This window comes from Rhizobium sp. PP-F2F-G48, assembly GCF_004342335.1.
Lineage (GTDB): Bacteria > Pseudomonadota > Alphaproteobacteria > Rhizobiales > Rhizobiaceae > Ferranicluibacter.
Genome location: NZ_SLVH01000013.1, coordinates 1 through 110601, shown reverse-complemented (window position 1 = coordinate 110601; position 110601 = coordinate 1). Strand labels below are relative to the sequence as shown.

Annotated in this window: 110 protein-coding genes, 2 tRNA genes and 1 pseudogene (1 of these 113 only partly in view); 60 read left to right on the top strand and 53 right to left on the bottom strand. The window is 64.0% G+C overall.

The features are described from left to right. The 4 genes from secA to C8J36_RS22485 all read left to right on the top strand — a co-directional run. Positions 1-1614 carry the 3' portion of a preprotein translocase subunit SecA gene (secA, locus tag C8J36_RS22500; protein WP_132537535.1) on the top strand. The gene continues 1107 nt to the left of window position 1, outside the view, so the window shows 1614 of its 2721 coding nt (coding positions 1108-2721); the start codon falls outside the window, past its left edge; its stop codon occupies positions 1612-1614. Between the two features lie 185 nt (positions 1615-1799). After that, a complete protein-coding gene (locus C8J36_RS22495) occupies positions 1800-2441 on the top strand; it encodes a LysE family translocator (RefSeq protein ID WP_132537534.1) in 642 nt (213 codons plus the stop codon). Positions 2442-2541: 100 nt separating this feature from the next. After that, complete coding sequence (locus C8J36_RS22490) at positions 2542-4008, top strand: lipopolysaccharide biosynthesis protein (RefSeq protein ID WP_132537533.1); 1467 nt, start codon at positions 2542-2544, stop codon at positions 4006-4008. Continuing rightward, positions 4005-5285 (top strand): GNAT family N-acetyltransferase, encoded by a 1281-nt coding sequence (locus C8J36_RS22485; RefSeq protein WP_132537532.1) that lies wholly within the window; start codon positions 4005-4007, stop codon positions 5283-5285. Before C8J36_RS22490 ends, C8J36_RS22485 begins: the two co-directional genes overlap by 4 nt. Before the next feature lie 97 nt (positions 5286-5382). Here C8J36_RS22485 and C8J36_RS22480 read toward each other — a convergent pair whose 3' ends face one another. The 4 genes from C8J36_RS22480 to C8J36_RS22465 form a co-directional block, all read right to left on the bottom strand. Continuing rightward, positions 5383-7032 carry an AMP-binding protein gene (locus C8J36_RS22480; RefSeq protein WP_132537531.1) on the bottom strand — a complete coding sequence of 550 codons (1650 nt, stop codon included), beginning with the start codon at positions 7030-7032 and terminating at the stop codon, positions 5383-5385. 139 nt (positions 7033-7171) lie between these two features. Further along, a complete protein-coding gene (locus C8J36_RS22475) occupies positions 7172-7411 on the bottom strand; it encodes a hypothetical protein (protein ID WP_132537530.1) in 240 nt (79 codons plus the stop codon). Between the two features lie 439 nt (positions 7412-7850). After that, complete coding sequence (locus tag C8J36_RS22470; RefSeq protein WP_132537529.1) at positions 7851-8039, bottom strand: hypothetical protein; 189 nt, start codon at positions 8037-8039, stop codon at positions 7851-7853. Between the two features lie 119 nt (positions 8040-8158). Further along, entirely contained in the window at positions 8159-10474 is a 2316-nt protein-coding gene (locus C8J36_RS22465; RefSeq protein ID WP_132537528.1) for a peptidase G2 autoproteolytic cleavage domain-containing protein, read from the bottom strand. Positions 10475-12006: 1532 nt separating this feature from the next. On the opposite strand from C8J36_RS22465, the gene C8J36_RS22460 reads away from it, so the two are divergent. Beyond that, on the top strand, positions 12007-15429 hold the full coding sequence (locus tag C8J36_RS22460; RefSeq protein WP_132537527.1) for an HAD family hydrolase: 3423 nt from the start codon (positions 12007-12009) through the stop codon (positions 15427-15429). Between the two features lie 418 nt (positions 15430-15847). Next, positions 15848-16618, top strand: a complete 771-nt coding sequence (locus C8J36_RS22455) for an ABC transporter permease (protein WP_132537526.1) — start codon at positions 15848-15850, stop codon at positions 16616-16618. Positions 16619-16754: 136 nt separating this feature from the next. On the opposite strand, the gene C8J36_RS22450 is transcribed toward C8J36_RS22455, so the two are convergent. After that, positions 16755-17509 (bottom strand): IS5 family transposase gene (locus C8J36_RS22450; RefSeq protein ID WP_132537525.1). Its coding sequence is split into 2 segments (ribosomal slippage): positions 16755-17176 and positions 17176-17509, totalling 756 coding nucleotides; the frame shifts between segments, so codons are not numbered across the junction. A 34-nt stretch (positions 17510-17543) separates the two neighbouring features. Beyond that, positions 17544-17840, bottom strand: coding sequence for a hypothetical protein (locus C8J36_RS22445; RefSeq protein ID WP_132537524.1), 297 nt, complete (start codon positions 17838-17840; stop codon positions 17544-17546). A gap of 345 nt (positions 17841-18185) precedes the next feature. Here C8J36_RS22445 and kdsA point away from each other — a divergent pair, with 345 nt between their 5' ends. Both kdsA and C8J36_RS22435 read left to right on the top strand, forming a co-directional pair. Then, positions 18186-19031, top strand: a complete 846-nt coding sequence (gene kdsA / locus C8J36_RS22440) for a 3-deoxy-8-phosphooctulonate synthase (RefSeq protein WP_132537523.1) — start codon at positions 18186-18188, stop codon at positions 19029-19031. A gap of 54 nt (positions 19032-19085) precedes the next feature. After that, positions 19086-20081 (top strand): KpsF/GutQ family sugar-phosphate isomerase, encoded by a 996-nt coding sequence (locus tag C8J36_RS22435; RefSeq protein WP_062595659.1) that lies wholly within the window; start codon positions 19086-19088, stop codon positions 20079-20081. A 203-nt stretch (positions 20082-20284) separates the two neighbouring features. On the opposite strand, the gene C8J36_RS22430 is transcribed toward C8J36_RS22435, so the two are convergent. Further along, positions 20285-20369 (bottom strand) — tRNA-Leu (locus C8J36_RS22430). 350 nt (positions 20370-20719) lie between these two features. On the opposite strand from C8J36_RS22430, the gene C8J36_RS22425 reads away from it, so the two are divergent. Then, a complete protein-coding gene (locus C8J36_RS22425; RefSeq protein WP_062595660.1) occupies positions 20720-21331 on the top strand; it encodes a YqaA family protein in 612 nt (203 codons plus the stop codon). Between the two features lie 141 nt (positions 21332-21472). Beyond that, entirely contained in the window at positions 21473-21988 is a 516-nt protein-coding gene (locus tag C8J36_RS22420; protein ID WP_245506704.1) for a disulfide bond formation protein B, read from the top strand. 65 nt (positions 21989-22053) lie between these two features. Here C8J36_RS22420 and C8J36_RS22415 read toward each other — a convergent pair whose 3' ends face one another. Next, on the bottom strand, positions 22054-22611 hold the full coding sequence (locus C8J36_RS22415) for an HNH endonuclease (RefSeq protein ID WP_062474798.1): 558 nt from the start codon (positions 22609-22611) through the stop codon (positions 22054-22056). A gap of 135 nt (positions 22612-22746) precedes the next feature. Next, entirely contained in the window at positions 22747-23391 is a 645-nt protein-coding gene (locus C8J36_RS22410; RefSeq protein ID WP_132537522.1) for a DNA-3-methyladenine glycosylase, read from the bottom strand. 55 nt (positions 23392-23446) lie between these two features. Here C8J36_RS22410 and gluQRS point away from each other — a divergent pair, with 55 nt between their 5' ends. Next, the gene (gene gluQRS, locus C8J36_RS22405) at positions 23447-24367 is read left to right on the top strand and encodes a tRNA glutamyl-Q(34) synthetase GluQRS (protein ID WP_207897596.1); all 921 of its coding nucleotides are present in this window, start codon (positions 23447-23449) and stop codon (positions 24365-24367) included. Here the strand turns inward: gluQRS and C8J36_RS22400 are convergent. Then, positions 24335-25303, bottom strand: coding sequence for a YihY/virulence factor BrkB family protein (locus C8J36_RS22400; protein WP_132537520.1), 969 nt, complete (start codon positions 25301-25303; stop codon positions 24335-24337). The genes gluQRS and C8J36_RS22400 overlap by 33 nt on opposite strands. 209 nt (positions 25304-25512) lie before the next feature. On the opposite strand from C8J36_RS22400, the gene C8J36_RS22395 reads away from it, so the two are divergent. The 8 genes and pseudogenes from C8J36_RS22395 to C8J36_RS25740 all read left to right on the top strand — a co-directional run. Then, positions 25513-26361 (top strand): SDR family oxidoreductase, encoded by an 849-nt coding sequence (locus C8J36_RS22395; RefSeq protein ID WP_132537519.1) that lies wholly within the window; start codon positions 25513-25515, stop codon positions 26359-26361. Positions 26362-26413: 52 nt separating this feature from the next. Further along, on the top strand, positions 26414-26611 hold the full coding sequence (locus C8J36_RS22390; protein WP_062474808.1) for a twin transmembrane helix small protein: 198 nt from the start codon (positions 26414-26416) through the stop codon (positions 26609-26611). 1 nt (position 26612) lies between these two features. Next, positions 26613-27191 carry a cob(I)yrinic acid a,c-diamide adenosyltransferase gene (locus tag C8J36_RS22385; RefSeq protein ID WP_132537518.1) on the top strand — a complete coding sequence of 193 codons (579 nt, stop codon included), beginning with the start codon at positions 26613-26615 and terminating at the stop codon, positions 27189-27191. 38 nt (positions 27192-27229) lie between these two features. Further along, positions 27230-28036, top strand: coding sequence for a rhomboid family intramembrane serine protease (locus tag C8J36_RS22380; protein WP_132537517.1), 807 nt, complete (start codon positions 27230-27232; stop codon positions 28034-28036). Between the two features lie 337 nt (positions 28037-28373). Beyond that, positions 28374-29123 carry an electron transfer flavoprotein subunit beta/FixA family protein gene (locus C8J36_RS22375; RefSeq protein ID WP_132537516.1) on the top strand — a complete coding sequence of 250 codons (750 nt, stop codon included), beginning with the start codon at positions 28374-28376 and terminating at the stop codon, positions 29121-29123. Positions 29124-29276: 153 nt separating this feature from the next. Beyond that, on the top strand, positions 29277-30206 hold the full coding sequence (locus tag C8J36_RS22370; RefSeq protein WP_132537515.1) for an electron transfer flavoprotein subunit alpha/FixB family protein: 930 nt from the start codon (positions 29277-29279) through the stop codon (positions 30204-30206). A gap of 280 nt (positions 30207-30486) precedes the next feature. After that, positions 30487-31359, top strand: coding sequence for a 3-hydroxybutyryl-CoA dehydrogenase (locus C8J36_RS22365; protein WP_132537514.1), 873 nt, complete (start codon positions 30487-30489; stop codon positions 31357-31359). A gap of 77 nt (positions 31360-31436) precedes the next feature. Then, positions 31437-32519: pseudogene (locus tag C8J36_RS25740) on the top strand (sulfatase-like hydrolase/transferase); the annotation flags it as partial. Between the two features lie 244 nt (positions 32520-32763). Here C8J36_RS25740 and C8J36_RS22360 read toward each other — a convergent pair. Further along, positions 32764-33444, bottom strand: coding sequence for a TlpA disulfide reductase family protein (locus C8J36_RS22360; RefSeq protein ID WP_132537513.1), 681 nt, complete (start codon positions 33442-33444; stop codon positions 32764-32766). 44 nt (positions 33445-33488) lie between these two features. Here C8J36_RS22360 and argH point away from each other — a divergent pair, with 44 nt between their 5' ends. The 4 genes from argH (at position 33489) to C8J36_RS22340 (ending at position 39689) form a co-directional block, all read left to right on the top strand. Then, the gene (argH, locus tag C8J36_RS22355) at positions 33489-34892 is read left to right on the top strand and encodes an argininosuccinate lyase (RefSeq protein WP_132537512.1); all 1404 of its coding nucleotides are present in this window, start codon (positions 33489-33491) and stop codon (positions 34890-34892) included. 127 nt (positions 34893-35019) lie between these two features. Beyond that, entirely contained in the window at positions 35020-35376 is a 357-nt protein-coding gene (locus C8J36_RS22350) for a lipoprotein (protein WP_062595669.1), read from the top strand. A 22-nt stretch (positions 35377-35398) separates the two neighbouring features. Further along, complete coding sequence (gene lysA, locus C8J36_RS22345; protein WP_062595670.1) at positions 35399-36673, top strand: diaminopimelate decarboxylase; 1275 nt, start codon at positions 35399-35401, stop codon at positions 36671-36673. 328 nt (positions 36674-37001) lie between these two features. Next, positions 37002-39689: a TIGR02302 family protein gene (locus C8J36_RS22340; RefSeq protein ID WP_132537558.1), complete on the top strand. Its 2688-nt coding sequence runs from the start codon at positions 37002-37004 to the stop codon at positions 39687-39689. 53 nt (positions 39690-39742) lie between these two features. On the opposite strand, the gene C8J36_RS22335 is transcribed toward C8J36_RS22340, so the two are convergent. From C8J36_RS22335 to C8J36_RS22325, 3 genes are all read right to left on the bottom strand, one after another. Beyond that, positions 39743-40102: a response regulator gene (locus C8J36_RS22335; RefSeq protein WP_062595671.1), complete on the bottom strand. Its 360-nt coding sequence runs from the start codon at positions 40100-40102 to the stop codon at positions 39743-39745. Positions 40103-40192: 90 nt separating this feature from the next. Then, positions 40193-40744, bottom strand: coding sequence for a hypoxanthine phosphoribosyltransferase (hpt, locus tag C8J36_RS22330; protein WP_062595672.1), 552 nt, complete (start codon positions 40742-40744; stop codon positions 40193-40195). Positions 40745-40805: 61 nt separating this feature from the next. After that, positions 40806-41432, bottom strand: coding sequence for a hypothetical protein (locus tag C8J36_RS22325; protein WP_132537511.1), 627 nt, complete (start codon positions 41430-41432; stop codon positions 40806-40808). A gap of 242 nt (positions 41433-41674) precedes the next feature. On the opposite strand from C8J36_RS22325, the gene ftsE reads away from it, so the two are divergent. From ftsE to C8J36_RS22305, 4 genes are all read left to right on the top strand, one after another. Continuing rightward, the gene (ftsE, locus tag C8J36_RS22320; RefSeq protein WP_062595674.1) at positions 41675-42334 is read left to right on the top strand and encodes a cell division ATP-binding protein FtsE; all 660 of its coding nucleotides are present in this window, start codon (positions 41675-41677) and stop codon (positions 42332-42334) included. Between the two features lie 79 nt (positions 42335-42413). Next, on the top strand, positions 42414-43364 hold the full coding sequence (locus C8J36_RS22315; RefSeq protein WP_132537557.1) for an ABC transporter permease: 951 nt from the start codon (positions 42414-42416) through the stop codon (positions 43362-43364). 180 nt (positions 43365-43544) lie between these two features. After that, positions 43545-44264, top strand: coding sequence for a YdcF family protein (locus tag C8J36_RS22310; protein ID WP_082477258.1), 720 nt, complete (start codon positions 43545-43547; stop codon positions 44262-44264). 172 nt (positions 44265-44436) lie between these two features. Next, on the top strand, positions 44437-45237 hold the full coding sequence (locus tag C8J36_RS22305) for a 1-acyl-sn-glycerol-3-phosphate acyltransferase (RefSeq protein ID WP_132537510.1): 801 nt from the start codon (positions 44437-44439) through the stop codon (positions 45235-45237). Here the strand turns inward: C8J36_RS22305 and C8J36_RS22300 are convergent. Continuing rightward, positions 45234-45779, bottom strand: a complete 546-nt coding sequence (locus tag C8J36_RS22300) for a gamma-glutamylcyclotransferase (RefSeq protein WP_132537556.1) — start codon at positions 45777-45779, stop codon at positions 45234-45236. The two genes, C8J36_RS22305 and C8J36_RS22300, sit on opposite strands and share 4 nt — an antisense overlap. 321 nt (positions 45780-46100) lie before the next feature. On the opposite strand from C8J36_RS22300, the gene C8J36_RS22295 reads away from it, so the two are divergent. After that, positions 46101-47102 carry a DUF2125 domain-containing protein gene (locus C8J36_RS22295; RefSeq protein ID WP_132537509.1) on the top strand — a complete coding sequence of 334 codons (1002 nt, stop codon included), beginning with the start codon at positions 46101-46103 and terminating at the stop codon, positions 47100-47102. 3 nt (positions 47103-47105) lie between these two features. Here C8J36_RS22295 and C8J36_RS22290 read toward each other — a convergent pair whose 3' ends face one another. The 3 genes from C8J36_RS22290 to C8J36_RS22280 all read right to left on the bottom strand — a co-directional run bounded on the left by C8J36_RS22290 (position 47106) and on the right by C8J36_RS22280 (position 50010). Continuing rightward, complete coding sequence (locus C8J36_RS22290) at positions 47106-48032, bottom strand: prephenate/arogenate dehydrogenase family protein (RefSeq protein WP_132537508.1); 927 nt, start codon at positions 48030-48032, stop codon at positions 47106-47108. Between the two features lie 9 nt (positions 48033-48041). Continuing rightward, complete coding sequence (gene hisC, locus C8J36_RS22285) at positions 48042-49148, bottom strand: histidinol-phosphate transaminase (RefSeq protein ID WP_132537507.1); 1107 nt, start codon at positions 49146-49148, stop codon at positions 48042-48044. 106 nt (positions 49149-49254) lie between these two features. Then, on the bottom strand, positions 49255-50010 hold the full coding sequence (locus C8J36_RS22280) for a class I SAM-dependent methyltransferase (RefSeq protein ID WP_062595681.1): 756 nt from the start codon (positions 50008-50010) through the stop codon (positions 49255-49257). Positions 50011-50148: 138 nt separating this feature from the next. Here C8J36_RS22280 and gloB point away from each other — a divergent pair, with 138 nt between their 5' ends. Both gloB and C8J36_RS22270 read left to right on the top strand, forming a co-directional pair. Then, a complete protein-coding gene (gene gloB, locus C8J36_RS22275) occupies positions 50149-50919 on the top strand; it encodes a hydroxyacylglutathione hydrolase (protein ID WP_132537506.1) in 771 nt (256 codons plus the stop codon). Further along, the gene (locus C8J36_RS22270; protein ID WP_132537505.1) at positions 50919-51377 is read left to right on the top strand and encodes a cupin domain-containing protein; all 459 of its coding nucleotides are present in this window, start codon (positions 50919-50921) and stop codon (positions 51375-51377) included. Before gloB ends, C8J36_RS22270 begins: the two co-directional genes overlap by 1 nt. Here the strand turns inward: C8J36_RS22270 and C8J36_RS22265 are convergent. Both C8J36_RS22265 and C8J36_RS22260 read right to left on the bottom strand, forming a co-directional pair. After that, positions 51362-52270 (bottom strand): EamA family transporter, encoded by a 909-nt coding sequence (locus C8J36_RS22265; protein WP_132537504.1) that lies wholly within the window; start codon positions 52268-52270, stop codon positions 51362-51364. The two genes, C8J36_RS22270 and C8J36_RS22265, sit on opposite strands and share 16 nt — an antisense overlap. A gap of 52 nt (positions 52271-52322) precedes the next feature. Next, positions 52323-53066 (bottom strand): DUF3108 domain-containing protein, encoded by a 744-nt coding sequence (locus C8J36_RS22260; RefSeq protein WP_244481251.1) that lies wholly within the window; start codon positions 53064-53066, stop codon positions 52323-52325. 354 nt (positions 53067-53420) lie between these two features. On the opposite strand from C8J36_RS22260, the gene rpmB reads away from it, so the two are divergent. Then, the gene (rpmB, locus tag C8J36_RS22255) at positions 53421-53717 is read left to right on the top strand and encodes a 50S ribosomal protein L28 (protein ID WP_062474881.1); all 297 of its coding nucleotides are present in this window, start codon (positions 53421-53423) and stop codon (positions 53715-53717) included. 171 nt (positions 53718-53888) lie between these two features. After that, positions 53889-54530 (top strand): queuosine precursor transporter, encoded by a 642-nt coding sequence (locus C8J36_RS22250; RefSeq protein ID WP_132537503.1) that lies wholly within the window; start codon positions 53889-53891, stop codon positions 54528-54530. 129 nt (positions 54531-54659) lie between these two features. On the opposite strand, the gene C8J36_RS22245 is transcribed toward C8J36_RS22250, so the two are convergent. From C8J36_RS22245 to C8J36_RS22230, 4 genes are all read right to left on the bottom strand, one after another. Continuing rightward, complete coding sequence (locus tag C8J36_RS22245; RefSeq protein ID WP_245506703.1) at positions 54660-55574, bottom strand: esterase-like activity of phytase family protein; 915 nt, start codon at positions 55572-55574, stop codon at positions 54660-54662. A 145-nt stretch (positions 55575-55719) separates the two neighbouring features. Next, the gene (gene cobT, locus C8J36_RS22240) at positions 55720-57618 is read right to left on the bottom strand and encodes a cobaltochelatase subunit CobT (protein ID WP_062595688.1); all 1899 of its coding nucleotides are present in this window, start codon (positions 57616-57618) and stop codon (positions 55720-55722) included. Positions 57619-57622: 4 nt separating this feature from the next. Beyond that, positions 57623-58618: a cobaltochelatase subunit CobS gene (cobS, locus tag C8J36_RS22235; RefSeq protein ID WP_062595689.1), complete on the bottom strand. Its 996-nt coding sequence runs from the start codon at positions 58616-58618 to the stop codon at positions 57623-57625. 79 nt (positions 58619-58697) lie between these two features. Continuing rightward, the gene (locus C8J36_RS22230; protein WP_062595690.1) at positions 58698-59336 is read right to left on the bottom strand and encodes a J domain-containing protein; all 639 of its coding nucleotides are present in this window, start codon (positions 59334-59336) and stop codon (positions 58698-58700) included. A gap of 175 nt (positions 59337-59511) precedes the next feature. Between C8J36_RS22230 and C8J36_RS22225 the strand changes: the two genes are divergently transcribed. Then, positions 59512-59793 (top strand): BolA family protein, encoded by a 282-nt coding sequence (locus C8J36_RS22225; RefSeq protein WP_132537502.1) that lies wholly within the window; start codon positions 59512-59514, stop codon positions 59791-59793. A 20-nt stretch (positions 59794-59813) separates the two neighbouring features. Here C8J36_RS22225 and C8J36_RS22220 read toward each other — a convergent pair whose 3' ends face one another. Genes C8J36_RS22220 through C8J36_RS22210 form a run of 3 tightly spaced genes read right to left on the bottom strand, consistent with a single transcriptional unit; the run spans position 59814 to position 62879 of the window. Further along, positions 59814-61118: an HlyC/CorC family transporter gene (locus C8J36_RS22220; protein ID WP_132537501.1), complete on the bottom strand. Its 1305-nt coding sequence runs from the start codon at positions 61116-61118 to the stop codon at positions 59814-59816. Further along, positions 61115-62248 (bottom strand): 3-dehydroquinate synthase, encoded by a 1134-nt coding sequence (aroB, locus tag C8J36_RS22215; protein WP_062595693.1) that lies wholly within the window; start codon positions 62246-62248, stop codon positions 61115-61117. The genes C8J36_RS22220 and aroB overlap by 4 nt, the downstream gene beginning before the upstream one ends. A 49-nt stretch (positions 62249-62297) precedes the next feature. After that, positions 62298-62879 carry a shikimate kinase gene (locus C8J36_RS22210; protein ID WP_132537500.1) on the bottom strand — a complete coding sequence of 194 codons (582 nt, stop codon included), beginning with the start codon at positions 62877-62879 and terminating at the stop codon, positions 62298-62300. A gap of 174 nt (positions 62880-63053) precedes the next feature. Between C8J36_RS22210 and C8J36_RS22205 the strand changes: the two genes are divergently transcribed. The 5 genes from C8J36_RS22205 to C8J36_RS22185 all read left to right on the top strand — a co-directional run bounded on the left by C8J36_RS22205 (position 63054) and on the right by C8J36_RS22185 (position 67366). Next, entirely contained in the window at positions 63054-63245 is a 192-nt protein-coding gene (locus tag C8J36_RS22205; RefSeq protein ID WP_062595985.1) for a hypothetical protein, read from the top strand. Then, entirely contained in the window at positions 63242-64216 is a 975-nt protein-coding gene (locus C8J36_RS22200; RefSeq protein ID WP_132537554.1) for a site-specific tyrosine recombinase XerD, read from the top strand. Before C8J36_RS22205 ends, C8J36_RS22200 begins: the two co-directional genes overlap by 4 nt. A 65-nt stretch (positions 64217-64281) precedes the next feature. Continuing rightward, on the top strand, positions 64282-65235 hold the full coding sequence (locus tag C8J36_RS22195) for an acetyl-CoA carboxylase carboxyltransferase subunit alpha (protein WP_062595695.1): 954 nt from the start codon (positions 64282-64284) through the stop codon (positions 65233-65235). A 222-nt stretch (positions 65236-65457) separates the two neighbouring features. Continuing rightward, entirely contained in the window at positions 65458-67074 is a 1617-nt protein-coding gene (locus tag C8J36_RS22190; RefSeq protein WP_245506700.1) for a murein L,D-transpeptidase family protein, read from the top strand. Positions 67075-67090: 16 nt separating this feature from the next. Next, entirely contained in the window at positions 67091-67366 is a 276-nt protein-coding gene (locus tag C8J36_RS22185) for a sulfurtransferase TusA family protein (protein ID WP_132537499.1), read from the top strand. Between the two features lie 30 nt (positions 67367-67396). On the opposite strand, the gene C8J36_RS22180 is transcribed toward C8J36_RS22185, so the two are convergent. Both C8J36_RS22180 and C8J36_RS22175 read right to left on the bottom strand, forming a co-directional pair. Beyond that, positions 67397-68575 (bottom strand): GTP-binding protein, encoded by a 1179-nt coding sequence (locus C8J36_RS22180; RefSeq protein WP_132537498.1) that lies wholly within the window; start codon positions 68573-68575, stop codon positions 67397-67399. Positions 68576-68630: 55 nt separating this feature from the next. After that, entirely contained in the window at positions 68631-69758 is a 1128-nt protein-coding gene (locus tag C8J36_RS22175; RefSeq protein WP_062595988.1) for a D-alanyl-D-alanine carboxypeptidase family protein, read from the bottom strand. 180 nt (positions 69759-69938) lie between these two features. Here C8J36_RS22175 and C8J36_RS22170 point away from each other — a divergent pair, with 180 nt between their 5' ends. From C8J36_RS22170 to C8J36_RS25665, 3 genes are all read left to right on the top strand, one after another. Beyond that, on the top strand, positions 69939-71102 hold the full coding sequence (locus tag C8J36_RS22170) for a M20 aminoacylase family protein (RefSeq protein ID WP_132537497.1): 1164 nt from the start codon (positions 69939-69941) through the stop codon (positions 71100-71102). After that, on the top strand, positions 71102-71566 hold the full coding sequence (locus C8J36_RS22165) for an Lrp/AsnC ligand binding domain-containing protein (protein WP_062595699.1): 465 nt from the start codon (positions 71102-71104) through the stop codon (positions 71564-71566). Before C8J36_RS22170 ends, C8J36_RS22165 begins: the two co-directional genes overlap by 1 nt. Before the next feature lie 118 nt (positions 71567-71684). After that, positions 71685-72785, top strand: a complete 1101-nt coding sequence (locus C8J36_RS25665) for a methyl-accepting chemotaxis protein (RefSeq protein ID WP_062595700.1) — start codon at positions 71685-71687, stop codon at positions 72783-72785. Positions 72786-72889: 104 nt separating this feature from the next. Here C8J36_RS25665 and C8J36_RS22155 read toward each other — a convergent pair whose 3' ends face one another. Next, positions 72890-73930 carry an NAD(P)-dependent alcohol dehydrogenase gene (locus C8J36_RS22155; RefSeq protein WP_132537496.1) on the bottom strand — a complete coding sequence of 347 codons (1041 nt, stop codon included), beginning with the start codon at positions 73928-73930 and terminating at the stop codon, positions 72890-72892. 312 nt (positions 73931-74242) lie between these two features. On the opposite strand from C8J36_RS22155, the gene C8J36_RS22150 reads away from it, so the two are divergent. Both C8J36_RS22150 and C8J36_RS22145 read left to right on the top strand, forming a co-directional pair. Next, entirely contained in the window at positions 74243-75241 is a 999-nt protein-coding gene (locus tag C8J36_RS22150) for an AraC family transcriptional regulator (RefSeq protein WP_062595702.1), read from the top strand. Positions 75242-75303: 62 nt separating this feature from the next. After that, the gene (locus C8J36_RS22145; protein ID WP_132537495.1) at positions 75304-76320 is read left to right on the top strand and encodes an Ldh family oxidoreductase; all 1017 of its coding nucleotides are present in this window, start codon (positions 75304-75306) and stop codon (positions 76318-76320) included. A gap of 29 nt (positions 76321-76349) precedes the next feature. Here C8J36_RS22145 and C8J36_RS22140 read toward each other — a convergent pair whose 3' ends face one another. From C8J36_RS22140 to cyoA, 5 genes are read right to left on the bottom strand one after another with little or no spacing between them, the layout of a single operon-like run. Then, positions 76350-77156: an SURF1 family protein gene (locus tag C8J36_RS22140; RefSeq protein ID WP_132537494.1), complete on the bottom strand. Its 807-nt coding sequence runs from the start codon at positions 77154-77156 to the stop codon at positions 76350-76352. Next, positions 77146-77547: a cytochrome o ubiquinol oxidase subunit IV gene (gene cyoD / locus C8J36_RS22135; protein ID WP_062595705.1), complete on the bottom strand. Its 402-nt coding sequence runs from the start codon at positions 77545-77547 to the stop codon at positions 77146-77148. Before cyoD ends, C8J36_RS22140 begins: the two co-directional genes overlap by 11 nt. Next, positions 77544-78173, bottom strand: coding sequence for a cytochrome o ubiquinol oxidase subunit III (gene cyoC / locus C8J36_RS22130; RefSeq protein ID WP_062595706.1), 630 nt, complete (start codon positions 78171-78173; stop codon positions 77544-77546). The genes cyoD and cyoC overlap by 4 nt, the downstream gene beginning before the upstream one ends. Before the next feature lie 2 nt (positions 78174-78175). After that, positions 78176-80176: a cytochrome o ubiquinol oxidase subunit I gene (gene cyoB / locus C8J36_RS22125; protein ID WP_062595707.1), complete on the bottom strand. Its 2001-nt coding sequence runs from the start codon at positions 80174-80176 to the stop codon at positions 78176-78178. A gap of 48 nt (positions 80177-80224) precedes the next feature. Continuing rightward, positions 80225-81484 (bottom strand): ubiquinol oxidase subunit II, encoded by a 1260-nt coding sequence (cyoA, locus tag C8J36_RS22120; protein ID WP_132537493.1) that lies wholly within the window; start codon positions 81482-81484, stop codon positions 80225-80227. A 400-nt stretch (positions 81485-81884) separates the two neighbouring features. On the opposite strand from cyoA, the gene C8J36_RS22115 reads away from it, so the two are divergent. Next, complete coding sequence (locus C8J36_RS22115; protein ID WP_062595989.1) at positions 81885-83213, top strand: MFS transporter; 1329 nt, start codon at positions 81885-81887, stop codon at positions 83211-83213. Between the two features lie 19 nt (positions 83214-83232). On the opposite strand, the gene hutC is transcribed toward C8J36_RS22115, so the two are convergent. Further along, complete coding sequence (gene hutC / locus C8J36_RS22110; protein ID WP_062595708.1) at positions 83233-83937, bottom strand: histidine utilization repressor; 705 nt, start codon at positions 83935-83937, stop codon at positions 83233-83235. Positions 83938-84158: 221 nt separating this feature from the next. On the opposite strand from hutC, the gene C8J36_RS22105 reads away from it, so the two are divergent. From C8J36_RS22105 to C8J36_RS22090, 4 genes are all read left to right on the top strand, one after another. Then, positions 84159-84986, top strand: coding sequence for a transporter substrate-binding domain-containing protein (locus C8J36_RS22105; protein WP_062595709.1), 828 nt, complete (start codon positions 84159-84161; stop codon positions 84984-84986). A gap of 119 nt (positions 84987-85105) precedes the next feature. Continuing rightward, entirely contained in the window at positions 85106-85747 is a 642-nt protein-coding gene (locus C8J36_RS22100) for an amino acid ABC transporter permease (protein ID WP_062595710.1), read from the top strand. Next, positions 85744-86412 carry an amino acid ABC transporter permease gene (locus C8J36_RS22095; protein ID WP_132537492.1) on the top strand — a complete coding sequence of 223 codons (669 nt, stop codon included), beginning with the start codon at positions 85744-85746 and terminating at the stop codon, positions 86410-86412. The genes C8J36_RS22100 and C8J36_RS22095 overlap by 4 nt, the downstream gene beginning before the upstream one ends. Continuing rightward, positions 86409-87200 (top strand): amino acid ABC transporter ATP-binding protein, encoded by a 792-nt coding sequence (locus C8J36_RS22090; RefSeq protein ID WP_062595712.1) that lies wholly within the window; start codon positions 86409-86411, stop codon positions 87198-87200. Before C8J36_RS22095 ends, C8J36_RS22090 begins: the two co-directional genes overlap by 4 nt. 8 nt (positions 87201-87208) lie before the next feature. On the opposite strand, the gene C8J36_RS22085 is transcribed toward C8J36_RS22090, so the two are convergent. The 6 genes from C8J36_RS22085 to C8J36_RS22060 form a co-directional block, all read right to left on the bottom strand. Continuing rightward, positions 87209-88594 (bottom strand): FAD-binding oxidoreductase, encoded by a 1386-nt coding sequence (locus tag C8J36_RS22085; protein ID WP_132537491.1) that lies wholly within the window; start codon positions 88592-88594, stop codon positions 87209-87211. Between the two features lie 10 nt (positions 88595-88604). Continuing rightward, positions 88605-89132: a flavin reductase family protein gene (locus tag C8J36_RS22080; RefSeq protein ID WP_132537490.1), complete on the bottom strand. Its 528-nt coding sequence runs from the start codon at positions 89130-89132 to the stop codon at positions 88605-88607. A gap of 150 nt (positions 89133-89282) precedes the next feature. Further along, positions 89283-90659 (bottom strand): LLM class flavin-dependent oxidoreductase, encoded by a 1377-nt coding sequence (locus C8J36_RS22075; RefSeq protein ID WP_132537489.1) that lies wholly within the window; start codon positions 90657-90659, stop codon positions 89283-89285. A gap of 114 nt (positions 90660-90773) precedes the next feature. Beyond that, on the bottom strand, positions 90774-91685 hold the full coding sequence (locus tag C8J36_RS22070; RefSeq protein WP_245506699.1) for a LysR family transcriptional regulator: 912 nt from the start codon (positions 91683-91685) through the stop codon (positions 90774-90776). Between the two features lie 25 nt (positions 91686-91710). Beyond that, positions 91711-92199: a VOC family protein gene (locus tag C8J36_RS22065; RefSeq protein ID WP_245506698.1), complete on the bottom strand. Its 489-nt coding sequence runs from the start codon at positions 92197-92199 to the stop codon at positions 91711-91713. Further along, complete coding sequence (locus C8J36_RS22060) at positions 92196-93497, bottom strand: amidohydrolase family protein (RefSeq protein ID WP_132537487.1); 1302 nt, start codon at positions 93495-93497, stop codon at positions 92196-92198. The genes C8J36_RS22065 and C8J36_RS22060 overlap by 4 nt, the downstream gene beginning before the upstream one ends. 186 nt (positions 93498-93683) lie before the next feature. On the opposite strand from C8J36_RS22060, the gene C8J36_RS22055 reads away from it, so the two are divergent. Then, positions 93684-93866 carry a hypothetical protein gene (locus tag C8J36_RS22055; protein ID WP_132537486.1) on the top strand — a complete coding sequence of 61 codons (183 nt, stop codon included), beginning with the start codon at positions 93684-93686 and terminating at the stop codon, positions 93864-93866. An 85-nt stretch (positions 93867-93951) separates the two neighbouring features. Here C8J36_RS22055 and C8J36_RS25070 read toward each other — a convergent pair whose 3' ends face one another. The 4 genes from C8J36_RS25070 to C8J36_RS22040 form a co-directional block, all read right to left on the bottom strand. Then, positions 93952-94125 carry a hypothetical protein gene (locus tag C8J36_RS25070; protein ID WP_165915142.1) on the bottom strand — a complete coding sequence of 58 codons (174 nt, stop codon included), beginning with the start codon at positions 94123-94125 and terminating at the stop codon, positions 93952-93954. Positions 94126-94335: 210 nt separating this feature from the next. Beyond that, on the bottom strand, positions 94336-95241 hold the full coding sequence (gene rpoH, locus C8J36_RS22050) for an RNA polymerase sigma factor RpoH (protein WP_132537485.1): 906 nt from the start codon (positions 95239-95241) through the stop codon (positions 94336-94338). Positions 95242-95482: 241 nt separating this feature from the next. After that, entirely contained in the window at positions 95483-95740 is a 258-nt protein-coding gene (locus C8J36_RS22045; protein WP_062595720.1) for a DUF2171 domain-containing protein, read from the bottom strand. Positions 95741-95847: 107 nt separating this feature from the next. Continuing rightward, the gene (locus C8J36_RS22040; protein WP_062595721.1) at positions 95848-96870 is read right to left on the bottom strand and encodes an RluA family pseudouridine synthase; all 1023 of its coding nucleotides are present in this window, start codon (positions 96868-96870) and stop codon (positions 95848-95850) included. Positions 96871-96899: 29 nt separating this feature from the next. On the opposite strand from C8J36_RS22040, the gene C8J36_RS22035 reads away from it, so the two are divergent. Then, the gene (locus C8J36_RS22035; protein ID WP_132537484.1) at positions 96900-97292 is read left to right on the top strand and encodes a hypothetical protein; all 393 of its coding nucleotides are present in this window, start codon (positions 96900-96902) and stop codon (positions 97290-97292) included. After that, entirely contained in the window at positions 97292-98119 is an 828-nt protein-coding gene (locus tag C8J36_RS22030) for an RNA methyltransferase (RefSeq protein ID WP_132537483.1), read from the top strand. Before C8J36_RS22035 ends, C8J36_RS22030 begins: the two co-directional genes overlap by 1 nt. Positions 98120-98142: 23 nt before the next feature. On the opposite strand, the gene C8J36_RS22025 is transcribed toward C8J36_RS22030, so the two are convergent. Beyond that, positions 98143-99324 (bottom strand): hypothetical protein, encoded by a 1182-nt coding sequence (locus tag C8J36_RS22025; protein WP_132537482.1) that lies wholly within the window; start codon positions 99322-99324, stop codon positions 98143-98145. A gap of 155 nt (positions 99325-99479) precedes the next feature. Beyond that, positions 99480-100067, bottom strand: coding sequence for an EipA family protein (locus tag C8J36_RS22020; RefSeq protein WP_132537552.1), 588 nt, complete (start codon positions 100065-100067; stop codon positions 99480-99482). A gap of 305 nt (positions 100068-100372) precedes the next feature. Here C8J36_RS22020 and C8J36_RS22015 point away from each other — a divergent pair, with 305 nt between their 5' ends. Together C8J36_RS22015 and C8J36_RS22010 are read left to right on the top strand one after the other, a co-directional pair. Then, positions 100373-101017, top strand: coding sequence for a histidine phosphotransferase family protein (locus tag C8J36_RS22015; protein ID WP_062595725.1), 645 nt, complete (start codon positions 100373-100375; stop codon positions 101015-101017). 204 nt (positions 101018-101221) lie between these two features. Beyond that, positions 101222-101584 (top strand): response regulator, encoded by a 363-nt coding sequence (locus C8J36_RS22010; RefSeq protein WP_062595726.1) that lies wholly within the window; start codon positions 101222-101224, stop codon positions 101582-101584. A 243-nt stretch (positions 101585-101827) separates the two neighbouring features. Here C8J36_RS22010 and ctrA read toward each other — a convergent pair whose 3' ends face one another. Next, positions 101828-102526: a cell cycle two-component system response regulator CtrA gene (gene ctrA, locus C8J36_RS22005; protein WP_056339603.1), complete on the bottom strand. Its 699-nt coding sequence runs from the start codon at positions 102524-102526 to the stop codon at positions 101828-101830. Positions 102527-102973: 447 nt separating this feature from the next. Here ctrA and C8J36_RS22000 point away from each other — a divergent pair, with 447 nt between their 5' ends. Beyond that, the gene (locus tag C8J36_RS22000) at positions 102974-103324 is read left to right on the top strand and encodes a flagellar export protein FliJ (protein ID WP_132537481.1); all 351 of its coding nucleotides are present in this window, start codon (positions 102974-102976) and stop codon (positions 103322-103324) included. Between the two features lie 367 nt (positions 103325-103691). On the opposite strand, the gene C8J36_RS21995 is transcribed toward C8J36_RS22000, so the two are convergent. After that, positions 103692-103967, bottom strand: a complete 276-nt coding sequence (locus C8J36_RS21995) for a DUF1153 domain-containing protein (RefSeq protein WP_062474978.1) — start codon at positions 103965-103967, stop codon at positions 103692-103694. A 644-nt stretch (positions 103968-104611) separates the two neighbouring features. Here C8J36_RS21995 and C8J36_RS21990 point away from each other — a divergent pair. From C8J36_RS21990 to C8J36_RS21965, 6 genes are all read left to right on the top strand, one after another. Beyond that, positions 104612-105343, top strand: a complete 732-nt coding sequence (locus C8J36_RS21990; protein WP_132537480.1) for a LuxR family transcriptional regulator — start codon at positions 104612-104614, stop codon at positions 105341-105343. 165 nt (positions 105344-105508) lie between these two features. After that, on the top strand, positions 105509-106705 hold the full coding sequence (gene mnmA, locus C8J36_RS21985) for a tRNA 2-thiouridine(34) synthase MnmA (protein WP_132537479.1): 1197 nt from the start codon (positions 105509-105511) through the stop codon (positions 106703-106705). 147 nt (positions 106706-106852) lie between these two features. After that, positions 106853-106929 (top strand) — tRNA-Met (locus C8J36_RS21980). 376 nt (positions 106930-107305) lie between these two features. After that, complete coding sequence (locus C8J36_RS21975; RefSeq protein ID WP_132537478.1) at positions 107306-107662, top strand: hypothetical protein; 357 nt, start codon at positions 107306-107308, stop codon at positions 107660-107662. 8 nt (positions 107663-107670) lie between these two features. After that, entirely contained in the window at positions 107671-108027 is a 357-nt protein-coding gene (locus C8J36_RS21970; protein WP_132537477.1) for a hypothetical protein, read from the top strand. A gap of 36 nt (positions 108028-108063) precedes the next feature. Next, entirely contained in the window at positions 108064-108849 is a 786-nt protein-coding gene (locus C8J36_RS21965; protein WP_132537476.1) for a CatB-related O-acetyltransferase, read from the top strand. 234 nt (positions 108850-109083) lie between these two features. Here the strand turns inward: C8J36_RS21965 and C8J36_RS21960 are convergent, their stop codons facing one another. From C8J36_RS21960 to C8J36_RS21950, 3 genes are all read right to left on the bottom strand, one after another. After that, a complete protein-coding gene (locus C8J36_RS21960; RefSeq protein WP_132537475.1) occupies positions 109084-109737 on the bottom strand; it encodes a hypothetical protein in 654 nt (217 codons plus the stop codon). Positions 109738-109892: 155 nt separating this feature from the next. Then, positions 109893-110381, bottom strand: a complete 489-nt coding sequence (locus tag C8J36_RS21955; protein WP_281029264.1) for a transposase — start codon at positions 110379-110381, stop codon at positions 109893-109895. 67 nt (positions 110382-110448) lie between these two features. Continuing rightward, the coding region (locus C8J36_RS21950; protein WP_132537473.1) for a transposase at positions 110449-110601 on the bottom strand (153 nt) is incomplete at its 5' end.

Genomic DNA, 110601 nt, shown 5'->3' with positions numbered 1-110601 from the left:
TTCCGCATGTACGAGAAGCTCGGCGGCATGACCGGCACGGCCTCGACGGAAGCGGAAGAGTTCGGCAACATCTACGGCCTCGAAGTCGTGGAAGTGCCGACCAACCTGCCGATCCAGCGTATCGACGACCATGACGAGGTCTACCGGACGACGGAGGAGAAGTTCAAGGCGATCGTCGAGGAAATCCGCCAGGCGCGCGAACGCGACCAGCCCGTTCTCGTCGGCACCACCTCGATCGAGAAGTCGGAACTCCTCGCCGCGCTTCTGAAGCGCGAGGGCTTTACCAATTTCCAGGTTCTGAACGCCCGCTACCACGAGCAGGAAGCCTATATCGTCTCCCAGGCCGGCGTTCCCGGCGCGGTGACGATCGCCACCAACATGGCGGGCCGCGGCACCGACATCCAGCTCGGCGGCAATCTCGACATGCGCATCGAAGCCGAGCTGAACGACGTGGAGCCCGGTCCGGAGCGCGACCAGCGCGAAGCCGCGATCAAGGCTGAAGTGCAGGTCCTCAAGCAGAAGGCGCTCGCCGCCGGCGGTCTCTACGTTCTGGCGACCGAACGCCACGAAAGCCGCCGCATCGACAACCAGCTGCGCGGCCGCTCCGGCCGTCAGGGCGACCCCGGCCGCTCGAAATTCTACCTGTCGCTGCAGGACGACCTGATGCGCATCTTCGGTTCCGAGCGCATGGACTCGATGCTGCAGAAGCTCGGCCTGAAGGAAGGCGAGGCGATCGTCCATCCCTGGATCAACAAGGCGCTGGAGCGCGCCCAGAAGAAGGTCGAGGCGCGCAACTTCGATACGCGCAAGAACCTTTTGAAATATGACGACGTGTTGAACGACCAGCGCAAGGTCATCTTCGAGCAGCGCATCGAGATGATGGACAGCGAGGACGTCTCGGAAACCGTGGCCGACATGCGCCACGAGGTCATCGAAGACATCGTCGCCAAGCGCATTCCGGAAAAAGCCTATGCCGAACAGTGGGATGTCGAGGGCCTGAACACCGACGTCCGCGAAACGCTCAACCTCGACCTGCCGATCGCCGCCTGGGCGGCCGAGGAAGGCATCGACGAGAACGACATCCGCGAGCGCATTCTCACCGCCGCAGACGAGGCCAATACGGAACGCGCCGAGCGCTTCGGGCCCGAGATCATGCGCTATGTCGAGCGCTCCGTTGTGCTGCAGACGCTCGACCATCTCTGGCGCGAGCATATCGTCAATCTCGACCACCTGCGCTCCGTCATCGGCTTCCGCGGCTATGCCCAGCGCGATCCGCTGCAGGAATACAAGGGCGAGGCCTTCGAGCTGTTCCAGGCGCTCCTGACCAATCTGCGCCAGGGCGTCACCGCACAACTGATGCGCGTGGAACTCGTGCGCGACGCCGCCCAGGCGCCACAGCCCGAGCCCCCGGAAATGTTCGGCCATCACATCGACGCCCAGACGGGCGAGGACGAATTCGCAGACGACCGCAACCTCGCCACCGTCGCACCGGAGAACCGCGACCCGACCAACCCCGCCACCTGGGGCCGCGTCTCCCGCAACGAAGCCTGCCCCTGCGGCTCCGGCAAGAAGTACAAGCACTGCCACGGCGCCTTCGAGGCCACCGAGGCCTGAGGAAAGGCCTCTCTCGACCGACCATGAGAACACCACGCTTCGATACCGAGCGTGGTGTTTTCTTTTCTGGCGATTATCCTTCCGATTTCATGGACCGACGTCTGCTTGAAAGCACTTTGCATGCCGTCCGCTGCATGCCATTGTCCCTGCAAGTCCTGTTTCCAAGCACCCGGGGAGACCACATCATGACATCGCTGGATCTCTTCCTTCCCTTTCTGATCACCACGGGTCTGTTTGCCTTCCTGCCCGGCCCGGCCATGCTTTATGTGGCCGCCCGCACGGTTGCGGCCAACCGGCGCGCCGGGCTGATGGCGACGCTTGGCATTCACCTCGGCTGCTATGTCCATGTGGCCGCCGCCGCCGCAGGCCTGTCGATGCTCTTTCAGGCCGTGCCGACGGCCTATCTCGTCGTCAAGCTCGCCGGTGCCGCCTATCTCGTCTATCTCGGCATCGCCATGTTCCGCACGCCGGCCCGCCGCGAGGGCGACGCGAACGCCACGCCGGGCCTTGCGCCCAAATCCGCCCGCCGGGCTTTCGTGCAGAGCATGATGGTCGAGGTTCTCAATCCGAAGACGGCGATCTTCTTCCTCGCCTTCCTGCCGCAATTCGTCGATCCCGCCGCCGCCGTTCCCGTCGCCTTCCAGTTCGTCGTTCTCGGAACCATCGTCAACATGATGTTTTCGCTAGCGGATATCGTCTGCGTCCTGCTCGCCGAAGCCGTTCTCGCGCGTCTGCGCACCTCCGGCCGGGCCGAGCGCCTGATGCAGAAGATCGGCGGCACGATCCTCGTCGGCCTCGGCGTCAATGTGGCGTTGAGCCGGTCGTAATCCTGTCGTCCGGGCATCCATCCCAACGGAATGTTAACGCCGATGCGGCATCATCGGGCCCGTGTCGTATGGCGTACAGGTCAGGTAGCGTTTCGTGTTCATGGCAGCGTGTCAAACGGCAGAACGTCTTCTGCCGCAGGGTCTGAAGCACCGGCTCCTGCCGCTGATGCGATGGCTGGAGCCGTTGCTCACCAGCGATGATCCGAAACATCGCGCCCAGCGCATGGCGCTCGTCGCTTTTGCCATCCGTGTCGTCAGCGCCGGCATCGCCTTCCTCTCCCAGATCGTCATGGCCCGCATGATGGGCGAGTTCGAATACGGTATCTTCGTCTTCGTCTGGGTTCTGGTCGTGCTGTTCGGAAACCTCTCCTGCCTTGGGTTCCACACCGCGATCATCCGATTCGTGCCGCAATATCACGCGCTGAACGCGCATGACGAAATCCGCGGCATGATGACGACGGTCCGGATCTTCGCGCTCCTGTCCGCCACCGCGCTGGCGCTCGTCGGCATCGGCGGGCTCGTCCTCTTCGGCGATGTCGTCAACGGCTACTACCTCGTGCCGCTGTATCTCGGCGTCTTCGCCCTGCCGATGATCGCGCTCGGCGATGTCATGGACGGCACGTCGCGGGCCCATAGCTGGGCCGTCTCGGCTCTCAGCCCCACCTATATCGTCCGCCCGGTGCTCATCCTCGTCTTCATGGTCGCCGCGGTGCGGCTGGGCGAAGCTTCTACCGCACAGACCGCGATGATCGCCGCCATGGCCGCCACCTATGTCGCGACCGTCGGGCAATTCTTCATCCTCACCTGGCGCCTTCGCAGGCGCTACAAGACGGGGCCGATCCGGATCGAATTCCGCACCTGGCTGCGCGTCGCCCTGCCGATCTTCCTCATCGACGGCTTCGGCTTCATGCTGACGAATTCCGACGTCGTGCTGGTCGGCATCGCGCTCGATCCGGAAAGCGTCGCGATCTACTTCGCGGCCGCCAAGACCATGGCGCTCGTTCATTTCGTGCTCTTCGCCGTCAAGGCCGCCGCCGCACCGCGCTTCTCCGCCGCGATGGGGCATTCGGACGGGCAGCAGCTGTCCGTGATCGCCATCGAAAGCGCGAAGTGGTGCTTCTGGCCGTCGCTCGTCGTCGGCGGAGGCGTGCTCGTCTCGGGCGGCTTTCTCCTGTCGCTGTTCGGTCCGGCCTTCGTGTCCGGCTATCCGTTGATGGCGATCCTCTTTGCCGGCATCATGGCCAAGGCCTTCATCGGCCCGGCGGAAGCGCTGTTGACGATGGGGGGCCAGCAGGCGCTCTGCGTCAAGCTCTACGCCGCCGCCCTTGCCGCCAACATCGCGCTCAACGTTACCCTCATCCCGGTCTTCGGCCTGACGGGTGCCGCTCTGGCAACCGCGGGCGCCATGATGGTCGAGGCGGTCCTGCTGCACGTCGCCGTGCGCCATACCTTCGGCATCAGGCTGTTTGCCTTTGCCGACCCCCATTCCAGACCCGTCAGGACAGACCGTCTCGATGCCGGCACGGCAAGGACGAGACCGATGGATGCAGAGGCCAGCCGACCATGAGCGCCACGCCCCAGTTCCCGACAGACGCCAACGACCGGCCCTCCCGGGTGCCCCGCCGCGAGCCGCTCGCCCATGACCACATCCCTGCCGACACGCTGGTGCCGGTCGGGCGCTCGGGCCGTGAATTCTGCGTCTATCCCGCCCGCGCCGGTTACGATCTGCAGGAGGAACTCGATTTCCTGTCGCATCGGGCGATCGAGCCCAACGTGTTCTTTTCCGGCCGTTTCCTCGCCCCCGCCATGCCCCGCCTGGAGGATCGCGTCGTGCGGCTCGCCATCATTCGCGACCGCAGCGACACCCGCAGCCGGCTGCGGTTTCTGATGCCGTTCTCGGTGGAAAAACCGGGCTTTGCCATCGGCACGCCGATCATCCGCGTCTGGTCCAATCCGTTCGGCCCGCTCGGCACGCCGCTGCTCGATACGGAGGAAGCCGCGGAAACGCTCGACAACCTGTTCGAGGCGCTGGCCAATCCGCAAGCAGGCCTGCCGCCGATCCTGGTCTTGCCCGACCTCCGCCTCAAGGGTCCGCTCGCCCGTCTCGCCCGCGCCGTCGCCATCAGCCGGAACCTGCCGCTGACAGTGACCGACACGTTCAGCCGGCCTGTGCTCGAAAGCCCGCTCGATGGAGACACCTATCTGCGGGGCGCGATCAGTCCGGCACATCTTCGCGAAGTGCGGCGCCAGTGGACGCTGCTTTCCCGCCTCGGCACGGTGACCCACGCGGTCGCACGCCAGCCGGAAGAGATCCGCCTGCGCATGGAGGAATTCCTGGCGCTCGAAGCCTCCGGCTGGAAGGGACGCCAGCGCACGGCCATCGTCATGGACCGTTACCGCGCGGCCTTTGCCCGCGAGGCGATCACCAACCTTGCCGAAGCCGATGCCGTCCGCATTCACACGATCGATCTCGACGGCGTCGCCATCGCCTCGATGGTGGTCTTCATGATGGGCGGCGAGGCCTATACCTGGAAGACCGGCTACGACGAGACCTATGCCCGCTATTCCCCCGGCAAGCTGCTCTTGAACGCGCTGACCGAATGGCATCTCGATGATCCGAACATCACGAAATCCGACAGCTGCGCCGTGCCCGATCACCCGATCATGAGCCGCTTCTGGAAAGAGCGCGAGGAAATGGGTACGCTCGTCATCGGTCTTCGCGCCAACCGCGACCGCGACGTGCGCCAGGTCGCGACCCAGCTCCACCTCTACCGCAACACCCGCAACATGGCCCGCCTGCTGCGCGAGAAGATGCGCGCGCTTGCGCCGAAGGGTTTTCGCTAAGCGTTTCCAGCGACGAAATGCCTTCGACCAAAGAGGCCGGGGGCCCCTCTGGCGAGCCCGCAATCGCCGGCGAGCGCGCCTGCCCTGCCCAAGATCCCTATCGAACCTCGGCGTCGCGCAGCAACCGCCGCACGATCTTGCCCGACGTCGTCAGCGGCAGCGCATCGATAAAGGCGACTTCGCGCGGATATTCATGCATCGACAGCCGCGTCTTCACCCAGTCGGAAAGGGATGCGGCCAGCGCATCCGACGCCGTGTATCCCTCGGCCAGAACGACATAGGCTTTCACGATCTCGGTGCGGACGGGGTCCGGCTTGCCGATGACGGCGGCCATGCGGACGGCGGGATGGCCGGCGAGGCAATCCTCGACCTCGCTCGGTCCGATGCGGAAGCCGGACGAGGTGATGACATCGTCGTCGCGCCCGAAGAAGCTGATATAGCCGTCCGCATCCATCACCGCCTGGTCGCCGGTCGTCATCCATTCGCCGATGAACTTCGCCTCCGTTGCCGCCGGATTGCCCCAGTAGCCGAGAAACATCACCGGATCGGGTCGCCGCACGGCGACCTGGCCCACCTGCCCGCGCGGCAGGACCTTTCCGTCACGGTCGATAATCTCGACCACATGCCCGGGCGCCGCCTTCCCCATCGATCCCGCCTTCAGCACGCCATAGGCGGCGCTGGAGGAAATCACGATGTTGCACTCCGTCTGCCCGTAAAACTCGGCAATCACGACGCCAAGCGCCCGTGACGCCTGTTTGAAGGTCTCGCGACCCAGCGCCTCCCCCGCCGCCCCGACCGTGCGAAGATCGAAAGCATACTGCGCCTTGGGATCCTCGACCGCCTTCATCAGCCGCAGCGCCGTCGGCGGAATGAACGCGTTGCGAACCTTCATCTCCGACAGGATGCGGAACGCCATATGCGGATCGAACTTTTGCGCCGGAGACGACACGACGGGAACACCGAGCAGAAGCGACGGCAACAGCGCATTCAGCAGCCCCCCCGCCCAGGCCCAGTCGGCCGGCGTCCACATGCGATCGCCCGCCTGCGGCAGGCCGGCATGGTGAAACTGGAAGCCGGGGAGATGGCCGAGCAGCACCCGATGGCCGTGCAGCGCGCCTTTCGGCGGGCCCGTGGTGCCGGATGTGTAGATCATCAATGCCGGATCGTCCGGCCCGGTGTCGGCCGCGGCAAAGCCGCTTGCATCCGTCGCCAAGAGCCGATCGAACCCGACCGTCGTGTCCATGTCGGCCACGCCCTCGCCGCCATCCGTGCAGACGATCAGGTGCAGATCGGGCAGCCCCGCTTGGAGAGCGGACAACCGGGCCACGCCGGAACGGTCGGTGATGACGGCGCAGGCGCCGGCATCCCGCAGCCGGTATTCCAGGGCTTCGACGCCGAAGAGAAGCGCCAGAGGCAGGGCGATGCCCCCGAGCTTATAGATCGCGGCATGCGCGATCGCCGCCTCGAACCCCTGCGGCAGCAGGATCGCGACACGATCGCCCGGCCGGACCCCGCGCGCAACAAGGCCGGCGCCAAGCGCGGAGGACCGCGCGGCAAAGGCACCATAGGTCAAAGCCTCGTGCTGCCCGTCGGCATGGAAATGCTGCAGGCAGACGCGCTCCGGCTCCCGTGCCGCCCAGGCATCGCTCACGGCCACGCCGATATTGAACCGCGCCGGAATGTCCCAGGCGAAATCCCGGATCAGCGCGTCATAGCGGAAGGGTAAGGTGGATGAGGTGGGAACCATGGACCGCCAAGCGAAGACAAGACCGACACGGCGGCCCCCCTGATCCTATCATCGCCCCGGTCGCCAGATCAATCGACGGCGACACGATCAGTCCCACGTCCTGACGCGCGCGATCTGCAGGCCCCGCGCGCGTCCCGCCTCAGCCATACTGCGCCATGTCGGTGCCGCTCAAGCCGTGAAGCGCATGAAACAGCGCATCCTGCGTCCGATAGCCGCTCTCGAAAAGCGCGATCGCAGCGCTTGCGGCACTCACGCCGGCCTGCGTCCGCATCCCGATCCGCCGCTCTGCGCACCACGCAAAGACCGCACTCGTGACGACATCGACCTCGGCCCGCTCCGGAATGCGGATGGTGGAAACTGGAAAAGAAGCCTGTGCCAAGAAAGCGCCTCCTGATCTGTAAGTGATGACTTCAGAATGGCACGCACTGTCCCCTTTCGGCAAACCGCTTGCCCCAACCCGGTTAAGAAGCCGCAGCACATGTCTCGACCTGATACACTCGCAACGACGAGCCCGGCCCGCACCGTGTTACCGCCCGCCAATAGCCCATACCCCGCCGCACAAGCGATGGTCCGAAAGCCCGCTTACGGAAAAACGCCCTTAAAAGGAGATATTCCGAAAAACCCCGGCCCCAAGCGCCATCGACCATCCAATCTTTACCAAGCCTTCAGGATTGGCATGCGATTGTCTCGTCACGCGCGGTTTGTAGAGCGTCCGCGCACCCCTTTTCCTCGCAGGCGACGCCCGCACGACGAGACCCTTCCGGCATCGCTCCCTGTGGTTCCCTGCACGGCACACGCCTGAGAAGACGGCAAAGCCCCTAAACCAGCGAACTCCCCCGCCGCAACCGATCGTCCCGGTTCAAGACCTCGGCAATATCCCGCGCATCCTGTTTCTCAAGCCCGGTCAGATCCCGCCCATCCGACGCCGCCGGCAGCCCGGTCATCTCATCGACGACCGTCCACACCCCACTCCGCTCCTGCCGCACCCCATACCGCCTCTCGACCATGCCAGCCTCATTGATCCTGCTGAGGAGGAGATGCGGTGTTAGGGGTGAACGTCAAGGGGGAGGCGCGAGGCGCGGCGGGATCGGGTTGTCCGCGACATCGACAGATTTTTACTGAGACGCTAAACACGCAGTCCAAGCGCAATCGCATACCCTTTCCCACGATCGAACGGCGTCATAATCTCCATGCAACGAAAGCCCGTAGGCCGTGTGGACTTACCTCCAATGCCGGGCGCAACAGGCTCGATGTAATCGTTGGGCTGAACATCGGCCGTAACATGCATGAACGCTTCGCCTTGAAGGAGCATCGGAGTCCATTGCTCACGGCGCTTCGAGCGGGGCACCTGGTCGAGCAAAGAGTTGTAATCCGGATTCTCAACAGGCACGGTGATCAAGGCTTGAGGGACGGGGTTCGGGATCTTCGCCGGCTGACGTGGATTCGGCACGGTAGGTTCGCTCACGGCGTAGCGAAGCAGGCTGCCATCGCCACCGCGTTTCGCATTGCCCTTGTCGTCAACGACATCGTCAAAAACGGGATGGGCCGGATTGGGTATGATTGACGGCCAGTCGGGGTCGGGCACGAGTGCCTGCCAATCGGGATCCGGTATCTGTTGCGTCAACATCTCTCCGTGGTCATTCGTGAGATAGCGGCCCGCCCAAGTAAACCCTGTATCACCTAACAGGATGGCATAAGTTCGCGTGTGAACTGAAAAGAACACATCGCCGGCGTTCGCCAAGCGCACTTTGCGACCATCCAACGTCACCAGAGCTCCAACCGCGATAGGCACGCCCGGCTCAGCGTTTTCAAACATCTTGGCAATGTCCGTGAAGACTTTGTTCTGCGTCAGAGTGCCGGAGATCTCGACATTTCCACTGTCGAAATAAAGATGTATCTTGCGGTTACTCGCGCTTGCGGCACCCCGTGCTTCACTCCCGCCTGCTAGGGATAGCGCCACATTGTTTATGACGCGACGACCCATCGCGACGGCTTGATCCGCTTTCGCCTGACAGAAGCTTGCTGCCATGACGAGACTGAACGCACCTGCCGAGAGACCGCCAGATGACGCCAGTGTGACGGCTCCCACATTATTCGACGTGTTCTCTTGCCCGGAATAGTTCCCGCCGCATGAGGCCTGCACAGAACTTCCACCTTTACCACTTTGTCCGACATTGACACCGAACGAAGCCGCTTTACCGACCACCGAACGCTGTGAGAACAAATTTCCGCTGTTATCGCCGGCAGCGGCACAGCCATTGGCAGTTCCGATATTGCCGCTCTGGTTGCCGGAGGCTTCCATGTAATAAACATCGACGTCGTCGCTATACCCGGAACCGCTGACGAAATTTGTAAACCCGGTAAGCGTTCCTTTCTTGTTGAAGACCGGGCTCGCGGTGGCAATGGTTGTCGGTGCGTTCTTCCGATCTGAAAAGACTAGCGCCCCTCCGGAGCTATAGCCCATACCCCCGGAGATAATCGTCAGAGATGTGTCGTGCAGCAGGCCTCGTGCTGGCTTGCATCGAATGTCCAAGCCATGTCCCCCGCCGGCATAGGCATCGACGGAGCCGATATTGAACGTATGTTGAGCGCCGGTATGGCTACGGCGCGTCGCCCCCTGAAATCCACTCTCGCCCGCATGACGGCTGAAGATGGAGGCGGCGAGAAAGGCGCGAAAACCATGAGAGGCGATCGTCTCTTCCGATGCTGCAACAACGGATTGAGGGATCTGCGCCCCAGACTGACGAGCAGCGAGAATAGCGGACACATTGCCGGTGGCCCAGGAATATATGCCTAACAAAACACCCGCACGTGACGGCCCCGTCGCCAGAGATCCCTGGGACCAAAGCAGCCCGAACAATTGTCTGGTCGAGCGCCCTCCTCTTGAGAGCAGACCCGTAATTGGACTGGCGTAAACACTATTCGACAGGACACCCGTGTCAGCATCCGACGAGATCATCCCATCGTTTTGATCGGCATCGAAAATAGTCCCGGCAATGGACCACTTGCCGTTCGTATATCTGTTGCGCATAGGCACGACCGAAACAGCATAGGTAAATTCGCCCAGGTCGAAATCTTTTCCGGTCACAACATTCTCAAGAGCCGCAAAATTATCATCATCATTGGTGACGCCATCGCGGAAGAAACTGGCCATCGGATCGAGCAAACTGCGCGCTTGCAGGACAGACGAAGTGCTTGCAAGTCTACGGCCCGTCTCCCCGAAGACCGCGCTTCCCTCGGCGGCTATGTCAAGGTTGGCCAACGTACCATCCTGAGCCCAGCCCAGAGCTTTTCCAGCCTCCGCTGGGGGAAATTCCGCTTTCTCGCTGGCCGAGGCCGCATCCTGCACCCGGTAAAGGGGCAGCGCCGAAGAATTCAAGGGACCCGTTCCGGCACCACCGGCTGTCACCAGTCCAAATTGGATAAAAGATCGCCGATTCATGGAATATCCGTTCGTTCAAAGGAGCAAGCTAGTCCTGACGCATCAAATGGGCATCTATCTGGCTGCCCACCTTCATGCCAGAAACCTGACTTAGAGAGCGCGCAGTTGCAACCAATGGTGTTCACACATTTCTCCGCTCGACCGCGACGTCGTTATGACGTCGTTAAAATGAGCGCGTCCCACTCAGCTTCTGAAGCAATATGGACTTAACGAAGGCAGCGGCGTTGACGTCGAACGCGACGACACTGCCGGCGCGCATGCGCAAAATGAACAGGCAACTTGTCGCCGCAAAGATGTTGCCGGCGGCATGCCAGACGTGACCATGCAGCGCATTTGACGGTTACAAGAAGCAGAGGCCGCGGCGCTGGGGATTTTCCAAATCCAGAATTAGAGAAGCTGATCAATCCTCGTCGACACGCCCTCCGCAGCGAACGACCGCTCACATTGCCCAGACGACTGTATGGACAAAAAAAAGCCTCTCAGTTAGAGCACCAACATAGGCCTGCCCAACAAGGGTAATATTCCACGGACCCTACCCTGGCGATTTTGGACGTGCTCGCTTCGACATTCCAAGCTACAAATTGTCTCAGATGCTCCACAAGCAAGGCCGGATCAATGAAAATACTGGCTTAGCATCGAGAGATGGTTGTGCGTCCACCGGGACATTGACCGTCATCAGGAGCGAGCAGGTCAGTCAAGCTTCGGCCATTGGCTTTAGCGAAACGTTCTCGGTGGCCGGCTGCAAAGCGGCGCCAAAGATGGAGGCAGAGGGTTGAGTAAACCGTGCGTGTTTGTCGATGAAGGAGAAGGCAATTGGACCAATCATCTGGACATGGATCGTCCGCCATATAGGCTTGAAATGTACGGACGCGGCAACCAGATCCGACTTGACCCGAGAGCTGACCTTTCAGGCTTTTTCATAAAAGTTAAGGGAAACAACAACATCGTAGCCATTGCGAAGGATTGCGTACTCCGGGGTCTTGTGTACGTACAAGGTAACAAGTCAAGCTTGAGAGTCGCGTCCCACACAACCGCTGCCGGCGTTCGTTTCAGTGTGGGCGCACGGGCTTCAATTACCGTCGGTCGTGATTGCATGTTTTCCCGCAATATCGAAATCAGATGTTCCGACGAGCACCCAATGTACGATCTTGATTCGCGGGAAGAAATTAACGCTGGCAGAAATGTAGACATTGGCGAGCACGTCTGGATCGGCGAAGGTGTGCGCGTTTTGAAGGGCATGACGATCGCCAGCGGCTCGATCGTCGGGACCGGTTGGATGATAACGCGCCCACTCACAGAGGCGAATGGCGTTTACGTCGGATCTCCCGCTAGACTTGTCCGATCACGGACAGCCTGGAGCCGAACACCGAACAGCATGGACTGGGACCGGGTCGATTTTACCCAGCCTGATTCCCCTGCGGCAGATACATCTGATCTGGGGACATAGCGCGGCTGCCGCTGACAGCGAGCGCACCAAACAGAGACATCGCGCGGGCGATGACGAACATAGATTTTGATATCGGAGAGAATATATGCACGTGCTGATATGGAGCCAGCCTTGGCCAACTCAGGGAGGCGACCTTTTCTTCGGTCTTAACGCCTTTACGAAAACGCTATTGGAGCAAGCAAGCGCTCTGATTGCTCAGAAGTGCAAGGTGACGATTGCATTTCCAGACGCATTTTCGGATCACGTCGATCGGCTCAAAGGTTCGTGCGAGCTTATTTCGCTGAATACGACTGATGTCATTCGTGAAATAGGAAGCTGGGCCGATCCCTCCGTTGAATTCTATTCAGACGGACAAAATTCCGCAATTTGCGATCGTTTGACAACCTATCTTGCCGACAAGCTCCCTAAAGACGTAGACTGTGTTCTTCTATGGGAGACGCCGTCACCTTACTTGCGTAATCTGTATCCCGACGCATTGATCGTCAGTCAGATGCCTGGTGCTTTCGCGCGCGCGCCTTATCCCCATACCATTACATTCGATACAGCAGGGCTTTATCGACACGGCACGATGTTCCAACATGCGGATCATATCGTTTCATCCGCTCCAATTGCGCCAGTTCTTTCGTCGTTCCGCGACACAACGATGCGGATCTTCAATCGGTTCCCGGTTCCATTAGCGGAAACGCTCCAATCGGAAGGTCGCCAGTTTTCGCTTTTACCCCTTCAGATTTCCGCACATTACGCCTTCAAGGCTGACACGGGCTTTTACTCCCAAGCCGAGTTCTGCATGAAGGCCCTGACTGAGATGGATCCGTCAAAAACGGTGATGGTCACTCAGTACGTTTCCAACATGTACCGAGATATGGTCATGACACCGGAGTTCACCGAGTTTCTTGTCAAGAAACACCCCAATCTGGTGTTCGATGCCGAAACCGGGTCCATTCCGTCGGTCAGTCAGCATCTTCTACAGAGCGCGTCCGAAGTGGCCGTCGCAACGTCCGGGCTCGCGCTTCAAGCAATGATCTGGCACACTCCCTTGAAGGTGATCGGGGAAACACATCTGGCCCCATTCGATCAGTCCAGGGTCAGTCAAGACATCCAGCGCGATCGGATTCTCTCTTTCGCACTGATGAAGAACCAGCCACTCGCGAGCAAGGTACTTGACGGGAAGTTCCTCGTCTCGTTACTCGAAGAATTGGCTGGTCGTCGAACAAGGCCTATAGAGGATCGGTTTCCCTCGTTTACTGACATAGATCCCCATTACGATGAGATAGTCTTGTCGAGCTTTAGAGAGAAGATCGTGGAGCGGGACTACGCGAGAGCAGGGCTTGTTGCAGAAAGCCCTTCAAAGGCGTCCCAGTTTGCTGATCTTCTCAAGACCCAATCGCCTCAACTCGTGTCTTTCGATCTCTTCGATACGCTTGTCATCCGTGGCTTTGAAGCGCCGGCGGACCTGTATCGTCTCCTCGAATTGGAGGTGGATCGCCGTCGGCTTGAACCGATCTTCGACTTTGCTGCGAAGCGTCTCGCTGCCGAACTTGCGGCGAGAACGGAGGCTCAAGGTGAAGAAATATCGCTTCAGGATATCTATGACCAGTTCGCTCTGGCGCTTGGCGTCCCTGCGAGCAGCTTAGCACCCTATCTTGAAGCCGAAATCGAGATCGAGGTTCGCGCCTGCCGGGTCCGGCCTATCGGACAGAGGATGTTTCAGGCCGCCAAAGCGGCCAACATCCCGGTCATCGTCACAAGCGATATGTACCTGCCGCGCCATTGCATCGATTCTATCCTTGATCGTACCGGCTATGATCCAGACCAAATCTATCTCTCGAGCGAAATCGGAATGACGAAAAAATCGGGATCGTTGTTTGATTATATCGCCGCCGAGCGCAGCATATCACCGGTACGTATGGTGCACGTTGGCGACAACATCAACACCGACGTTCGTCCGGCCGAGTCGAGGAAGATCACCGCATTTCATGTACCGAAATCATCGGATTACATATCAAAGCATCCTCAGCTGCTGGCTGCCTTCGGACGGCGCGTCCCTATGACGGGCCTCGGCCGAAGCGTGACCGCAGGCGCCATCGGCCATAAGCTTTTCGACGACCCGAAGAGAGCCACATTTGAAAGCGTCTCGCGTGGCGACCCTTGGCTACTTGGCTATACTGTCGTTGGGCCACTCGTTGCCGCGATGGCGACATGGATACGCCGATCCTCGATCGAGATGGAGTTGGAGACACTCCATTTTCTGTCAAGGGAAGGAAAAATCTTGAAAGACGCTTTCGACCGCGTCGCCGGCGTTGCCCCTACTCGGGCAAAGTCGAACTACTTGTTCGGGTCTCGACGAGCAATTCGCGTCGCGCAACTTTCCTCGTTCGAAGATATCATCGAGCTTGCAAATCAGACGATCGATAGCACGGCTTCACTCAACTCACTGCTAACGGGTCGTTTCGGACTGGAAAGTTCGGCAATTACAAGCGATGATCTTGCTGAAACCGGCTACAAAAATCTTCAGGCGGTCATTGGTCGAAGCGCTGTCGAGAAAGCAAGGCTGAGACAGCTCCTAAAACGGCTTGAGCCAAAGATCCTGGCTATCGCGCAGAGCGAGGGGACAGTTTATCGCGAGTATCTGAAGGCAAGTGGACTGTATAGCGACGAACGGTTTGCCGTGGTCGACGTAGGCTGGCATGCCAATATGCAGGGCAGCTTAGGGCAGATGCTCGGCAAACCTATAACGGGCCTGTACTTTGCCAGCCTGGAAGCCTCCACACGATGGAAGAGAGCCGGTCACACGATCCGAGCTTTTATGGGCGAAGACGTCATCGCGACGGACCGCAACCCGATCCTCTCCAACCGCCTGATGCTGGAGAACATTCTTTGTGACGTAACGCCTACGATCGAGCGCGTCCGCCAGTCATCCTCTGGGTCCTTCGAACCGGTTTATGCTGGGGAAACATCTCCTGATCGTCTCAAGTTGATAGGCGCGATCCAGCGTGGCGCGCTCTCCTTTGTTGACGACATCTGCCGGACACTCGGCCCAAACATTGCAGAGGTCAACTTCGGCCCGGACATCGCGACCGCTCTTATGGCGGATTTCCTGTCTTCACCGTCTGCCGACGACGCGAGACTGTTTCTCGGCGCACAGCTTGAGGATGCGTTCAGCGGAGCATCGACCCGGCATTTTATCTCACCGACCAAGGATGTTTCGGCATCCTATTGGAAGGCAGGATACGCGGCGCTCACGGCTCGGACCGAAACTGTACCAAGTGCAGCGACCCCCTTCGTGGCGAAGGCGGTTTCCCGTGCAACGATGGAAATTCTTCCGATAAAGAGAGAGCCGTCCGGACTGCAGAAGAGTTTGATGCCAATCGTTCGTCCGTTGGTCGCGAAAATCGGAAACGAAAGGGACCTAAGGAAGTTCAACGCAGATCCGGAAGGCTTTTTCGCCGACCTGCGCAACCCTTGGTACCGCGGAGTGGGAGCCGTTCTTTTTCCCCCGAGAAGATGAGCGAAACGCTTTAGCTCAACAGGATCGGAGCGCCGATCGGTTTGGCAAAATGACCGCACCTCCTTTCTGTCCTATAAAGATCAGATCGACACTTCACCGAAATAGTCTGATTATTGCGACTGGCTCCACATATTGAGCCAAGCGCCGTAATTGACCGCTAGAATGAAGGCAGATGCGGCAAGATCAGTCCGAGGCGAATGGCACGGATAGCGTCAGGGCTCGTGGGTCAGTCACGGCTCAGGCTCTGAATGTGAAACGACGCCTGTCGCGTCTAACAATCATTGCCAGATCCGTCGGTACCCGCGACGGTCGTGAAAAGCTTGCAGACTTCTGGCATCTTGATATCGACCAGATTTAAAGGTTATGTCCGGCTCTGCGTCCGGAGTTTATGGACGGCAGTAACGGAAGAGCTCACTCGTTGAATATCGTAGAATCACACTACAGAGTTGTGGCAGCCCTCGTGATCCGAGAGATGTCGACCAGATTTGGTAGCAAACCTGGCGGCTATGCCTGGGCTGTCCTCGATCCCGTCGCGCACATCACGTTCATGTCATTCATTTTCATGGGAATTGCTCGAACACCGCCGCTTGGTACCAGTTTCATTCTGTTCTTCGCGACCGGATATCTGGGATATCAGTTCTACCAGTCGGCAGCCGGTTATATAACCGGCGCTGTTGCAAGCAATCGAGCTCTTCTCGCTTATCCCAATGTAGCGCCGATCGATACTGTTATCGCACGGCACATTCTTCAGCTCGGCACCAATGTTGTGGTCAGTTTTGCTGTCCTGTTGCCAATACTTGCAGCTCTCAATCACCCTGCCCAAATCAATTGGGGGCCGCTCGTCGAGAGCGTGCTCGCTGGAAGCATGCTCGCGTTAGGAATTGCTTTCGCAAATGTCGTCTGGTTTCAAAAATACCCCTTATATGAAAAAGTATTCGGTATTTTAAGTCGCCCTCTCTTCATGTTGTCAGCTGTCTTTTACCTACCGGACTCTCTTCCCTCTCAGATGAGGGATATCATTCTCATTAATCCGGTGGCACATGTGATCATGTCTTTTCGGAAGGGTTTTTATCCAGAGTATCGTGCAATCGGATACGATCCATTTTATTTGTTCGTGTGCGCTTCGATAGCACTATTTTTAGGTTTGATCGTCTTCACCTCTTCGCGAAAGGTTTTGAGAGGCCGTTGAATTTAGGGGATGATCGCGTAGCTTGGAAGACAACTTTCCATGTAAACTTCAATTTTGACAACAAGACAGTATTATGCTCGGATAGGGAGCGCATGCTATGCCGTATACTCGACTTCTAGGCTCAGGACTCATTGTTTCAAATCCAGAAGATGACGGTTGCGGCGATGCAGATGGCTGAGAAGAAAGTGTGGGCGCATCGGTCGTATCGTGTAGCGATGCGTCGCCAGTCCTTGAGCTTGGCGAAGAGGTTGTCGACCTTGTGGCGCTGGCGATAGAGTACCTTGTCGTAGAGATAAGGAATGTTCCGGCTTCGGCTCGCCGGAATGCAGGGTTCGATGCCCTTGGTGACGAGCGCCTGCCGGAACCAGGTGCTGTCGTAGCCGCGATCGGCGATAAGGACGTTGGCTGGCGGGAGGGCGTTCAGCACGAGACGGGCGCCTTTGTGGTCACGCATCTGACCTTCCGATAGCAGCATGACGACGGGACGGCCTTTGTCGTCGCAGTCGGTGTGGAGCTTGGAGTTCAGGCCGCCCTTGGTGCGTCCGATACGTCGGGGAACATCCCCTTTTTAAGCAGGCTCGCCGCCGTGCGGTGGGCCTTCAGGTGTGTCGCGTCGATCATGATGCGCTCGGGCTTGGGATTTTCGCCCGCCAAAGCCGCAAAGATCCGGTTGAACACGCTGAGCCGACTCCAACGGATGAAGTGATTGTAGAGTGTCTTGTGCGGGCCGTAGTCCTTCGGCGCATCCTTCCACTGCAGCCCGTTGCGGATCACATAGACGATCCAGCTCACCACCCGCCGGTCATCGACCCGCGGCACACCATGCGCCAAGGGAAAGAACGGCGAGATCCGAGACATCTGACGCTCGCTCAGCAAAAACAAATCACTCATCACGGCCTCCTCAATGGAGACTGTGAATCGCATCTCAAATCAGATTAATAGGTCCTGAGCCTAGATCTTTGATGTTGTGCGCGTCCAAACGCCAGAGGATGTTCTCGACACGGTCACCGGGCACCCCTAGATTGATAAATGATCGACCAAACCGTTCTTGCTGCAGCGTCTTCGGCCAGAATTTCGCGAGTGAGTCGCCGACAAGCAGTGTCCCACCTTTGAATTTTTTCAGGAACTCTGCTTGCTTTCGCGTCTGTTGTTCCCAGACTTCATCTCTTGAAGACCGCTCGAACAACGGGGGAAAGGCCTCTATTTTGAAGTGATCATTCATCTCTTGGTCCTGTAACGCAGCAAGTCTGCAGGAATAGAGCAACGACGCTCGCGTCGCAACGCTCACTGCGCGACCATTCATGCTCTCGTGGACGTACTGCTCTCGCTGCGATTCAAGAACCGTGAGCCGCGAAATTCATAGCGTGGGGCATCCCAAAACTCTTCGCCCACCCCCCGACCACATCCCCGCACGGAAAATCAGTCCGCCATCACAAACATTGTTTCTTGCGCATCACCTTGCTAGGGATGCAGCATTCGGTCGCCGGGGGCGCGGAGCCTTTTGACGGATGCCGATACGCCGGGCTTTCCGGGACAAGCATCCCGTTCGATTTCAAGGAAGAATGACATGGCCGTCGCGCCCAATTCTGAAGTGTCCGTCGGCAAAGGTGCGCACAAGGTCACCTTTTCCAACGCCGGCCGGCTGTCGCTGATCGCGGGTCCCTGCCAGATGGAAAGCCGAGATCATGCGTTTATGATCGCCGGCACCATGGTGGAGCTCTGCACCAAGCTCGGCCTCGGCCTCGTCTACAAGTCGTCCTTCGACAAAGCCAACCGCACGTCGATGTCCGGCAAGCGCGGTATCGGGCTTGAGACCGCAATGGAGATCTTCGCCGATCTCAAGAAGGAATATGGCTTCCCGGTTCTGACGGATATCCACACGGAAGAACAGTGCGCGCTCGTCGCGCCGACCGTCGATATCCTGCAGATCCCGGCTTTCCTGTCGCGCCAGACGGACCTGCTGGTGGCGGCGGCAAAGACAGGCCTTGCGATCAATGTCAAGAAGGGCCAGTTTCTGGCGCCCTGGGACATGAAGAACGTCCAGAGCAAGTTTCTCGAAAGTGGCAATCCGAACGTGCTCCTGTGCGAGCGCGGCGCCTCGTTCGGCTACAACACGCTCGTCTCCGACATGCGATCGCTGCCGATCATGGCATCGCTCGGGTCGCCGGTTGTGTTCGATGCGACACATTCGGTGCAGCAGCCGGGCGGGCAAGGCGGATCGTCGGGCGGCCAGCGCGAGTTCGTGGAGACGCTCGCACGCGCAGCCGTCGCCGTCGGCGTCGCCGGTGTCTTCATCGAGACGCACGAGGATCCCGACAATGCCCCGTCCGACGGCCCCAACATGGTGCATCTGAAGGATATGCCGCAGCTTCTCGAAAAACTGCTCGCCTTCGACGCCATCGCCAAGGCTTAGACGCAATTTGGTCCCAAGGACCTTCGACACGAAGATATTGGAAGGAGTCGCGGCATGATCAAACGCGCTTTGCAACTCGTCGAACACGATGTGATTGATTCCGCGCTGCGGACACTCTCCTTCGGAAAGCAGGGGCTGGAAGCTCTCGAATCAGCCATGGCCAATGGCTTGGGCGATGCCTTCCGCAAGGCAACGGCGCTGATCGGCGACAGCGAAGGCCGGGTCATCATCACCGGCATCGGCAAAAGCGGCCATATCGGCAGCAAGATTGCCGCCAGCCTGGCATCGACCGGCACGCCGTCCTTTTTCGTGCATCCTGTCGAAGCCAATCACGGCGATCTGGGCATGATCACCGCGGCGGACGTTGTGCTGGCGCTGTCCTGGAGCGGCGAGACGGCCGAACTCCAGGGCATCGTGTCCTTCACCCGCCGCTTTTCGGTGCCGCTGATCGCCCTGACATCGGGCGAAAATTCGGCATTGGCACGCGGAGCCGACATCGTGCTGCTTCTGCCGAAGGCGACGGAAGCCTGCCCGCACGGTCTGGCGCCCACGACCTCGACGCTGATGCAGCTTGCCATGGGCGACGCCCTTGCCGTTGCGCTGCTCGAAGCGCGCGGCTTCTCGGCCACGGATTTCCGGGTATACCACCCCGGTGGCAAGCTCGGCGCCATGCTCTCGCATGTCAGCGATCTCATGCACACGGGCGATCACCTGCCGCTCGTGGCGAAAGGCTGCTCCATGCCGGACGCGATCCACGAGCTGTCGGCCAAGCGCTTCGGTTGCGTCGGCGTGGTGGACGATGACGGACGCCTGTGCGGCGTCATGACGGATGGCGATATCGCCCGTCATCTCGACGGTCGTCTCGGACTGATGACCATCGACGAGATCATGACCCACAATCCGAAGACCGTGGGAAAAGCGACACTGGCGACGGCAGCCATGGCGATCCTCAGCAAGCACGGGATCGCGGCATTGCTGGTGGTGGACGAAGATACGAGACCGATCGGGATCGTCCATTTCCACGACCTTCTGCGCGCCGGCGTGGCCTGAGGCTCGAAAGTCTTATCGGCTGAGGCTGAGCCAGGCCGCAGTTCTCGCGACATCGTCCTGAAACGCGACCGGGAGGCGAAGTGCGCCTCTTCACAAGGCCTGTTCGGGAGGGTTCGCGGCATTTTGCGCCAATGCAGGCCGCGCCCACAGAGCCTGGAAGCGTCCATGAGAGAGCGGCCGACGGAGGATAGGAAAAACACCTCTGGTGCCCCATGCCGGAGTCGAACCAGCACTCCTTTCGGAACTCGATTTTGAGTCGAGCGCGTCTACCAATTCCGCCAATGGGGCACGGAGAGGCAGGATCGGGATTTATACGGGTGGACGGGGCTTGGTCAACCGGATTTCGCGGGTTCGTGGAGCAATCGCATGGACATGCGCGGCATGCGGCGGGACGGTGTCGTCTCGGCGCGCGGGCCAAGCAAGTCCAGAGAAACGATGGTGCAGAGCAGCATCCGTTGTGCGGTTGCGATTTACAGGCGGCCCGTTCCTGCATAGAAGCTCTGGTATGCCTCTCGGGGCGTGTCTCTTTTCACCGTCGGGCTTGGGTCCTCCGCCTCAAGCCGTCCACCCCAAGTCTGGGCCCCTGCTCTTCCCGCTTGGGCCCCGCCCCGTCTGTCATCTGATCCGAGGATTTGCCGATGCTCCGCAGCCTTTATGACTGGACCATGTCGCTCGCTGCACGCAAGTCGGCGGAAGTCTGGCTCGCCGTCATCGCCTTCGTGGAAAGCTCCGTCTTCCTGGTGCCCGCCGATGTGCTGTTCCTGCCGATGGCGCTGGCGCGGCCCGAGCGCGCCTGGCGCTATGCGGCGGTCGCGACCGTAGCCTCCGTCCTCGGCGGCATTGCCGGTTGGTATCTCGGGCACTATGCCTTCGAAGCCCTGGCGCGGCCCATCCTCGAATTCTACGGCAAGCTCGAAGCGTTCGAAACGATGCGGGCCTCGTTCAGCAACGAGATGCTCGTTCTGTTGCTCGTCACCTCGGGCCTCGCGCATCTCCCGCCGATCAAGGTCGTCACGATCCTCTCCGGCGTCGCCGGCATCCATCTCGGCCTGTTCATCGTCTGCGCCATCGTCGCGCGCGGTGCGCGCTTCTTTCTGCTTGCCTGGCTGCTGCGCCGCTATGGCGAGGAGATCCGCCATTTCATCGAAAAGCGTCTCGGCCTGATATCGGCGGTCGTCGCCGCTTTGCTGATCGTGCTGTTCATCGCCTACCGCTTCTTCTTGCACAATCCGGAAATCGTCACGCCCTGACCGCGCCTGCCTAGACATGGAGCCACCTCGCCGGCTTGCCGACGGGTGCAAAACAGATTTCGATCGCCGGCGATATGCTGTAAGGCCTTCGGCAACAGCAGAACCAACCCGCCTCCCGGAGCCTGACAGACCGTGACCGCCATCCAACGCTCCCCCGCCCTTCAACGCTCCCCTGCCCTTTTCGCCGCCGTCCTCGTCACGCTGGGAATGATCGTCACGGTCGGGACCGCGCTCGGCTTCGAGCATCTCGGCGGCTATATCCCCTGCGCCCTCTGCCTCATGCAGCGCGAGCCCTATTATTACGGCATTCCCGTCGGCGTGCTCGCCATCATCAGCGCCGCCTTCCCCATGCCGGCCTGGCTGCCGCGGCTGTTGCTGGCGGTCGTCGCGATCATGATGCTGGTCGGTGCCGGCATCGGCGTCTATCATGCGGGTGTCGAATGGCACTTCTGGGCGGGCCCGGCGAACTGCTCGACCACCGCGCAGGGCGTCTCGGCCAATGTCGGCGACCTCCTCGGCGACCTCGACAGCAAGCATGGGCCCTCCTGCACGGATGCGGCCCTGCGCGTACTCGGCCTGTCGTTTGCCGGCTGGAACGTGCTGGCGAGCCTGGTGCTGGCGGCCATCGCCATCCGCGGCGCCGTCAAAGCGCGGTAGAAGCGAAAAAGGGCGCCCTCGTCAGGCGCCCTCGAAACCCATCGGCAATCCGTCAACGCCAAGCCTTACGGCTGCAGTTCGACATCCCAGTAGAGATAGTCCATCCAGCTTTCGTGCAGGAAGTTCGGCGGAAACAGCCGGCCGTTATTGTGCAGGTCCTGCACCGTCGGGTGATACGGCTTCTGATGGGGGAACATGCCGGCATTGCGGGGCATCTTGCCGCCCTTGCGCAGGTTGCAGGGCGAGCAGGCGGCCACCACGTTCTCCCAGGTCGTCTGCCCACCATGGCAGCGCGGAATGACATGGTCGAAGGTCAGGTCATCCGGCGAGCCGCAATATTGGCACTCGAACCGATCCCGCAGAAACACGTTGAAACGGGTGAAGGCCGGATGGCGCGAGGGCTGAACATAGCTCTTCAGGCAGACGACGCTCGGCAGTTTCATCGAGAAGCTGGGCGAGGAGACCTGATGTTCGTATTCCGCCAGAATAACCACACGGTCAAGGAAGACCGCCTTGATCGCGTCCTGCCAGGACCAGAGCGACAAAGGGTAATAGCTAAGAGGCCGGTAGTCCGCGTTCAACACGAGCGCAGGCAAGGCCTGAGGTGAGACTGCAATCGTCAAGTCCAGTGACTCCTGATCGATTCGGCATCTGCACTTCTATATTAGGCTCGTTACGTCAGGATTGTGAAGCCGAAAGGAAAGTGGAAACAAAAGATTCATTTCAGTTGGTTACGGGCCGAATTCCCGCGCGCCGCATCACGGCAGAACCGGTGCGGCATCCCGTCGCAGGCTGCTGGCATAATAGGCCCAGAACAGCCGGGCCGCGACGCTGCGCCACGGGCTCCAGGCGAGGCTGAGGCCCTCCAGCGCCCGTGCCGAGGGTCGGGCGTCCAGAGACAATGCGTGAGCCACGGCGCTTTGCAGCGCCACGTCACCGCCGGGAAACACATCGGGATGGCCGGCGCAGAAGACGAGGTAGACCTCGGCCGTCCAGCGACCGATCCCCGGCAGCGCGCCGAGCGTCCCGATGGCGGCCTGCGGCTCCAGGTCGCAGATCCCGTCGAGATCGAGCAGCCCGGCCTCCACGGCCGCCGCCGCTGCCCGCAGAGCCTTGATCTTCGCCCCCGACAGGCCGACCGCGCGGCACTCCGCCTCGGCAAGCGAAAGGAAGGCCGGCGCATCCACCGTTCCCAGCCGCAGCACGAGCCGGTTCCAGATCGCGGCCGCACTCGCCTTGGAGATCATCTGCGACACGATGATGGCGGCGAGCCCGGAAAAACCGGGTTCGGATCGCCGAAGCGGCACGGGCCCCGCGGCTGCAATCACGGGCGCGAGCCGGGGGTCGAGAGCACTGAGAGCCGCAAGTCCCCGGCAAACGTCGTGATCGCTTGAAATCCGCATGGCGGCGCACCTCTCTCGGGCTTGGTTCGGCGGCCCTTTGATGGCAGAAGAAGGCATGCCGCACAGCCTGTCAAAGCCCCCGGTATATCGCTTCGCGCCGAGCCCCAACGGCCTCCTTCACCTCGGCCATGCGCTCTCGGCGATGCTGAACGCGCGCTTTGCCGCGGAGACCGGCGGGCGGCTCCTGCTGCGGATGGAAGATATCGACCTCACCCGGTGCAAGCCCGCATTCGAGCAGGCGATTCTCGAGGATCTCGCCTGGCTCGGCATCCCCTTCGAAGAGCCGGTGCGGCGACAATCCGAGCATTTCCCAGATTACGACAAGGCGCTCGATCGCCTCAGGACGCGCGGCCTCGTCTATCCCGCCTTTCTCACCCGCGGCGAGATCCGCGCCCATGTCGCGGCGATCGAAGCGGCGGGGGGCAGATGGCCGCGCGATCCGGACGGCGCACTGCTCTACCCCGGCCCGGAGCGAAGCTGGGGCGAGGGGCAGAGAAAGGATGCGGTCGCCGCAGCGACGGCCGCCGGGCGACCCTATGCCTGGCGGCTCGACATGGCGAAGGCCTGTCGCGCCATCGGCCAGCCGCTCACCTGGCAGGAAACCGGCATCGGCCAGCAGCAGGGGTCGGGGGACAAGCGAGACACGCAAAGCGCCATCGTCGCAGCGCCGGAAGCCTGGGGCGACGTCATCCTGTCGCGGCCGGATGCACCCTCCAGCTATCACCTCTCGGTCACGGTCGACGATGCCTTGCAGTGCGTGACGCATGTCGTGCGCGGGCAGGATCTCTTCCAGGCGACCGCCGTGCACCGCCTGCTCCAGACGCTGCTCGAGCTGCCGGAACCGGTCTACCATCACCATCGTCTCGTCCTCGGGCCGGATGGGCGCAAGCTCTCGAAAAGCCATCGCGATACGGCCCTTCGGGCACTCAAGGACCGAGGCCTCTCAGCGGCCGATGTCCGCGCGCTTCTCCTCTGAAGGCGCGACGGTTCCCTCGTCCGACGGCGCTTCCGGAAGGGCGATGTCGCGCGTGGCGGTCTCCTCCACCGGCATGCCGCGGAAATGGCGGATCACCATGCGCTTGACCTTGTACTTCATGATCGCCGCATTGATCTCCGCGCCGATGATGAAGATGGCGCCGAGCATATAGAGGAAGACCAGCACGATCATGATCGAGGCGAGACCGGCATAGGTCGAGACGTAGTTGGCGAAGTTCGAGAGGTAGGAGGCGAAACCGACGGCACCGATCGTCCACGCGACGAGCGTGATGACGATGCCCGGCAGCACGTCCATGATCTTGCGCCGGCCGTCCGGCAGCCACAGGTGCGAGACGATCAGCCCCCCGGTGAGGATCAGCAGAGCCAGCGCCAGGCCCCAATTGTCGACCATCGACAGAAGCTCGTCGAGCCAGGGCAGCCAGCGGTCGGCGTAGCGCAGCGCCAGCGGCACGGCGACGAGCAGCAGGCTGACGAAGGCAAGGATGACGACCCCGGCCAGCACGAAGCCGAGGCTGGCGATGCGCGTCACGTACCAGGGCCGGCTCTCGGCCACCCGGTAGGCCCGGTTGAGCGAGATGCGCAGCGCCTCGACGCCGTTGGAGGCGAAATAGGCGGCCGCCAGCACCGAGACCGTGAGCAGCCCGCCGCGCGGCGTGGTCAGCACCTGGACGATCTCGTCGGCGATCGGCTTGGCGATCGACGGCGGCCATGTGTCGAAGATCAGGTGCACGGCGGTCGTGGCGAACTGGTCGGCGCCGAGAAAGCTGCCGAGCGCGGTGCCGAAGATCAGGAACGGAAAGATCGCGAGCAGAGACGACAGGGCCACGTGGCTGGCCATCGCCCAGCCGTCATCGTCGCTGAAATGCCACAGCGCATCGAATGTGACCTTCCAGGCCATACGCAGGAACAACGGCATCCGGTCTCCGCTTTCAAGGGCGCGACGTCCCCTCCCTCGAAAGACGATGCGCGCCGCGATTTGGTTTCATGCACGTCCAGTCGCGTCCCGGCCGACGTTTGGGGCCGCAGACGCCGCCACATTGTCACCTGCTGTCGAATATGGGAAACCAGCGCTCCAAGTCCACAGGCTGAAATGCCGAGAGACGCAGTCCAGAGCGACGAGACTTCATGACCGACAGCCCCCATCGGGATCGACCGACCATCATCGTCACGGGATGTTCCTCCGGCATCGGCGCCTATGCCGCAAGGGCCCTCACCCGCGATGGCTGGCGCGTCTTCGCCACCGTGCGGCGGGAGGAGGATCGCGTCGGTCTCGAGGCCGAGGGCATCGAGACCTTTCTCATGGATTATACCCGCACGGAGACGATCGCGGCGCTGGTCGAGGCGGTCCTTGCGCGGACCGGCGGGCGGCTGGATGCGCTTTTCAACAACGGCGCCTATGGGCAGGCAGGCGCGGTCGAGGACCTGCCGACGGAGGCGCTGCGCCTGCAGCTCGAAACCAACGTCATCGGCTGGCACGATCTCACCCGCCGGGTCATCCCGGCCATGCGGGCGCAGGGCCACGGCCGCATCGTGCAGTGCTCCTCCATTCTCGGCATCGTGCCCTACCGCTGGCGCGGCGCCTATAACGCGTCCAAGTTCGCCATCGAGGGCCTGTCGCTCACCCTGCGCATGGAGCTTGCCGGCTCGGGCATCGAAGTCAGCCTCATCGAGCCCGGCCCGATCGAATCACGTTTCACCGCCACGGCCGTCACGCATATCCGCCGCCATATCGATCTCGAAGGCTCGGTCCACCGCGCGGAATATGAACGGCAGATGCGCCGGCTGACCGGCGAAAGCGGCCCGTCCAGGGGAAAATTGGGGCCGGAGGCCGTTTATGCCGTTCTTGTGAAAGCTCTGAAGGCAAAACGCCCGAAGCCGCACTATATTGTGACTCAACCGGCCAAACAGGGCGCGCGGTTGAAAAAACTGCTTCCGGCGGCCCTGTTCTATCGCATTATCGGGCGTCTCGGCTGAGCGGCCGGATCCTCTCTGGTGGGACGGCGAGCGGCCGTCAGAAAGACTGCGCATGAGTTCCTTCCTTACCGGCCTCACACTCCTTGTGATGGGCCTCGTCGTCATCGTGCTGGTGCGTGGCCTGATCAACATGGCCAAGGGCGGCAGCGGCAATGCCTCCAACAAGCTGATGCAGGCCCGCGTCCTGCTGCAGGCGGTCGCCATCGGCCTGATCATGCTGACGCTCTGGATCACCGGCGGAGGACGCTGAGATGGTCAAGCTCAACAAGATCTATACCCGCACGGGTGACGACGGCACGACGGGCCTCGCCGCCGGCCCGCGTCGCTTCAAGAACGACCTGCGGATCGAGTGCTACGGCACGATCGACGAGACGAATGCCGCCATCGGCATGGCGCGGCTCACCACGGCGAGCGAACCGGAGGTCGACGAGATGCTGAAACGCGTCCAGAACGACCTGTTCGACCTCGGCGCCGATCTCTCGACGCCGGATACCGGGGAAACGCTGCCCTACGAGCCGCTGCGCATCGTCGCCGGCCAGGTCGCGCGGCTGGAAACCGAGATCGACCGCCTGAATGCCGACCTCGAGCCTCTGCGCTCCTTCGTGCTGAATGGCGGCACACCGGCCGCAGCCCACCTGCACCTCGCCCGCACCATCGCGCGCCGCGCGGAGCGTTCCATGGTCGCGCTGTCCCACACGCCCGGCGAGACGGTCAGCCCGGCGGCGCTCGAATATGTCAACCGGCTCTCCGATTTCCTCTTCGTCGCCGCCCGCTGGCTGAACGATCGCGGCCGCGGCGACGTCCTCTGGATACCCGGTCTTACAAGGTAAAGCCAAGGCTTACACGGTAAGGCCGGGAAGGAGACCGCATGTTCATACCGCTTCACGATCGCAATAACCTGAAGCATATCCGCCTGCAGGTCGTCACGATCGGGCTGATCGCGGCGAATGTGGTGATCTTCTTCCTCACGGGCCCTCTGTTCGTCGAGGCCTCGACCGTCAATGCCGATCTGCTCTCCTTCGGCTACATCCCCGCGTTGATTTTCGGCGATGCGACGCTCGCCCCCGGCATCGCCGTCGTGCCGGAAAGCGCGACTCACATCACCTACGCCTTCCTGCATGCCGACCTCTATCACCTCGGCACCAACATGCTGTTCCTCTGGGTGTTCGGCGACAATGTCGAGGATGCGCTCGGGCACCTGCGGTTCCTCGTCTTCTACCTCGCCTGCGCGGCGGCGGGCGCGCTCGTCCACGGCCTCGTCGTGCCCTATTCGCAGGCGCCGCTGATCGGCGCCTCCGGTGCCGTTTCGGGCGTGGTCGCGGCCTATTTCCTGCTCCATCCCAGAGTCCGCGTCTGGGTGCTCGTCCTCTTCCGCATTCCGCTCCCCCTGCCGGCCTTCATTCCGCTCGCCCTCTGGATCGCCCAGCAGTTCTACATGCTGGCGGTCGATCCCTCGGCCGATGTCTCCTGGGGTGCCCATGTCGGCGGCATCATCGCCGGCCTGCTTCTCGTCCTCGTCATGCGCCGCAAGGGCGTGCCGCTGTTCGACAGGGTCGTGGTCGTGCCGAAGGCCGTTCGCCTGGTGGAGCCGAACACCGTGCGCTCTGCGGAAACGGACCCGCGCGACATCGCGCCCTCGCAGGGCCGCGCCGGTCCGTGGGGCACGCACCCGTGAGCCGGACGGCGAAAGACGCCGAGAATTTTCGTCCGCCGTATTGACGTGCACGTAAAGGTTAGTAATCTACGCGGCGTGACCGGGAGGCACGTTCAGGCAAGAATTGTATTTGTGGAAAAAACGCGTATCGATGTCGCCAATCGACTGACGGGGCGGCCAGGGAATATGCGATTCCATAAGCACACGCCCGAAATCTTTCGGCTCGAGATCGGCGTCGACAGGCGCCAAACGGAAAACACACGTGCTGACACTGGCAGCACGCCAGATCCTCGCCGGGGCCTTCAAGCCCGGCCCCACCGCTGAGATTCACTGCCGAGATTCGATGAAGGAAGGCTCCATGAAAATTCTAGTCACCGTGAAGCGCGTCGTTGACTACAACGTCAAGATCCGCGTCAAGCCGGACGGTTCCGGCGTCGAGCTTGCCAATGTGAAGATGTCGATGAACCCCTTCGACGAAATCTCCGTGGAAGAGGCCCTGCGGCTGAAGGAAGCGGGCAAGGCAACGGAAGTGGTCGTCGTGTCGATCGGCCCGGCCAAGGCCGAGGAAACGCTACGCACCGGCCTCGCCATGGGCGCGGACCGCGCCATCCTGGTCGAGACCGATGCCGCCGTCGAGCCGCTGGCCGTCGCCAAGATCCTCAAGGGCGTCGTGGAGGCCGAACAGCCGTCGCTGGTCATCGTCGGCAAGCAGGCGATCGACGACGACAGCAACCAGACGGGTCAGATGCTGTCGGCGCTGCTCGGCTGGAGCCAGGGCACGTTCGCCTCCAAGGTCGAACTCGGTGCCGACAAGGCGACCGTCACCCGCGAGGTCGATGGCGGCCTGCAGACGATCGACATCAAGCTCCCCGCGGTCGTCACCACCGATTTGCGTCTCAACGAGCCGCGCTACGCCTCGCTGCCCAACATCATGAAGGCCAAGAAGAAGCCGCTCGACAAGAAGACCCCGGCCGATTTCGGCGTCGATACGACACCGCGCCTGACCGTGCTGAAGACCGAGGAGCCCGCCGGCCGCAAGGCAGGCATCAAGGTCGGCTCGGTCGCCGAGCTGGTGGACAAGCTGAAGAACGAAGCCGGCGTGCTGTAAGCCCCGGACGCGAAGGTTCGCCGCAGGCCCGAAAGGGCAGCGGCGCACCGGTATCCAGAGTTTCTGCACGTGATATGCTGCCGGGACCCCGTCGATACGACCGGACGGTGCGGCAGCGACAGACAGATCGAGATTTCGAGGAGAACAAACGACATGGCCATTCTTCTTCTGGCGGATCATGACGGTCAGACCGTTTCCGACGCCACCGCCCGCACCGTCAGCGCCGCAACCGCCATCGGCGGCGACATCCATGTTCTGGTCGCAGGCGCCGGGGCGGATGCCGCGGCGGCAGGTGCCGCGACGCTGTCCGGCGTGTCCAAGGTCCTGCTCGCCAACGATGCAGGCCTCGCCAACAACCTCGCCGAGCCGCTGGCAGCGCTCCTGGTGTCGCTCGCCGACAGCTACGACGTGCTGATCGCGCCGGCCACCTCCGTCGGCAAGAACGTCATGCCGCGCGTCGCAGCCCTGCTCGACGTCGCCCAGATCTCGGAAATCACCGAGGTCGTCTCGGCCGACACGTTCAAGCGCCCGATCTATGCCGGCAACGCCATCCAGACCGTCCAGTCGGGCGACGCGAAGAAGGTCATCACCGTTCGCACCTCGACCTTCGCCCCGGTTGCCACCGGCGGCTCGGCCGCGGTCGAGACCGTGTCGGCGGCTGCCGATCCCGGCCTTTCCACCTTCGTCAACGACGCCTTGTCCTCCTCCGACCGTCCGGAACTGACCTCCGCGAAGATCATCGTCTCCGGCGGCCGCGCGCTCGGCTCGGCGGAAAAATTCCAGGAAGTGATCCTGCCGCTCGCCGACAAGCTCGGTGCCGCCGTCGGCGCATCGCGCGCCGCGGTAGATGCGGGCTACGCGCCCAACGACTGGCAGGTCGGCCAGACCGGCAAGGTCGTCGCCCCGCAGCTCTACATCGCCTGCGGCATTTCCGGCGCCATCCAGCATCTTGCCGGCATGAAGGACTCCAAGGTCATCGTCGCCATCAACAAGGACGAGGACGCCCCGATCTTCCAGGTCGCCGATTATGGCCTCGTGGGCGACATCTTCACGCTTCTGCCGGAACTCGAAAAGGCGCTGTGATCCCGACACACCGACATGTGAACGGCCGCATCCCCCGATGCGGCCTTTTTTACTTTCGAAGACGCGCAGAGAGCGACGGAAAGCACTGGCAAAACCCGCCGCCAGCCTTTATCACTTTGAAACAGGCCTTGACGGCATCGGTCCCGACACCGAAACGGTTTTCGGGGGCGACATGATGCATCGGGCATGAAGCGCTACAGGAAAGCTGGGTGCGTCACATGGGGACGCGCAGCGCTGTGGCGGTCCTGAACGTCGGCTGCGATTGGGGAACAACGGCTTGATGATCAAGAATGTCGGAATCGTCGGTGCGGGACAAATGGGCTGCGGTATTGCGCAGGTCGCCGCGATGGCAGGGTACAAGGTGCACCTCTACGACATCGCGCCCGATCGCATCGAGGCCGGCCTTGCCACGATCAACGGCAACATGGCCCGCCAGGTCTCCTCGGGCAAACTGACCGAAGACGAGCGCAAGAAGGCGCTGACGCTGATCAAGGGCTCCTCCGACCTCACGGACCTGTCGCCCGCCGACCTCGTGATCGAGGCGGCGACCGAGGACGAATCCGTCAAGCGCCAGATCTACGTCGCCGTCTGTCCGGTGCTCAAACCCGACGCCATTCTGGCGACCAACACGTCCTCCCTGTCGATCACGCGCCTTGCCTCCGCCACGGACCGCCCGGAGCGTTTCATGGGCATCCACTTCATGAACCCGGTTCCGGTCATGAAGCTCGTCGAGCTGGTGCGCGGCATTGCCACCGAGGAAGGCACCTTCGCCTCGGCCCGCCAGTTCGTCACCGCCCTCGACAAGACCATCACGGTGGCCGAGGACTTTCCGGCCTTCATCGTCAACCGCATCCTGCTGCCGATGATCAACGAGGCGATCTACACGCTTTATGAAGGCGTCGGCACGGTCGATGCCATCGACACCGCGATGAAGCTCGGCGCGAACCACCCGATGGGACCGCTGCAGCTGGCCGACTTCATCGGCCTCGACACCTGCCTGTCGATCATGCAGGTGCTTCATGACGGCCTCGCCGACAGCAAGTACCGCCCCTGCCCGCTTCTCGTCAAATATGTCGAGGCCGGCTGGCTCGGCCGAAAGTCCGGTCGCGGCTTCTACGACTATCGCGGCGAAGTGCCGGTTCCCACACGATAAATCATCCATCGTCATCTTGACGATTAGGAATAGTGAATGCAATTGTGAGTTCGCTTCTTTTGAGGCGCGGAGCTCTCATGATTGCATATGCCGCCGGCGGCAACCCACCCCTCGGCATGGCGTCCTCGCGCCGCGCGACCATTCGGCTGATCGGCGCGCTGGTCCTCGTCCCCAACATCCTCTTCCTGCTCGCCATGCCGTTCTATGTCGCGGTCCGGACCATCTCGCCGCTGTTCTACCTTCTTGCCGCAGCCGCCGCCTATTTCCTGCCGGCATGGGCCGCCTACCCGGTCTTTCTTCTGGCCGCGCTCCTCGACGGGGCTCTCGTCGTCATGCTGGCCTTCAACCTGCCGGTCGGCGACGCCATCGACACGCTGGCATTTCTCGCGACCATCGACGTCGCCGCCTCCAGCGTCTATGTCGCTTTCATCCTGGCCATGATCGCAACGGCCTTGACCGCGGCCTGGCTCTTCAACCGCTTCAGGCCGGATGCGCCGCGCGCCTCGCCGACGGCCGTGGCCTTTGCCGCTCTCGCGGTCATCGCGCTCGATACCGGCGTCAACCGCCCGTTCTCGGGCGCGGCGCCGGCGTTCGACAGCGCCATTGTCCAGAACGACCTGACGGCGGACAGGATCGCGGCGTCCGGGCGTAACATGCTGTTCGTCATGGTCGAGGGTCTCGGCGCCTTCGCAGACCCGCAGGAGCGCAGCCTCCTCGCCGATATCCTGCAGGACGTGACGCGCGGAGGCCGCTACCGGTTGACGAGCGGCACCTCCCGCTATTCCGGCTCCACCACCGGCGCCGCCGCGCGCGAACTCTGCGGCCGCTGGGGCAGCTGGGTCGATTTCATGGGCGATCGGACGTTCGACTGCCTGCCGCGCCGCCTGAGCGAGGCGGGAATGAGCACCCTGTCGTTTCACGGCTACTCCCGCGACATGTTCTTCCGGCACCACTGGTACCCGCAGATCGGCTTCGAGCGGAGCACCTTCCTGGAGGACCTGGCGGCAGAGGTCCCGAGCCCGACGCCCGCGCGCTGCGGCAACGTCTTCAAGGGGCTCTGCGACACGGAAATCGTAAATGTCGCGGATGCCGCGCTCAAGGCCGACCCGGACAGGCGGAAGTTCGTCTACGTCCTGACGCTGAACACGCACATTCCCTACGAGCCCTCCGCCATCGACCGGCTGGACTGCGGCAGTGCGGCACCGGCGATCGACAACCGGACGGTGTGCGAACTGACGAACCTGTGGAGCGACCTGTTCCGTTCGGTGGCCGCCATCGCGCAGGACCCGGATCTGCCGCCGACCGATATCCTCATCGTCGGCGACCACCAGACGCCCCTCTGGGAGCGCGCCGCCCGGCGCCATTTCAAGCCCGGCCTCGTGGACTGGTACCGGCTGGAAAGCCTCAGGAGCCGGCGCCCGCTGACGCCGCCGCGCGCACCAGCGCCCGCCCCTCCTCGCCATCCCAGGCCGCCGGCCCGTTCATGGCCGAGAGCAGGCAGCCCTTGTCGTCGATCAGCACCGTGACCGGCAGGCCGAAGGCAAGGCCCTCCTTCTTCAGGGCATTGAACACGCCCATGGACGCATCCCGGTAGGGTTTCAGCGCCGTCACGCCGGTTTCCGACAGGAAGGTTTTCGGCTTCTCGTCGCTGCCGGTGTCGATATTGACCGCGACGACCTCGAAGCGGTCGCTTCCCTCCGCCGTCTCCAGCCGGTCGAGCGCCGGCATTTCCTCGCGGCAGGGCACGCACCAGGTGGCCCACAGGTTGAGGAGCACGGTGCGGCCCTTGAAATCGGCCAGCGTCAGATCCTTGCCCGTATCGTCCTTAAAGGTCAGCCCGTCCAGAGGCCGCGGCCGGTCGGCCGGCGCCATCGCGGCCACCTGCCCCTTCATCAGCGGCGTCAGGCCCGCGATCTTGCCCGATGCGGCCGCGCATTGCCCTGCATCCCCTTGCGAAGCGATCTCCGGAGCATTGCCAGACCCGCTTTGCCTGACGTATACCGCAGCCGCACCGGCGATCAGGCCCAGAAGGGCTGCCAGCGCCACGAGCCGCAGGGCGGAGCGGGGTTTTCCCGGATCTGTCATGTCGGTTTTCAAGACTTGTACCTTTTTGAGGAACGGAAATTGCGATGGCCGACGGCGCTTCCGAAACGAAGAACTCCAACCAGATGTGGGGCGGCCGTTTCGCGTCCGGACCCGATGCCATCATGGAGGAGATAAACGCCTCCATCGGCTTCGACAAGAAGCTCTATGCGCAGGATATCCGCGGCTCGAAGGTTCATGCCGAGATGCTCGCCCATCAGGGGATCATTTCCGGCGCCGACAAGGATGCCATTCTCGGCGGTCTCGACACCATCCTGTCGGAGATCGAGGCGGGGACTTTCGAATTCTCCCGACGCCTCGAAGACATTCACATGAACGTCGAATCGCGCCTGGCGACGCTGATCGGCCCCGCAGCCGGCCGCCTGCACACGGCGCGCTCGCGCAACGATCAGGTCGCGCTCGACTTCCGCCTTTGGGTGAAGGAAGAGCTGCAGAAAGTCGAGACCGCGCTCACGCGCCTGATCGCCGCCTTTCTTGAACGCGCCGAGGAACATGCCGACACGGTCATGCCCGGCTTCACCCATCTGCAGACGGCGCAGCCGGTCACCTTCGGCCATCACTGCATGGCCTATGTCGAAATGTTCGGCCGCGACCGCGCCCGCGTGCGGCATGCCATCGAGCATATGGACGAAAGCCCGATCGGCGCGGCGGCTCTCGCCGGCACCGGCTTCCCGATCGACCGGCACATGACGGCGAAGGCGCTCGGTTTCTCCGGCCCGACGCGCAATTCCATCGACACCGTCTCCGATCGCGATTTCGCGCTGGAATTCCTGTCGATCGCGGCGATTTCGGCCACGCATCTGTCGCGCTTGGCCGAGGAGATCGTCATCTGGTCGACGCCGCAATTCGGCTTCGTCCGCCTGTCGGATGCCTTCTCCACCGGCTCCTCCATCATGCCGCAGAAGAAGAACCCGGATGCCGCCGAACTGGTGCGCGCCAAGACCGGCCGCATCAACGGCTCGCTGATCGCGCTGCTCACCATCATGAAGGGCCTGCCGCTCGCCTATTCCAAGGACATGCAGGAAGACAAGGAACAGGTCTTCGACAGCGCCGAAAGCCTGGAGCTTGGCCTTGCCGCCATGACCGGCATGGTGCGCGACATGACCATCAATATCGACCGCATGAAAAAGGCGGCCGGTTCCGGCTTCTCCACCGCAACGGACCTGGCCGACTGGCTGGTCCGCGAAGCCGGCCTCCCCTTCCGCGATGCCCACCACGTGACCGGCCGCGCCGTGGCGCTGGCCGAGGCCAAGGGCTGCGATCTCGGCGAACTCAGCCTCGAAGACCTGCAGGCCATCCACGCGGCGATCACGGACAATGTCTTCGACGTGCTGACGGTCGAGGCCTCCGTGGCCAGCCGCACCTCGTTCGGCGGCACTGCGCCTGCCGAAGTCCGCCGCCAGATCGCCTGGTGGCGCGCGCGCAACTGAGGCCGTTCCGTCTCGCCTTCGGGGAAACCCATCATTTTTCCCGGGCGATCCATCAGCAATTCGAACGTGCGCGGTCCTTGAAAAACAGCTAAGAGGAACCGCCTGCCCTCGCAAAGGACCCGCGACGATGACATTTCGGACTGCCGCCCTGACGGCGCTGCTTCTGACGGCAACGGTGCTGACGGCCTCCGGCTGCGGCCGCAAGGGCGATCTCGAGCGCCCGAGCGTTGCGCGCGCGCAAGCTGCGAAAGATGCCGCAAACACGACACGGGCGCCCTCGGCTCTCCCGTCCGGCTTCGTCAGCCCCGCCAGCGGCGCTGCACCGGCAAGTGCTGCCGTCGCCGGCAATGCATCGGCCCAGACGACGTCCGTGACGCAGATGAACACCGTCCCCGGCTCGGACAACAGGGCGGCCCGCAGCGGCCGCACCGGCAAACAGGACGACGTCCCCGAGCGCCCCTTCCTTCTCGACCCGCTGCTCTGACAGCCCACCCAAGGTCCATTCCGTGAATCACTTCGAATATCGCGACGGCGTTCTGCATGCGGAAGACGTGCCGGTCACCGACATCGCCCGCGCCGTCGGCACGCCGTTCTATTGCTATTCCACCGCGACCCTGGAGCGGCACTATGCCGTTTTCGCCAAGGCCTTCGAGGGCGTGGACGCGCTGGTCTGCTATGCCATGAAGGCGAATTCCAACCAGGCCGTGCTGAAGACGCTCGGCCGTCTCGGCGCCGGCATCGACGTCGTCTCCGGCGGCGAACTCGCCCGCGCGCTCGCCGCCGGCATCCCGGCGGAGCGCATCATGTTTTCCGGCGTCGGCAAGACGGCCGGCGAGATGGATCTGGCACTGGCCGCCGGCATCTACTGCTTCAACGTCGAATCCGAGCCTGAGCTCGAAGTTCTCAACGCCCGCGCCGTCCGCCTCAATCGCCAGGCGCATGTGTCCTTCCGCATCAATCCGGATGTGGATGCGAAGACCCATGCCAAGATCTCGACCGGCAAGAAGGAAAACAAGTTCGGCATCGGCTTCGAGCGCGCCCGCGCCGTCTATGCCCATGCCGCGACGCTGCCCGGCATCAAGGTGACCGGCATCGACATGCATATCGGCAGCCAGATCACCGAGCTGCAGCCGTTCGAAGACGCCTTCAAGGTGCTGCGCGATCTGGTGGACGCGCTGCGCGCCGACGGCCATGTCATCGATCACGTCGATGTCGGCGGCGGTCTCGGCGTGCCCTACAAGGAAGACAACAATCCCCCGCCTCTGCCGGATGCCTATGCGGCGATCGTCAAGGAACAGCTGGCCGGCCTCGGCTGCCGCATCGTCATGGAGCCCGGCCGCCTGATCGTCGGCAATGCCGGCATTCTGGTGACGGAAACGATCTATGTGAAGGATGGCGGGTCGAAGACCTTCGTCATCGTCGACGCCGCGATGAACGACCTCATCCGCCCGACGCTCTACGAGGCCTATCACGAGATCCGCCCGGTGCGCATCTCCGCCGCCAACGCACCGCGCATCACGGCAGACGTGGTCGGCCCGGTCTGCGAGACCGGCGACTATCTGGCGCTCGACCGCGAAATGGCCATGCCGCGCCCGGGCGATCTCTTCGCCGTCAGCACGGCCGGCGCCTATGGCGCGGTCCAGGCGGGCACCTATAATTCGCGGCTTCTGGTGCCGGAGGTTCTGGTCAAGGGCAACCGCTTCCATGTCGTGCGCCCCCGCACCACGATCGAGGACCTGATCGGCCTCGACAGCCTGCCCGACTGGCTCTCGGAAGACTGACCTTTGTCGGGCCCAGCCCGGATCGGCCAGGCCCTGCGGAAAACGCAGGCACGCGATGTCCGCGCAGAACGCCACGTTCACGATTGCGTTCTCGCCCTCGTCTTCGCCACAAACAATGGTATCCTCCCGGCCAAACAGGCTTCGAGCGGGCGCGGGATTCGCCTGGCGGCGGGGCCTGAGCAGAAGTAGGACGGTGCGGATGGCAGAATTCCGGCGGCAGACACGACCGGCAGGCAAGGACGGCGAATCCGGCACGGCGCGCACGGGCCAGAGTCATACCGGCCAGACCCATAAGGGCCAAAGGCAGACGGGTATCAAGCAGACGGGCATGGCCCGCACGCTCGCCCGCAAGCGCGGCTTCGCCCGCGCCGTTCTCGTGGCCGAGCGCCTCGCGCCGCGCGCGCTCTTTCCCCTTGGCGTCGCATTCCTGTTTCTGTCGGCCGCCTGGTTCGGCCTTTTCCGCGCCGTGCCGCCGCTGGGTCACGCCGGCCTACTGCTCATCTTCGCGCTCGCTTTCATGGCGTCCCTCGTGCCGGTCTTCCGCATCCGCCTGCCCGATGCGCATGAGGCCGATCGCCTGCTCGAGGAGCGCAATGCCCTGCCGCACCAGGCCATCGGCGTGCAGGACGACAGGCCGGCCACCGGCGGCGCCTTCGGCGAGGCGCTCTGGCGCGAGCACCAGAGCCGCATGGCCCGGATGATCGGCGCGCTCGAAACCGGCCTGCCGCGACCCGATATCGCCCGCCATGACGGCTTCGGCCTGCGCGCGTTGCCGGTGCTGCTCGTGGCCGTCGCCTTCGCCTATTCCTATTCCAACCGCGCCGGGATGGTGTCGGACGCGTTCCGCCTTCCCGAAAACATCGTGGCCCCGCCGGATGTGCGCATCGATGCCTGGGTGACGCCGCCCGCCTATACCGGCCGCGCGCCGGTCTTCCTCACCGGCCGGCAGGACCAGCCGGCGGCAGGTGCCGAGAGCGCCGAGGCGAGCGTGCTCCGCATCCCGCAATTCAGCGACGTGACCGTTCGGGTGACGCGTGGCGCGACAGTAACCGACACGGCCGTGACCTTCCTCGACAAGGGTGCGAGCGCGGCCATGCCGATCCCGCCGCAAAAGCCGCAGGAGGTCGGCGCGGCCGGACAGGATCAGGCCGGCAATGCAGCCCCCGTCCCGCCGCCCGCTGCTGTCCAGGACACGCCTGCGGGCGCCGAGACCCCGACGCCTCCAGGCAACAGCACCCACCTCTACAAGATCACCCGCGACGGCACGCTGACGGTCGGCGGTCAGACATGGCAGTTCGCCGTCATTCCCGATGCCGTGCCGGACATCGCCTTCGACGGCGCACCGCGCGCCACCGTCAATGCCGCGCTGGAAATCCCCTTCATCGCCAAGGACGATTATGGCCTGAGCGAAGCCTTCGCAGAGATCGTGCCGGCAGAGGCACCGCCCGTCGAGGCGACGCCGCTCTATCCCGCGCCCGAATACCGGCTCGACCTGCCGCGCCGCAATGCCAAGGATGCCAAGGCGACGGCCAGCCGCAACCTGTCGGAACATCCGCTTGCCGGCAAGCGCGTCCGCATCACGCTGGTCGCGCGCGATGCCGCCGGCCAGGAAGGGCGCAGCGCGTCGCAGGAGATCATCCTGCCCGCCCGCCGCTTCTACCAGCCGCTCGCCGGCGCGGTCGCCGAGGAGCGTCAGGTCATGGCGCTGAACAGCCGGGATCTGCCCCGCGCGATCGAGCTCAACGACGCGCTGAACATCCGCCCGGAAGACAACATCCCCAACCTCACCCACTTTCTCCTGCTGCAATCCGCCAAGGGCCGCATGGAGCTTGCGCGCAACGAAGAGATGATGCGCGGCACCGCCGACTATCTCTGGGAGGTCGCCCTCGGCATCGAGGACGGCAATCTGTCGCTGGCCGAGCGCAATCTGCGCGAAGCCCAGCAGAAGCTGTCGGATGCGCTGGAACGCAATGCCTCGGACGAGGAGATCGCCAAGGCCATGCAGGAACTGCGCGAGGCGATGAAGCAATTCATGCAGGCTCTCGCCGAACAGGCGATGAAGAACCCGCAAATGGCCGCGCGACCCAACAGGGAGAACATGCTGAGCAGCAAGGATCTGGACAAGATGATGGACCAGATCGAGAACCTCGCCAAGTCCGGCTCGAAGGATCAGGCCCGCCAGATGCTGTCGGAAATGCAACGCATGATGAACAATCTCCAGGCCGGCCGTACGCCGCAGGACATGCAGCAGGGCCAGGACAACAGCGAGATGCGCCAGCAGATGGACAAGCTCGGCGCGCTGATGCAGGAGCAGCAGCGGCTGATGGAGCAGACCTTCAAGCACGATCAGGCCCTGCGCAACCGCATGCAGATGGGCGATCCGATGATGGATCAGAACCTGTTCGAGCAGCAGCCCGGTGACCAGAACCAGCAGCAGGACCAGAACCAGCAGCAGGACCAGCAGCAACAGCAGGGCGAACAGCAGCAGGGCGGCGATCAGACCGATCAGATGACCGAGGAACAGCTGCGTCAGGCGTTGAAGGATCTGCAAGGCCAGCAGCAGGCACTGGAAAAGCAGCTCGGCGAGCTGCAGAAGGGTCTCGAGGGCATGGGCATCAAGCCCGGTAAGGGCTTCGGCCAGGCCGGCCGCGAGATGAAGGGCGCGTCGGGACAGCTCGGCCAGGGCCAGGGCGAACAGGCCGTCGGCAGCCAGGGCCGCGCCCTGCAAGCGCTTCGCGAAGGCGCGCAGGACATGATGAACCAGATGAGCCAGGGTCAAGGCCAGGGACAGGGTCCGGGCCAGGGCGTGCCGCAATACGGCCAGAACGGCCGTGACCCCCTCGGCCGCCGCCAGCAGAACCCCGGCCCCGACTTCGGCGACCAGGTGAAGGTTCCCGACGAGATCGACACCCAGCGCGCCCGCGAAATCCTCGACGAAATCCGCCGCCGCCTCGGCAACAACGTCTCGCCGGAGGTGGAGCGGCAGTATCTGGAGCGATTGCTGGATATCCGGTGAGGTCGCAGCCGGGTCCGCCCCTCATCTGACCGTCCATCAGCCCTTAAACCGCCTCAGGCGGCCAGTGCCACCGCGACGGCCTTGCGGATATCCGGCAGGCTGAACGGCTTGGCCACGACGTCGATGATCTTGCCGGCAAGGTCGTCGGCGCGCTCGCGCTGTTCGGCATAGCCGGTCATCAGCAGAATTTTCAGTCCGGGAAAAGCGGCCGCCGCCGCGTGGGCCAGCGCGATGCCGTCCATGACGGGCATGCGGATGTCGGAAAGCAGGAGGTCGAAGGGGCCACCGCGGAGCTGCTCCAGCCCCTCCGCCCCATCGCCCGCCTGCACGACGTCGTGCCCGTCCATCTGCAATGCGCGCGCGACGAAGCGGCGCAGGGAGTCTTCATCCTCGGTAATCAGGATCTTTGCCATCATGGCCTCCTAAACATCAGAAGCCCACAAGCGCAGAGTTTCCTTTGAAAACCGTAAAGACGGAAAACCTCATGAGCGACGAGGCCGGCCTCAGATCTTGTCGGCGTCGCCGGTGACAACGCCCACGAAGGGCAGTTCGCGGAAGGCGTAGGCGACATCCATGCCGTAGCCGACGACGAAATAATCGGGGCACTCGAAGCCGACGAAATCCGCTTCGAAGTCGATCTCGCGCTTGACCTTCTTGTCGAGGAGGACGGCGATCGAGACCGATTTCGCGCCCCGCTCCAGCATCAGGTCGCGCGCAAAGCGCAGCGTTCGCCCGGATTCCAGGATATCGTCGATCAGAAGCACGTCGCGGTCGCGCGGGTCGCTGTCGATGTCCTTGATGATCTTGACGCCGCGGGACACCGTCCCGGTGCCGTAGCTCGACAAAGTGATGAATTCGACTTCCGGGGCAAGGCCCGCATGGTGCATGGCGCGGATCAGATCGGCCGCGAAGATGAAGGAGCCCTTGAGCACCGAGATCACCAGCAGGTCGTCGGTGCGGCCCTTAACGATATCCGCCGCCATCTCCGTGTTGCGCGCGGCAATCACGTCCGGTGAAAACAGCGTCTCGATCATCTTTCCGCGAACGACGGGCATGGCAATGGCTCCAGGCGACGGAACGCCGTCCGGCGTCCTTCAAGGCTTGGCGTTAGCACAGTCAGCGTGGCGAAGCACCCGCTGCACCGAAGGAAATTTGCACGATCGGCGCCGATCCGCCGGCATGCGGCAGCCGTGCGGAGAAGGCGCGGCTCTCGCCGGGCGCCAGCAGGCGGCTGCCGGCAAGCTGCCCCTCGGCCGTCATGCGTCGCCCGGAAGCGGCGACATCGACCATAATCTCGGGGATCGCCCGGGAGACGGGCGTGGCATTGACCACGGTGCCGTAGACGGCGACGACCTTCAGTCCCGCCGCGTCCTGAAGCTCGGTGCGCACATCGCCGAAGCCGAGCGCTGGCGCGGCCTGCGGTTTTGTTGGGACCAGCGCGGTCGCAAGGCCGAAGGCGACAGCGCAGAGCCCGATCGTCAGGCCCGCGAAAAGGCGCGGCGAAACGCGTTGCAGCATCTGCTCGGCCAGCGTGAGAAGGCCGGACGGACGCTCGACGGTCTTGATCGGCGTGTGTGGACGCAGCGGGGCGCGAGGGGTGGACGGCCGCGAGAACGGCACGACCTCGAAGACCGCATCGACGGCATCGACCTGTCGCAGCACCCGCGGTGCGGGGCGCGCGGGCCGGGTCCGTTCCGGCGGCAGAAGATCGACCTTACGCGACGCGTTTGAAAAGCCGGCCATGCATCGTCCTCCGCAGCAACCCCGCCCGAAAGCGGGGAAATCCTTGCCGAAAGGTAAAGGTGAAGGGTTAACGAAGTGGTAACGGGCCCGGAGTGCCTCCGATCCAGCCCGTCGCAGGCATTTTAGCCCTCAAAGCGACGTTTTTGCCTGCGAGGTTAAAGGGAAAATTAACCAGTGTTTAACCATGCTGGCCGGATCGCGCCCGCACTTGGCGGTAGAGCGTCCATCTCAGAGGCTGGAAGTTGATTCATTTCGAAAACGTCGGATTGCGCTACGGCATGGGACCGGAAATTCTCCGCGACCTGACCTTCGACATCCCGCGCAAGTCCTTCCAGTTCCTGACCGGCCCGTCGGGCGCCGGCAAGACGACGCTGCTGCGCCTGCTGTTCCTGTCGCTGCAGCCGACGCGCGGGCTGATCCGCATGTTCGACCGCAACATCGCCTCCATCCCGCGCGACGAGTTGCCCATGCTGCGCCGGCGCGTCGGCATCGTGTTTCAGGATTTTCGCCTGCTCGATCACCTCACGACCTACGAAAACGTCGCACTGCCGCTGCGCGTGCGCGGCAAGGACGAATCATCCTACCGCTCCGACGTGCTGGAGCTGCTCGGATGGGTCGGTCTCGGCGAGCGGATCAACGTCCTGCCGCCGGTGCTCTCGGGCGGGGAGAAGCAGCGCGCCGCCATTGCCCGTGCACTGATCGACCGGCCGGAAATCCTGCTCGCCGACGAGCCCACCGGCAATGTCGATCCGCCGATGGCCCGTCGCCTCCTCAACCTGTTCATGGAGCTGAACCGCCTCGGCACGGCCGTGGTCATCGCCACGCACGATCTCTCGCTGATGGACCAGGTGGAAGCGCGCCGCATGATCCTGTCGCAGGGGCGGCTCGACATCTATGACTGACGCCGGCAAAAGATCGATCCGCGGGACGAAGGGCGGTGCCGCCAGCGCACCGCAGGAGGCGGAGGGGCGCAAGGCGCCCATGCGCGTCCGCCCGATGGCCCCCATCGTGCCGCCGGTCAACGTCTCCGGCAATGCGCTGATGCTGGTGATCGCCATCATGTCCTTCCTCGCCTGCCTCACGCTCGGCGCCGTCTCCATGGTGCGGGCGACGGCCGAAAGCTGGCAGAGCGAGATCTCGCGCGAGGTGACGATCCAGATCCGGCCCGAGGAAGGGCTCGACATGGAGAAGGCCCTGCGCGACGCGCGCGACATCGCCCTCACCTTCGACGGCACCGTCGATGGCAGTATCGTCGATCGCACCGCAACCGCGCGCCTGCTCGAACCCTGGCTCGGGGAAGGCCTCGATATCGACGAGCTGCCCGTGCCCCGCCTCGTCATCATCACCATCGACGAGCGCAACCCGCCCGATTTCGCCGGCATGCGGGCGCGCCTGACCGGCGAGATCCCGCAGGCGACGCTCGACGACCACCGCAACTGGGTGGACCGGCTGGTGGCGATGGCGCACACGACGGCGCTGATCGGTACCGGCGTGCTCACGCTCGTCTTCTCCGCCATGGTCCTCACCGTCATCTTCGCCACGCGCGGCACGCTGTCGGGCAATCGCCATATCGTCGAGGTGCTGCACTTCGTCGGCGCGGAGGCAAGCTTCGTTGCCTCCGAGTTCCAGAAGCATTTCCTGAAGATCAGCTTCAAGGGCGCCGGCGCCGGCGGTCTTCTGGCCGCGCTCTCCTTCGCCGCGGCCGGCTGGTGGCAGTCGCGCTCGCTCGCCACGCCGCAAAGCGATCAGGCAACGGCCCTCTTCGGCACCTTCACCATCGGCTATACCGGCTATCTCGGCATCGCCGCCATCATGCTCGTCATCGCTTTGCTGACGACGCTGACGGCGCGGTTCACGGTCATGCGCACGATCTATGAAATCGACCGCATCCGCTCCGACCCCGCCCGGGCCGATCTCATCCCGAATTCCTGACATGCCGATGCGCGCGCCCTCTCCTCCCGCCGTCAGTCACTCGCAGGTTCAGGCCGCGCAGGTTCAGGCCCTACACGTTCAGGCCATCGTTAAGGCACAAAGCGGGTTCACCGGTCTTCCGGCATCGCAACACCCGTCCCGTCGCGCGCCCCGCATCCGGCGCAACGGTGGAAGAACATCATGATGGCGGACGAAACCTCCGACGCGGAGACTTCCGGCGAAACCGAGCGCAAAGGCTTTGCGCGGCGGACGCGCCGGCATGTCAGCTTCCGGCGGCGGCTCGCGCGCCTGACCTTCTACGTCCTGCTGGTGGTCGCCGGCTGTGCCACGGCAAGCCTGCTCTATTTCGCCGATCAGGTCGCCTCGCTGCAGCCGCCGGCCAGCCCCAAGGCGGACGCCATCGTCGTGCTGACGGGCGGGTTCCAGCGCATCGACCAGGCCGTGGACCTTTTGAAGGCCGGTGCCGGACAGCGCCTGCTGATCTCCGGCGTCCACCCCACCACCACCAGCGGCCAGATCCGCCGCAACACCCAGAGCTCGGCCGATCTGTTCCGCTGCTGCGTCGACATCGGCTATGATGCGATCGACACGATCGGCAATGCGCACGAGACCGCGAACTGGATCCGCGACAACGACTACAAGAGCATCCTCGTCGTCACCAACAATTACCACATGCCGCGCAGCCTGCTCGAATTGCGCCGCGCCAATCCCGGCATCACCTTCGTGCCCTATCCGGTCGTCAATTCCGACCTGAAGAGCACGAACTGGATCGCCAATCCCATGGTGCTGAAATCGATCCTCTCGGAATATGCCAAGCTGACGGTCGCCTCGCTGCGCGATCTTCTGGGCACCCCGACGGATAGCGGCCTGCGGACCGAGCGGACCCAGGCCGCGCAATAGGCGCGACACGATATCTCCCCGCTCTCGTTCGTCTGTTCGTCAAAGCCGTTTCCCGCTTTGCCTGGCAAGCACCGCCACGCGAGATCCCGGTTTTCGCAGCGCCGGAATTCGTGTAGTCAGCCGGGGACGGTACGCTCGATCCGTTTTGCCGCCCGCTTTCCGAAAGCCGCCCATGATTCGCCTTCGCTCGGTCCTTTTCAACGTCGCCTTCTATGCCAATCTGATCCTGCGCATGATCGTGCTGACGCCCATCTACTTTCTGGTCTCGCGAAAAACCTCGTGGTTCGTGCCGAAGAACTGGGCGCGCAGCAATCACTGGCTGATGCGGGTGATCGTCGGCACGACCTTCGAGATCGAGGGGCTCGACAATATTCCGAAGGACGGCGTCTATATCCTTGCGCCCAAGCATCAGTCCTTCTGGGACGTGTATGCGCTGCTGCCCTGGCTGTCGGACCCGTTCTTCATCCTCAAGCGCGAGCTGATGCGCATTCCCCTGTTCGGCTGGTATGTCGCCAAGCAGCGCATGGTGCCGGTCGATCGCAGCGCCCGCGGCCGGGCAATGGCGGCCGTCATGCAGCGCGCCAAGGCCGAGATCGCCACCGGCCGGCAATTGATCATCTATCCCGAGGGCACCCGCCGGTCGCCGGGCGCGCCGCCCGACTACAAATACGGGATCGCCCGCCTCTATCGCGACCTGCAGGTTCCCGTCGTCCCCGTGGCGATGCATCCCGGCCTCTTCTGGCCCCGCAGCACGACGCTGCGCTTCCCCGGCCATTTCAAGGTCCGCATCTTGCCCCCGATCGGTCCGGGCCTCGACAGCGATACGTTTCTGAAGACCCTGATTTCGGTGACGGAGACGGCAAGCGACGAACTGCTGGTCGAAACCGTTCGCGACAATCCGCATCTGCCCTTGCCGGAGACGGCGCGCACGCGGCTGGCCGAACTCGGCGTGATCGTGCCGGAAAACCGCTAGCGCTTGCCAAGCAAGGTCTGCACGCCGCGGCCGACCTCTTCCAGCCAGTGATCGCGAATGCCCATCTCGCGCAGATGTTCGAGCGTGTTCATCACGTAATCGACATTCTCGCCCGAGCGGCCGCGCGCATGCGCGACGATCAGCGCGGCCTCGTCGGCCTGAAGGGCGCCCGCATATTGCAGATGCGCCCGGTCGATGACATAGGCGAGCGCCGTCACCACCCGCCCGTCGGCAAGCCGCAACGGCAAGAGGCGCTCTTTGTAGACATGGGTCACCAGCTCGCGCTCGCGCAGATAGGCGACGACCGCCTCCCGGTCATCCGGAGCGACGCGGAACGCCATGCCGAGGCAGGATCCGCCAAGATCCAGACCGAGAACGAGGCCCGGGCTCTCGGCCGTGCCGCGATGGACGTGAGAGCGAACGCAGAGCGCCCGACGATAGCCGAAGACGCGCGCCTTGGCCTGCTCGACAAAGGCAAAGCCCGGATTCCACATCAGCGAACCGTAGCCGAACACCCAGATGTCGCCCATGTCCTTCGTCATCACAAGGTCCGTCACAAGAAGGGTCATCCCGTCGCTTAAAGGCCGGACACGTCGGCCGGTCCCGCCCTCCTACTGCAAAATGGCGGAAAGCGGAACGACCGGAGGCCTCGGCGGCCGCATTTTCAAGGCGATGACCGCGTGAAACAGCCGCGCCTTCGCCGGATGGCAGGGCACCTTGCCTATTTTCCCCGAAGCATTCCGGTCTGCAGCGTTATGCAGTAGAAGACCCCGACGACGCGGACCCGCTCGAGGGTCGCGCATGACGAGCGCCGTTCGACGCTCCGACAAAGCCTTCATCCAGACCGCCGACCGGAGACCCGCATGACACAGACAGCACCGCCGGCCGCAAGCACACGGATCCGGCGTCTCGGCATCGGCATCGTCATTTTCCTCGCGGTCTATAGCGGCATCTGGTTCCTGGCCGCCCACCAGATCGAGACGCGGCTCGCAAGCTTCCTCACCAGCCGCTCCGGCAGTGCCAGCGCCCAGTGCGATGGGCTGACCGTGCGCGGCTTCCCCTTCCGCATCGGGCTGTTCTGCGATGCCGTGAAGGTCGACGACACCAAGCTCGGCGCGTCGGGCGCCGCCGGCGCGCTGCGGTCGGCAGCGCAAGTCTACTGGCCCGGCCATGCCATGATCGAGATGGACGGTCCGGCCGAGCTGCGCTTCTCTCCGGGCATCACCACTTCCATGGACTGGCAGACGCTGAAGGCGAGCGTTCAGGCGACGCTGTCGGGCCTCAGCCGCACGTCGATCGTCTCCGAGCGCCTGGCCGGGACGCTCGTTCCGACGCTGGGCGAAGACGCGCTCGCCTTCGCCACGAACACGACGGAGCTGCATCTGCGCCAGAACGACAGCGATCTCGATGCCGCCCTGTCGGTCACCGGGCTCGACCTGAAGCCCCACAACGGCGCAAGCCTGCTGCCGCTGATGAACGCCGCGATCGATCTGACCGTCAAGGACCGCGCCACCCTGCTCGATCGGGGCGGCCTGTCGCGCCATGCCCTGCGCAGCAGCGCGGGCGAGGTGCGCAATCTCACCATCGATCTCGGCAACGGCATGGTGACGACCGCGAACGGCCCGTTCACGGTGGATGATCAGGGGCTGATTTCCGGCGCCTTCAAGGTGACGATGCGCGATATCGCGGCCTGGCGCGCCGCCCTTGCGAGCGCCTTTCCCGAGAGCGAGAACATGCTCGACAACGCCGCCAACATGCTGACGGCGCTCGCGGCAGGCGGCAACGACGCCACCGTCACGCTCAACGTGCGCGACGGCACCGCCTTCCTCGCCTTCATCCCCATCGGCGTGCTGCCGCAGCTCTAAACTCTAGGTCTTCGCATCCAGCGCATGGCGGCCGAAATCGACCATGTCGGTATCCTGGCCGGCCTGGATGATGGAGCGGCGGATCGCGCGGGTGCGGGTGAAGAGGTCGAACAGCTTGTCCCCGTCGCCCCAGCGGATCGCCCGCTGCAGATAGGCGAGATCTTCGGAAAACCGCGACAGCATTTCGAGGATCGCATCCTTGTTGTGCAGGCAGACGTCGCGCCACATGGTCGGGTCCGAGGCTGCCAGACGCGTGAAGTCGCGGAAACCGGAGGCCGAATATTTGATGACTTCGGATTCCGTCACCGTTTCCAGATCGTCCGCCGTGCCGACGATATTGTAGGCGATGATGTGCGGCAGGTGGGAAACGATGGCCAGAACCTTGTCGTGGTGTTCCGCATCCATTTCCTCGACATCCGAGCCGAGCGCCTCCCAGAAGGCCCGCAGCCGGCCCTTGGCGGTCTCGTCCGTGCCGGCCGGTGGCGTCAGGATGCACCAGCGGCTTTTGAAAAGACCGAGGAAGCCCGCATCCGGGCCGGAATATTCCGTACCCGCGATCGGGTGGCCGGGAATGAAATGGACGTTGTCGGGCAGATGCGGCGCCATCTGCGCGATGACGGAGCCTTTGGTGGAGCCCACATCCGTGACGATCGCCCCGGCTTTGAGATGCGGCGCGATCGCCTGCGCGACAGCGCCCGACGCCCCCACCGGGACGGAGATGATGACGAGATCCGCATCTTCCACCGCTTCGCCCGGGGACAGGATATAGCGCTCGCCGAGACCGAGAACCTCCGCGCGGTCGAGGGTCTCCCGGCTGCGGGTCGAGATCGTCACGGAGGTCGCAAGCCCCTTGTCGCGGATCTCCCGCGCGATGGAGGAGCCGATGAGGCCGATGCCGATCAGCGCGATCTTGTCGAAAAGCTTGGGCATGTCAGCCTCTCAGTTCTTCCCGAGGAATTCGGCAAGGGCCGCCAGAACGCCCTCGTTCGCTTCCTCCGTGCCGATCGACAGGCGCAGCGAATTGGGGAAGCCATAGCCACGCACCGCCCGCAGGACGAAGCCGCGGCTGGTCAGGAACGCATCCGCATCCTCCGCCCGCTTGCCGGCGACATCGGGGAAGTGGAACAGCACGAAATTCGCGACCGACGGCGTGACCTTAAGGCCGAGCGCCGTCAGCCGCTCGCTGACGTTCGCCACCCATTCCGCGTTGAAATCCACCGCTGCGGCCGTGAACGCCTTGTCGCGAACGGCCGCAGCACCGGCGGCAATCGCCGGCGCATTCAGGTTGAACGGTCCGCGGCTGCGGTTCAGCGCATCGATGACGGCGGCCGGCGCGTAGATCCAGCCGATGCGGAGCGCCGCCAGACCGTAGATCTTGGAGAAGGTCCGCGTCATCACGACGTTCTGGTTGGACGAGACCAGCTCGATGCCCGCCTCGTAGTCGTTGCGCCGCACATATTCGGCATAGGCCGCGTCCAGCACGAGCAGCACGTGCCTCGGCAGACCGGCCTGCAGGCGACGCACATCCTCGACGGGCACGAAGGTGCCGGTGGGATTGCCGGGATTGGCGAGGAAGACCAGTTTCGTCTTCTCGGTCACGGCGGCGAGGATCGCATCGACATCGACGCGGCAATCCCGCTCCTTGACCGTGACCGGCGTGCCGCCGGCCGCCATGATCTGGATCTTGTAGACGAGAAACCCGTGCTCGGTGATGATGGCTTCGTCGCCGGGCGCGAGATAGGTGTGGGCGAGCAGGCCCAAAAGTTCGTCCGAGCCGTTGCCGCACATCAAATTGGCGGGGTTCAGCGCATAGACCTCGGCAATCGCGTTGCGAAGCTCGACCGCCTGCCCGTCCGGGTAGCGCTCCAGCTGCCCGGCCGCCTGGCGAAAGGCCTCGATCGACTTCGGGCTCGCGCCGAGCGGCGTCTCGTTGGAGGAGAGCTTGTAGACCTTGGCGACGCCCGGCGCGTGTTCCTTGCCCGGCACATAGGCGGCGATGTCGAGAATGCCGGGGCGCGGGGTCGGAGCGTTCGGGAGAGAGCTCATGGTCTGGCTTTCGCTGGTGTCACGGATGGCTCTGCCATTACCGGTCCATCCGCGTCTTGTCGAGGCCTTGTCGAGGGCATGTCGAGGGGCTGGGGCGATCGCCCCGTCACCGCACCGGCGGCTGCCCGTCGCGCGTGGTGGGAACCCCCTGCGGCGCGAGCACGGGCACGAAGACGCGGCGGGACGCGCGCGCCGCGACCGGCAGCCCCTGATAAAGCCGCTTCTGCGCCTCCACGACGATGACGCCGGAGAAGACCGGCCAGAGCGCCCGCCCGATCTTCTCGAAGGCGCGTCCGAGCTTCAGCACGGTCTTGACGGTGGAGGGCGGGAAGAACAGCGCCTCGCAGGAGGCACCGGGCGTGAAATTCGTCTCCCGCAGCAGCGCCGTCAGCTGCCCGCGCGAATAGGGCCGGCCGGAACCGAACGGCGTGTGGTCCATGCGCGCCCAGACGCCCTGGCGGTTGGGAACCACGATGACGAGACGCCCGCCGGGCGCAAGCACCCGCCAGAGCTCCTTCATCGTCTCGCGCGGGTTCTCGGCAAATTCCAGCGAATGCACCATGAGAATGCGGTCGATCGAGCTGTCGGGCAGCGGCAGCTCCTCGTCGAAGACCAGAGCGGTGGAGGACAGCTCGGCCACCGGCCAGTTCACCGCCCCCTGCCCCGCCGGCATGAAGGCGAAGGTGCGCTCCGTATCGGCGCGAAAGCGCTCCAGATAGGGCAGGACATAGCCGAGCCCGACGAGCCGCTCCTCCGGCAGCCGCGACCAGATGGAGGCAAGCGCCATCGAGATCGCCTGCTCGGTGAAGCGCCCGAGTCGCGAATGATAGAACTGGCGAAGATCGACGATATCGGCGTGCATCCGCAAAGGGTAGTGCGCGGCCCGGAGAAAGGAAACCGGCCAATGCCGAAATTCGCAACCACCGCCATTGCTGGACTTCCCCCGCGCCGCCTTTACATTCGAAAGGCAACTCACGTCCCAGCCCCCGAGGACCCCACCATGCCCGCGCTCGATCTCGACCTGTTCCTCTGCCGGACCGACAATTTCGGCGTCCTCCTCCACGATCCCGAAACCGGCGAGACAGCTTCGATCGATGCTCCGGAAGAGCAGCCGATCCTCGACGCGCTGGAGCGGCGCGGCTGGACGCTGACGCATATCTTCACCACCCACCACCACAACGACCATGTGGAAGCGAACCTCGCCTTGAAGACCCGCTACGACGCGACCATCATCGGCCCGGATCGCGAGGCCTCGCGCATTCCCGGCATCGACATGACCATCGGCGATGGCGGCGACTTCACCTTTGCCGGCCATAAGGTCCATGTCATCGGCACGCCGGGCCATACCGCCGGCCATATCTGCTACCATCTGCCGGAAGACCGCCTGCTGTTTGCCGCCGACACGCTGTTTGCGCTCGGCTGCGGCCGCCTGTTCGAGGGCTCGCCGGCCGACATGTGGGCCTCTCTCCAGAAGCTGATGGCGCTGCCGGACGACACCCAGGTCTATTTCGGCCACGAATACACGCTGTCGAATGCCCGTTTCGCCGTAACGGTCGATCCCGACAATGCCGAGCTGAAGGCCCGCGCCGCCGAGATCGAGACGCTGCGCGAACGCGGCGGCGTCACCGCACCGACGACCCTCGGCTTGGAAAAACGCACCAATCCCTTCCTGCGCCCGAACGATCCCGGCATCCGCGCCCATCTCGGACTGTCCTCGGCGAGCGACGGCGAGGTCTTTGCCGAGATCCGCAAGCGCAAGGACAATGCCTGATGGCGGCGCGCGCAGAGACGCAGGACGCGTCGTCCATTGTCGCGGCGCTCGGCATGATCCGGCATCCGGAAGGCGGCTGGTATGTCGAGACCTTTCGCGACGACAGGGGCGGCACGCGCGGGCATTCCACGGCGATCTACTATCTGCTCGAAGCCGGCGAGCGGTCGCACTGGCATCGCGTTCGCGATGCCGCCGAGGTCTGGCACCATTATGCGGGCGCCGCCCTGACGCTCCGGCTGGCAGCACCGGGCGAGCCCGCCTCGACCATCGTGCTCGGCACCGACCTCGAGAACGGGGAGCGCCCGCAGGGCATCGTTCCCACCGGCGTCTGGCAATCGGCCGAATCAAGGGGCGCCTGGACGCTGGTCGGCTGCACCGTGGCGCCCGGTTTCGACTTCAGCGTCTTCGAAATGGCACCGCCCGGATGGGAACCGCCGGCGCCTCAGGCCGCCGGCTGAACCCGGTCTTCGGCCGGAGCCGCAACCTTGCGCGACGAAAAGATCACGTCGCGCGCGGCCAGCACGGCGCCGCCGGTCACCAGCAGGCAGGCGAGCGCGATATTGAGGGACGGCTCGGCATAGCCGAACAGGATGAGCGTCAGGGTCGACAGCACCGGGGCCGAATAGCTCGCGACGCCGAGCAGCTGGATATTGCCGTTCTTGACCCCGTAATCCCAGGCATAGAAGGCAGCCCCGACCGGCAGCAGGCCGAGCCCGGCAACGGCCAGCCACTGCGTCCCCGTATCCGGCCACACGGTCGTCTCCAGCGCGAGATGGCAGACCAAGGACAGAATGGAGGTCGCAAGGCAGAAGCCGGTGACGACGTCGGTGGACACCGACTCGAACCGCCGCGTCATGAGCGAATAGATCGCCCAGGTGAAGGCACAGCAGAGCGCCGCACCGTATCCGAGCGTGTAGGCGCTGTCGAAGGCGACGCCGTTGCGCGCGACGATCATCGCCGTGCCGGCAAGGCCGCAGAGCGCGCCCGCCACATGGTACCACCGCAGCCGCTCGCCGGGCAGCAGCGCCGAACCCACGACGATCAGCAGCGGCCAGAGATAGGCGATCAGCCCGGCCTCGACGGCCGGGGCATTGCGAAGCGCCGTGAAATAGAGTGCGTGATAGCCGAACAGCCCGACAATGCCGACGATCCAGACCTTGGCCGGCTGCCGCAGCAAGGCGAGCCGCTCCGGCCGCAGCGCCAGCACGACGAGGCCGGGAACGCTGCCGATGGCAAAACAGATGGCCGAGAGCTGGAAGGGCGGCATGGTGCCGGATGCGGCCGTGAACAGCGCCAGGAGCGCCCACATGAGGATGGCCGTAAAGCCGATCAACGTCGCCTTGGTCTGCATCTGCCCACTCTCCGCTTGGCGGTGGGCGACAACGGTGAAGACCCCGAATGGATCACCCCTTGAAGCGCGTGGCCCACACGGTCACCGGCCCGTATTTCGTCGGGATCCGGACATAGACAGGAGCATATACCTGCACGGCATCCGACTTTGCAAACCAGATCTCCATGCTGTCGAGCTTGCGCAGGTAATCGACATCGGCACGCCCCTTGCGATAGCCCGATTTCGGCACGAACTGGATGCCGCACACGATGACGTCGCCGCTGAACCCATCGGTCTTGAACGGCTTCGTGCCCTTGGCGCTCAGCTTCAGGTCCATGCGCGATTCGCCGTCGAACACCGGCAGCGTCTTGGGGCAGACCTTGGCGCCGGCCGGAAAGATCAGGCCCGACAGCGGATCGACCACGCCGCGCATGTCCTCCTTGGTCACCGGCACCCAGTTCTTCGGCGGCTTCTTGCGCTGCGGGGTCAGGGTGGCCGAGGTCACATTGCCCTTGTCGAAGGCGATGTCGATCGCGCGCGCCTTCTTGCCGGTCTGGTAGCGGACCGAATAATCGGTGGCGACCAGCCTGTCGTTCTCGATCGTGCCGGACACCTCCGTGCGGCCGCTGGTGCTCGACAGGATATCGGCGAGACCGGCCGAGCTCAGCGTCCCCGAGATCGTATAGCGGCGATCGTCCATCTTGGTATGGAACGACGCCCGGGCGATCGGCAGGCCGGCCAGCGAAATCGTGTAATCGGTGTCGTGCACGACATCCGCCGGCCGCGCCGCATTCGTGGGAACCGTCACAAGGGACATTGCGACGAGAGCCGCAAGACCGACACGCAGGGCCATGCCGTGAACCTTTCGGAAGAGAGATGCAGGAGAAAGAACGAGAGATAGGCGGCGTTTGCGGCATTTCTACGCCCGTGCTCCGCAGCCCGCGCCCCGACCTGCCACCCGACCCGCCACCCGACCCGCTATCGCGCGCAGCCCCGCCGGCTTTTCCACCGCCCCACCCCGACTTTGCGGTAAATTCCGGTGTTTTGTCTTGACGCGCGCCGCGCTGCTGACTATAGAACCGCAACTTTCCAATCCTGACCGGTGGGAATGCTGCCAGGGCTTGTGGCCCGCGAACGCATTGAACGCAGGCGAAAAGAAATAGGTGATTCCATGTCCCGTAGTTGCGAATTGACCGGCAAGGGCGTCCAGTCGGGCAACAATGTGAGCCACGCGAACAACAAGACCAAGCGCCGGTTCCTGCCGAACCTCTGCCAGGTCACGCTGATCTCGGACTCGCTCAACCAGCGCTTCCGTCTGCGCGTTTCGGCTGCGGCTCTCCGCACGGTCGAGCATCGCGGCGGTCTCGACGCGTTCCTGCTCAAGGCCAGCGAAACCGACCTGTCGATGCGCGCCCGCCTGCTGCGTCGCCAGATCGTCAAGAAGACCGCGGAAGCCGTCGCCGCCTGATCGGCACGATTGCGCCTCATTCGGATCATGGCCTGCCGTCACCGGCGGGCCTTTTCCTTGCGCGCTTTTCGGGGCATGCTTTTCTCGCATTGACCGATCGTCCATAGGATCTGCCGCCATTCGGGCAACGGATCCCTTCCTCCAACTGGTGGCATCACCCAGGATAAAAAAATGCTGAACACACGCCTGTTTGCAACCTATGTTGCCGTCATGACCCTTGTGGTCGTCGCCTCCAATTTCCTGGTGCAGTTCCCCCTGCCCGGCTCGATCGCCGGCATGCAGCTGGGCGATCTTCTCACCTGGGGCGCCTTCACCTATCCCGCAGCCTTTCTCGTAACCGACCTTACCAACCGCCAGTTCGGCCCGAAGATCGCCCGGCGCGTCGTCATCTGCGGCTTCGCAGTCGCCGTGCTGATCTCCGTCATGGTCGCCACGCCGCGCATCGCCATCGCGTCCGGCTCCGCCTTCCTGTTCGGGCAGCTTCTGGATATCTCCGTCTTCAACCGCCTGCGCCGTCAGCGCTGGTGGCGCGCGCCGCTCGCCGGCTCCCTGTTCGGCTCGGCGCTCGACACGGCCATCTTCTTCTCCCTCGCCTTCGCGCCTGTCTTCGCCTTCATCGGCCCGAACGACCCTTTCGCGCTGGAGTTCTCCCCCATCCTCGGCGTCTTCGCGACGGAAGCCCCGCGCTGGATCTCCTGGACGCTCGGCGACCTCGTCGTGAAGATCCTCGTCGGCCTGGTTCTCTTGCTGCCCTATGGCGCCCTGATGAACGTTCTGAAGCCGATGCCCGGCGCGCCGAGCGCCCGGGTCTGAACCTTTCGCCTGCAGCCTCCCCCTCATCCGCTTGGCCGGCACCTTCTCCCCGCTTGGGGCGAAGGGACGCGTGGCGGGCGCTCGCTTCTTCCTTGACGGGGCCGCGCGCAAGCGCAACACCCCGCCCGCTCATTGCAGAAGCTTGAACTCCAGCATCAGCGAGCGCTCGAGAATCGAGTGGTTGTCGTCGGAGACGAGGATGAGGTGGATGTCGCCATTCGGTTGGACGACCACGTCGAGACCTTCCATATTGTCGATCTGGTAGCCGAGGTCGGCCGACATCAGCACCTCGCCATCGACCACCGCGCCGGGGCGGATCTCGTCGGCCTTGATGCGGCGGATCTCCATGCCGAGGCCGGCGGCGAAGCTGAAGCGGCGCTCGAGCAGCAGGAGATCGCCATTCGGCAGGAAGGCGCCGTCCGTCACCGCGAAGGGATCCTTCTGCACCACGCCGAACACGCCCTTGCGCGGCCCTTCGAGCACGGCGGCCAGCAGATGGTCATCCGCATCGAACGAGAGTTCCGCAACGATGACAGGCGCGCCGGCCAGCGGACTGTCCTTCGGCGAGACCGCCACCGTCTCGAGGCTGCGATTGCTTTTGAGCCGCCCTTTGGGAAGGAGGATCGGCAGGGTCCGGATCGGACGCGACTGCGTGAAGCCGGGGTCGGGATAGATGTCCACCCGCGCATCGCCTTCGAAGCTGACGAGCACCTGCCCGTCCCGCAGCGCCAGCCCCTCGGAATCCATGCGCGCTTTCGCGCTTTCCGTGCGCCCGCGTCGGTCGGTCATCGAGGTCACGGTGACATCGGCAAGACCCGAGAGCCGCCCGCCCGGATCGCGCTCGATGCGGCCCTCCAGCCAGTGGGCGGTATCGAGGACGCCGACGAAATGCGCGCCGTCGGGTCGGAAGCGGATCGAGGAAAAGGCGCCGAAAAGCGCATTGTTCGAGGTGAGGTCGAGACCGCCGACGAATTCCAGCTTGCCGAAGACGCGCTGGTCGGAGCCGAACCGGAACGTTTCGATCGTCTTCGCAAAGATCGTCATCGCCTCGGTCACGGCCCGATCCGGTTGCGGCTTCGGCTTCGGATCGGCGGCCTGCACGGGCGCAGACACCGTTATCATCGCCAGAGGCAGGGCGCAGAGGCTCGCCAGAAGCAGCAACCGGCGGCCGAGGGTCTTCAGCCGCACCTCAGCCCGCACGTCGCGCCGCACGTCTGCCGCGTCCGTTCTCGTCATCGAACAGCGAGGCGAGCTGCTCGGTCATCGCGCCGGCCAGTTCGTCGGCATCCACGATGGTCACGGCGCGGCGATAGTAGCGCGTCACGTCGTGGCCGATGCCGATCGCCAGCAGTTCGACCGGCGACCGCGTCTCGATCTGCTCGATCACGGCCCGCAGGTGCCGCTCCAGATAATTGCCCGGATTGACCGACAGCGTCGAATCATCGACCGGCGCGCCGTCCGAGATCATCATCAGGATGCGCCGCTGCTCGGGCCGCGCCAGAAGGCGGTTGTGCGCCCAGATCAACGCTTCCCCGTCGATATTCTCCTTCAGGAGACCTTCGCGCATCATCAGGCCGAGATTGCGCCGCGCCCGGCGCCAAGGTGCGTCGGCCGACTTGTAGATGATGTGGCGCAGGTCGTTGAGACGGCCCGGCGACTGCGGCTTGCCGCTGGCGAGCCATTTTTCGCGCGCCAGACCGCCCTTCCAGGCCTTCGTCGTGAAGCCGAGAATCTCGACCTTCACGCCACACCGCTCCAGCGTGCGCGCCAGAATATCGGCGCAGGTCGCGGCCACCGTGATCGGCCGGCCGCGCATGGAGCCGGAATTGTCGATCAGCAGCGTCACCACCGTGTCGCGGAAGTTGGTGTCCTTCTCCCGCTTGAAGGACAGCGGCTGCATCGGGTCGATGATGAGGCGCGTCAGACGCGCCGGGTCGAGGTAACCCTCTTCGAGGTCGAACTCCCAGGAGCGGTTCTGCTGCGCCATCAGGCGACGCTGCAGCCGGTTGGCGAGCCGTCCGACGGCGCCCTGCAGGTGCGAGAGCTGCTTGTCGAGGAAGGCGCGCAGCCGGTCGAGTTCCGCCTCGTCGCAGAGTTCTTCCGAGGTGATGGTCTCGTCGAACGCCTCGGTGAAGACGGCATAATCCACCTTCTCGTTGAAGTCGTCGAACGGGCTATTCGGCCGCTTGACCTCGCCGGGCGTCTCGCTGTCCTCGTCGCCGTCATCCGACATTTCCTCGTCGGAAATCTCGGCGCCGTCCATCTCGCCGTCGTCCATCTGCTCTTCGGCAGACTCGTTTTCCTCCGACGGCGCGGCATCGGAGCCGGCATCCTCTTCGGAGGTCGATTCGTCCTGTTCCTGGCTGCGCGGCTGGTCCTCGTCCGTCTGCGTTTCCTGGTCGTCCGGCTCGGCGTCCTCGTCGGTATATTTTTCGGCCACGTCCATGGAGGCGAGCATGTTGCGCACGACGCGGGCAAAGGCCTGCTGGTCGTTGACGGCGCCCGAGAGATTTTCCATTTCCCGGCCGGCCTTCTCCTCGATGAAGGCGCGCCAGAGATCGAGCACCTTGCCGGCCGATTCCGGCGGCTTGCGCCCGGTCAGCCGCTCGCGCACGATCAGCGCCACGGCCTCCTCGATCGGCGCATCGGCCTGCCGCTCGATGGCGCCGAAATTGGCGCGGGCATATTTCTCGTCCAGCATGGAGGTGATGTTCTCGGCCACGCCGTCCATGCGGATCGCGCCGATCGCCTCGCAGCGCGCCTGCTCCACGGCATCGAAGATGACGCGGGCATCCGCCCCCTGCGGCGACATCGTCGCGTGGATGCGATTGTCATGGCACGCCTTGCGCAGCGCCATGCTGTCGCCGATGCCGCGCGTCACCGACAGTTCCTGCCGCGTCGGGCGGCGGGAAATGTCCGGCAGGCGCATGCGGTCGCCGGTGAGGCCGGGCCGCTCGTTGGCAAACACGACCTCGATCTCCGAATCGCCGGCGATCGAGCGGATGCAGCCGGTCAGCGCGCGGCGGAACGGTTCGACATCCACCTGGACGCCGGGTTTCGGTCTCGTATTGTCGCCGCGCCCTGCCATGCGATCAGGCCGTCGCTTCGAGGACGATGTTGGCGGCGCTTTCCTTCAGCTCGACGCCGAAGGCGCGCTGGTAATGCTCGGCCACCAGCGCCCGCTCCAGCTCGTCGCACTTGTTGAGGAAGGTCACGCGGAAGGCAAAGGCGATATCGCCGAAGATATGCGCGTTCTCGGCCCAGGTGATCACGGTGCGCGGGCTCATGACGGTCGACAGGTCGCCGTTGATGAAGGCGGCGCGGGTGAGATCGGCGACGCGCACCATCTTCGACACCGTGTCGCGGCCGCGCTTCGCGGTGAAGCCCTTGACCTTGGCCGCGACGATATCGACCTCGTTGTCGTGCGGCAGATAGTTGAGCGTGGTGACGATCGACCAACGGTCCATCTGCGCCTGGTTGATCTGCTGCGTGCCGTGATAGAGGCCGGTCGTATCGCCGAGGCCGACCGTGTTCGCGGTCGCAAACAGGCGGAAGGCGGGGTGCGGCCTGATGACGCGGCTCTGGTCGAGAAGGGTCAGGCGGCCGGAGGATTCGAGCACGCGCTGGATGACGAACATCACGTCCGGACGGCCGGCGTCATATTCGTCGAACACCAGCGCGACATTGTGCTGGTAGGCCCAGGGCAGGATGCCGTCCTTGAATTCGGTGATCTGCATGCCGTCCTTGACGACGATCGCGTCCTTGCCGACGAGGTCGATACGGCTGACATGGCTGTCGAGGTTGACGCGCACGCAGGGCCAGTTCAGCCGCGCGGCCACCTGTTCGATATGGGTGGACTTGCCCGTGCCGTGATAGCCCGACACCATGACGCGGCGGTTGTGCGCAAAGCCGGCCAGGATCGCAAGCGTGGTTTCGCGGTCGAAGAGATAGTCGGGATCGCTGTCCGGCACGTAGGCATCGGCCTTGGAATAGGCCGGCACGCGCAGGTCGCTGTCGATGCCGAAGACCTCGCGGACGGATACGGTCGTATCGGGAAGATTGGAAATATCGAGGTCTACCTTGCTCATCATGTCTCCGCTCATTAAGTCACCGGGGCCGCGCTTCGCGCCAGGCCTCATATCGCATTGCAGTGTGACGGGGTTCTTCCTAGCAGAAGCCTGCCTGTTTTAACAATTGGTAGGCCTGAACGACCTCGCGAAAACGGTCTTCCGATCCCCGGTCTCCGCCATTGGCGTCGGGATGGTGTTTTTTCACGAGATCCTTATAGGCGGTCTTGATGTCCGTGGACGTCGCCGTCGCCGTCAGGCCGAGCGTGTCGAACGCCTTGGTTTCCAGCGTCTTCAGCTTGCGCTGGCGCGGCTCGGGCTGCGGCCGGCGGGCCCGCGCCTCGTGCAGGAAGCCGAACGGGTCGCTCATCCGCGCCTTGGCGCCCGCCGAGCCCGACCGCGTCTGTCCCTGCTCCGGCGCGTTTTTCGCACTGCGGTTGACGCCGAGCGTCCAGGTCGGCCGGTGCCCCGTCAGCGCTTCCTTCTGGTAGCGCGCGATCTCGTTGTCCGAGAGGCCGGAAAAGTAGTTGTAGCCCTTGTTGTATTCCTTCACGTGCTCGAAGCAGAACATGAAATACTGGTTCTCCGCATTGCGGCCGACCGGGGCGCGATGCCCGCCATTCTCCTCGCAGCCGTCCCACTGGCACGTCGGCGCCACGGGCTCCGGTTTCCGGGTGGTCCCGCGTCGCTTCGTCCGGATGGTATCGAAGTATTTTGAGTCGAGTTTCATGGCACACATTATGGTGTGATGGAGGGGCCACAACAAGAATTGACAAATGCGAATGTTGCAGGCTTTTTGAGGGTGATTTGCCGGTTGCGCAAGGTGTCGCGCAGGCGAATGCGGGACAGCGTTCGGCGCAGAGCCGGACCGCCGGACGCAGCGCCCATCGCAAGCCGGAAAAACAGGGCGAACCATGTCGTTAGAGCAGCGCATCACATCCAGGCTCACCGAGGCGTTCGCGCCCTCGCGGCTTGCCGTCATCAACGAAAGCCACCTGCATGCGGGCCATCACGCCGATTTCAACGGCACCGGCGAGACCCATATGCGCGTGCGCATCGTGGCGGACGCCTTTGCCGGCATGTCGCGCATCGCCCGCCACCGCGCCATCAACGATCTCCTGAAGCCGGAACTCGATGCCGGCCTGCACGCGCTCGCGGTCGAGCCCGCGGCGCCCGGCGAGGAGACGCGCTGGTAGCACAGGCCTAACGTCAAGCCTCAGGCCTTGGGCGCATCCTCGGCGGGGCGGATGCGCAGCTTGGTGATCCGGTTCTTGACGCGCTTCATCACGATGAAGCGCTTGCCGTAGAAGGTGAAGGCCTGCCGCTCGTCCGGGATCGTGCGGGACTCGTGGATGACGAGACCGGCGATGGTCGTCGCCTCGCCGTCGGGCAGCGACCAGTCGAGCGCGCGGTTGAGATCGCGGATCGGCACGCCGCCATCCACCACGATCGAGCCGTCCGCCTGCTGGTGGACGCCGCGGATGTCGAGATCGTGCTCATCGGCGATATCCCCGACGATCTCCTCCAGAATGTCCTCCAGCGTCACCAGCCCGCGCACCTCGCCATATTCGTCGACGACGATGGCGAAATGGCTCTTGCGCCGCAGGAAGGCGCTGAGCTGGCTGGCAAGATCCGTCGCATCGGGCACGTACCACGGTTTCTGCGCGATTTTGACGATGTCGACCGTATCGGGCCGGATATCGGGCTCGGCCAGCGCCCGCAGCAGGTCCTTGGCGTGGAGAACGCCGATGATGTTGTCGGCCGATCCGCGCCAGACCGGCATGCGCGTGAAGGGGCTTTCCAGCACGGCCTTGACGTTGACCTCCGGCGGGTCGTCGGCGTTCAGCGCCCGCATCGCCATGCGGTGCACCATGATGTCGGAAACCTCGAGCTCGTCCAGATCGAGCACGCCGCTGACGCGGTCGCGGTCGGCCTTGACGACGGCACCCTCCCGGTGAAGGAAATCCACGGCCCCGCGCAGTTCCTCATGCGCCGTCAGCATCGGCGCCTCGCGCGACAGCTTGAAGCCGAAGGCCTGCATGATCGCCCGCACGGTCGCATTCACGAGGCTCGACAGCGGCCCGACGATGGCGACGACCACCCGAACCGGCCGTGCGACGGCAACGGCGAAGCGCTCCGGCGCGGCATTGGCCCAGCTGCGCGGCAGCACCTCGGCAAACACCACGAGCAGGATGGTCATGGCCATCGTCGCATAGGCGACACCGGGCGCGCCGGAGAGCGAGAGAAACAGTCCGGTGGCGACCGCGGTTGCGAGAACGCGCACGAGGTTGCTGGCAAACAACAGCGCCCCGATGGCCCGGTCGCGCCGCTCGATCAGCCGATCAACCACGCCGGCGCGCGCTTCGCCCTGGACATCCAGCGTATGCAGCCGCGTGCGCGACACCGCGGTCAGCGCCGTTTCCGAGCCGGACAGAAAGGCCGCCAGCACGATCATCAGCAGAATCGCCAGAACGGCCGGACCGTGCGCGACCAGAAGAGCGGTCAGCGCCTCCATCGTCATGCCGCGCGGTCGGGGTGGTTTTCGGCAAGGAACGACAGGACGGCCGAGGCGGGCACGTCGTCGGCGACGAAGGCCTCGCCGAGCCCGCGCGTCAGGATGAAGGTCAGCTTGCCGCCCTTCACCTTCTTGTCCTGGGCGATGGCCTCCATCAGCACCTCCGCCGGCGGCAGCTGGCCGGGGATCTCGCGCATTTGCGTCGGCAGGCCGACGGTGCGCAGATGCGCCTCCACCCGGGCTGCGACGTCGGGGCTTGCAAGGTTCATGCGGGCCGAGAAGGCATGCGCCAGCACCATGCCGATCGCCACCCCCTCGCCATGCACCAGCCGGGTGCCGTCATAGGCGGTGGCGGCTTCGAGCGCATGGCCGAACGTGTGGCCGAGATTGAGAAGTGCGCGACGGCCGTTCTCGCGCTCGTCGGCCACCACCACATCCGCCTTTGCCTGGCAGCTGAGGGCAATCGCCTCGATCCGGGCATCGCCGCCGGCAAAGACCGCCTGCCAGTTGGCCTCCAGCCAGGCGAAGAAGTCCGGCTTGTCGATCAGCCCGTATTTCGCCACCTCGGCATAGCCGGCCCGGAACTCACGCTTCGACAGGGTGTCGAGCACGTCGGTATCGGCAAGCACGAGATCCGGCTGGTGGAAGACGCCGATGAGGTTCTTACCGTGCGGCGAATTGATGCCGGTCTTGCCGCCGACGGAACTGTCCACCTGGGCGAGAAGCGAGGTCGGGATCTGGATGAAGCGCGAGCCGCGCCGCGCAATGCCGGCGGCAAAGCCGGTGAGATCGCCGATGACGCCGCCGCCGAGCGCGATGACCGCGTCGTTGCGCTCGATACGGGCGCCGAGAATCGTCTCGCAGACGGGCATGAGATGCTCGAAGCTCTTGGTCTTCTCGCCGGCCGGCAGAATGGCGGACACCGCCTCGATCCCCGCCGCCGCCAGACCGTCCATCAGCGGCTGCAGATAGAGCGGCGCGACGTTCTCGTCCGTCACCACGGCCATCCGCCGGCCGGTGAGCCGGGCTGCGATATTGGCTGCGGCTGAGCCGATCAGGCCGGGACCGATGAGGATGTCGTAGGCCCGATCGCCGAGCGGGACATGGATCTTGCGCACGGTCGGGGTTTCGCTCATCGCTCGGCTCACTCTCGCTTCTGTCTGTCGGTTCTCGGCCCAGGAAGACCTATTTCTTCGGAGGAAGCCCGGCAATGGCCTCCAGGACCTCTTCGACGATCCGTTCCTTCTTCACGTCGCGCGAGAGCACGCTGGCATCGGCCTCGGCATAGATCGGATAGCGGTCGATCATCAGCTTTTCGAGCGTGCCTCTCGGGTCGTCGGTCTTCAGCAGCGGCCGCGAATCGCGCTTGTTGACCCGCTCCCACAACACGTCGAGGTCGGCATTCAGCCACACGGAAACGCCGCTTTTCTGGATGTGCCGGCGCGTCTGCGGATTGATATAGGCGCCGCCGCCGGTGGAGACGATGCGCGCACCCGACTGCAGCAGCCGCTTGATCACCCGCGTTTCCAGCGCCCGGAACTCCGCTTCGCCATAGGCTGCGAACAGTTCGGCGATCGTCATGCGCGAGACGCGCTCGATTTCGTGGTCGGAATCGACGAAGGGCAGCGACAGCGCCTGCGCGGTCAGCCGCCCGATGGCGGACTTGCCCGCCCCCATCAGACCCACGAAGACGAGGTTGCGCCGGCCGAGCGCGGCTCTCGCCCGCTTGACCAGCGCTTCCGAAACCGGCTCGACCACGTCGCTCATCACCGCAAGACTTTCCCCATTTCCCTGTTCTATCGACAAAACCGGGGGAAGCGTCAAGTCGCGGCCGGGTGCGCAACGGCTTTCCTATCCCGGCCCGACCGATCATCGCAAACGCGGCCCGGCTTGCGATCACGCGGAGGCGGCGCCATATAGAGCGACGCCTCGGAGACGTTCATGCCCACCCTCGTCCGGTTTCTCATCATCTGCCTGATCATCGCGGGCGCCGTCTACGCAACCATGCTGGCCCTCGTCACCTTCGTCGATCCGGCCGAGCGCGACGTGACGATCCGCATCCCGCCCGAAAGGCTGGACACCGAGCGTCTGAACACCGAGCGCCTGGATACCGAACGTCTGGCCCCGCGCTGATGGATCTGTCCGCCGCCCATCTCGAATCCTTTCTGGAAATGATGAGCGTCGAGCGTGGCGCGGCCGAAAACACGCTCACCTCCTACCAGCGCGATCTCGAGGACATCCTGTCGTTCCTCAAAGCCCGCGGCGTGACGGCGGCAGAGGCCGGTCCGGACGAATTCCGCGCCTATTTCGCCGATTTCGCCGCGCAGGGCTTCAAGGCCTCCTCGCAGGCCCGCCGGCTCTCGGCGCTGCGCCAGTTCTACAAGTTCCTTTATGCCGAGGGCATCCGCGCCGACGACCCGACCGGCGTGCTGGATGCGCCGAAGAAGGGCCGGCCGCTGCCCAAGACCATGAGCGTGGACGATGTGACGCGGCTGATCGGCCAGGCCGAGGCGGAAGCGCGCGCCGAACCGCGGCTCGACCGCCTGCGCATGGCCGCGCTGATCGAGCTTCTCTATGCGACCGGCATGCGCGTCAGCGAACTCGTCTCCCTGCCGGCTTCCGTGCTCGCCCGCGACGGCCGTTTCCTCATCGTGCGCGGCAAGGGCAACAAGGAGCGCATGGTGCCCCTGTCGCGCAGCGCCATTGCGGCCATGCAGCGCTACGGCACGGCCATGCAGGCGGAGACGGCAGCCAGAGGCGGCGAGGCGAAAGGGGGGGAGGCGAAAGGGGGGGAGGACAGCCCGTGGCTGTTTCCCTCCAGCTCCGAATCCGGCTATCTGCCGCGGCAGGTCTTTGCGCGCGACCTGAAGGGCCTTGCCGGCCGGGCCGGCGTCCGCGTCGCCTCGATTTCGCCGCATGTGCTGCGGCATGCTTTTGCCAGCCACCTTCTCGCCAATGGCGCCGACCTTCGCGCCGTGCAGGAACTGCTCGGCCATTCGGACATTTCGACCACGCAGATCTACACCCACGTGCTGGAGGAAAGGCTGCACGATCTTGTGCAAAACCATCACCCTCTTGCCAAACAGGCCAAAAAACAGGATTAGGACGCTCGCCTCCCGTTCCGGAATGCCACGGGAGACCCGCGTCGAAACGATCGGAACCGCATCTCATGCATCACTATCTCGATTTCGAAAAGCCGATCTCGGACCTCGAAGGCAAGATTCACGAGCTGAAGAAGATCGCCGGCGAGGACGAGAGCATCGACACGAGCGACGAGGTCGAACGGCTTGAGGTCCGTGCCCGCGAGGCGACCGTCGAGATCTATTCCAAGCTGACGCCCTGGCAGAAGACGCAGGTCGCGCGCCATCCGCAGCGCCCGCACTTCCAGGAATATGCCGCCGGTCTCTTCACCGATTTCACGCCGCTGGCCGGCGACCGCAAATTTGCCGAAGACGCCGCCATCCAGGCGGGCCTTGCCCGCTTCCGCGGCATGCCCGTGGCCGTCATCGGCCAGGAAAAGGGTAACGACACCAAATCCCGCATCAAGCACAATTTCGGCAGCGCCCGGCCGGAAGGCTATCGCAAGGCGATCCGCGTCATGGAAATGGCCGACCGCTTCGGCCTGCCGCTGATCACGCTGATCGACACCGCCGGTGCCTATCCCGGCATCGGCGCGGAAGAGCGCGGCCAGGCGGAAGCCATCGCGCGCTCCACCGAAATGTGCCTCAACCTCAAGGTGCCGATCATCTCCGTCGTGCTCGGCGAAGGCGGCTCCGGCGGCGCCATCGCGATTGCCACCGGCAACCGCGTCTACATGCTGGAACACGCGATCTACTCCGTCATCTCGCCGGAAGGCGCGGCCTCCATCCTCTGGCGCGACTCCACCCGCGCCAAGGAAGCCGCAACCAACATGAAGATCACGGCCGAGGACCTCAAAGCCTTCGGCATCATCGACGGCATCATCGAGGAGCCGGTCGGCGGCGCGCACCGCGATGCCGATCTGGTCATCGACCGCACCGGCGGCATCATCGCCGACGCGCTGAAGGACCTGTCGAGCCGCAAGGGCGAGGATCTGCGCAAGGATCGCCGCGAGAAATATCTGAGCATTGGCCGCTCGCTCTAGGCTCGAACTGCCTGGGGCGAAAGCGGAGGCGGTGGAAGCCCGCCCCTTTTCGGCCAGGATTGTCGGGCCTTGATCGTCGGGTCTGTGGTCGCACAACGCTGCCGGCAACCGCCGTCACCGCTGCGGTTAACAATTTGTGAAGCATAAAACCGTATTGATTCTGGCAGACTCCGCCGCTAGGGAAGAGTCGCGTCCGACTTTCATTCCGATGGGCTCCTGCCGATGCGTCTGACACATATTCTCGCCGCCGCCGTCATGGGCCTGTTTCTGGCAGGTTGCACCACGGAAGAAGTGGTCGATAGCGTCGATGTCGACCTGAAGAAGGTCACCAGCAAGACCAATTACGAGCTGTCCGGCAAGATCGTGCAGAAGATGCAGGCGATGAGCATGGCGAAGACCTCGCCGATCATGCTGCGCATCTTCAAGGAGGAAGGCGCGCTCGAGGTCTGGAAGGCCAATACGTCCAACCGTTTCGAGAAGCTGCGCGAGTACAAGATCTGCGCCTGGTCCGGCAAGCTCGGCCCGAAGGTCAAGGAAGGCGACCGGCAGGCGCCCGAGGGCTATTATCCCCTCGCCCCCGGCCAGCTGAATCCGAATTCCAGCTATTATCTCGCCATCAATACCGGTTTCCCCAACCAGTTCGACCGCGCCAATGGCCGCTTCGGCACCAATCTGATGATCCACGGCGCCTGCTCGTCGTCCGGCTGCTATTCGATGACCGACGAGCAGATGCAGGAAATCTTCGCGCTCGCCCGCGACGCCTTCAAGGGCGGCCAATCGACCATCCAGTTGCAGGCCCTGCCCTTCCGCATGACGGCCGAAAACATGGCGCGGCACCGCACCAGCCCGCATTACGAGTTCTGGAAGAACCTGAAGGAAGGGTACGACCAGTTCGAAATCACCAAGCGGCCGCCGGAATTTGCGATCTGCGACCGGAAATACGTCTTCAACAAGAGCGTTGCCGGCAAGATGAACCCGACGGGTCAGTGCCCCGCGCTCTCGACGCCGCCCTCGATGGAAATGGCGCTGGCGAGCTACAACAAGAAATACGATACCAACTACGACAAGGCCCTGAAGAAGCTCGACGGTCTCGTCTGGTACGAGCCGAGCGAAGCCGAGCGCAAGGCGGTGGTCGCCAAGCAGCGCGCCGGCCGCGAGCTGGCCTATGCCCCGACGGGGACCTCGCTCGACGCCGGCAAGCTGATGAAGGTCGCCGACCTCGAAAAGCGGGAAGCCCATATCGCCGAGCTCGAAGAGGCCAAGAAGGCGATCGAGATCCAGACCGCAGCGCTTGAAAAGAGCACCCGCAACGGCAAGAACGTGCCGATTCCGCAGGAAAACCCGCTGCCGCGCCCGGTCGCCCAGATCGAAACGGCATCGCCCGCACCCGGCCAGGGCGGTTTCTGGGGCAAGCTGTTCAAGAAGCCGTCACCGGTCGGCCCGGCCGACCCCGCCGCCGGTCCGCTCCTCGGCGAACCGCAGACGGCCAGCGCCGACACGACGGGCCAAAGCGCAATGGGCCGAAGCGCAGGGGGGGCCCAAAGCGCAGGGGGCCAAAGCACGTCATCAGGGCAGGTCGCATCCATCAAGTCCGGTCGCGAGACCACGGCCGGCGTTCCCGTCAGCGTGGAAACCCGCAAGGTCAGCGTCAAGCCCGGCCATAAGGGCGACCAGCCGACCGCCGTCGGTTCGGCCGCGCCCGTCGATCAGACGACCGGCGCGCAGGGCGCCGCCGCAGGCGTTCAGGATGGTCAGGGCGCAGGCGAGATGCCGGTGCCGCAGGCGCTGGCCGAGCAACAGCCCGAAGGCAAGAAGAAGCCGTTCTGGAAGCTGTGGTAGAGGCCGGATCCGGCCGATGACATCGGATGAACGCCCGACATCGCCCGATCGCGACCTCGAGGAACCGGCGCTTCATCTCGACCTTAAGGGCCTGAAATGCCCCCTTCCCGTCATCCGCACCCGCAAGCGGATGGCGTCGCTCGGCCCCGGCGCGCGCGTGCTGGTGGAAACGACAGACCCCCTCGCCGTCATCGACATCCCGCATTTTTGCAACGAGGACGGTCACCGCCTCGAACGTCAGACCGCGACGGAGCGCGGCCACAGCTTCCTCATCCGGAAAGGTTCTGCCTGAGGGCCAAGCCGCCCGCGGGCGAAAAAGCCGTTACATCCGCAGACCGGGCACCGCCAGCGGATTGTCGGACAGCGCCTGCCTGTCCGGCCGGTCGATCGCGGGCTTGCCGGTGAAGGCATCGAAGAGATCGCGCACGAAGCTTTCCTCCAGCCCCTTGGTGATCAGCACCATCCGCGTGCGGCGATCATGAGGGTCCGGCCAGGCGGCCAGCCGCTCCGGCGGGTGAAAGATCTGCTGGACGCCGTGCAGCACCAGCGGCCGCTCCGGCCGCTCTGCCGTGCAGACGATCGCCTTCATGCGCAACAGCTTCTCGCCATGCGCCGAGCGGATGAGATCCACGAACATATCGAGCGCCATCGCCGAGATCGGCCGGTCGTGCACGATGCTGAACGAGCGGATATCGTCGCCATGCCGGTTGGCGTCATGGTGATGGTGGTGCGCATGCCCCTGATGATCATGGTGGTGATGATCATGGTCGTGATGAGTGTGATCATGGTGATCGTGCCCATGATGAGTATGAGCGTGATCTCGATGCGCCTCGTCCTGCAGCCAGCGGCCGACATCGGCGATCTTGGTCGCGGGATCGTAGAGCCCGCAGGCAAAGAGCGCGGCCCGGCCGGTGTCCGGCAGATCGCCATCGATGACCGGCGCACGCGGATTGAGGTCGGCAAGCCGCGCCCGCAGCGCCGCAACGCCTGCGGGAGAGCCGAGCGTCGCCTTGGTCAGCACCAGCCGATCGGCCACCGCCACCTGCTTCACCGCCTCGACATGATGGTCGAGCGTCGACAGGCCGTTGACGGCATCCACCACGGTCACCACGCCATCGAGCCGGTAACTCTGCTGCAGCGTCGGATGTCCCATCACCGACTGCATGACGGGCGCGGGGTCGGCAAGGCCGGTGGTTTCGATGACGACGCGCTTCAGCGGCCGGATCTTGCCCGTCTGCATCCGGTCCATCAGGTCGGCGAGCGTATCCACCAGTTCGCCGCGCACCGTGCAGCAGAGGCACCCGTCGGCAAGCTCGATCACGCCGTCGCCCGAGGCCTCCACCAGCAGATGATCGAGCGACACGTCGCCGAACTCGTTGATGATCACGGCGGTGTCGGCGAGATCGGGATCCTTCAGCAGCCGATTGAGAAGCGTCGTCTTGCCGGCACCGAGAAAGCCGGTGAGGATCGAGACCGGCACCGGATCGAAACGGGTGATCATGTCGTTCGCTTTCGAGGGCACGCCCGCAAGACAGGTGCGTGCGGAGAGGAAATGTTTAGAACACGGGCCGCGGTACGGGCACCGGCACGTTGGCGACATCGCCCTGTGCGCTGTCCGGCTGCCCGTCGGCATCTGCCGCTTTCGCGCCCTGGCCCGGGATCAGCTGCGCCGACACGAAGTTGAGCGGCCGGTTGATCTCGTGGATGAAGGGCGACAACAGCTTCTGGCGTCCCGCCTCGTCGCGACCTTCGCTGCGCACCTTGGCGGCCTGCGCCGAGCAGATCTGCTTGGAGATGTCGGCCGTCACGTCGCGGGCGTCGCCATAGGGCGCGATCTGTCCGAGACCCGGCTTGCCGGCGGCGCTCGAGGTCAGCGCCATCTGCATGAGGCGGGCCGACTCGTCCGCCCGTCCGCCGAGGCTGTCGGCCCCGAGCACGACGGAAACGACGCTGCGGCCGTTGCGGGTGGCCGAAGACACCTGGTTGAAGCCCGAGGCACAGATGAAGCCCGTCTTCATGCCGTCCGCGCCGTCGAAACGGCCGATCAGCATATTGTAGTTCGGATAGCTCTTCTTGCCCGTCGAGAAACCCTCATAGGCGAAATAGGCCGCATATTCGGGGAATTCGCGCTTGATGGTGATGGCGAGCACCGCGAGGTCCCGCGCCGTCGTGTACTGTCCGGGCTCGGGAAGGCCGTTCGGATTGACAAAGTTCGACGAGGTCATGCCGATCCGCTTCGCCTCGGAATTCATCATGGCGACGAAGCCGGGCTCGGAGCCGCCGACCGCCTCGCCGATCGCGACCGCGATGTCGTTGGCCGATTTGATCAGCATCATCTTCAGCGCGCTGTCGAGCGTCATCGACGCGCCGGGCTTCAGATACATCTTGCTCGGCTGTTCGGAGGCCGCATGCTTCGACATCACCACCGGCGTGTCCAGCGTCATGCGCCCGGCCTTCAGGGCCCGAAAGGTCGTGTAGGCGGTCATCAGCTTGGTCAGCGACGCCGGATACCAGCGCTGGAAGATGTCCTCCTGCTCGTAGACCTTCAGCGTCGCCACATCCACCACCAGCTTGGGATTGGCCAGGGCCGGCGCCGCGGCGGTCAGCGCCAGCGTGCCGGCAATGGCTGCGGCCGCGAGCCTCAGCCCCGCCGACGTTCCGCTTCCCACCTTGGAACCGGACATGCGAATCTTCATAGTCACCACAGTTCAACCTCGAAATTTTCGGGCATTGCCTCGTGTCGAGGCGCTATTTAACCTATATGGCAGGGGCAAGGCAAAGACCTTTGCCGCGAGATCGCCCGGCAATCGCCAGGGCGACCCCATGGCGACCGGGTGCTGCCACCACGACCGACAGGATAGACCATGCCGATTCTCAACCGTGCTGCCGAACTCCAGGACGAAGTCACAGCGTGGCGCCGCCATATTCACACCCGGCCCGAACTTCTGTTCGCGGTGGAAAATACGGCATCCTTCGTGGAAAACAAACTGCGCGACTTCGGCGTTGACGAGATCGTGACCGGCATCGGCCGCACCGGCGTCGTCGGGCTCATCCGCGGGCGGCTGGGTGACGGCACCACCATCGGCCTGCGCGCCGACATGGACGCCCTGCCGATGACGGAGACGACCGGCAAGCCCTATGCCTCCACCACCCCCGGCAAGATGCACGCCTGCGGCCATGACGGCCACACGGCCATGCTGCTCGGCGCGGCCAAGTATCTGGCGGAAACCCGCAACTTCAAGGGCGCGGTCGCCGTCATCTTCCAGCCGGCCGAAGAGGGCGGCGGCGGCGGCAACGAGATGGTGAAGGACGGCATGATGGAGCGCTTCGGCATCTCCGAGGTCTACGGCCTGCACAACATGCCCGGCATGCCGCTCGGCCATTTCGCCTCCCGCGTCGGCCCCATCATGGCCTCGACCGACGAATTCTCGATCACCCTCGAAGGCCGCGGCGGCCATGCGGCCCAGCCGCACAGGACCATCGACCCGATCGTGCTCGGCGCCCAGATCGTCACGGCCTTGCAGACCATCGCCTCGCGCACCGCCGATCCGCTGTCGGCCGTGGTCGTGTCCGTCACCAAGTTCAATGCGGGCTTCGCCCACAACGTCATCCCGGAACAGGCGCTGCTGGCCGGCACCGTGCGCACGCTGATGGCGGAAAACCGGGATATGGCCGAGCGCCGCATCAACGAGATCTGCACGCATCTGGCGGCCGCCTATGGCGCGACGGCCCGCGTCCGCTACGCCCGCAACTATCCCGTCACGGTCAATCACGCGACCGAAACCGGCCATGTGCTGCAGGCCGCAAGCGATGTCGCCGGTGCCGCGCAGGTGGTGGGCGACGTCGATCCGATGATGGGCGGCGAGGATTTCTCCTACATGCTGCTTGCCCGTCCCGGCGCCTTCGTCTTCATGGGCAATGGCGACAGCGCCGGCCTGCACAATCCCGGCTACGACTTCAACGACGAGGCCATTCCCCACGGCATCTCCTACTGGGTGCGCCTTGCCGAAAGCCGCCTGGGCGCCTGATGAGCGGCATCGACAAGATCGACCGGAAAATCCTCAGCATTCTCCAGGCCGACGGGCGGATCACCAATCTGGAATTGTCCGAGCGAGTCGGCCTGTCGCCGACCGCCACCAGCGAGCGCATGCGCCGGCTGTTGAAGGAGGGTTACGTCTCCGGCTTCGGCGCGCGGCTCGACCCGCAACGGCTCGGCTTCGGCCTGCTCGTCTTCATCGAGGTCATGCTGGACAAGACGACGCCGGAGGTCTTCGACACCTTCGCCGACGCCATCCGCAAGGCGCCCTCCGTCATCGAGTGCCACATGGTGGCCGGCGGCTTCGACTATCTCGTCAAGACCCGCTTCGAGGACATGAGCGCCTATCGCAATTTCCTCGGCCAGTTTCTCTGGACGCTTCAGGGCGTCAAGGAAACCCGCACCTATGCCGTCATGGAGGAAATCAAGAATGACGGCCCCCTGCCGCTGCTTTAGCGGCCTTTGCGGCGCTTTCTGAGCAACTGCACCATACCCGCACAAGTTTCATACGCATATGTATCAGGCTTAACTAATAGTGTGGGCCCTCATGCGGTCCAGCCAGAGGGTCGCAACGATGATCGAACCTGAAAGGGCAGACGTTTCCGAGACGCGCGCCACGCCGCGTGCCATGCGTGCCGTTACCGAGCGGATCGGCAACGACCTGGAAAGCTTCCGTCGCGAGAATGACGACATCGTCCGGCATATCCGCCTGCTCGGCATCAATGCCAGCATCGAGGCGGCCCGCGCCGGGGATATCGGCAAGGGCTTTGCCGTGGTCGCAAGCGAGGTGCAGCGGCTGGCCGGCGTTTCCGCCACGATCGCCGCCAAGTTCCAGCAGGAGGTTCTGGAGCGCGTCAACCTCGGACGCTCCCTGTCGGACGCGCTCGTGAACGAAATGGAGGGCGTGCGCCTGGTCGATCTGGCCCAGACCCTCGTTCAGCTCATCGTACGCAACCTGTTCGAGCGGACGGCCGACGTCCGCTGGTGGGCGACGGATACCGCGCTCTGGGAGGCGCTGGAAGATCCCGATCGCGCCCGGCAGGCCTTCGCCGCCAAGCGCCTGGGCGTCATCAACCGGTTCTACACCGTCTATCTCGACCTCGTGATGGTGGACACGACCGGCCGGGCGATCGCCTCCGCCAATCCGAGCTTTCAGAAGTCGATCATCGGCCAGAATCTTTCCGGCGAACCCTGGGTCGCCGCCGCCATGAAGACGGGCTCGGGCGACGACTATATCGTCGATGTCGTCAAGCCGAGCCGGCTGCACGGCAATGCCGATGCGCTGGTCTACGCCACGGGCATCCGCCAGGGCGGTGTCTCCACGGCGCCGCTGGTGGGCGCACTCGGCGTCTATTTCGACTGGGCGAACCAGGGCCAGTCGATCGTCGACAAGGAGGCCAATATCGCGCCTGCGGACATCGAGCGCACCACCGTGCTGCTGCTCGACGGAAAGGGCATGGTGATCGCCGCCTCGCGCCCCACGCTCGTCTATACCAGTTTCGCATTGACCCCGCCCGAGGGCATGAAGCGCGGCAGCTACTATATGAGCGACGGAACGCTGGTCGCCTTCGCGCCCACGCTCGGCTATGAGGATTATGACGGCCTCGGCTGGTGCGGCGTCGTCATCCAGCGCCCCGAACGCGAGGCCGACATCCGCGAGCGCCTCTCCCTCTGACGCCGCGAAAAAGGGGCCGCCGCTAACGGCCGCCCCCTTTCCTGCTGTACCGTAATGACGACGATCAGATCGTCGCGGCGTCGATCAGATCGTCGCGGCGTCGATCAGATCGTCGCGGCGTCGATGACGAAGCGGTAGCGCACGTCGCTCTTCAGCACGCGCTCATAGGCCTCGTTGACCTGATCCATACGGATCAGCTCGATCTCGGAAACGATGTTATGCTCGCCGCAGAAGTCGAGCATTTCCTGCGTTTCCTTGATCGACCCGATCATGGAGCCGGCAATGCTGCGGCGGGCGGGCACCAGCGAGAACGCGTGGACCGGCACCGCATTTTCCGGAATGCCGAGCAGAACGAGCGCACCATCGACCTTCAGCAGGCCGAGATAGGCATTCCAGTCGATTTCGGCCGAAACCGTGCAGAGGATCAGGTCGAACGTGCCCGCCAGGGTCTTGAACGTCTCGGCATCGCTGGTCGCGTAGTAATGCGTCGCGCCGAGCTTCAGGCCGTCTTCCTTCTTGGAAAGCGACTGGCTGAGCACGGTGACTTCGGCACCGAGCGCCGCACCGATCTTCACGCCCATATGGCCGAGCCCGCCCATGCCGACGACGGCGACCTTCTTGCCGGGGCCGGCCTTCCAGTGCTTCAGCGGCGAGTAGAGCGTGATGCCGGCGCAGAGCAGCGGCGCGGTGGCCGCGAAATCCAGGTTGTCCGGAATGGACAGCGCATAGCCTGCCTTGACGACGATGCTGTCGGAATAGCCGCCATAGGTCGGCGTCGTGCCATCGGCCTCGACGTCGTTATAGGTCTGGACGAGACCCGGCATGTAATGTTCGAGGTCGAGATCGCGCGTGGCGCAGGTGGTGCAGGAATTGACGAAGCAGCCGACGCCGGCCTTGTCGCCGACCTTGAACGTGGTCACGCCCGAGCCGACGGCAGACACGATGCCGACGATCTCATGGCCGGGAACCATGGGATACTTCGCATTGCCCCATTCGTTGCGGACCTGGTGGATGTCGGAATGGCAGATGCCGGAATATTTGATGTCGATGACGATATCGTCTTCGTTGGGTGCACGACGCTCGAAGGTGAAGGGTTCGAGCGGCTTCGACGCGTCGGTCGCCGCATATCCTTTTGCGAAAGCCATGGGTGGTTCCTTCTGTCTGCAAATCTGAAACCGGACGAGACATCGCCGGCGCGCGCACTATGCAATTTGCGAGTGACCGAGGCATGCGCCATTCCTGCAAATTTCTTGCACGATCCTGCAAATGACCTTTCGAGGCTTTGCGGCGGCCCGATCATCCGCCTATCTCGGGACGATCGTCGCGAAGGCAGAGGCAACGAGGCGGATCCGTGCGGCGCTCGTGGGCGAAAGCCTCATTTCCCACGTTGAAGCCATCGCCGCTTTCACGCTAGATACCGTTGTCCTGCCGTGCCTGCTTCAGGAGAGGCTTACACTATGTTCGATCCATCCGCCGCCCGCCGCGAGCCTTTCGTCGAGATCATTGCCCGTTTCGCCAGAGAGGACGGCGACCACGCCACGCCCGTTCCGGGCCTGACGCTGCATCGGCGTTCCGAGCAGGCCGTTCCCTCCTGCGGCGCCTACCGTCCGAGCTTCGCGCTCATCGCCCAGGGCGCGAAGGAGGTCACGCTCGGCCACGAGACCTATCTCTACGGCGGCTCCGACTATCTGCTGACCTCCTTCGACCTGCCGGTGACGAGCCAGATCGTCCAGGCATCGCCCGAAAAACCCTATCTCAGCATGATCTTCGAGATCGACGTCGCCAAGATCCCGCCGCTTCTTGCTCTGCTCGACCGCCCGGCCGCAGCAGCGGACGACGCGCGGGACGCAGCCGCGGCATTGTCCGAGGGCACGGCCGCCGAGCAGCGCGGCATGTCGGTCGCCGCGCTGACGAGTGAACTCGAGGACGCAGCGCTCCGCCTGCTCCGGCTTCTCGACCGGCCGGGCGACATCCCCGCTCTGCTGCCGCTGATCGAGCAGGAGCTGATCTTCCGCCTGTTGACCGGCCCGCATGCGGCGCGGCTGCGCCAGATGGCGATGGCGGAAAGCCAATCCAACCAGATCGCGCGGGCCTGTGCCTGGCTGAAGGAGCACTACGCTTTGCCGCTGCGCATCGAGGATCTCGCCCGCCGCGTCAGCATGAGCGTGTCGTCCCTCCACCATCATTTCAAGGCGATCACCGCCATGAGCCCCATGCAGTATCAGAAGCAGCTGCGCCTGCAGGAGGCCCGCCGGCTGATGGTGGAGACCATGCTGGATGCCGGAAGCGCCGGCCATCAGGTGGGTTACGAAAGCCCCTCCCAGTTCAGCCGCGAATATGCCCGCCAGTTCGGCGCGCCGCCTCTGCGCGATGCCGGCCGCACCCGCCGCTCGCTGCTCGACCGGCCAAGCCGAGAGCCGGATAGGCTGAGCCCGGAAATGCTCAGCGAAGGCTGACCTCCTTTTCCCGCTCTCCTGACGGAGACACCACCCCTATCCCAGACCGATCCGGAGTTCCCATGACCGAAACCGTCCGCCTGTCCCTCGCCGATGCCCGCACGCTCAGCCTGCAGGCGCTGGCCCGGGCCGGGCTTTCGCCCGAGCATTGCGAAGCGCTGGCCGATCTGGTCATGGCCGGCCAGATCGACGAGTGCCATTCGCATGGGCTCTACCGCGTGCTGAGCTGCGTCGATGCGATCCGCAAGGGCAAGGTCGACACGAAGGCCGTGCCCGAGATCCTCGACAGCGCCCCCGGCATCGTCCGGATCGATGCGAAGTTCGGCTTCTCTCCGCTCGCCTTCCGGCTCGGCCTGCCTCTGCTGCAGGAAAAGGCCCGGACGCAGGGCGTCGCCGCGCTCGCCATCAACAGTTGCTTCCATTTCTCCGCCCTCTGGCCCGAGGTCGAGCGCATCGCCGCTGCGGGCCTTGCAGGGCTGGCGATGACGCCGAGCCATAGTTGGGTCGCACCCGCCGGCGGCACCAAGCCGGTGTTCGGCACCAACCCCATCGCCTTCTCCTGGCCGCGTCCCGGCCCGTTTCCTTTCGTGTTCGATTTCGCGACCAGTGCCTCGGCGCGCGGTGAGATCGAGCTGCACCGCCGCGCCGGCAAGCCGATCCCCGAGGGTTGGGCGATCGATGCCGAGGGCGCATCCACGACGGATGCCGAAGCCGCCATGGCCGGTGCCATGCTCACCTTTGGCGGCCACAAGGGCTCGGCCCTGTCCGCCATGGTCGAGCTGATGGCGGGACCGCTGATCGGCGATTTGACGAGCCGGGAGTCCCAGGTCTTCGACGCGGGCGCCGGCGTCACACCCTGCCACGGCGAACTGTTGCTGGCCTTCGATCCGAACCTGCTCTCGGGCGGACGCGCGATCGAAAGCGCCGAGCGGGCGGAAGCACTCTTCGATGCCATCATCGGTCAGGGCGCCCGTCTTCCCTCGCAGCGGCGCTACGCGGCGCGCGAGCGCAGCCTTGAAAACGGCAGCGTCGAGATCCCGAAGGCCCTGCACGACGACCTCGCGGCGCTGCTCGGCTGAGATCGCCTTTTCCGTCAGGCGAACAGCCATCAGGCCTTGGGATCGGCCGAGGCCCGCGCCCATTCCCGGCGTCCGAGCATCACCATCGCACCGATCAGCATGGCGGCCAGCGCGAACCAGGTCAGGGCATAGACGAGGTGGTTGTTCGGAAACACCACGCGCGTGAGCCCGCCGACCGGCAGCCCGCCCGGATTGTCCGTCCCGTCCGCATCTATGAAATAGGGAGCCGTCTGCGTCAGGCCCCGCGCCGCGGCGATGGCGGCGACATCGCGGGAATACCAGCGATGGCCCGCAGGATCGTTGTCCCGGAGAAACCCGCCGCCCGGCTCCGAAAGCCGCAGCAGCCCGACGACCTGCGCGTCCCCCTCGACATTGCCGGCGGCGCGGCGCGCGGGATCGCGCCGGTCGGGCGGCACGAAACCGCGATTGACGAGGACGGTGCTGCCGTCGTCCCGAACGAGCGGCGTCACGACCCAGAAGCCCGGCCCGCGCTCGGTGGTCGCCTGCACCAGCGTTTCCGCGTCATGACGGAAGGTGCCGGTGACGCGGATATGCCTGTATTCGTCGTTGGCGGCCGTGATCGAGGACCATTGGTCGGCGCGCGGCGCATCGACCGGTGCGGCGTTGACGCGGGCATCGACCCGTTCGATCAGATCGAGCTTCCAGAAGAGGCGCTGTACCTGCCAGATGCCGAGCGCGAGCAGCACGACCGTCACGACGGCGGAGACGGCGCCGAAGACGACCAGCCCCGTGCGGGAACGGCCGCCGCTGGCGGACCCCGTCTCACGCGGGGATCCGGCGGCCGTCTCCGGCCGCCGGGAGGGATCAGGGGACATTGCGCATCATGTCCGGCGTCATGGTCATCATGTTGGTGTTCAGATGATGCATGACCCAGAGCGAGCCGGAGAGCGCGATGACAATCAGCACGATCGTGAAGATCAGGGCCATGACCGTCCATCCGCCTTCGGACTTGGTGTTCATGTGCAGGAAGTAGATCATGTGCACGATGATCTGCGCGACGGCGAAGACCATGACGAGACCGGCCGTGACGGCCTTGTTCTCGACGACCTCGCCCATGACCAGCCAGAAGGGGATGGCCGTGAGAATGACCGACAGGACAAAGCCGGTCACGTAGCTCTTGAAGGATCCGTGCGAAGCCTCGTGGCCATGGCTGTGGCCGTGATGGGCCTCGTGCGCGTCCTCGTGTGCGGGTGCGTGTGTGCTCATCCGAGAACTCCGATCAGATAGACAATCGAGAAGACGCCGATCCAGACGACGTCGAGGAAGTGCCAGAACATCGACAGGCACATCAGGCGGCGGCGATTTTCCGGGATCAGGCCCTTCATCTTCACCTGCACCATCAGCGTGATCAGCCAGATGATGCCGAAGGTGACGTGCAGCCCGTGGGTGCCGACCAGCACGAAGAAGGCCGACAGGAACGCACTGCGGCCTGGGCCGGCACCTTCATGGATCAGGTGCACGAACTCGTAGATTTCGAGCGCGATGAAGATCGCGCCGAAAATGCCGGTGATGCCGAGCCAGAACAGCGTCTCGGCCTTCGCATTGCGCTCCATCTGCAGCATCGCGAAGCCATAGGTGATCGACGACAGAAGCAGCATGGAGGTGTTGATCGCCACCAGCTTCAGGTCGAACAGGTCGGCCGGCGACGGGCCGGCCGCATAGGAGCGGCCGAGCACGGCATAGGTGGCGAACAGGATCGCGAAGATCAGGCAGTCGCTCATCAGGTACAGCCAGAAGCCGAGGCCCGTGCTGTTTTCCGGATGATGGTCTTCCGTCATGTAGAAGACCGGCTTTTCGCCGTCGGCGAGAGGGGGATGTGTCGGTGCGCTCATGGTCAGGCCTGCCCGGAGAGCTGGCGTGTGCGCTCCCCTTCCGTTGCGACGACGTCTTCCGCCGGAATGTAGAAATCGCGGTTGTAGTTGAACGTATGTCCGATGGAGACCGCGATGATGCCGACGAAGGCAACGATGGCGAGCCACCAGATATACCAGATCACACCGAAGGCGAAGGCGACGCTGAGGCCGCTGAGGATGACCCCCGTGCCGGTGTTCTTCGGCATGTGGATCGGCTTGAAGCCGCCCAGCGGACGCTCGTAACCGCGGTTCTTCATGTCGTACCACGAGTCATGATCGTGGATGACAGGCGTGAAGGCGAAGTTGTAATCCGGCGGCGGCGAAGACGTCGACCATTCGAGCGTCCGGCCGTTCCAGGGATCGCCCGTGATGTCGCGCAGCTGCTCGCGCTGCAGGAAGCTGACGACAAGCGAGATGATGAACGAGGCGATGCCGAGCGCGATCAGGACGGCGCCGAAGGCCGCGATGATGAACCAGATCTGCAGCGACGGATCCTCGAACTGGCTGAGGCGACGGGTGACGCCCATCAGGCCGAGCACGTAGAGCGGCATGAAGGCGAAGTAGAAGCCGATCAGCCAGAACCAGAAGCTCATCTTGCCCCAGAATTCGTTCAGCTTGTAGCCGAACGCCTTGGGGTACCAGTAGGTGACGCCGGCCATGACACCGAACACCACGCCGCCGATGATGACATTGTGGAAGTGGGCGATGAGGAACAGCGAGTTGTGCAGCACGAAGTCGGCCGGGGGAACGGCGAGCAGCACGCCCGTCATGCCGCCGATGACGAAGGTCACCATGAAGCCGATCGTCCAGAGCATGGGAACCTCGAACCGGATGCGGCCACGATACATCGTGAACAGCCAGTTGAAGATCTTCGCACCCGTGGGGATCGAGATGATCATGGTCGTGATGCCGAAGAAGGCGTTGACGCTGGCGCCCGAGCCCATCGTGAAGAAGTGGTGCAGCCAGACGAGGTAGGAGAGGATCGTGATGACGACCGTCGCATAGACCATCGAGGCATAACCGAACAGGCGCTTGCCGCAGAAGGTGGCGACGATTTCCGAGAAGATGCCGAAGGCCGGCAGGATCAGGATGTAGACTTCCGGGTGACCCCAGATCCAGATGAGGTTCACATACATCATCGGGTTGCCGCCGAGATCGTTCGTGAAGAAGTGCGTGCCGACATACCGGTCGAGCGACAGCAGCGCGAGCGTCGCGGTCAGGATCGGGAAGGACGCGACGATCAGCACGTTGGTGCAGAGCGAGGTCCAGGTGAAGATCGGCATCTTCATCATGGTCATGCCCGGCGCGCGCATCTTGACGATGGTCGCGATCAGGTTGATGCCCGACAAGGTCGTGCCGACGCCCGCCACCTGCAGGCCCCAGATATAATAGTCGACCCCGACGCCCGGGCTGTAGTCAGCGCCCGAGAGCGGCGGATAGGCCAGCCAGCCCGTGCGGGCGAATTCGCCGACGAAGAGCGAGATCATGATGATCGCCGCACCGGCCGCCGTCATCCAGAACGAGAAATTGTTCAGGAACGGGAACGAAACGTCGCGCGCGCCGATCTGCAGCGGCACGACGAAGTTCATCAGGCCGGTGACGAAGGGCATGGCCATGAAGAAGATCATGATGACGCCGTGCGCGGTGAACACCTGGTCGTAATGGTGCGGCGGCAGGAAGCCCTCGTTGCCGTTGAAGGCGATGGCCTGCTGCGTGCGCATCATCAGCGCGTCGGCAAAGCCGCGCAGCAGCATGATCAGCGCGAGGATCACATACATGATCCCGATCTTCTTGTGATCGACGCTGGTCAGCCACTCCTTCCAGAGATAGCCCCAGAGCTTGAAATAGGTGAGCGCGCCGACGACCGCGAGGCCGCCGAGAACGACGCCGATGAAGGTAAGCACGAGGATCGGCTCGTGGTACGGAAAGGCTTCCAAGGTCAATCGTCCGAAGACGAGGCTGGAAATGTCCTGATTAAACATGGTGACCCCAGTTCTTGCAGTCGCAAGCGGTGCGGAAAAGCGCCGCGATCATTTCGAGTTGTTCAATTGTTCGGGCGCGATCGAGCCTTTGTCAGGCGTCGCCGAGCCGCTGTCGGAGGCCGGAGCCTGCGGGTTCTCGCCACCCATCTGGTGGCCGTTCATGTCGTGACCGTTCATGTTCTGCATGTCGTGCTGCATCGGCTGCGCGCCTTCGGCCGGCGCGGCATCGGGCTGGCCCTTGCCTTCGGTGCCTTCGGTGCCTTCCGGCGCACCCTGTCCGCGGGCCGGCTGACCGGTTGCGGGGAAGGTCGCGGCGCTCGTGCCTTCGCCGGTGCCGGCATGGCGGTTGTCGTATTGCAGCCGCTCGCGGTTGGCTTCGCTGTCTTCGCCGCCGCCGCCCATCATGTCGACATGCATCATTTCGTTCATGCACATCTTGCCGGGCTGCGCACACATGTTGAGCACCGCCTGGTAGAGACCGTTCTCGACGCCACCGTAATAGCGCACCGGCTCCCGCTCGCTCGGCTTTTCGAGCTTCAGATAGGCGTCGCGGTTGAGCATGGTGCCCTGCTGCTTGACCTTGGCGACCCAGCCGTCGAACCCGGCCTGGTCGAGGCCATGGAACTTGAAACGCATATGCGAGAAGCCGGCGCCGCTATAGTTGGCGGAGAAGCCCTCGAACTCGCCCGGCTGGTTGATGACGGCGTGAAGCCGCGTCTGCATGCCCGGCATTGCGTAGATCTGGCCGGCGAGCGCCGGGATATAGAAGGAGTTCATCACCGAGGAGGCGGTAATCTTGAAATTGATCGGCACGTCGACGGGCGCCGCCAGTTCGTTCACCGTGGCGATCCCGTAGTCCGGATAGAAGAACAGCCATTTCCAGTCGAGCGCGACGACCTCGACATTGAGCGGCATGACGCCCTCGGGAATGGCGCGCTCCGCGTCCAGCCGGTCGATCGGGCGATAGGGATCGAGCTTGTGGGTGCTGATCCAGGTGACGGCGCCGAGCGCGATGATGATGGCGAGCGGTGCCGACCAGATCACCACTTCGAGGCGCGTGGAGTGATGCCATTCGGGATCGTAGACCGCCTCCGTGTTCGCACGGCGATAATGCCAGGCGAAATAGAAGATCAGCACGATCACTGGAATGATGATCAGGAGCATGAGGAAGGTCGAGACCAGGATGAGGTCGCGCTGCTGCGTTGCGATGTCGCCGGAGGGAGACATCACCACCATGTTGCAGCCGGCAAGCGCAGCCAGGAGCGGCAGCATGAGGATGCGACAAGCGTGTCGGAAGAGGTTCGCCATGGTCCAATGCTCTTTTCGTTATCTGTGCCCTGCGAGTAATACCCTGCGACCGCGAACGAAATGAGGTGTTTGGTCGCACCGCAGCAAAAATGATGCTCTGCGGCAAAATCGCGCTGCCGCGTCGATAGACCGCTCGGGCCCGGCCCGCCAGTCGCGACAGCGCGTCGTCAACAGGCTTCCCGTTCCACGCCTGCTCCTATCCGAGATATGCATGGTACCGAAAAAGTCGAGACTTGGCCCTTGAAATGATGGCTTCCGGACACGGGGCATACCGTCGCAGGGCAGAATTTCTCACGCGTGCCACTTGATAAGCTGGCCGGTTTGATCAACATCGTCTGAAAGACGGCACGTGGGCGACCACGCGGCCAAGAGACTGTATGGAGGCTTCCCGATGACAACGATAGCAGAGACGTCCGGCGGACCCTCATCCTCGGCCCTGGAGCGCGACGCGCGGCAGATCCACGGCGACGCTCCGGTGTCCCCGGGTTCGATCGCGCTCGGCGTGATCATCGGCCGCATGTCGGAGTTCTTCGACTTCTTCGTGTTCGGCCTCGCCTCCGTGCTCGTCTTCCCCCGGCTGATCTTCCCGTTCGCACCCGATGCGTTGACGGGCACGCTCTATTCCTTCGCGATCTTCTCGCTCGCCTTCGTCGCGCGCCCCATCGGCTCGATCATCTTCATGGCGATCGACCGGGCCTACGGACGCGGCACCAAGCTGACGATCGCCCTGTTCCTGCTCGGCATTTCCACGGTCTGCATGGGCTTCCTGCCGAGCTACCAGGATGCGGGCGTCTCGGCGATCTACCTGCTCGCCATCTTCCGCATCGGCCAGGGCCTGGCACTCGGCGGCGCCTGGGACGGTCTTGCCTCCCTGCTCGCGCTGAATGCACCGGAAAAGCACCGTGGCTGGTACGCGATGATCCCGCAGCTCGGCGCGCCGATCGGCTTCGCGCTCGCCAGCATCCTGTTCGGCTTCTTCGTCGCCAACACCACGGAAGCCGATTTCCTCTCCTGGGGCTGGCGCTACCCGTTCTTCGTCGCCTTCGCGATCAACGTCGTCGCGCTCTTTGCCCGCCTCCGCCTCGTCATGACGAAGGATTTCGGCGATCTGCTGGAGCGTCACGAGCTTGAGGCCGTGCCCTTCACCGACCTCATCCGCACCCATGGCCGCGACATCCTGATCGGCGCCTTCGCGCCGCTCGCCAGCTTTGCCATGTTCCACGTCGTCACGATCTTCCCGCTGGCCTGGACGAACCTCAACAGCGACCAGTCGATCGGCTCGTTCATGCTGGTGCAGGTGGCCGGTGCCGGCCTCGGCATTCTCACCGTCATCGCCTCGGGCATCCTGGCCGACCGGTTCGGCCGCCGCAAGCAGCTCGTCATCGGCGCCATCATCATCGCCATCTTCAGCTTCATCGGCCCGATCCTGCTCGGTTCCGGCCAGACCGGCATCTCGTCCTTCGTCATCGCCGGCTTCGGCGTGCTCGGCCTGTCCTTCGGCCAGGCGGCGGGCTCGGTCTCGTCGCGCTTCACGCAGGGCTATCGCTATTCCGGCGCGGCCTTCACCTCCGACCTTGCCTGGTTCCTCGGCGCGGGCTTCGCCCCGCTGATCACGCTCGGCCTGTCGAGCAAGTTCGGACTGCCCTTCGTCGGCTATTACCTGCTGTCGGGCGCGATCTGCACCATGCTCGCCCTGTTCCTCAACAAGCGCCTGCTCGCGCGGGAATAGCCGCCTCTTCTTTGGCCGCCTACTTGGAGGGATGAAACACCCCGGCAAACTGGTAACGGTCGCCGGGGTGCGTGATTTCGACGAAGGTCACCGTCCGTCCGTTCTGCCAGGTCTGGCGGGTCAGGAGCAGGCAGGCGGCATGCCGCTCGATCGTCAGCAGTTTCGCCGTCGCCGCATCCGCGGAAACGGCCCGGATGATGTGCTTTGCCTCCGACCACGGCACCTGATCCAGCAGCCAGCTTCCCGGCGGGCTCGCCTCGAAGGTTTCGTCCCGCGCCTGCGGCACGGCATCAAGCAGGATCAGCCGCTTCTCCAGCGCATTGGGCCTTGCATCGACGATGTGCAGGCATTCCACCCGCGCCACTTCCGCCCCGGCCGCCTCGCCGATCGCGGCGGCCTCCGCCGTCCCCAGCCGCTCGATCCGCCGCGACAGGATCCGGTGGCCATAGGCGTGTCCGGCGACTTTCGCTTCCGTGCCGATGTCGGAAATGTCCATCACCGTCCGGTCCATCTGCGGCGAGGCGACGAAGGACCCGGCCCGCCGGCGGCGCACGATCATGCCGCGCGCGGCCAGCGCCGAAAGCGCCTTGCTCACCGTCATGCGCGAGCAGCCATAGGTCACTTCCAGCTCGTGCTCGGCCGGAATGCGCTGCCCCGGAGGCCAGACGCCGCTCATGATCTTCTGCTCGATGTCTTCGAAAATGCGCTGGTGAAGCGAGGTCAAGGCACGGCTCTCCGAAAGGCGAACGGGCGGCACGAACAAGGCATAAAGCTTGCATGTCGGACAGGGCGGACGCCGCAGGCCGCGGGCAGTTTGTCGTTGACACCTTATGCAAGGACCTGTCTATTTGTATAGTCAAAATGCGGGACGCAGAAGCCTGCAGATTCAATTCTGAAGACGGGAACGCCGCAGCGCACGCGCGGCATGATACTGGAGAGACGACCATGACACCTCATTTTCTGCTGAAGGGCCTCGTCGGCGCGGCCTTCCTGCTCGGCGCGACCTTTTCGGCCCATGCCGAAGACGCGCTCGCCCGCATCAAGGCCGCCGGCACCATGAAGGTCGGCACGGAAACCGCCTTCGCGCCCTTCGACTTCATCGATGCCGGCGAGCATGCGGGCCTGAACGTCGACGTCTTTGCCGAGCTGGGCAAGGAACTGGGCGTCGAGATCGAATGGATCGCGCTGCCGTGGGAAGGCGTCCTGCCGGGCCTGGAAGCCGGCAAGTTCGATATGGTCGCCGGCCCCGCCACGATCACCAAGGCCCGCATGGAGCGCTACCGCTTCACGCCGCCGGTGGCCGAAGCGACGGTCGCGATCCTCAAGAAGGCCGGCGACACCAGCATCACCAAGCCGGAAGACATCGCCGGCAAGGCGATCGGCGTCGGCAAGGCGACAGCCCAGCTCGCACAGCTGCAGGGCTATTCCGAAAAGCTGCCCGAGAAGGTCGATATCCGCGAATACCCGGCCTTCACCGAATCCTATGCCGACCTTGCCGCCGGCCGCATCGCCGGCGTCGCCAATTCGCTGCCCAACATCGCCTTCGTCGCCAGCCAGCGCAAGGATACGTTCGAGGTCGTGCTGCCGCCCTTCGGCCAGAAGGCCTATTTCGGCTTCATCGGCACGAAGGACGCCGACCACGCACCGCTGATGGACGCGATCGACGCAGCCCTCCTGAAGATGAAGGGCGACGGGCGCCTCGCCAAGCTGCAGGAAAAGTGGTTCGGCGCGAGCTTCGACACGCCGGACGCCGTCAAGGACCCTGCATTCTGATCGCAATCCGTCCCTGAGTTAAGGCGGGGCTGAGCCGGCACGACACACGTGCCTCCGACAGCCCCGCTCTTGCCTTCGCCTTCGCGCCTGCGACAGCCCATCCGACGAATTGGCCGGCAATGTCTTTCAAGCTGTTCGAACTTCTTCTCAAGGCCTCGCTCTACACGATCGGCATCAGCCTCGTGTCGATCCTCATCGGCTTTGCGATTGCCATTCTGCTTTCCGGAATGCTCCTGTCGGGACGCCGCGTGCTGGCGGTTCCTGCCCGTATTTTCATCAGCTTCTTCCGCGGCGTGCCTCTCCTCGTGCAGTTGCTGCTGATCTATAACCTGCTGCCCGTCATCGGCCTCAATGTGCCGAGCATCGTCGCCGCGATTATCGGCCTGTCGCTCTGCACCGCGGCCTATCAGGCGGAAAACCTGCGCGGCGGCTTTGCCAGCGTCCCCCGCGGCCTGATCGAATCGGCCGAGATGGTGGGCCTCACCCCCGCCCAGGCCTTCCGCCGCATCAAGGTGCCGATCGCGCTGCGCCTCACCTTCCCGGCGCTGGTCAACGAGGCCATCCTGATCCTGAAGGCCTCCTCGCTCGTCTCCGTCGTCGGCATCGTCGAGCTGACGCGCATGGCGCAGGATCTGGCCGGCAGCACCTTCCTGCCGCTGCAGCTCTTCGCCTGCGCCGGGCTGATCTACCTCGTCATCAACGGGGTGGTCGCCCGTGCCGGCGGCCTCATCGAGCGGTCCCTGCCCGGAGTGCCGCGATGAGCTTCGACGTCAACGTCATTCTCGCCCAGCTTCCGGCCATCCTGTCGGGCGCCGGCGTCACGCTGCTTCTCTGGATCGCCGGCACCATCGGCGGCGCGGCGGTCGGGTTTCTCGTCGCCGTCGGCCGGCGCTATGGCGGGCGCATCCTCGGCTGGCCGCTCGGCCTCGCTGTCGAGGTCCTGCGCGGAACGCCGTTCCTGATCCAGATCTTCCTGCTCTATTACGGCGGTCCCTTCATCGGTCTCGCGCTCGATCCGGTGCCGGCCGGCCTCCTCGGCCTGACGATCTACGGCGCGGCCTATTTCAGCGAGATCTTCCGCGCCGGCTTCGCCGCCGTTCCCCGCGGCCATATCGAAGCGGCGGAATGCGTCGGCCTTTCGCCGAGCCAGATCGTGCGGCGCATCCTCCTGCCCGAAATGACCGTGCTCGTGCTGCCGCCCGCCATCAACATGGCCGTGATCCTGATGAAGGAAACCGCGATCCTCTCGATCATCACCGTGCCGGAACTGACGCTCACCGTCAGCGCCATCGGCTCCCAGCAATATGCCTTCGTCGAATCGCTCTTCCTGCTCGCCGTGTTCTACTGGGTGCTGGTCGAGGTCACCGACAAGCTCGGCCGCTATGCCGAGCACCGCTTGTCCCGCTACAGGTTTTCCCCGACATGACCCTTCCCGCCATTGCCGTCCGAAACCTCGTCAAGCGCTACGGCGACACCGCCGTGCTGCACGGCATCGATCTCGACATCCCGCCCGGCCAGGTCTCCTGCCTGATCGGCCCTTCGGGCTCCGGCAAGAGCACGCTCCTGCGCTGCATGGCGTTCCTCGAAGAGGCGACCAGCGGCGTCATCACGGTGGATGGCGAGGATCTCGGCTTTTCGGAAAGCCCGAGCGGTCAGCGCGAGCGCATTCCCCCCGCCACCAACCGCGCCATCCGCTCGCGGATCGGCATGGTCTTCCAGCAGTTCAATCTCTGGCCGCACATGACGGCGCTCGGCAATGTCAGCGAAGCGCTGCGCACCGTGCACAAAATGAGCCGGACGGACGCGGAAGCCCGCGCCATGGCGCAGCTGGTCAAGGTGGGGCTCGAGGCCCGCGCCGGGCATTATCCCGCCCAGCTCTCGGGCGGGCAGCAGCAGCGCGTGGCGATTGCCCGCGCTCTGGCGCTGAAGCCGAAGATCATGCTCTTCGACGAGCCGACCTCCTCGCTCGATCCGGAACTGACCGGCGAGGTGCTGAACGTCATGCGGGATCTCGCGGCAGAGGGCATGACCATGGTCGTCGTCTCGCACGAGATCGGCTTTGCCGCGACCGTCGGCAGCCGGATCAGCTTTCTCGACCAGGGCCGCCTGCTCTTCTCCGGCCCGCCCTCCGAGGTCTTCGGCAAGCCGCGCCATCCGCGCCTCGAGCAGTTCCTCGACACCTATCTCGACCGCGGCGCCTCGATGCTCGCCTGATCGGCGGCTTACGCGATGGGCAGCACCTTGCCCGGATTGAACAGCCCTTTCGGATCGAGCGCCTGCTTGATCGCCCGCATCGTCGCGAGCTTCACCGGATCGGCCGTCGCCAGCAGCGCATGAATGCGCTTCGAGCCGACGCCGTGCTCGGCCGAAAACGACCCGCCCATCGCGCCGATCCCGTCATAGAGCACCTGCTCCACGGCATCGCGGCGCGCATCCGTCATCCAGCTGCCCGGCCGGTCGAGCACGATATGCAGGTTGCCGTCGGCGACATGGCCGAAGATGAACGGCGACAGCCCGTCGATGGCGCCGAGCGCCGGGGCGATCCGTGCGATATAGCGGCCGAGGCGGTCGATCGGCACGGAGACGTCGTAGGAGGGCGCCGCCGGAAAGGCCCGGTACATCAGCCCCGTTTCCTCCCGCAGCCGCCAGATGTCGTCTGCCTGCTGCCCGGAGCCGGCGACCACCGCCACCGTCTCCGGATAGGTCTCGCAGATCGCCTCGTAGAGCCCGGCGAGGACACCCAACAGTGCCTCGTCCGTCTCGCCGCCAAGCCCGATCGCCAGATGCACCGGCAGGGCGTCGCTCGTTTCCCGCCAGCCGAAATGCGCCGCCGTGAAGCCGAAATAGCGCGACCACATCGCCTCGCAGGCCCGCAGCCGGCCGGTGGCCCGGGCAAGACCCATCAGCGCCAGCGCCGCCTCGGTGGATGGCAGGCCGAACAGGGCCGTGGCGCTCGCCGCCGGTACGGGGTCGAGCTTCACCACCAGCCCGGTGATCACGCCGAGCGTTCCCTCCGCGCCGATCAGCAGATGTTTCAGGTCGTAGCCGGCGGAGTTCTTCACCACGCGCACCATGTCGCGATAGATGCCGCCCTCCGGCAGCACGGCTTCCAGCCCGAGGATGCGATGGCGCATGACGCCGTTGCGGAAGGCCATGACGCCGCCGGCATTGGTGGAGGCCATGCCGCCAAGCGTCGCCGAGCCGCGCGCCGCAAGGTCGATGCCGGGCTCCAGCCCATGCACGGCCGCTGCCTGCTGCAGCGCCTCCAGCGTCACCCCGGCCTCGACCACGGCCACGCCGCCGATCGGATCGATCTCGACGATCCGGTCGAGGTTGCGCAGCGACAGGACGATCTCGTTTGCACCCGAAATGCCGCCGCCGACCAGCCCGGTCCGGCCGCCCTGCGTGACCATGGCGATGCCGGCAGCGGCGCAGATCGAAACGATGGTCGAGAGCGCGGCGACATCGCGCGGCGCGATGACGGCGGCGGCGCCGAGATTGTCGGGATGTTCGCCCGGATGCAGCGCCGCAATCGCCACGCCGGTGCGGATATCGACGTCGGGAACGGCCGCGGTAATGGCGGCGAGGACGGCGTCGATATCGGGCATGCGGATGGTCCTATTCGGGAAGCAGCGTGCGGAAGCCGCCGTTGAAGTAGAGCAGCGGCGCCACGCCCTGGCGGACATGCACGCTGCGGACGCGGCCGATGAGCACCGCATGCGTATGGCGGTGCAGCGCTTCGTCGAGGCCGCAATCGATGACGGTCAGCGCATCGGCGAGCGCCCATCCGCCGCTGTTGAGCTTCGTCCATTCGGCACCGGCATAGCGCTCGGCGCCGCGGCGTCCGTCGGCCCCGGCAAAGGCCTTGGCGATGCCTTCCTGTCCTTCCGCGAGCACGTTGACGCAGAACTGGCCGCTGCGCTCCAGCACCGGCCAGGACGACGAGGTCCGGTTCAGGCTGACGATGACCGACGGCACGTCGGCGGACAGCGAGGTGACCGACGTCGCGGTAAATCCGGTCCGCCCCTCCCCGTCGCCCACCGTGATGACGCAGACGGCGCCTGCGAGATGCCGCATGGAAAGCTTGAAGGCAGCGGCATCGGGGGCGGCGGCCGCCGCGGGCGACGGATGAACGGCAGAAGTCATGTCTCGACACCTCGCAAATGGACACGCACGAGCGACAGCATCGCGGCGGGCGGGGCTTTCTGTCTACGCGACTCCCCTGAACATCTCACTTACATCTTCGGTCCATCGGAGACGGGACGCAAGCGACGGGCCGCGATCTTCGCTTATGCTTTACCGAGGCTGAACGTGCGGTACGCCGGACCCTTGCCGCGCCGCCGTATGGCGATTGACCGGCTTGGATAGTCCGAGGTTCTCGCGCAGCGTCGCGCCTTCGTAGTCCTCCCGGAAGAGGCCGCGCCGGCGCAGCTCCGGCAGCACCAGCCGCACGAAATCCTCGAGGCTCGCCGGCAGGGTCGGAAACATCAGGATGAAACCGTCGGCAGCGCGCGTCTCGAACCATTCCTCCATGAAATCGGCGATCTGCACCGGCGTGCCGGTGATGCCGTTGCCGGTGTGCTTTTCGGCATAGAGCCGGATCAGCTCGCCCACCGTATGGCCCTTCTTCACGAAATCGGTCAGTTCCTCGAACAGCGCCTTGGAGCCCTTCGGCTGCGCAGGCAGCCGGTCCATCGGGAAAGGCTGGTCGAGCGGCACGCCGCGCAGGTCGGCCTCCAGGAATTCCGACAGCATCAGCCGCCCGACATCGGGATGCAGCCGGTCGATCAGGAAATTCACCTTCGCCCGCGCCTCGGCCTCGGTCTCCCCGACGTTCAGCACCACGCCCGGCATGATCTTCAGGTCTTCGGGATCGCGCCCGAGAGCGGGCATCCGGCCCTTGACGTTGGCATAGAAGGCTCGGTTGCGGTCGATGTTGGAGGCGAGGCTGAAGACGATCTCGGCCGTGCGCGCCGCAAGGTCCATGCCCGCTTCCGACCCGCCGGCCTGCGCGATGACCGGCCGGCCCTGCGCCGAGGGTGCGATGTTGAGCGGCCCGCGCACCTGATAGTGCTTGCCGACATGGTTGAGCATGTGATGCCGGGTCTTGTCGTAATAGAGCCCGCTGTCGCGATCGAGCAGCAGCGCATCCGCCTCGAAACTGTCCCAGAGCCCGAAGACGACATCCACGAACTCGCGGCATCGCTCGTAGCGCAGGTCATGGGGATCGAGCCCGGTGCGGTTGAAATTATAGCCGGTCTCGTCGTGATCCGAGGTGACCACGTTCCAGCAGGCCCGCCCGTTCGACAGCTGGTCGATGGAGGCGAAGATACGGGCAATATTGAAGGGCTCGTAGTAGCTGGTCGATGCCGTGGCGACGAGACCGAGGTGCTCCGTCACCATCGCCAGCGCCGAAAGGAGCGTCAGCGGCTCGAAACGGTTCATCTTGGTGGGACTGCGGGCCAGCGCATCGGGATCGCCGATACCGGCCGCCGGCGAATCCGCCATGAACAGGAAGTCGAACTTGGCCGCCTCCGACATCTCGGCGACCTTTTTCAGATGCGCGATGTCGTTCGCCCCGTTGACGTCGCTGTCGGGGTGCAGCCAGCTCGCGGGGTGGAAGCCGAAGGTATAGACGAACGTCCCGAGCTTGAGCTTGTCCTGCCGCGCCATGCGAGCTTCCCTCTTATCATCTGTCCCGGAGTATGGCGGGAACCGATCGGCGGACAAGCCCGGCGAACGATGTTCTATGTGAGTTTTTCTAAACAGTGGTGGAGCAAAGGCCGGTCACGGGGCCGAGGCCTGCCCCTGCCGTCGGCCGAGCGCAGTCAGCCAGGCGTGAAACGCCGGCCCATGCGGTTTGTCGAGCGCGGAACGGTCCCAGGCGAGAAAGTAGCTTTCCGGTAGCGGCAGCCGCAGTTCGAACGGTACGACGAGCGTGTTTGCGGCCAGCTCGTCAGTGATCATCGACATCTGCGCCAGCACGAAGCCGCGCTTGTTGACGGCGGCATCGATGGCGCTGGAGGAGAGCGTGAAGGACAGGCCGGGCCCGCCCTCGGCAAAATCGACGCCGGCCGCCCGGGCGAAGTCGCGCCAGTGGGGAAAGGTCGAGAAATGCGGCTCCCAGGCGACATGCAGCAGCGGATGGCGCAGGATCTCGGCGGGACCGACAGGCCCTGCCTGCGCCTCGATCAGCGCCGGCGCGCAGGCCGGCACCACCCAGTCGCGAAAAAGCGCGGTGCTGTGGGGATGCTGGCTGCCACGCTGGCCATAGGTGATGCGGAAATCGACCTCGTCGATGCCGAGCCGCGGCTCCGCGTCCTGCCCGAGAAGGCGCAGCTGCGCATCGGGATGCAGGCCCTGCCAGTCGAAAATGCGGCGGCCGATCCATTTGTTGACGACGGAGGACAGCGCCGACAGGGTCAGCCCGCTGCCGTTGCGCGCCCGCGAAAGGACGTTCTCCGCCTCCTGGAACTGCAGAAAACCCTTGGCGATTTCGGCGTGGTAGAGCCGCCCGAGCGCCGTCAACGCGATGCGCCGGCCCCGCCGCTCGAGGAGGCTGACGCCGAGATGCGCTTCGAGCTTGCGCAGATGCTGGCTAACGGCGCCGGGGGAAACGCCGAGTTCGCCCGCTGCTGCCGTCACGCTGCCGAGCCGCCCCACCGCGTCAAAGGCCTGCAGCGCGCGCAGGGCGATCATCGACATCTCTCGCCCCGCTTTTCCGCTAAACCTGGCCGAGCGGCAGGCTCTGCGCCAGACGCACCAGATAGCCGTCCGGATCCTGCACCAGCAGTTCGCGCGACGCCCTGTCCTCTCCGCCGACCTTGTAGACGGCATCCTGAATGCCGCGAAACAGCGGCCAGCTCACGTGCGCCAGCCGGGCCGCGACGACCGCGAGATCCGAGACCTCGATCTGGAAGTTGATGCCGCGGCCGAGCGGCGGCTCCAGCGGTGCGGTGACCCAGGCACCGTTGATCTGCGACAGCATCACCTGCGCGCCCTCGCGCTGCAGATAGGCGAAGTTCGCAGCCTTCCGCTCATAGGCGATGGTAAAGCCGAGGAGGTCGCACCAGAAGATGAGGCTGCGGCCGAGATCGGTCACGTCGAGCTCCGGTACCAGCGCGTTGAAGCCGCCGGCCGGCAGTTTGCCTGCACTGTCGGCGGCGTTGCGCGCGCTCTGGTCGAGGCGGGGTGGAGGCAGGTCGAGGCTCACAATGCCGACGCCTCGACCGGCGCATACCGCCAGGGCTCCAGCGTTCCAGGCCGCCCGGGAAGCGACAGTGTCGCGGTGCGCGGCGGCGTCTGTGAAATGATCTTGCCGCGCCGCATCACCATCAGCCGGTTGGACCGCATGCGCACGGCTTCGGCCGCGTCGCGCGCCTCGATCAGCACGAGATCGGCATGGCAGCCGGGCGCGATGCCATAGCCGTCGAGCCCGAAGGTGCGGGCCGCATTCTCCGTCACCGCGCGGAAGGAGGCCCTGACCGCTGCCGGGCTCGTCATGTGGCCGGTGTGAACCGCCATATGGGCGACATCCAGCATGTCGGCATTGCCGAACGAATACCAGGGGTCCATGCAACTGTCCTGCCCATAGGCGACATTGACGCCGAGCGCCATCAGCTCCGGCACCCGCATCATGCCGCGCCGCTTGGGATAGGTGTCGTGGCGCCCCTGCAGCACGATATTGGCCAGCGGATTGGGGACGCAGTGGATCTCCGCCTCGGCGATCAGCGGCAGCAGCTTGGAGACATAGTAATTGTCCATCGAATGCATCGACGTCAGATGCGAGCCGGCCACCCGCCCCTGAAGCCCGAGGCGCTGCGTCTCGCAGGCCAGCGTTTCGATATGGCGCGACATCGGGTCGTCGGTCTCGTCGCAATGCAGATCGACCAGCAGCCCGCGTTTCGCGGCGATCTCGCAGAGCGCCGTTACCGAGCGTCGCCCATCCTCCATCGTCCGCTCGAAATGCGGAATGCCGCCGACGACATCGACGCCCATGTCGAGCGAGCGCTCGAGATTGCGGGCGGCCGTGGGCGAACGGAAATAGCCGTCCTGCGGAAAGGCCACGAGCTGCAGGTCGAGATAGTCCCGCACGAGATCCTTCACCTCCAGCAGCGCCTCGACGCCGGTCAGCTTGTCGTCGCAGACATCGACATGGCTGCGCACGGCGAGCAGTCCCTGCGCTACCGCGAGATCGCAATAGCGCAGCGCCCGCTCGATCACCGCCTCCCTGGTCAGGAGCGGCTTCAGCTCGCCCCAGAGCTGGATGCCTTCGAGCAGCGTGCCCGACCGGTTGAGCCGCGGCGTGCCGAGCGACAGCGTCGCATCCATGTGGAAGTGGATATCGATGAACGGCGCGCTGACGAGCCGGCCGCCCGCATCGATCATTTCACCCGCCTCCGCCGCGATGTCGGGCTCCACCGCGACGATCCGCCCCTTGCGGATAGCGATATCGACATCCTCCCGGTCATCGGCAAGATTGGCATGGCGGATGATGGTATCGAACGTCATTGTCGGCTCCGTACGTGCAGGCTTTCCCGCCAGCGATCTCACGGTCGGCATCTTAAACGGTCGCACAGGCCCGGCAAGCGCGCAAAGCCGGTGTTCAGGCCTTATCGGCACGCAGGGCGCGCGTCTCGAACGCCACGGAACTTTAGGAGACGTGAGGACGTTATGCGCGAAACCAGGAGAGATGCCATGTCGATACGATTTGCAGCCCTGACAGCCTATATCGCCCTCACCGCCACCTTCATGACAGCCGCCGTGCTGTCGCAGACGGACGCACCGACGGTCTCGATGAGTTCCGTCTCGCTCGGCAAGACCAACCGCGTGATCATTGGCACACCGGACAGTTTTGTCATGGAACGCTTCGCCGGCTGAGCGGAGACACAAGACCCTGCGTCTCGATCGAACGTTCCAACCCGCCCGCCTGTCGCGTGCGGGCTCAACTGTGCGGCATCGGCGCCTACAGCGCCAGCCGCACCAGCAAGGCGATGCCGATCCAGAGCCCGATTGAGACGAGCGATGCGCAGACCAGCGCAACGAGCCTCAATGTCGGGTGCTTGGTCGGCGTCTGCTTCCCGGCAAACGACCGGGGCTGCAATCTCGGCACACCGATATTCCCTATCGTGTTCTGCATGACATGCCTCATCCCGTTGCATCCTGACGCCGAGACGTGAAATCCGCTCGGTGCCTGATGATGAAGACATCTAGCGATCTTTCGGCATCAAACCGCTAATCGCATTCACGGCATTTTACGCAATTGCGCATTTCATCTGAGGGGGTAACGCAAAAGCCCGGCTTGCAGATGCAAACCGGGCTCATCATTGCTGTCACGATACCGTGTGCTTTAAGCGTCTTCGACGACCCGCAGGGCCTGCGCCCGGGCAAGAGCCGCCTTCTGCACCGCATCCTGCACCTTTTCGAAGGCGCGAACCTCGATCTGGCGGACGCGCTCGCGGCTGATATCGAACTCGGTCGAAAGCTCTTCCAGCGTGACCGGATCTTCCGTCAGGCGGCGGGCCTGGAAGATGCGGCGTTCGCGGTCGTTCAGCACGGCCATCGCACCCGACAGAAGCGAACGGCGGTTTTCCAGCTCGTCCTGCTCGATCAGGATGTCTTCCTGGCTCTCATGGTCGTCCACGAGCCAATCCTGCCACTGGCCGGACTCGCCCTCGCCGGCCTTGATCGGCGCGTTCAGCGACGCGTCGCCGGACAGGCGCTGGTTCATCGAAATGACCTCGGCCTCCGACACGTTCAGCGTCGTCGCGATCTGCTTGACCTGATCGGGCTTCAGGTCGCCGTCATCCAGCGCCTGGATCTTGCCCTTGAGGCGACGCAGGTTGAAGAATAGCCGCTTCTGATTGGCGGTCGTGCCCATCTTCACAAGCGACCATGAGCGCAGGATATATTCCTGGATCGACGCCTTGATCCACCACATGGCATAGGTCGCAAGACGGAAGCCACGCTCCGGGTCGAACTTCTTCACCGCCTGCATCAGGCCGACATTGCCTTCGGACACCACTTCGCCGATCGGCAGGCCATAGCCGCGATAGCCCATGGCGATCTTCGCCACGAGGCGCAGATGGCTGGTCACGAGCTGGTGGGCGGCCTTGCGGTCGTCATGCTCCTGGTAGCGCTTGGCGAGCATGTACTCGACCTGCGGCTCCAGCATGGGAAACTTGCGAATTTCATCGAGATATCGATTGAGACCACCTTCGCCTGCGGTCAGTGTCGGCATCGTACTCCGGGCCATTGTGCACCCCTTTCTCGTTCCGGCTTCCATCTGGCCAGCCGGCATGTGGGTCCTTCGACCCCACAGGTTACCAAGATAAGAACGCGCCGCGCACGATTCAAGGATGCAGCCGCGCGATTGCGACCCCATCCTTGGGCTTCGGGATATCTCGGTTAGATCGGCACGAAAGGGCTGAAATCAACCCCTCGCGCCCTATTTTCCGGCCGGCTTCACGCGAAGGCGAAGCCTGCGGGCGACGATCTCAGTGGATCGCGCCGCCGTCGTCTTCCTGCTCGGACAGGAACGCTTCGTCGCTTTTCGCGCTGAGGCGCACCCGGTTTTCATCGACGCTGTCGACCAGCGACAGGGCGATGAAATGGTGATGATCCTGGTGGCCGACCGGATTGTCCTTCTTCGTCAGCTTGATGCGGTCGCCCTCGACACCGTCGACGGTTCCGACATGCACGCCATCGGCGCTGATGACTTCGGCATGTTCCTTGATATGGCTGGCATTGATCATGACGTTTCTCCCTGGTGATCGATGTTCTGGTGATCGATGGGGGAAAAACGCCCGCCTCGGCAAAAGGATGCATGGACGCATCAAGATTTCGCCGCGCGCATAAAGACTCAGGCCTTGAGCGCGGCCGCCAGTTCCAGCATGTCGGCCGGCAGCGGCGAGGTAAAGCGCATGGTTTCCCCGGTTGCCGGATGCTCGAAGGCCAGCATGAAGGCATGCAGCGCCTGGCGCGGAAACCGGTCGACCACGGCCTTGGCAGCCTCCGGCAGGAGGTTCGATTTCGTCCGGAAGGCGGCGCCGTAATCGGCATCGCCGACAAGGGGATGCCCGATATAGGCCATGTGGACGCGGATCTGGTGCGTCCGCCCCGTTTCCAGCCGGCATTCGACCATGGCGGCGAGCGCCGTCGCGTCCGGCTTTTCGTGGTAGCGCTCGGTCACCTCGTAATGGGTGATCGCCTCGCGCGCATCGTCCGCATCGTGCTTCTTCACCGCCCGCTTGATCCGGTCTCCGGCGCGGCCGAGCGGCGCGTCGATCGTGCCGCGAAGGCCGCGCGGCCGGCCCCAGACGATGGCGGCATAGGCGCGTTCCAGCGGTCCTGTGCGGCCATGGTCGGCAAACTGGTCGGAGAGGTGCCGGTGTGCCAGATCGTTCTTCGCCACCACCATGACGCCGCTCGTGTCCTTGTCCAGACGGTGAACGATGCCCGGCCGCTTTACGCCGCCGATGCCCGACAGGCTGTCGCCGCAATGGTGGATCAGCGCATTGACCAGCGTGCCGGTCCAGTTGCCGGCGCCGGGATGCACGACGAGGCCGGGCGGCTTGATCAGCACGATCACGTCGTCGTCCTCGTAAAGCACGTCGAGCGGGATATCCTCGCCCTTCGGCTCGGGATCGTCCGGCTCCGGCATGCCGATCTCGAACACGTCGCCCGGCTGCACCTTGCGCTTGGGCTCCAGCACCGGCTTGCCATTGACGCGCACCGCGCCCTGTTCGATCAGCGCCTTGAGGCGGTTGCGCGAAAAAAGACCGTCCATCTGCTCGGTCAGCCAGGCATCCATGCGTCCGGATGCATCCTCGTCTGCCGTCAGGACTTTCCTTGGGGCTGCCGCTTGTTTAAAGGGGTCGTTCATAATGCTCAATCCGTGAGGTCAAACCGCCCATGTCGATCCAGGAACCCGACGAACAGGACGAAAAGCCGCTCGATCCGGTTATGGAAAACGTTCGCCGCAAGATGATCCGCCTGCAGCTGGTCTCGGCGGGTGTGATGTTGGTCATGCTTATGGCCGTGCTGGGCGCGATTGTCTACAAGGTCACGCGTCCGAGCACCGCCCCGTCCCTGGCAAGCGCCCCGGCCTACAACGGGACCGGCGTGCCGAGCGATGCGCCGCTGGCGGCAACCGCCGTGCTTCCGCAGGGCTTCGAGATCGCCGGGACCTCCCTTTCGGGCGGGCAGATCCTGTTTTACGGCACGCTGTCCGGCGTCCGCAAGGCGCTGGTCTACGACATCGCCGCCAACCGCATCGTGGCCGACATCACCGTTTCCGCGAACTGATCGTGGCGAAGGTCGAGCGCATCATCGATCCGGCCGATCCGCGCATCGCCGCCTTCGTCTCGATCCGCGAGCGCGACCTGACCGGGCGCCAAAGCCGCTTCATCGCGGAAGGCACCGTCGTGCTGCGCATGCTGGCGGCATCGGCAGCCGGCGGCGGGCCGTTTACCGCCGAAGCGATCCTGCTGCTCGAAAACCGGCTGGCCGGCGTCGCCGACATTCTCGCGCAGTTCGACGAGACGGTGCCGGTCTTCGTCGCGGATGCCACGGTGTTCAATGCGATCGCCGGCTTCGACATGCATCGCGGCGTGCTCGCCATCGGCCTGCGGCAGAGACCGCAGACGCTCGCGGACATGCTTGCGACCCTGCCGGACGAGGCCCTGATCCTCGCCGCCTGCGGCCTGTCGAATCACGACAACGTCGGCGCGATCTTCCGCAACGCCGCCGCCTTCGGCGCCAGCGCCGTGCTCCTGGACGAGACCTGCTGCGATCCGCTCTATCGCAAGGCGATCCGCGTTTCCGTCGGCGCGGTCCTCAGCGTTCCCTTCGTGCGGGAGGGCACGGCCGGCGATCTGCTCGCGGCCATCGAGGAGCGCAGCTTTGCGCTCTGGGGGCTGTCGCCGCGCGGGGAAACCGACCTCGATGCGATCCCGCCGGCCCGCCGCACCGCTCTCGTGGTCGGTGCCGAGGGCGAGGGCCTGCCGCCCGCCATCCTGTCCGCGATCCGGACCGCGCGCATCCGGCAGAAGCCCGGCCTCGACAGCCTCAACGTCGCCACCGCCACCGGCATCGCCCTCCACCGGATCGCGCAGCTCAACGGCATCGTGTAACGAACGAACCCGTCCGATCCGGCTTACGAGGTCGACGCGAGGAGCGCGCGGGTGCGGGCGGCGAGCGTCGTCGTGCCGGTCTCTTCCGTCTCCCGCGCCAGAAGCGCCGGAATGGGCGATGCCGCGCCTTCGCCTCGCGCCGTCAGCGCCGTCATACCGGCGGCGATCCGCAGCATCTCGTCGCGCAGCGCCGCATCCTCCGACGGATCGGCAGCGACGAGGCGATCGACGAACGCGCCGGCTTCCGCCCGCAATTGATCCGGCGAGGGAAGGCCGTTCGATGGGAGAAGCAGGATATCCTCGGATGCCGGCACGGCAATCGCTGTCTCCTGTGCAACGGGAAGCGGGCCGGCACCGCCTGTTTCCTCGCCGGCAGGCAGCCGGGGCTCGATCCCGGCGGCGCGCAGGGCCTGCAGGGCGGTCGCCAGTTCCGCCGTCATCTCGCGCACACGGGTGGTGAGGCGATCGATTTCCGACCGGCCGCGTTCGAGGTTGGTTTCGCGGTCGGCCAGGAGCGCATTGGCCGTCGTCAGCCGGGATTCGAGCTGCTTTGCCCGGATCTCCTGCTGCGCCAGCTTCAGCTCGAGGGCTTTCGCCTTTTCGCTCTCGCGGCGGCGCTCGTCGCGCAAGGTTTCGCGCTCGTCGCGCAGGCCGCCGGCGCGGGCATGAAGCTCGTCGACATGCAGCGCTTCAGCGGCCGATACGACACGCACCTCGTCCAGCTCGCCCGAAACGCGATCGAGCTGGCGCGCGAGCACCGCGGCCTGTTCGGTCTTCGACGCGTAATCCGTCTCCAGCGCCGCCAGCGCCTCTTTCAGCCGCTCGATATGTTGTTCCAGCAGCCGGATGCCGGAGCGAAGGTCGCCCGCCTCGCCGTTCATCACGTCCAGTTGGGTCCGCAGGTCGTCGTTCTCGGCGCGCACGGCGCGCATTTCCGTCTCGGCCTTTTCGCGGGCGAGCATCAGGGAGATCGCCTTGTCGCGCTCGCGCTTCAGCGTCTGGCTGGTGCGCACGTTCTCGGCGGCATAGATCGCCCGCGCCGCATCCTTCTGGGCACGGACCTCCTGTTGCGACAGCGGCGTCGTCGCCTTCAGCCGGTCTTCCGCAAAGCGCACGATCCGCCGATGGACGACGGGCGCGACCAGCGCACCGAGGAGGACCGCGGAGAGAAAGCCCAGGGCGAACAGCAGTGCAAATTCAATCACGCGGAGGTCACTTCACAGGCGGTTGGACAAGGGCATCATCCCCTTGCGCATCATTATTCGCGCTCGGCCCGGACTTGGCAAGCGCGCGGCAGACACGCCGCGACGCTTAGGACACGCGGCTGGACAGACCCGAAAAAGCTCAGGCCGAAAAGGGCTTAAAAGGGGTTCCAGGTCGGCTGCTGCGTCAGCTTGAGATAACCGACATTGATGCCGAGACGGGCGCCGACGCCGGTGCGGATCGGCACGAGCACGATATGCTCGTCGGTCAGCACCGTCATGCCGACGCCGGCCACCACATAGGCCGAACCGGAGACGCCGCCGAAGCGCTTGTAGAGGCCCGGCACGCTCGGAAGATTGTAGACCAGCATCATGATGCGGCTGCCCTGCCCGCCGGCGTCGATGCCGAGCGAGGGGCCCTGCCAGTAGACGCTGTGCTGTCCGGCATTCTTGGTGTTGAGGCTGCCCTCGCCATAGGTCAGGCCGGCGACGAAGGCGCCCGAGCCTTCCTGGCCGAGAATATAGCCGTTCGGCAGGCCATAGCTCTGGAACGCGCGTTCGACCACCTTGGCCAGACCGCCGGAGGTGGAGCCGAAGAACCCGTGGCCGGCATCGACGATTTCCTGAATGGTATATTGCGACGAGCCGTTGGCAGCCTGCGCGGACGCGGTGGAAACCGCGACGCAGAGCGCAAGGGCGCCGAACAGGACGGCCTTGACGACAGACAGCAGGCCGCGCCGCGGCATGCGCGCGGCAACATCCGTCGCGCGTGCAAATTTCGATCTCGGCAGCATCGCATCCTCCGTTTTCGCAGGGCCGATGGGTGTCGGCAGGAGCAGGCCGTGCCTGTCCGCGCGCCCCGGCCCGGGATTCCGCCACTCTGAACCCATCATCTTAACAATTGGTTTACCAAACATGGTGTCATTATGGCTGAACGGGACGCGCCACGTCCGCGCAATCTTCACCCTCTAAACACGCCCCGGAAACGACCCTGCGCGAACGCGTCGCGCACCGGGATGATCGGCAGGGACGACCCTTGAAGGACACGACGATGGAAAAGAATCCGAACCTCACCCTGACCGGCCCCGATCTTGCCGCCCTGTTGTGCAGCCGCGTCTGCCACGACATCATTTCTCCGGTCGGCGCCATCAACAACGGCCTGGAGCTTCTGGACGAAGGCGGCGCCGATGCCGATGCGATGGACCTCATCCGCACCAGCGCGCTCAACGCGGCCGTCCGCCTGAAGTTCGCCCGCCTCGCCTTCGGCGCCTCCGGCTCGGTCGGCGCGTCGATCGACACCGGCGAAGCGGAAAAGGCGGCGCGTGATTTCGCCGTGGTGGAAAAGAAGACCGAGATCAGCTGGACCGGCCCGCGCGTCATCATTCCGAAGAACCGCGTGAAGCTGCTGCTGAACCTCTTCCTCATCGCCTATGGCGCCATTCCGCGCGGCGGCTCGCTCGACGTGACGCTGGAAAACCCGGAATACGACGCGGTCTTCAAGCTGGTCGTGCGCGGCAAGATGATGCGGGTACCACCCAAGCTTGTCGAATTGCTCTCCGGCACGCTGGAGGAAGCGGTCGATGCCCACACGATCCAGCCCTATTACACGGTGCTGCTGGCGGACGAAGCCGGCATGAAGATCGAGATCCTGCCGACACCGGAAGAGATCGTCTTCATGGCCTCCACGGTTTCGTAACGCAGATCCCGCCTCCTTGCCGTCACGGTAACGGTTTGTTTGCCAAAGGCGCCTAATATTCCCGAGAACAGCGCAACCCCCGGATCCGGACTGACGGATCCCGGAGGGGGCGCAACCGGACGTTGACCAAGCGCCGGGGCGGTTTCCGCCCGCGGCCCAAGGTCGAGGGCTCGGATCGCGGGAATGGAAGGACAAGGAGCACCCATGCAGCGCTTGATGATCGCCGACGATTCCGACGTGGTGCGCAAGGTCGGCAAGCGCATCCTCTCCGGCATGGGTTTCCTCGTCTCCGAGGCCGCCAACGGCCTGGAAGCCCTGTCGCGGTGCGAGGCGGAGCTGCCGAACATCATCATCGTCGATGCCGGGCTCGACGGCGCGCTGGAGCTGATCGCCAACATTCGCGTGATGTCCGAAGGCAAGTCCGTCCGCATCTACTACTGCGTCATCGAGGCGGACCTGCGCAAGATGATGGCCGGCAAGCGCGCCGGTGCCGACGACTTCCTGCTGAAGCCGTTCGACCGCAAGATCCTGACGAGCGTGTTCGGCGCCTACGCCGCCGCAGCCTGACCTCGGGTTTTCTAGACCTCCCTCCCCGACATCCCCCATGTCCGCACCAGGCCGCCCGCAAAGGCGGCCTTTGTCGTTTGCGCTGTCCAAAGGTCGGGGATGCCCTGCTCTCTCTATCACTCACTCTCACTCTGGCGCCGAAAACGAAAAACCCGCCACGAGGGCGGGTCGGTCGGCACCGATGTCGGCGATCCTGCACTGCGGGATGCATGATCGCCGATGGCGCTCAAAACATCCGGAAGATCAGGCGCTTTCGGCCAGATCGCCTTCCGGTTCGCGCAGCACGTAGCCACGGCCCCAGACGGTCTCGATGTAGTTTGCGCCGCCGGCGGCATTGGCCAGCTTCTTGCGCAATTTGCAGATGAACACGTCGATGATCTTGAGTTCCGGCTCGTCCATGCCGCCATAAAGGTGGTTCAGGAACATTTCCTTGGTGAGCGTCGTCCCCTTGCGGAGCGAAAGCAGCTCCAGCATCTGGTATTCCTTGCCCGTCAGGTGGACGCGCTGGCCACCGACTTCGACGGTCTTGGCATCCAGGTTGACGATCAGCTCGCCGGTCGAGATGACGGACTGGGCATGACCCTTGGAGCGACGCACGATCGCGTGGATGCGCGCCACCAGCTCGTCCTTGTGGAACGGCTTGGTCATGTAGTCGTCGGCGCCGAAGCCGAGGCCGCGAACCTTGTCCTCGATGCCGGCCATGCCGGAGAGGATCAGGATCGGCGTCTTCACCTTGGACAGGCGAAGCGTCCGGAGCACCTCGTAGCCCGACATGTCGGGCAGGTTGAGGTCGAGAAGAATGATGTCGTAATCGTAGAGTTTGCCGAGATCGACGCCCTCTTCACCGAGATCGGTGGTGTACACATTGAAACTCTCGGACTTGAGCATCAACTCGATGCTCTGCGCTGTCGCGCTGTCGTCCTCGATAAGCAGAACCCGCATGATTTTTGTCCCCTTTTCCGCCGTCGAAAGGTAGTGCAAGGCTGCCTGACGCGAAACGGATCCAGTCGTTGCCTGATTTGGAGCTTGCCATCAAATGGTTAACAAATTCTGATTCCCTCTGGCAAGGTGCACATGCTTTGTTAAATATTTTTGTCAGCCCCTTGATTTTGTTCGATTTTGATAATGCAGCCTTCTCACCCTGAAGGTGAGGCAACCGCCCTATCGGATTCCACAGACTCGTCAAATCACCAAAGCATCACATTTCGCACTGGGCATTTACCGGGCCTTAAATGATCGTCCCTAGGATTAACTATGCCCGTAAACGAAACGTTACCAGCGGTAGGCATTTGTTAAGATCGCTGGGATTTTTTCGCGGCGCTGCAGGCATGAGCCTTCGGCAAGGGTTGCAAGTGAGATGCCGGGTCTCGCACCGCGGGAGTATTGCGTATGAAGTCACGTGAGAGCCTTGTCCGCCTGAAGGAATTTCAGGTGAAAGACAAACAGCGTCAACTGAAGCAGCTTCAGATGATGATGGCCGAATTCGAAAGGATGACCAAGGATTTGGAGCATCAGATCGCCTTCGAGGAGAAAAAATCTGGCATTTCGGATCCGTCCCATTTTGCCTATCCGACCTTTGCCAAGGCGGCCCGCCAGCGGGCCGACAATCTGCAAGTGTCGGTACGGGAACTGAAAGTCCAGCAGGACGCGGCCGAACTCTCCCTGGAAGAAGTCCAGGCAGAGTTTGCCAAGGCCTCCGCACTCGAAGAACGCGACGGTCTCGTGCGGCTGCGCGCCTGATCCGTTCTGCCGGCAGTTCAACCTGACCGGCAAACCAGACTGACCGACGACACCGCGCCTCGCTTCGAAGCGCGGCTGTCGTCGTTTTGCTTTCAGCTCAAGTCTCTCGCCGACGATCGCGCTCCTCGCGCGCAAAGATCGACACAGGGGATGATTGGTAAGCCAAGGAGCTTGCGCGAAGCCTGCCCGCCGCTTCGTCCCGCGGTTGCCGGCCGTGGAAAAGCACGGCGCGCCGGACGCCTGTGAGGAGACGGCGCGTCCCCTGTCCCGACACGACCGATCGACCGGTCTCAAAACGCCAATGAGCGGCCGCGACGTAAGCCGCGACCGCTCATTGAACAAACCTGACGCCTGACGTCCTTGCGGATCAGTGGCGATATTGCTGGATGCGCGTCGTGCGCAGTCCGGCCAGACCGTGATCGTTGATCGAGGCCTGCCAGGACAGGAACTCTTCCACCGTCAGCGTATAGCGCTCGCACGCCTCTTCAAGGCTCAGGAGGCCACCGCGAACGGCCGCCACCACTTCTGCCTTGCGTCGAATTACCCAGCGCCGCGTGTTCGCCGGAGGAAGATCGGCGATCGTCAGTGGACTGCCATCCGGGCCGATGACATACTTCACGCGGGGTCGTACCATTTCGGTCATTGGACTCTCTACACATACTCAAGACCATATTCAGCGAGCCTAGCCTGCCACATTTAAGATTTGCCTAAGCTCCACGACACAATTTATCCATCATTCGAATGGCTTGCCGGAAAAGGTCAATCCGGTGCTGAAAGAACAGGCTTTTTCGCTCGCAACGCCCGGCCGCAAATTTCGATTGTATCGCGACAGGGCACACGGAAAAGCAGGGGAAATCCGGAAAGAGGCCTTTCCGGGACGGGGCCCCTCCCCGCATGGCAGCCATGCGAAAGAGACGGGTTTCAAAACTCGTAAGTTTTAAATATAAAATGATGCAATGCTGAGGCGTGCGACGCACGCGGGCCGACGTTATACCCCCTCTTTTCCTTGCACCGGGCGCGGATCGTTCCCGCGAAGCGTTTGGGGCACAGCGTCGGGACACGGCAGACTGTGTCTCGAGGGCCGCGGGGCTTCGGGATGTCTCTCATGCGCACCCACGGGTGCCTTCAGATCGTTTTTCCGCTAGACTGCACGCCCTCAGTGCCAGAAAAGCGCCCGCTCCGGGCGCGGTGCGGAGAGCTGGGTCGTTTTGCCCGGCGGGCGGAAAAGCAGATCGGGAGACAGACAGAAAACAAGGAGCCGGTGCGGCCGGCGGTGGTGATAGCGCAATGTCCGACGTCGATGAAACGGTAAGCGGCAGGAAATCGAGCCTGCTGTCTGCGCACTCCGATCCATCCGCCGTTCAGACGGAATACGAAGTGCTGCGTCTCATGCGGCAATGCGCCGCCGAATTCGGCTTCGACAATTTCATGATCGTGCGGGTTCCCACCGGCGACCAGCAGAATTTCGCCGAGCGCCTCGTCGTCAGCAGCTGGCCGGCCGACCTCGTGCGCGGCTATGACGCGCTCGACATCTTCCGCCTGAGCCGGCTGGTGGAAGAGTTGCGCCACACCAAGCTGCCCGTCTTTCGGGAAACCGCCGCCTTTCTCGGTCTGCGCGGCAAGCCCGTGACCGCGCTCGGCATCGCCCCGTCCATGGCCTTCACCCTGGCGGTGCTCCTGCACACGACCTATGCCGATCCCTTCATCGTCACGCTTTCGGGAAGCCGCGACGCTCCGGAAGGCGTGGAGGCCGCAGAGCTCTATTATGTGCTGCTGCAGCTGTTCGAGCGGCTGGAGCGCGCCATGGATGCCGGCGTCACCACCCGCGAAAAGCTTTCGGCCCGCGAGATCGAATGTCTTCGCTGGGCCGCGGCCGGCAAGAGCAGCGACGAGATCGCCATCATCCTCGGCATCTCCGCCTATACGGTCAGCAGCTATTTCAAGACGGCCGCCCGCAAGCTCGACGCCGTCAACCGCATGCAGGCCATCGCCCGCGCCATGCGCCTGAAGATCATCTGATCGTCCCGTGCCAGCACCGGCACCGGCACCGGAACCGACATAGGAACCGGCACCACAGGATGCCGCGCAGCGCTTGTAGACGCGCCCGCGACCTTTTATATTGCGATGAGCAAGGTGCAGGCGCAGATGCCGCACCGATCATCCGACAGAATCGGACCATCTCTCGTGAACAGCCTCGATTTCGACCGCAAGCCTGAAGATACCCGCGTCGTGGTCGCCATGTCCGGCGGCGTCGACAGCTCCGTCGTCGCGGGCATCCTGAAGCGGGAGGGCTACGACGTCTTCGGCATCACGCTGCAGCTCTACGATCATGGCGCGGCCGTGCATCGCGCCGGCTCCTGCTGCGCCGGCCAGGACATCGACGATGCCCGCCGCGTCTGCGAGGTGCTCGGCATTGCCCATTACGTGCTCGACTACGAGCAGCGCTTCCGCGAGACGGTCATCAACCCGTTTGCCGAAAGCTACATCGCCGGGGAAACGCCGATCCCCTGCGTCGCCTGCAACCAGACCGTCAAGTTCGCCGACCTGCTGGCCACCGCGCGCGATCTCGGCGCCGACGCGCTGGCGACCGGCCATTACATCCGCTCGCGCGCCAATCCGCAGCCCGGCTTTCCCGGCCGCCGCTCGCTCTATCGCCCGGCGGATGCCGACCGCGACCAGAGCTACTTTCTCTTTGCGACCACGCAGGGGCAGATCGACTATCTGCGCTTCCCGCTTGGCCACCTGACCAAGGCGGAAACCCGGGCGCTGGCCGAGGACATGGGCCTCGTCGTCGCCAAGAAGGCCGACAGCCAGGACATCTGTTTCGTGCCGCAGGGCAAGTACAGCGACATCGTCTCCAAGCTGAAGCCGAATGCGGCGCTCGCCGGCGATATCGTCCATCTCGACGGGCGCGTGCTCGGCCGCCACGAGGGCATTCTGCATTATACGATCGGACAGCGCCGCGGCATCGGCGTGGCCACCGGCGAGCCGCTCTATGTCGTCCACCTCGACGCACGCTCCTGCCGCGTCATCGTCGGCCCGCGCGAGGCGCTGGAGACGCGCCGCGTCGCGCTGCGCGACATGAACTGGCTGGGCGACGTCGCCCTTCAAGACCTGCCGGCCGAAGGCCTCGCCTGCTATGCCAAGGTGCGCTCCACCCGCATCCCCGCCCCGGCTTTGCTGAAGGTCGATGCCGCCGGCATCACCGTCGAGCTGATGGAAGGCGAAGCCGGCATCGCGCCCGGCCAGGCCTGCGCGCTCTATTCCGGCCCCGGCGAAGACGCCCGCGTCTATGGCGGCGGCTTCATCCTGCGCTCCGAGCGCGAACCCGCCGCCGAACAGGCGCTCCGCCACCTGCTGCAAGCCCCCGCCGCCGCCTGAAACCGGCGGCGCCGGACCCTTGCATTCCCGGCACCCGGACCCGCTTTCCCCTCATCCCCCCTTTTTTTCCACCATCGCTTGACACCCCCCTGACCCCCATCTTATAAGCCGCCCACCGCAAGCGACCGACCAAAGGTCGCATCCGGCGGCGGGGTAGCTCAGGTGGTTAGAGCAGCGGAATCATAATCCGCGTGTCGGGGGTTCGAGTCCCTCTCCCGCTACCAAATTCCTTCGATTTTGATGATGGCGTGGCAGTCGATATGGACGGCTTGAGCCCGCGTATCGCGGTGGCGGACGCGACTTTCCGGAAATTTGACACGAGAAATCGGAATTTCCGCTTTTCCGCAACGGGCGTAAAAACCATTTCAAATTGACTTCGAACGACAGCTGAAAGACGCGTTAGCGATCCTTGGAACGAGTCAGCTAGTCACCAGATCACCAGCGACATGTGACCAGACTCATAACGTAGAGCTAAGTTTTCCAGTGGTCACCAGCGGTGATTAAATGCTAGTGAGCTTAAGGGTCTGCTGCTTCATCAGTCGAGCAGCTAGGATGATAGCGCCAGCCCATCACTTCCAATTAGTGAAGCCAGGACACACGATGAAAATCAAAGATGTCATTCAAATCCTCAAAGATGCCAAAGAACCTGCGCCTAAGCTCGATGGCCTGATCGCAATCATTGCTGGATATCGGCGGAGAGGCGAGACCGTTGATTCATGGGTCGACCCGGAGGGTAGCTCCGTCAATCGTCCGCCGCGATACACAGAAGTCATCGATGATGCCATGGCGCTGCAGGTTGCACTATGCCCCGCTACAAAGGCCGGGTGCGCTTGGGAAATGGGCGCAGGATCGGCCAACGTCGGTTCTACGATCGCATATTCGGTGAACCCAGCAATGGCACTCAGCATTGCTTCGCTTGAGGAAATGCTCAGCCGACAGTCGACGGGCAACGAATAGAATTGGCCATGCGATACGAGAAGATCCTCCAACAGCTTGAGCAGTCGCAGGAAGCCAGCCGTTTCCTAGACGCGTCGATCGCCTTGGCCGCAGGCTATTCTCGTAAGGATGCGGGTGATGGCCGGTCAGCATGGTTGAACCCCGAAGGACTCCCGGTTCGGAAGGTTCCGCTTTACACGAAGTTCGTACAGGAAGGCCGTAGGCTGGCTGACACACTGTTGCCCGGTGAGGCTGCCGCAGTAGTTTGGGATCCTGATGGCTCAGGGAAGGCTTCGGTGGAAGTGGGCGTCTACCACATCGGCGCCACTCCCGCGATTGCATTGTGCATCGCCGTTTTGTCCACCCACGAGAAGCGGTTTGATTGAAAGTTGCCGCTTTCAGATTAGAGTTTCGAGTAAAAAATGACTAAGTTGAGCTTCAGTAGCTACGCAAATTTCCAGAAAGCGGCAGTGGACAAAGGCTTGATCCTAGCCGCTGATATGAAGATCTCTGGGAGCATCACCTACGAACCGCCCGTTCGCCTAAGTGGCTCATCAGTGCTCGGGGCCTGCCATATGGGTATGGGCTCCTACATCGGTCCGGGCGGGCTAATCAAAAACGCGACAATTGGTCGATATTGCGCCATCGGAGAACGCGTTCAGATCGGACCGCCGAACCATCCCACAGAGTGGGTGAGCTGCCATCCGTTCCAGTACAGCCGCGTTGGGTATTTCGACAGCTACGATTATATGCCCAAGGGCAACAAACGTTATCTCAATAACTCGAACCGAACGATCATCGGCAACGATGTATGGATCGGCACGAATGTCGTTATCATTCAGGGAGTGACGGTGGGAACCGGCGCCGTGATTGGAGCCAATTCCGTTGTGACCAAAAATGTCGAACCCTACTCGATCGTTGTAGGAGCGCCGGCGATTGCGAAAAAACGCAGGTTCCCCGACGACCTTTGCGAGAGCCTTCTAGCTTCTGAGTGGTGGGAAAAAGATTTCCGGGATCGCGACCTTTCCTATGATGACCCGCGGAAATTTCTCGAGGAACTCATGATGGAAGAAATTTCGCAGATCCAATTGGCGAAGCACACGGCGTCGTCCACAGCCTCAGGGTGGGAGCTGAGGCTAAGAAAGCCTGTTGTTATCGTCAGCGAGCCGCCAGAACCTGTCCAACTTCCTGATCAATCAGCTGAATAAGCTCGGCAACTCTCTGATCGTCGCGAGCTTGCTTTTCACTGTCGGGGAAGTCGGTCGCGAACCTTGAATTCTCGGCGTCCTGATGAAGCTTCTCGTCGATAAGGTTTGCAATCGCTTGACCCAAGCTGACATTCATGGCGGTCCCTCTCTTTAGCGGTGCTCTTAGCTCTTATGAGCTCGAAATGACAAGCGAGCCATCGTGCCGCTGATTACAATCGTTCGAATTCGAGTCGGTTATTCGGAAGTGAAGTCGACCATATCCCAATTCATAGAGCCGGGCGTTCTGGCCCATGCGATACGCTGCCTGATCAGCTTTGCCGGAACCCCGGCATAGATTGCATTTGGAGTGGCAAGAGGACGTGACACAATTGCGCCGGTTCCTACAATCGATCCGCTGGCTACCATCATACCTTTGATGATGCGAACCCCCTCTCCAATCCAAACGTGATCTCCAATCACCACGTCACGACCGGCGTTGATCTCCTCCCTCGAATCAAGATCGTAGATTGGGTGCTCATCCGAGCATCGAATTTCGACGTTGCGAGAGACCTGGCAATCGCGACCCATCTTGATAGATGCGCGACTGCCGACGCTAAATCTCACAGTCTCCGTCGTGGTCTCTGGGCCGATCCTGAGGGAGGACTTGTTGCCGAGGACGTAAACTAGCCCTCTAAGCCGCGTATTTTTCCCGACGACAATCAAGTTCCCAGAGCCTTTGATTATGATCGAAAAGCCTGACAAATCAGCGCTCGGATCAAGGCGGAGATGGTTTCCGTTGCCGCAGACCTCCAGCCTTCTCGGAGGAAAGAGACAAGCCACATGATTGGTGACGTTGTCTTCACCGTCGACAATCACGCCCGGTGCGGAGGCCGCGGCAGGCTCAATCATTGCTATCTTCCCATAGCTGAGCACGATTGGAAGCGAACTGACGAAAATTCTTATGCAAGGCAAAGGTCATTGTTATCTCCAGACAGCGACCTTGTAATACCTTTCATCGTCCGATTGAAGATGACATCAGCGATGATTGTTGGCGGCGCTGGCATTCAATGCCGGCACCGCCGCTTCACGATCGCCCCCCACCAGATGGTAATGGGGTGGCTACCCACTACCAAGCCGGAGCGGGGAAGCGGAGATAGCCCCACATCCGCTTGACCGTGATGGTCACAGTCGTACTTGCCGGAATTGCCACGCAGACGAACGGTCCGATGTAGCCGGTTGATACAGAGCCCGGTTGCGTCGTCCCGACTTCGCTCTTGAGGCTGATGCGCGATGGCGGCGATCGAGGCCACAGACGCCCCTTCCTCAAGGCGGATCGTGACAGGGCCGACGACAATCTCGGCGCGGGAGACTGCTTTGGCAGTCGGCGGCTCCGGTGCGGGCATCTCGACGACCATGGCCGCGAATTCAACTTCGTCCTCCGGCGCAGGCAAAACCAGCTTGCCCTGCCGCGCCAGCGTTCGCCAGGACGACAGGTGGTTGGCCTTCAGCCCGTATCGCCCCGCGACTTCATTCACCGTCGCGCCCGGTCGCAAACTCTCTGACCTGAGACCCGACTTCCCTCCAATTTTCGGGAGAGTCTAGGCTCAGGACTCATAAAATTCACAGCCAGAAGATAACAGCGGCCGCGATGCAGATGCTCGAGAAGAAGGTATGTGCACAGCGGTCGTAGCGGGTGTGAATGCGCCGCCAGTCCTTGAGCCTGCCGAACATGTTCTCGATTTTGTGGCGCTTCCTGTAGAGAACAGGATCGTG

What these genes read in the sequence shown, in the direction of transcription:
- C8J36_RS22390 (WP_062474808.1), top strand. Translation starts at nt 26,414, where the DNA reads ATGAGTTCCTTCCTTACCGGCCTCACACTCCTTGTGATGGGCCTCGTC.
- cyoA (WP_132537493.1), bottom strand. Translation starts at nt 81,484, where the DNA reads ATGGCGAACCTCTTCCGACACGCTTGTCGCATCCTCATGCTGCCGCTC.
- C8J36_RS22465 (WP_132537528.1), bottom strand. Translation starts at nt 10,474, where the DNA reads ATGAATCGGCGATCTTTTATCCAATTTGGACTGGTGACAGCCGGTGGT.
- C8J36_RS22310 (WP_082477258.1), top strand. Translation starts at nt 43,545, where the DNA reads ATGATGGCGGACGAAACCTCCGACGCGGAGACTTCCGGCGAAACCGAG.
- C8J36_RS25070 (WP_165915142.1), bottom strand. Translation starts at nt 94,125, where the DNA reads ATGCAGAACACGATAGGGAATATCGGTGTGCCGAGATTGCAGCCCCGG.
- C8J36_RS22325 (WP_132537511.1), bottom strand. Translation starts at nt 41,432, where the DNA reads ATGGCCGGCTTTTCAAACGCGTCGCGTAAGGTCGATCTTCTGCCGCCG.
- cyoC (WP_062595706.1), bottom strand. Translation starts at nt 78,173, where the DNA reads ATGAGCGCACCGACACATCCCCCTCTCGCCGACGGCGAAAAGCCGGTC.
- C8J36_RS21975 (WP_132537478.1), top strand. Translation starts at nt 107,306, where the DNA reads ATGAAAATCAAAGATGTCATTCAAATCCTCAAAGATGCCAAAGAACCT.
- C8J36_RS22490 (WP_132537533.1), top strand. Translation starts at nt 2,542, where the DNA reads ATGGCAGCGTGTCAAACGGCAGAACGTCTTCTGCCGCAGGGTCTGAAG.
- C8J36_RS21995 (WP_062474978.1), bottom strand. Translation starts at nt 103,967, where the DNA reads ATGACCGAAATGGTACGACCCCGCGTGAAGTATGTCATCGGCCCGGAT.
- C8J36_RS22165 (WP_062595699.1), top strand. Translation starts at nt 71,102, where the DNA reads ATGAGCGGCATCGACAAGATCGACCGGAAAATCCTCAGCATTCTCCAG.
- C8J36_RS22400 (WP_132537520.1), bottom strand. Translation starts at nt 25,303, where the DNA reads ATGCCGTTGTTCCTGCGTATGGCCTGGAAGGTCACATTCGATGCGCTG.
- C8J36_RS22270 (WP_132537505.1), top strand. Translation starts at nt 50,919, where the DNA reads ATGGCGGCGCGCGCAGAGACGCAGGACGCGTCGTCCATTGTCGCGGCG.
- C8J36_RS22045 (WP_062595720.1), bottom strand. Translation starts at nt 95,740, where the DNA reads ATGATCAATGCCAGCCATATCAAGGAACATGCCGAAGTCATCAGCGCC.
- C8J36_RS22350 (WP_062595669.1), top strand. Translation starts at nt 35,020, where the DNA reads ATGACATTTCGGACTGCCGCCCTGACGGCGCTGCTTCTGACGGCAACG.
- C8J36_RS22470 (WP_132537529.1), bottom strand. Translation starts at nt 8,039, where the DNA reads ATGGTCGAGAGGCGGTATGGGGTGCGGCAGGAGCGGAGTGGGGTGTGG.
- C8J36_RS22225 (WP_132537502.1), top strand. Translation starts at nt 59,512, where the DNA reads ATGTCGTTAGAGCAGCGCATCACATCCAGGCTCACCGAGGCGTTCGCG.
- C8J36_RS21965 (WP_132537476.1), top strand. Translation starts at nt 108,064, where the DNA reads ATGACTAAGTTGAGCTTCAGTAGCTACGCAAATTTCCAGAAAGCGGCA.
- C8J36_RS22015 (WP_062595725.1), top strand. Translation starts at nt 100,373, where the DNA reads ATGGAAAAGAATCCGAACCTCACCCTGACCGGCCCCGATCTTGCCGCC.
- C8J36_RS22180 (WP_132537498.1), bottom strand. Translation starts at nt 68,575, where the DNA reads ATGATCACCCGTTTCGATCCGGTGCCGGTCTCGATCCTCACCGGCTTT.
- C8J36_RS22385 (WP_132537518.1), top strand. Translation starts at nt 26,613, where the DNA reads ATGGTCAAGCTCAACAAGATCTATACCCGCACGGGTGACGACGGCACG.
- C8J36_RS22085 (WP_132537491.1), bottom strand. Translation starts at nt 88,594, where the DNA reads ATGCCCGATATCGACGCCGTCCTCGCCGCCATTACCGCGGCCGTTCCC.
- C8J36_RS22410 (WP_132537522.1), bottom strand. Translation starts at nt 23,391, where the DNA reads ATGCGGATTTCAAGCGATCACGACGTTTGCCGGGGACTTGCGGCTCTC.
- C8J36_RS22075 (WP_132537489.1), bottom strand. Translation starts at nt 90,659, where the DNA reads ATGGCGCGGCAGGACAAGCTCAAGCTCGGGACGTTCGTCTATACCTTC.
- C8J36_RS22335 (WP_062595671.1), bottom strand. Translation starts at nt 40,102, where the DNA reads ATGGCAAAGATCCTGATTACCGAGGATGAAGACTCCCTGCGCCGCTTC.
- C8J36_RS22020 (WP_132537552.1), bottom strand. Translation starts at nt 100,067, where the DNA reads ATGCCGCGGCGCGGCCTGCTGTCTGTCGTCAAGGCCGTCCTGTTCGGC.
- C8J36_RS22070 (WP_245506699.1), bottom strand. Translation starts at nt 91,685, where the DNA reads ATGATCGCCCTGCGCGCGCTGCAGGCCTTTGACGCGGTGGGGCGGCTC.
- C8J36_RS22250 (WP_132537503.1), top strand. Translation starts at nt 53,889, where the DNA reads ATGCTGAACACACGCCTGTTTGCAACCTATGTTGCCGTCATGACCCTT.
- C8J36_RS21960 (WP_132537475.1), bottom strand. Translation starts at nt 109,737, where the DNA reads ATGATTGAGCCTGCCGCGGCCTCCGCACCGGGCGTGATTGTCGACGGT.
- C8J36_RS22480 (WP_132537531.1), bottom strand. Translation starts at nt 7,032, where the DNA reads ATGGTTCCCACCTCATCCACCTTACCCTTCCGCTATGACGCGCTGATC.
- C8J36_RS22460 (WP_132537527.1), top strand. Translation starts at nt 12,007, where the DNA reads ATGCACGTGCTGATATGGAGCCAGCCTTGGCCAACTCAGGGAGGCGAC.
- C8J36_RS22445 (WP_132537524.1), bottom strand. Translation starts at nt 17,840, where the DNA reads ATGAATGATCACTTCAAAATAGAGGCCTTTCCCCCGTTGTTCGAGCGG.
- C8J36_RS22370 (WP_132537515.1), top strand. Translation starts at nt 29,277, where the DNA reads ATGGCCATTCTTCTTCTGGCGGATCATGACGGTCAGACCGTTTCCGAC.
- C8J36_RS22170 (WP_132537497.1), top strand. Translation starts at nt 69,939, where the DNA reads ATGCCGATTCTCAACCGTGCTGCCGAACTCCAGGACGAAGTCACAGCG.
- C8J36_RS22300 (WP_132537556.1), bottom strand. Translation starts at nt 45,779, where the DNA reads ATGACGAAGGACATGGGCGACATCTGGGTGTTCGGCTACGGTTCGCTG.
- C8J36_RS22040 (WP_062595721.1), bottom strand. Translation starts at nt 96,870, where the DNA reads ATGAACGACCCCTTTAAACAAGCGGCAGCCCCAAGGAAAGTCCTGACG.
- C8J36_RS22035 (WP_132537484.1), top strand. Translation starts at nt 96,900, where the DNA reads ATGTCGATCCAGGAACCCGACGAACAGGACGAAAAGCCGCTCGATCCG.
- C8J36_RS22360 (WP_132537513.1), bottom strand. Translation starts at nt 33,444, where the DNA reads ATGACAGATCCGGGAAAACCCCGCTCCGCCCTGCGGCTCGTGGCGCTG.
- C8J36_RS22290 (WP_132537508.1), bottom strand. Translation starts at nt 48,032, where the DNA reads ATGCCCAAGCTTTTCGACAAGATCGCGCTGATCGGCATCGGCCTCATC.
- gloB (WP_132537506.1), top strand. Translation starts at nt 50,149, where the DNA reads ATGCCCGCGCTCGATCTCGACCTGTTCCTCTGCCGGACCGACAATTTC.
- hisC (WP_132537507.1), bottom strand. Translation starts at nt 49,148, where the DNA reads ATGAGCTCTCTCCCGAACGCTCCGACCCCGCGCCCCGGCATTCTCGAC.
- C8J36_RS22260 (WP_244481251.1), bottom strand. Translation starts at nt 53,066, where the DNA reads ATGTCCCTTGTGACGGTTCCCACGAATGCGGCGCGGCCGGCGGATGTC.
- ctrA (WP_056339603.1), bottom strand. Translation starts at nt 102,526, where the DNA reads ATGCGGGTTCTGCTTATCGAGGACGACAGCGCGACAGCGCAGAGCATC.
- C8J36_RS22375 (WP_132537516.1), top strand. Translation starts at nt 28,374, where the DNA reads ATGAAAATTCTAGTCACCGTGAAGCGCGTCGTTGACTACAACGTCAAG.
- C8J36_RS22485 (WP_132537532.1), top strand. Translation starts at nt 4,005, where the DNA reads ATGAGCGCCACGCCCCAGTTCCCGACAGACGCCAACGACCGGCCCTCC.
- C8J36_RS22195 (WP_062595695.1), top strand. Translation starts at nt 64,282, where the DNA reads ATGCATCACTATCTCGATTTCGAAAAGCCGATCTCGGACCTCGAAGGC.
- C8J36_RS22495 (WP_132537534.1), top strand. Translation starts at nt 1,800, where the DNA reads ATGACATCGCTGGATCTCTTCCTTCCCTTTCTGATCACCACGGGTCTG.
- C8J36_RS22140 (WP_132537494.1), bottom strand. Translation starts at nt 77,156, where the DNA reads ATGTCCCCTGATCCCTCCCGGCGGCCGGAGACGGCCGCCGGATCCCCG.
- C8J36_RS22295 (WP_132537509.1), top strand. Translation starts at nt 46,101, where the DNA reads ATGACACAGACAGCACCGCCGGCCGCAAGCACACGGATCCGGCGTCTC.
- C8J36_RS22145 (WP_132537495.1), top strand. Translation starts at nt 75,304, where the DNA reads ATGACCGAAACCGTCCGCCTGTCCCTCGCCGATGCCCGCACGCTCAGC.
- C8J36_RS21990 (WP_132537480.1), top strand. Translation starts at nt 104,612, where the DNA reads ATGTCCGACGTCGATGAAACGGTAAGCGGCAGGAAATCGAGCCTGCTG.
- C8J36_RS22055 (WP_132537486.1), top strand. Translation starts at nt 93,684, where the DNA reads ATGTCGATACGATTTGCAGCCCTGACAGCCTATATCGCCCTCACCGCC.
- C8J36_RS22395 (WP_132537519.1), top strand. Translation starts at nt 25,513, where the DNA reads ATGACCGACAGCCCCCATCGGGATCGACCGACCATCATCGTCACGGGA.
- rpoH (WP_132537485.1), bottom strand. Translation starts at nt 95,241, where the DNA reads ATGGCCCGGAGTACGATGCCGACACTGACCGCAGGCGAAGGTGGTCTC.
- C8J36_RS22000 (WP_132537481.1), top strand. Translation starts at nt 102,974, where the DNA reads ATGAAGTCACGTGAGAGCCTTGTCCGCCTGAAGGAATTTCAGGTGAAA.
- C8J36_RS22220 (WP_132537501.1), bottom strand. Translation starts at nt 61,118, where the DNA reads ATGACGATGGAGGCGCTGACCGCTCTTCTGGTCGCGCACGGTCCGGCC.
- C8J36_RS22315 (WP_132537557.1), top strand. Translation starts at nt 42,414, where the DNA reads ATGCGCGTCCGCCCGATGGCCCCCATCGTGCCGCCGGTCAACGTCTCC.
- C8J36_RS22185 (WP_132537499.1), top strand. Translation starts at nt 67,091, where the DNA reads ATGACATCGGATGAACGCCCGACATCGCCCGATCGCGACCTCGAGGAA.
- C8J36_RS22155 (WP_132537496.1), bottom strand. Translation starts at nt 73,930, where the DNA reads ATGGCTTTCGCAAAAGGATATGCGGCGACCGACGCGTCGAAGCCGCTC.
- C8J36_RS22305 (WP_132537510.1), top strand. Translation starts at nt 44,437, where the DNA reads ATGATTCGCCTTCGCTCGGTCCTTTTCAACGTCGCCTTCTATGCCAAT.
- C8J36_RS22010 (WP_062595726.1), top strand. Translation starts at nt 101,222, where the DNA reads ATGCAGCGCTTGATGATCGCCGACGATTCCGACGTGGTGCGCAAGGTC.
- rpmB (WP_062474881.1), top strand. Translation starts at nt 53,421, where the DNA reads ATGTCCCGTAGTTGCGAATTGACCGGCAAGGGCGTCCAGTCGGGCAAC.
- C8J36_RS22150 (WP_062595702.1), top strand. Translation starts at nt 74,243, where the DNA reads ATGTTCGATCCATCCGCCGCCCGCCGCGAGCCTTTCGTCGAGATCATT.
- C8J36_RS25665 (WP_062595700.1), top strand. Translation starts at nt 71,685, where the DNA reads ATGATCGAACCTGAAAGGGCAGACGTTTCCGAGACGCGCGCCACGCCG.
- C8J36_RS22265 (WP_132537504.1), bottom strand. Translation starts at nt 52,270, where the DNA reads ATGCAGACCAAGGCGACGTTGATCGGCTTTACGGCCATCCTCATGTGG.
- C8J36_RS22425 (WP_062595660.1), top strand. Translation starts at nt 20,720, where the DNA reads ATGCTCCGCAGCCTTTATGACTGGACCATGTCGCTCGCTGCACGCAAG.
- cyoB (WP_062595707.1), bottom strand. Translation starts at nt 80,176, where the DNA reads ATGTTTAATCAGGACATTTCCAGCCTCGTCTTCGGACGATTGACCTTG.
- C8J36_RS22205 (WP_062595985.1), top strand. Translation starts at nt 63,054, where the DNA reads ATGCCCACCCTCGTCCGGTTTCTCATCATCTGCCTGATCATCGCGGGC.
- C8J36_RS22280 (WP_062595681.1), bottom strand. Translation starts at nt 50,010, where the DNA reads ATGCACGCCGATATCGTCGATCTTCGCCAGTTCTATCATTCGCGACTC.
- argH (WP_132537512.1), top strand. Translation starts at nt 33,489, where the DNA reads ATGGCCGACGGCGCTTCCGAAACGAAGAACTCCAACCAGATGTGGGGC.
- C8J36_RS22245 (WP_245506703.1), bottom strand. Translation starts at nt 55,574, where the DNA reads ATGACGATCTTTGCGAAGACGATCGAAACGTTCCGGTTCGGCTCCGAC.
- C8J36_RS22060 (WP_132537487.1), bottom strand. Translation starts at nt 93,497, where the DNA reads ATGACGTTCGATACCATCATCCGCCATGCCAATCTTGCCGATGACCGG.
- C8J36_RS22100 (WP_062595710.1), top strand. Translation starts at nt 85,106, where the DNA reads ATGTCTTTCAAGCTGTTCGAACTTCTTCTCAAGGCCTCGCTCTACACG.
- C8J36_RS22105 (WP_062595709.1), top strand. Translation starts at nt 84,159, where the DNA reads ATGACACCTCATTTTCTGCTGAAGGGCCTCGTCGGCGCGGCCTTCCTG.
- cyoD (WP_062595705.1), bottom strand. Translation starts at nt 77,547, where the DNA reads ATGAGCACACACGCACCCGCACACGAGGACGCGCACGAGGCCCATCAC.
- kdsA (WP_132537523.1), top strand. Translation starts at nt 18,186, where the DNA reads ATGGCCGTCGCGCCCAATTCTGAAGTGTCCGTCGGCAAAGGTGCGCAC.
- aroB (WP_062595693.1), bottom strand. Translation starts at nt 62,248, where the DNA reads ATGAGCGAAACCCCGACCGTGCGCAAGATCCATGTCCCGCTCGGCGAT.
- hpt (WP_062595672.1), bottom strand. Translation starts at nt 40,744, where the DNA reads ATGCCCGTCGTTCGCGGAAAGATGATCGAGACGCTGTTTTCACCGGAC.
- C8J36_RS22095 (WP_132537492.1), top strand. Translation starts at nt 85,744, where the DNA reads ATGAGCTTCGACGTCAACGTCATTCTCGCCCAGCTTCCGGCCATCCTG.
- cobS (WP_062595689.1), bottom strand. Translation starts at nt 58,618, where the DNA reads ATGAGCAAGGTAGACCTCGATATTTCCAATCTTCCCGATACGACCGTA.
- C8J36_RS22340 (WP_132537558.1), top strand. Translation starts at nt 37,002, where the DNA reads ATGGCCCGCACGCTCGCCCGCAAGCGCGGCTTCGCCCGCGCCGTTCTC.
- C8J36_RS22080 (WP_132537490.1), bottom strand. Translation starts at nt 89,132, where the DNA reads ATGACTTCTGCCGTTCATCCGTCGCCCGCGGCGGCCGCCGCCCCCGAT.
- C8J36_RS21970 (WP_132537477.1), top strand. Translation starts at nt 107,671, where the DNA reads ATGCGATACGAGAAGATCCTCCAACAGCTTGAGCAGTCGCAGGAAGCC.
- C8J36_RS22190 (WP_245506700.1), top strand. Translation starts at nt 65,458, where the DNA reads ATGCGTCTGACACATATTCTCGCCGCCGCCGTCATGGGCCTGTTTCTG.
- C8J36_RS22210 (WP_132537500.1), bottom strand. Translation starts at nt 62,879, where the DNA reads ATGAGCGACGTGGTCGAGCCGGTTTCGGAAGCGCTGGTCAAGCGGGCG.
- C8J36_RS22090 (WP_062595712.1), top strand. Translation starts at nt 86,409, where the DNA reads ATGACCCTTCCCGCCATTGCCGTCCGAAACCTCGTCAAGCGCTACGGC.
- cobT (WP_062595688.1), bottom strand. Translation starts at nt 57,618, where the DNA reads ATGGCAGGGCGCGGCGACAATACGAGACCGAAACCCGGCGTCCAGGTG.
- C8J36_RS22175 (WP_062595988.1), bottom strand. Translation starts at nt 69,758, where the DNA reads ATGTCCGGTTCCAAGGTGGGAAGCGGAACGTCGGCGGGGCTGAGGCTC.
- C8J36_RS22380 (WP_132537517.1), top strand. Translation starts at nt 27,230, where the DNA reads ATGTTCATACCGCTTCACGATCGCAATAACCTGAAGCATATCCGCCTG.
- C8J36_RS22365 (WP_132537514.1), top strand. Translation starts at nt 30,487, where the DNA reads ATGATCAAGAATGTCGGAATCGTCGGTGCGGGACAAATGGGCTGCGGT.
- C8J36_RS22435 (WP_062595659.1), top strand. Translation starts at nt 19,086, where the DNA reads ATGATCAAACGCGCTTTGCAACTCGTCGAACACGATGTGATTGATTCC.
- C8J36_RS22230 (WP_062595690.1), bottom strand. Translation starts at nt 59,336, where the DNA reads ATGTGTGCCATGAAACTCGACTCAAAATACTTCGATACCATCCGGACG.
- gluQRS (WP_207897596.1), top strand. Translation starts at nt 23,447, where the DNA reads ATGCCGCACAGCCTGTCAAAGCCCCCGGTATATCGCTTCGCGCCGAGC.